The 115,343-nt window shown below is 27.7% G+C and carries 120 protein-coding genes and 2 pseudogenes (2 of these 122 cut by a window edge); 38 read left to right on the forward strand and 84 right to left on the reverse strand.

Going from position 1 to position 115,343, the window contains the following annotated elements; genetic code table 11:
• The 3 genes in view from CMOL_RS03730 to CMOL_RS03740 are tightly spaced (at most 39 nt apart) and all read right to left on the reverse strand, a layout consistent with a single transcriptional unit that may run on beyond the window.
• Window positions 1-135: the 5' portion of an arginyltransferase gene (locus CMOL_RS03730; protein ID WP_239820733.1), read on the reverse strand. Its footprint begins 618 nt before the window's first position; 135 of the gene's 753 nt are visible here — the first part of the coding sequence; it begins with the start codon at window positions 133-135; its stop codon lies off the left edge, out of view.
• Window positions 136-300 (reverse strand): hypothetical protein, encoded by a 165-nt coding sequence (locus CMOL_RS03735; RefSeq protein WP_374269053.1) that lies wholly within the window; start codon window positions 298-300, stop codon window positions 136-138.
• Window positions 301-339: 39 nt separating this feature from the next.
• Entirely contained in the window at window positions 340-1,779 is a 1,440-nt protein-coding gene (locus CMOL_RS03740) for an acetyl-CoA carboxylase subunit A (protein WP_239820735.1), read from the reverse strand.
• A 137-nt stretch (window positions 1,780-1,916) separates the two neighbouring features.
• Here CMOL_RS03740 and ftsW point away from each other — a divergent pair, with 137 nt between their 5' ends.
• Entirely contained in the window at window positions 1,917-3,080 is a 1,164-nt protein-coding gene (ftsW, locus tag CMOL_RS03745; RefSeq protein ID WP_239820736.1) for a putative lipid II flippase FtsW, read from the forward strand.
• Window positions 3,074-4,109, forward strand: a pseudogene (gene murG / locus CMOL_RS03750) (undecaprenyldiphospho-muramoylpentapeptide beta-N-acetylglucosaminyltransferase). Before ftsW ends, murG begins: the two are co-directional and overlap by 7 nt.
• Here murG and CMOL_RS03755 read toward each other — a convergent pair.
• The 20 genes from CMOL_RS03755 to ileS form a co-directional block, all read right to left on the reverse strand.
• Window positions 4,080-5,243 carry an MFS transporter gene (locus tag CMOL_RS03755; RefSeq protein WP_239820737.1) on the reverse strand — a complete coding sequence of 388 codons (1,164 nt, stop codon included), beginning with the start codon at window positions 5,241-5,243 and terminating at the stop codon, window positions 4,080-4,082. The pseudogene murG and the gene CMOL_RS03755 sit on opposite strands and share 30 nt — an antisense overlap.
• Window positions 5,244-5,251: 8 nt before the next feature.
• Window positions 5,252-6,100: a YncE family protein gene (locus CMOL_RS03760; RefSeq protein WP_239820738.1), complete on the reverse strand. Its 849-nt coding sequence runs from the start codon at window positions 6,098-6,100 to the stop codon at window positions 5,252-5,254.
• Window positions 6,101-6,102: 2 nt separating this feature from the next.
• Window positions 6,103-7,047 (reverse strand): helix-turn-helix domain-containing protein, encoded by a 945-nt coding sequence (locus tag CMOL_RS03765; RefSeq protein WP_239820739.1) that lies wholly within the window; start codon window positions 7,045-7,047, stop codon window positions 6,103-6,105.
• On the reverse strand, window positions 7,022-7,627 hold the full coding sequence (locus tag CMOL_RS03770; RefSeq protein WP_239820751.1) for a thiamine phosphate synthase: 606 nt from the start codon (window positions 7,625-7,627) through the stop codon (window positions 7,022-7,024). Before CMOL_RS03770 ends, CMOL_RS03765 begins: the two co-directional genes overlap by 26 nt.
• Entirely contained in the window at window positions 7,617-8,762 is a 1,146-nt protein-coding gene (thiH, locus tag CMOL_RS03775; protein WP_239820740.1) for a 2-iminoacetate synthase ThiH, read from the reverse strand. The genes CMOL_RS03770 and thiH overlap by 11 nt, the downstream gene beginning before the upstream one ends.
• 2 nt (window positions 8,763-8,764) lie before the next feature.
• Window positions 8,765-9,526 carry a thiazole synthase gene (locus CMOL_RS03780; RefSeq protein WP_239819791.1) on the reverse strand — a complete coding sequence of 254 codons (762 nt, stop codon included), beginning with the start codon at window positions 9,524-9,526 and terminating at the stop codon, window positions 8,765-8,767.
• 3 nt (window positions 9,527-9,529) lie between these two features.
• On the reverse strand, window positions 9,530-10,333 hold the full coding sequence (gene thiF, locus CMOL_RS03785) for a thiamine biosynthesis protein ThiF (RefSeq protein ID WP_239819792.1): 804 nt from the start codon (window positions 10,331-10,333) through the stop codon (window positions 9,530-9,532).
• The gene (thiS, locus tag CMOL_RS03790) at window positions 10,330-10,521 is read right to left on the reverse strand and encodes a sulfur carrier protein ThiS (RefSeq protein WP_137623392.1); all 192 of its coding nucleotides are present in this window, start codon (window positions 10,519-10,521) and stop codon (window positions 10,330-10,332) included. Before thiS ends, thiF begins: the two co-directional genes overlap by 4 nt.
• 9 nt (window positions 10,522-10,530) lie before the next feature.
• Window positions 10,531-11,628: a succinyl-diaminopimelate desuccinylase gene (gene dapE, locus CMOL_RS03795; RefSeq protein WP_239819793.1), complete on the reverse strand. Its 1,098-nt coding sequence runs from the start codon at window positions 11,626-11,628 to the stop codon at window positions 10,531-10,533.
• A 3-nt stretch (window positions 11,629-11,631) separates the two neighbouring features.
• The gene (locus CMOL_RS03800; RefSeq protein WP_239819794.1) at window positions 11,632-12,231 is read right to left on the reverse strand and encodes a LysE family transporter; all 600 of its coding nucleotides are present in this window, start codon (window positions 12,229-12,231) and stop codon (window positions 11,632-11,634) included.
• Window positions 12,231-12,923 carry an SIR2 family NAD-dependent protein deacylase gene (locus tag CMOL_RS03805; RefSeq protein WP_239819795.1) on the reverse strand — a complete coding sequence of 231 codons (693 nt, stop codon included), beginning with the start codon at window positions 12,921-12,923 and terminating at the stop codon, window positions 12,231-12,233. Before CMOL_RS03805 ends, CMOL_RS03800 begins: the two co-directional genes overlap by 1 nt.
• Window positions 12,924-13,002: 79 nt before the next feature.
• A complete protein-coding gene (locus tag CMOL_RS03810) occupies window positions 13,003-15,198 on the reverse strand; it encodes an endonuclease MutS2 (protein ID WP_239819796.1) in 2,196 nt (731 codons plus the stop codon).
• Window positions 15,199-15,408, reverse strand: coding sequence for a hypothetical protein (locus CMOL_RS03815; protein ID WP_239819797.1), 210 nt, complete (start codon window positions 15,406-15,408; stop codon window positions 15,199-15,201).
• A 109-nt stretch (window positions 15,409-15,517) separates the two neighbouring features.
• Window positions 15,518-16,813, reverse strand: coding sequence for a UDP-N-acetylmuramate--L-alanine ligase (murC, locus tag CMOL_RS03820; protein ID WP_239819798.1), 1,296 nt, complete (start codon window positions 16,811-16,813; stop codon window positions 15,518-15,520).
• Between the two features lie 294 nt (window positions 16,814-17,107).
• Window positions 17,108-17,887, reverse strand: a complete 780-nt coding sequence (locus CMOL_RS03825; RefSeq protein WP_239819799.1) for a carbon-nitrogen hydrolase family protein — start codon at window positions 17,885-17,887, stop codon at window positions 17,108-17,110.
• Entirely contained in the window at window positions 17,880-18,053 is a 174-nt protein-coding gene (xseB, locus tag CMOL_RS03830) for an exodeoxyribonuclease VII small subunit (protein ID WP_200280536.1), read from the reverse strand. Before xseB ends, CMOL_RS03825 begins: the two co-directional genes overlap by 8 nt.
• Window positions 18,050-19,504: an IMP dehydrogenase gene (guaB, locus tag CMOL_RS03835; RefSeq protein WP_239819800.1), complete on the reverse strand. Its 1,455-nt coding sequence runs from the start codon at window positions 19,502-19,504 to the stop codon at window positions 18,050-18,052. The genes xseB and guaB overlap by 4 nt, the downstream gene beginning before the upstream one ends.
• Window positions 19,504-20,871 (reverse strand): Asp-tRNA(Asn)/Glu-tRNA(Gln) amidotransferase subunit GatA, encoded by a 1,368-nt coding sequence (gene gatA / locus CMOL_RS03840; protein ID WP_239819801.1) that lies wholly within the window; start codon window positions 20,869-20,871, stop codon window positions 19,504-19,506. The genes guaB and gatA overlap by 1 nt, the downstream gene beginning before the upstream one ends.
• Window positions 20,868-20,990 (reverse strand): hypothetical protein, encoded by a 123-nt coding sequence (locus CMOL_RS07810; RefSeq protein ID WP_275583318.1) that lies wholly within the window; start codon window positions 20,988-20,990, stop codon window positions 20,868-20,870. Before CMOL_RS07810 ends, gatA begins: the two co-directional genes overlap by 4 nt.
• Window positions 20,983-23,739, reverse strand: a complete 2,757-nt coding sequence (ileS, locus tag CMOL_RS03845; RefSeq protein ID WP_239819802.1) for an isoleucine--tRNA ligase — start codon at window positions 23,737-23,739, stop codon at window positions 20,983-20,985. Before ileS ends, CMOL_RS07810 begins: the two co-directional genes overlap by 8 nt.
• A gap of 87 nt (window positions 23,740-23,826) precedes the next feature.
• Between ileS and CMOL_RS03850 the strand changes: the two genes are divergently transcribed.
• The 6 genes from CMOL_RS03850 to CMOL_RS03875 all read left to right on the forward strand — a co-directional run bounded on the left by CMOL_RS03850 (window position 23,827) and on the right by CMOL_RS03875 (window position 28,808).
• Window positions 23,827-24,915, forward strand: a complete 1,089-nt coding sequence (locus CMOL_RS03850; protein WP_200280527.1) for a CinA family protein — start codon at window positions 23,827-23,829, stop codon at window positions 24,913-24,915.
• 67 nt (window positions 24,916-24,982) lie between these two features.
• A complete protein-coding gene (locus CMOL_RS03855; RefSeq protein WP_200280524.1) occupies window positions 24,983-25,603 on the forward strand; it encodes an NAD(P)H-dependent oxidoreductase in 621 nt (206 codons plus the stop codon).
• A 1-nt stretch (window position 25,604) separates the two neighbouring features.
• Window positions 25,605-26,207: an NAD(P)H-dependent oxidoreductase gene (locus CMOL_RS03860; RefSeq protein ID WP_239819803.1), complete on the forward strand. Its 603-nt coding sequence runs from the start codon at window positions 25,605-25,607 to the stop codon at window positions 26,205-26,207.
• Between the two features lie 98 nt (window positions 26,208-26,305).
• A complete protein-coding gene (pgsA, locus tag CMOL_RS03865; RefSeq protein WP_239819804.1) occupies window positions 26,306-26,842 on the forward strand; it encodes a CDP-diacylglycerol--glycerol-3-phosphate 3-phosphatidyltransferase in 537 nt (178 codons plus the stop codon).
• Complete coding sequence (rseP, locus tag CMOL_RS03870) at window positions 26,839-27,942, forward strand: RIP metalloprotease RseP (RefSeq protein ID WP_239819805.1); 1,104 nt, start codon at window positions 26,839-26,841, stop codon at window positions 27,940-27,942. The genes pgsA and rseP overlap by 4 nt, the downstream gene beginning before the upstream one ends.
• Window positions 27,939-28,808: a VirK family antimicrobial peptide resistance protein gene (locus CMOL_RS03875; protein ID WP_239819806.1), complete on the forward strand. Its 870-nt coding sequence runs from the start codon at window positions 27,939-27,941 to the stop codon at window positions 28,806-28,808. The genes rseP and CMOL_RS03875 overlap by 4 nt, the downstream gene beginning before the upstream one ends.
• Here the strand turns inward: CMOL_RS03875 and CMOL_RS03880 are convergent.
• Together CMOL_RS03880 and CMOL_RS07835 are read right to left on the reverse strand one after the other, a co-directional pair.
• The gene (locus tag CMOL_RS03880) at window positions 28,801-29,802 is read right to left on the reverse strand and encodes a sugar phosphate isomerase/epimerase family protein (protein WP_239819807.1); all 1,002 of its coding nucleotides are present in this window, start codon (window positions 29,800-29,802) and stop codon (window positions 28,801-28,803) included. The two genes, CMOL_RS03875 and CMOL_RS03880, sit on opposite strands and share 8 nt — an antisense overlap.
• Window positions 29,803-29,812: 10 nt before the next feature.
• Window positions 29,813-31,074 (reverse strand): annotated as a pseudogene (locus CMOL_RS07835) (MFS transporter).
• A 241-nt stretch (window positions 31,075-31,315) separates the two neighbouring features.
• Here CMOL_RS07835 and rpsF point away from each other — a divergent pair.
• Genes rpsF through rpsR form a run of 3 tightly spaced genes read left to right on the forward strand, consistent with a single transcriptional unit; the run spans window position 31,316 to window position 32,490 of the window.
• Complete coding sequence (gene rpsF / locus CMOL_RS03900) at window positions 31,316-31,693, forward strand: 30S ribosomal protein S6 (protein ID WP_137623415.1); 378 nt, start codon at window positions 31,316-31,318, stop codon at window positions 31,691-31,693.
• Between the two features lie 8 nt (window positions 31,694-31,701).
• Window positions 31,702-32,217, forward strand: a complete 516-nt coding sequence (locus tag CMOL_RS03905) for a single-stranded DNA-binding protein (protein WP_239819810.1) — start codon at window positions 31,702-31,704, stop codon at window positions 32,215-32,217.
• A 12-nt stretch (window positions 32,218-32,229) separates the two neighbouring features.
• The gene (gene rpsR / locus CMOL_RS03910) at window positions 32,230-32,490 is read left to right on the forward strand and encodes a 30S ribosomal protein S18 (protein WP_059117862.1); all 261 of its coding nucleotides are present in this window, start codon (window positions 32,230-32,232) and stop codon (window positions 32,488-32,490) included.
• Between the two features lie 36 nt (window positions 32,491-32,526).
• Here the strand turns inward: rpsR and lon are convergent, their stop codons facing one another.
• Together lon and bamD are read right to left on the reverse strand one after the other, a co-directional pair.
• The gene (gene lon / locus CMOL_RS03915) at window positions 32,527-34,905 is read right to left on the reverse strand and encodes an endopeptidase La (protein WP_239819811.1); all 2,379 of its coding nucleotides are present in this window, start codon (window positions 34,903-34,905) and stop codon (window positions 32,527-32,529) included.
• 15 nt (window positions 34,906-34,920) lie between these two features.
• Window positions 34,921-35,568 carry an outer membrane protein assembly factor BamD gene (gene bamD, locus CMOL_RS03920; protein ID WP_200280494.1) on the reverse strand — a complete coding sequence of 216 codons (648 nt, stop codon included), beginning with the start codon at window positions 35,566-35,568 and terminating at the stop codon, window positions 34,921-34,923.
• Between the two features lie 155 nt (window positions 35,569-35,723).
• Here bamD and fliW point away from each other — a divergent pair, with 155 nt between their 5' ends.
• The 5 genes from fliW to CMOL_RS03945 all read left to right on the forward strand — a co-directional run bounded on the left by fliW (window position 35,724) and on the right by CMOL_RS03945 (window position 39,120).
• On the forward strand, window positions 35,724-36,125 hold the full coding sequence (gene fliW, locus CMOL_RS03925) for a flagellar assembly protein FliW (RefSeq protein WP_137623419.1): 402 nt from the start codon (window positions 35,724-35,726) through the stop codon (window positions 36,123-36,125).
• 98 nt (window positions 36,126-36,223) lie between these two features.
• Window positions 36,224-36,526 carry a hypothetical protein gene (locus CMOL_RS03930; protein WP_200280491.1) on the forward strand — a complete coding sequence of 101 codons (303 nt, stop codon included), beginning with the start codon at window positions 36,224-36,226 and terminating at the stop codon, window positions 36,524-36,526.
• Window positions 36,523-37,194, forward strand: a complete 672-nt coding sequence (locus CMOL_RS03935) for a prepilin-type N-terminal cleavage/methylation domain-containing protein (RefSeq protein ID WP_200280454.1) — start codon at window positions 36,523-36,525, stop codon at window positions 37,192-37,194. Before CMOL_RS03930 ends, CMOL_RS03935 begins: the two co-directional genes overlap by 4 nt.
• The gene (locus tag CMOL_RS03940; protein ID WP_200280451.1) at window positions 37,191-37,640 is read left to right on the forward strand and encodes a hypothetical protein; all 450 of its coding nucleotides are present in this window, start codon (window positions 37,191-37,193) and stop codon (window positions 37,638-37,640) included. Before CMOL_RS03935 ends, CMOL_RS03940 begins: the two co-directional genes overlap by 4 nt.
• A gap of 178 nt (window positions 37,641-37,818) precedes the next feature.
• On the forward strand, window positions 37,819-39,120 hold the full coding sequence (locus CMOL_RS03945) for an MATE family efflux transporter (protein WP_239819812.1): 1,302 nt from the start codon (window positions 37,819-37,821) through the stop codon (window positions 39,118-39,120).
• Here the strand turns inward: CMOL_RS03945 and CMOL_RS03950 are convergent.
• From CMOL_RS03950 to yajC, 14 genes are read right to left on the reverse strand one after another with little or no spacing between them, the layout of a single operon-like run.
• A complete protein-coding gene (locus CMOL_RS03950; RefSeq protein ID WP_200280446.1) occupies window positions 39,097-39,741 on the reverse strand; it encodes a uroporphyrinogen-III synthase in 645 nt (214 codons plus the stop codon). The two genes, CMOL_RS03945 and CMOL_RS03950, sit on opposite strands and share 24 nt — an antisense overlap.
• On the reverse strand, window positions 39,719-40,351 hold the full coding sequence (thiE, locus tag CMOL_RS03955; RefSeq protein WP_239819813.1) for a thiamine phosphate synthase: 633 nt from the start codon (window positions 40,349-40,351) through the stop codon (window positions 39,719-39,721). Before thiE ends, CMOL_RS03950 begins: the two co-directional genes overlap by 23 nt.
• Complete coding sequence (gene thiD / locus CMOL_RS03960) at window positions 40,341-41,153, reverse strand: bifunctional hydroxymethylpyrimidine kinase/phosphomethylpyrimidine kinase (RefSeq protein WP_239819814.1); 813 nt, start codon at window positions 41,151-41,153, stop codon at window positions 40,341-40,343. The genes thiE and thiD overlap by 11 nt, the downstream gene beginning before the upstream one ends.
• On the reverse strand, window positions 41,150-41,836 hold the full coding sequence (locus tag CMOL_RS03965; protein ID WP_239819815.1) for a 3-methyladenine DNA glycosylase: 687 nt from the start codon (window positions 41,834-41,836) through the stop codon (window positions 41,150-41,152). The genes thiD and CMOL_RS03965 overlap by 4 nt, the downstream gene beginning before the upstream one ends.
• Complete coding sequence (gene mfd / locus CMOL_RS03970) at window positions 41,833-44,802, reverse strand: transcription-repair coupling factor (RefSeq protein ID WP_239819816.1); 2,970 nt, start codon at window positions 44,800-44,802, stop codon at window positions 41,833-41,835. The genes CMOL_RS03965 and mfd overlap by 4 nt, the downstream gene beginning before the upstream one ends.
• Complete coding sequence (locus CMOL_RS03975) at window positions 44,803-45,201, reverse strand: bactofilin family protein (RefSeq protein WP_200280430.1); 399 nt, start codon at window positions 45,199-45,201, stop codon at window positions 44,803-44,805.
• Window positions 45,138-46,040 carry a peptidoglycan metallopeptidase Pgp4 gene (pgp4, locus tag CMOL_RS03980; protein ID WP_200280427.1) on the reverse strand — a complete coding sequence of 301 codons (903 nt, stop codon included), beginning with the start codon at window positions 46,038-46,040 and terminating at the stop codon, window positions 45,138-45,140. Before pgp4 ends, CMOL_RS03975 begins: the two co-directional genes overlap by 64 nt.
• Window positions 46,027-47,199 (reverse strand): Mur ligase family protein, encoded by a 1,173-nt coding sequence (locus CMOL_RS03985; RefSeq protein WP_407927673.1) that lies wholly within the window; start codon window positions 47,197-47,199, stop codon window positions 46,027-46,029. Before CMOL_RS03985 ends, pgp4 begins: the two co-directional genes overlap by 14 nt.
• Window positions 47,186-48,583 (reverse strand): V-type ATP synthase subunit I domain-containing protein, encoded by a 1,398-nt coding sequence (locus CMOL_RS03990; RefSeq protein ID WP_239819817.1) that lies wholly within the window; start codon window positions 48,581-48,583, stop codon window positions 47,186-47,188. Before CMOL_RS03990 ends, CMOL_RS03985 begins: the two co-directional genes overlap by 14 nt.
• Window positions 48,567-49,079 (reverse strand): LPS assembly lipoprotein LptE, encoded by a 513-nt coding sequence (lptE, locus tag CMOL_RS03995; protein WP_200280422.1) that lies wholly within the window; start codon window positions 49,077-49,079, stop codon window positions 48,567-48,569. The genes CMOL_RS03990 and lptE overlap by 17 nt, the downstream gene beginning before the upstream one ends.
• A complete protein-coding gene (leuS, locus tag CMOL_RS04000; protein ID WP_239820753.1) occupies window positions 49,076-51,505 on the reverse strand; it encodes a leucine--tRNA ligase in 2,430 nt (809 codons plus the stop codon). The genes lptE and leuS overlap by 4 nt, the downstream gene beginning before the upstream one ends.
• 14 nt (window positions 51,506-51,519) lie before the next feature.
• Window positions 51,520-52,494: a protein translocase subunit SecF gene (gene secF, locus CMOL_RS04005; protein ID WP_239819818.1), complete on the reverse strand. Its 975-nt coding sequence runs from the start codon at window positions 52,492-52,494 to the stop codon at window positions 51,520-51,522.
• Window positions 52,495-54,075: a protein translocase subunit SecD gene (gene secD, locus CMOL_RS04010; RefSeq protein WP_200280418.1), complete on the reverse strand. Its 1,581-nt coding sequence runs from the start codon at window positions 54,073-54,075 to the stop codon at window positions 52,495-52,497.
• A complete protein-coding gene (yajC, locus tag CMOL_RS04015) occupies window positions 54,068-54,340 on the reverse strand; it encodes a preprotein translocase subunit YajC (RefSeq protein ID WP_137623435.1) in 273 nt (90 codons plus the stop codon). Before yajC ends, secD begins: the two co-directional genes overlap by 8 nt.
• Between yajC and CMOL_RS04020 the strand changes: the two genes are divergently transcribed.
• On the forward strand, window positions 54,313-55,632 hold the full coding sequence (locus CMOL_RS04020) for an apolipoprotein N-acyltransferase (protein ID WP_239819819.1): 1,320 nt from the start codon (window positions 54,313-54,315) through the stop codon (window positions 55,630-55,632). The genes yajC and CMOL_RS04020 overlap by 28 nt on opposite strands.
• On the opposite strand, the gene CMOL_RS07815 is transcribed toward CMOL_RS04020, so the two are convergent.
• The 3 genes from CMOL_RS07815 to metK form a co-directional block, all read right to left on the reverse strand.
• Entirely contained in the window at window positions 55,629-55,775 is a 147-nt protein-coding gene (locus CMOL_RS07815) for a DUF2972 domain-containing protein (RefSeq protein ID WP_275583319.1), read from the reverse strand. The genes CMOL_RS04020 and CMOL_RS07815 overlap by 4 nt on opposite strands.
• A 44-nt stretch (window positions 55,776-55,819) precedes the next feature.
• Window positions 55,820-57,442: a DUF2972 domain-containing protein gene (locus CMOL_RS07820; RefSeq protein ID WP_275583320.1), complete on the reverse strand. Its 1,623-nt coding sequence runs from the start codon at window positions 57,440-57,442 to the stop codon at window positions 55,820-55,822.
• Window positions 57,443-57,541: 99 nt separating this feature from the next.
• Entirely contained in the window at window positions 57,542-58,741 is a 1,200-nt protein-coding gene (gene metK, locus CMOL_RS04030) for a methionine adenosyltransferase (protein ID WP_239819820.1), read from the reverse strand.
• 171 nt (window positions 58,742-58,912) lie between these two features.
• On the opposite strand from metK, the gene CMOL_RS04035 reads away from it, so the two are divergent.
• The 12 genes from CMOL_RS04035 to aat are packed head-to-tail and all read left to right on the forward strand — an operon-like array spanning window position 58,913 to window position 69,892.
• Window positions 58,913-59,794, forward strand: coding sequence for an aspartate carbamoyltransferase catalytic subunit (locus CMOL_RS04035; protein WP_239819821.1), 882 nt, complete (start codon window positions 58,913-58,915; stop codon window positions 59,792-59,794).
• A 9-nt stretch (window positions 59,795-59,803) separates the two neighbouring features.
• Window positions 59,804-61,516, forward strand: coding sequence for a M3 family oligoendopeptidase (locus tag CMOL_RS04040; protein WP_239819822.1), 1,713 nt, complete (start codon window positions 59,804-59,806; stop codon window positions 61,514-61,516).
• Entirely contained in the window at window positions 61,516-61,953 is a 438-nt protein-coding gene (locus CMOL_RS04045) for a hypothetical protein (RefSeq protein WP_200280407.1), read from the forward strand. Before CMOL_RS04040 ends, CMOL_RS04045 begins: the two co-directional genes overlap by 1 nt.
• Complete coding sequence (locus tag CMOL_RS04050; RefSeq protein ID WP_239819823.1) at window positions 61,950-63,992, forward strand: ATP-dependent helicase; 2,043 nt, start codon at window positions 61,950-61,952, stop codon at window positions 63,990-63,992. Before CMOL_RS04045 ends, CMOL_RS04050 begins: the two co-directional genes overlap by 4 nt.
• Window positions 63,989-64,807: a tRNA pseudouridine(55) synthase TruB gene (truB, locus tag CMOL_RS04055; RefSeq protein WP_239819824.1), complete on the forward strand. Its 819-nt coding sequence runs from the start codon at window positions 63,989-63,991 to the stop codon at window positions 64,805-64,807. The genes CMOL_RS04050 and truB overlap by 4 nt, the downstream gene beginning before the upstream one ends.
• A complete protein-coding gene (csrA, locus tag CMOL_RS04060) occupies window positions 64,801-65,028 on the forward strand; it encodes a carbon storage regulator CsrA (protein WP_200280398.1) in 228 nt (75 codons plus the stop codon). The genes truB and csrA overlap by 7 nt, the downstream gene beginning before the upstream one ends.
• Window positions 65,025-65,789 (forward strand): 4-(cytidine 5'-diphospho)-2-C-methyl-D-erythritol kinase, encoded by a 765-nt coding sequence (locus CMOL_RS04065; RefSeq protein ID WP_239819825.1) that lies wholly within the window; start codon window positions 65,025-65,027, stop codon window positions 65,787-65,789. Before csrA ends, CMOL_RS04065 begins: the two co-directional genes overlap by 4 nt.
• Window positions 65,786-66,250 (forward strand): SsrA-binding protein SmpB, encoded by a 465-nt coding sequence (gene smpB / locus CMOL_RS04070; protein ID WP_239819826.1) that lies wholly within the window; start codon window positions 65,786-65,788, stop codon window positions 66,248-66,250. Before CMOL_RS04065 ends, smpB begins: the two co-directional genes overlap by 4 nt.
• 1 nt (window position 66,251) lies before the next feature.
• A complete protein-coding gene (locus CMOL_RS04075) occupies window positions 66,252-66,854 on the forward strand; it encodes a thioredoxin domain-containing protein (protein ID WP_239819827.1) in 603 nt (200 codons plus the stop codon).
• Complete coding sequence (locus CMOL_RS04080) at window positions 66,854-67,144, forward strand: ATP-dependent Clp protease adaptor ClpS (RefSeq protein ID WP_239819828.1); 291 nt, start codon at window positions 66,854-66,856, stop codon at window positions 67,142-67,144. Before CMOL_RS04075 ends, CMOL_RS04080 begins: the two co-directional genes overlap by 1 nt.
• Entirely contained in the window at window positions 67,141-69,261 is a 2,121-nt protein-coding gene (locus CMOL_RS04085; protein WP_239819829.1) for an AAA family ATPase, read from the forward strand. The genes CMOL_RS04080 and CMOL_RS04085 overlap by 4 nt, the downstream gene beginning before the upstream one ends.
• Window positions 69,236-69,892, forward strand: a complete 657-nt coding sequence (gene aat, locus CMOL_RS04090) for a leucyl/phenylalanyl-tRNA--protein transferase (RefSeq protein ID WP_239819830.1) — start codon at window positions 69,236-69,238, stop codon at window positions 69,890-69,892. Before CMOL_RS04085 ends, aat begins: the two co-directional genes overlap by 26 nt.
• Here aat and CMOL_RS04095 read toward each other — a convergent pair.
• On the reverse strand, window positions 69,887-70,513 hold the full coding sequence (locus tag CMOL_RS04095) for a MarC family protein (protein ID WP_200280606.1): 627 nt from the start codon (window positions 70,511-70,513) through the stop codon (window positions 69,887-69,889). The two genes, aat and CMOL_RS04095, sit on opposite strands and share 6 nt — an antisense overlap.
• 14 nt (window positions 70,514-70,527) lie before the next feature.
• Entirely contained in the window at window positions 70,528-70,881 is a 354-nt protein-coding gene (locus tag CMOL_RS04100) for a methionine-R-sulfoxide reductase (protein WP_239819831.1), read from the reverse strand.
• An 83-nt stretch (window positions 70,882-70,964) separates the two neighbouring features.
• Here CMOL_RS04100 and CMOL_RS04105 point away from each other — a divergent pair, with 83 nt between their 5' ends.
• Complete coding sequence (locus CMOL_RS04105; protein WP_200280358.1) at window positions 70,965-71,762, forward strand: ferritin-like domain-containing protein; 798 nt, start codon at window positions 70,965-70,967, stop codon at window positions 71,760-71,762.
• Here CMOL_RS04105 and pssA read toward each other — a convergent pair.
• The 20 genes from pssA to CMOL_RS04200 all read right to left on the reverse strand — a co-directional run bounded on the left by pssA (window position 71,759) and on the right by CMOL_RS04200 (window position 91,859).
• On the reverse strand, window positions 71,759-72,481 hold the full coding sequence (gene pssA / locus CMOL_RS04110; protein WP_239819832.1) for a CDP-diacylglycerol--serine O-phosphatidyltransferase: 723 nt from the start codon (window positions 72,479-72,481) through the stop codon (window positions 71,759-71,761). The two genes, CMOL_RS04105 and pssA, sit on opposite strands and share 4 nt — an antisense overlap.
• Before the next feature lie 10 nt (window positions 72,482-72,491).
• Window positions 72,492-73,106, reverse strand: coding sequence for a phosphatidylserine decarboxylase (locus CMOL_RS04115; protein WP_337202443.1), 615 nt, complete (start codon window positions 73,104-73,106; stop codon window positions 72,492-72,494).
• A complete protein-coding gene (ftsH, locus tag CMOL_RS04120; protein ID WP_200280599.1) occupies window positions 73,103-75,031 on the reverse strand; it encodes an ATP-dependent zinc metalloprotease FtsH in 1,929 nt (642 codons plus the stop codon). Before ftsH ends, CMOL_RS04115 begins: the two co-directional genes overlap by 4 nt.
• Window positions 75,028-75,873 carry a 50S ribosomal protein L11 methyltransferase gene (locus CMOL_RS04125; protein WP_239819834.1) on the reverse strand — a complete coding sequence of 282 codons (846 nt, stop codon included), beginning with the start codon at window positions 75,871-75,873 and terminating at the stop codon, window positions 75,028-75,030. Before CMOL_RS04125 ends, ftsH begins: the two co-directional genes overlap by 4 nt.
• A 27-nt stretch (window positions 75,874-75,900) precedes the next feature.
• A complete protein-coding gene (locus CMOL_RS04130; RefSeq protein ID WP_137623456.1) occupies window positions 75,901-76,293 on the reverse strand; it encodes a chemotaxis response regulator CheY in 393 nt (130 codons plus the stop codon).
• 86 nt (window positions 76,294-76,379) lie between these two features.
• Window positions 76,380-77,270, reverse strand: a complete 891-nt coding sequence (locus tag CMOL_RS04135; protein ID WP_239819835.1) for a PDC sensor domain-containing protein — start codon at window positions 77,268-77,270, stop codon at window positions 76,380-76,382.
• Between the two features lie 2 nt (window positions 77,271-77,272).
• On the reverse strand, window positions 77,273-79,042 hold the full coding sequence (gene pglF / locus CMOL_RS04140) for a UDP-N-acetylglucosamine 4,6-dehydratase (configuration-retaining) (RefSeq protein ID WP_239819836.1): 1,770 nt from the start codon (window positions 79,040-79,042) through the stop codon (window positions 77,273-77,275).
• Between the two features lies 1 nt (window position 79,043).
• Window positions 79,044-80,204: a UDP-N-acetylbacillosamine transaminase gene (gene pglE / locus CMOL_RS04145; protein ID WP_239819837.1), complete on the reverse strand. Its 1,161-nt coding sequence runs from the start codon at window positions 80,202-80,204 to the stop codon at window positions 79,044-79,046.
• Between the two features lie 139 nt (window positions 80,205-80,343).
• Window positions 80,344-80,472: a hypothetical protein gene (locus tag CMOL_RS07825; protein WP_275583321.1), complete on the reverse strand. Its 129-nt coding sequence runs from the start codon at window positions 80,470-80,472 to the stop codon at window positions 80,344-80,346.
• A gap of 109 nt (window positions 80,473-80,581) precedes the next feature.
• Window positions 80,582-80,794, reverse strand: a complete 213-nt coding sequence (locus tag CMOL_RS04150) for a hypothetical protein (protein ID WP_239819838.1) — start codon at window positions 80,792-80,794, stop codon at window positions 80,582-80,584.
• A complete protein-coding gene (pglD, locus tag CMOL_RS04155; protein WP_200280340.1) occupies window positions 80,781-81,380 on the reverse strand; it encodes a UDP-N-acetylbacillosamine N-acetyltransferase in 600 nt (199 codons plus the stop codon). The genes CMOL_RS04150 and pglD overlap by 14 nt, the downstream gene beginning before the upstream one ends.
• The gene (gene pglC, locus CMOL_RS04160; RefSeq protein WP_239819839.1) at window positions 81,367-81,969 is read right to left on the reverse strand and encodes an undecaprenyl phosphate N,N'-diacetylbacillosamine 1-phosphate transferase; all 603 of its coding nucleotides are present in this window, start codon (window positions 81,967-81,969) and stop codon (window positions 81,367-81,369) included. The genes pglD and pglC overlap by 14 nt, the downstream gene beginning before the upstream one ends.
• Window positions 81,962-83,092, reverse strand: coding sequence for a glycosyltransferase family 4 protein (locus tag CMOL_RS04165; protein WP_239819840.1), 1,131 nt, complete (start codon window positions 83,090-83,092; stop codon window positions 81,962-81,964). Before CMOL_RS04165 ends, pglC begins: the two co-directional genes overlap by 8 nt.
• Before the next feature lie 11 nt (window positions 83,093-83,103).
• Entirely contained in the window at window positions 83,104-85,245 is a 2,142-nt protein-coding gene (locus CMOL_RS04170; protein ID WP_239819841.1) for an STT3 domain-containing protein, read from the reverse strand.
• A 3-nt stretch (window positions 85,246-85,248) separates the two neighbouring features.
• Window positions 85,249-86,346 carry an N-acetylgalactosamine-N,N'-diacetylbacillosaminyl-diphospho-undecaprenol 4-alpha-N-acetylgalactosaminyltransferase gene (gene pglJ / locus CMOL_RS04175; protein ID WP_239819842.1) on the reverse strand — a complete coding sequence of 366 codons (1,098 nt, stop codon included), beginning with the start codon at window positions 86,344-86,346 and terminating at the stop codon, window positions 85,249-85,251.
• Window positions 86,334-87,263 carry a GalNAc(5)-diNAcBac-PP-undecaprenol beta-1,3-glucosyltransferase gene (pglI, locus tag CMOL_RS04180; protein WP_239819843.1) on the reverse strand — a complete coding sequence of 310 codons (930 nt, stop codon included), beginning with the start codon at window positions 87,261-87,263 and terminating at the stop codon, window positions 86,334-86,336. The genes pglJ and pglI overlap by 13 nt, the downstream gene beginning before the upstream one ends.
• Window positions 87,256-88,332, reverse strand: a complete 1,077-nt coding sequence (gene pglH, locus CMOL_RS04185) for a GalNAc-alpha-(1->4)-GalNAc-alpha-(1->3)-diNAcBac-PP-undecaprenol alpha-1,4-N-acetyl-D-galactosaminyltransferase (RefSeq protein WP_239819844.1) — start codon at window positions 88,330-88,332, stop codon at window positions 87,256-87,258. Before pglH ends, pglI begins: the two co-directional genes overlap by 8 nt.
• The gene (gene pglK, locus CMOL_RS04190) at window positions 88,333-90,027 is read right to left on the reverse strand and encodes a BC-type lipopolysaccharide transporter PglK (RefSeq protein ID WP_239819845.1); all 1,695 of its coding nucleotides are present in this window, start codon (window positions 90,025-90,027) and stop codon (window positions 88,333-88,335) included.
• The gene (gene galE, locus CMOL_RS04195) at window positions 90,021-91,007 is read right to left on the reverse strand and encodes a UDP-glucose 4-epimerase GalE (protein ID WP_200280317.1); all 987 of its coding nucleotides are present in this window, start codon (window positions 91,005-91,007) and stop codon (window positions 90,021-90,023) included. The genes pglK and galE overlap by 7 nt, the downstream gene beginning before the upstream one ends.
• A gap of 60 nt (window positions 91,008-91,067) precedes the next feature.
• Window positions 91,068-91,859, reverse strand: coding sequence for a 3'-5' exonuclease (locus CMOL_RS04200; protein WP_239819846.1), 792 nt, complete (start codon window positions 91,857-91,859; stop codon window positions 91,068-91,070).
• 66 nt (window positions 91,860-91,925) lie between these two features.
• Between CMOL_RS04200 and waaC the strand changes: the two genes are divergently transcribed.
• The 3 genes from waaC to CMOL_RS04215 are packed head-to-tail and all read left to right on the forward strand — an operon-like array spanning window position 91,926 to window position 94,523.
• Window positions 91,926-92,954 (forward strand): lipopolysaccharide heptosyltransferase I, encoded by a 1,029-nt coding sequence (gene waaC, locus CMOL_RS04205; RefSeq protein WP_239819847.1) that lies wholly within the window; start codon window positions 91,926-91,928, stop codon window positions 92,952-92,954.
• Window positions 92,944-93,825 (forward strand): lipid A biosynthesis lauroyl acyltransferase, encoded by an 882-nt coding sequence (locus tag CMOL_RS04210; protein ID WP_239819848.1) that lies wholly within the window; start codon window positions 92,944-92,946, stop codon window positions 93,823-93,825. The genes waaC and CMOL_RS04210 overlap by 11 nt, the downstream gene beginning before the upstream one ends.
• Window positions 93,822-94,523 carry a glycosyltransferase family 2 protein gene (locus CMOL_RS04215; protein WP_200280305.1) on the forward strand — a complete coding sequence of 234 codons (702 nt, stop codon included), beginning with the start codon at window positions 93,822-93,824 and terminating at the stop codon, window positions 94,521-94,523. The genes CMOL_RS04210 and CMOL_RS04215 overlap by 4 nt, the downstream gene beginning before the upstream one ends.
• A gap of 26 nt (window positions 94,524-94,549) precedes the next feature.
• On the opposite strand, the gene CMOL_RS04220 is transcribed toward CMOL_RS04215, so the two are convergent.
• The 13 genes from CMOL_RS04220 to CMOL_RS04280 form a co-directional block, all read right to left on the reverse strand.
• Window positions 94,550-95,323: a glycosyltransferase family 25 protein gene (locus tag CMOL_RS04220; RefSeq protein WP_239819849.1), complete on the reverse strand. Its 774-nt coding sequence runs from the start codon at window positions 95,321-95,323 to the stop codon at window positions 94,550-94,552.
• 34 nt (window positions 95,324-95,357) lie between these two features.
• Window positions 95,358-96,479 carry a DegT/DnrJ/EryC1/StrS family aminotransferase gene (locus tag CMOL_RS04225; protein WP_239819850.1) on the reverse strand — a complete coding sequence of 374 codons (1,122 nt, stop codon included), beginning with the start codon at window positions 96,477-96,479 and terminating at the stop codon, window positions 95,358-95,360.
• Window positions 96,464-97,531 carry a glycosyltransferase family 2 protein gene (locus tag CMOL_RS04230; protein WP_239820754.1) on the reverse strand — a complete coding sequence of 356 codons (1,068 nt, stop codon included), beginning with the start codon at window positions 97,529-97,531 and terminating at the stop codon, window positions 96,464-96,466. Before CMOL_RS04230 ends, CMOL_RS04225 begins: the two co-directional genes overlap by 16 nt.
• A complete protein-coding gene (locus CMOL_RS04235) occupies window positions 97,522-98,784 on the reverse strand; it encodes a CDP-glycerol glycerophosphotransferase family protein (RefSeq protein WP_239819851.1) in 1,263 nt (420 codons plus the stop codon). The genes CMOL_RS04230 and CMOL_RS04235 overlap by 10 nt, the downstream gene beginning before the upstream one ends.
• Window positions 98,781-99,179: an FAD synthase family protein gene (locus CMOL_RS04240; RefSeq protein ID WP_239819852.1), complete on the reverse strand. Its 399-nt coding sequence runs from the start codon at window positions 99,177-99,179 to the stop codon at window positions 98,781-98,783. Before CMOL_RS04240 ends, CMOL_RS04235 begins: the two co-directional genes overlap by 4 nt.
• 54 nt (window positions 99,180-99,233) lie before the next feature.
• Window positions 99,234-100,163 (reverse strand): GNAT family N-acetyltransferase, encoded by a 930-nt coding sequence (locus CMOL_RS04245; RefSeq protein WP_200281053.1) that lies wholly within the window; start codon window positions 100,161-100,163, stop codon window positions 99,234-99,236.
• Window positions 100,160-100,915 carry a class I SAM-dependent methyltransferase gene (locus CMOL_RS04250; RefSeq protein WP_239819853.1) on the reverse strand — a complete coding sequence of 252 codons (756 nt, stop codon included), beginning with the start codon at window positions 100,913-100,915 and terminating at the stop codon, window positions 100,160-100,162. Before CMOL_RS04250 ends, CMOL_RS04245 begins: the two co-directional genes overlap by 4 nt.
• Entirely contained in the window at window positions 100,905-101,306 is a 402-nt protein-coding gene (wlaRB, locus tag CMOL_RS04255; protein WP_200281051.1) for a class E lipooligosaccharide biosynthesis 3,4-ketoisomerase WlaRB, read from the reverse strand. Before wlaRB ends, CMOL_RS04250 begins: the two co-directional genes overlap by 11 nt.
• Window positions 101,307-101,309: 3 nt before the next feature.
• Entirely contained in the window at window positions 101,310-102,341 is a 1,032-nt protein-coding gene (gene rfbB / locus CMOL_RS04260; RefSeq protein WP_239819854.1) for a dTDP-glucose 4,6-dehydratase, read from the reverse strand.
• On the reverse strand, window positions 102,341-103,219 hold the full coding sequence (gene rfbA, locus CMOL_RS04265; protein ID WP_239819855.1) for a glucose-1-phosphate thymidylyltransferase RfbA: 879 nt from the start codon (window positions 103,217-103,219) through the stop codon (window positions 102,341-102,343). The genes rfbB and rfbA overlap by 1 nt, the downstream gene beginning before the upstream one ends.
• A gap of 320 nt (window positions 103,220-103,539) precedes the next feature.
• A complete protein-coding gene (locus tag CMOL_RS04270) occupies window positions 103,540-104,751 on the reverse strand; it encodes a glycosyltransferase family 2 protein (protein WP_239819856.1) in 1,212 nt (403 codons plus the stop codon).
• Window positions 104,748-105,626 carry a glycosyltransferase family 2 protein gene (locus tag CMOL_RS04275; RefSeq protein ID WP_239819857.1) on the reverse strand — a complete coding sequence of 293 codons (879 nt, stop codon included), beginning with the start codon at window positions 105,624-105,626 and terminating at the stop codon, window positions 104,748-104,750. The genes CMOL_RS04270 and CMOL_RS04275 overlap by 4 nt, the downstream gene beginning before the upstream one ends.
• Window positions 105,619-106,500 (reverse strand): glycosyltransferase, encoded by an 882-nt coding sequence (locus tag CMOL_RS04280; protein WP_239819858.1) that lies wholly within the window; start codon window positions 106,498-106,500, stop codon window positions 105,619-105,621. The genes CMOL_RS04275 and CMOL_RS04280 overlap by 8 nt, the downstream gene beginning before the upstream one ends.
• Window positions 106,501-106,590: 90 nt before the next feature.
• On the opposite strand from CMOL_RS04280, the gene CMOL_RS04285 reads away from it, so the two are divergent.
• From CMOL_RS04285 to CMOL_RS04300, 4 genes are read left to right on the forward strand one after another with little or no spacing between them, the layout of a single operon-like run.
• Window positions 106,591-107,475, forward strand: coding sequence for an alpha-2,3-sialyltransferase (locus CMOL_RS04285; RefSeq protein ID WP_239819859.1), 885 nt, complete (start codon window positions 106,591-106,593; stop codon window positions 107,473-107,475).
• Window positions 107,466-108,497 carry an N-acetylneuraminate synthase family protein gene (locus tag CMOL_RS04290; protein ID WP_239819860.1) on the forward strand — a complete coding sequence of 344 codons (1,032 nt, stop codon included), beginning with the start codon at window positions 107,466-107,468 and terminating at the stop codon, window positions 108,495-108,497. The genes CMOL_RS04285 and CMOL_RS04290 overlap by 10 nt, the downstream gene beginning before the upstream one ends.
• The gene (neuC, locus tag CMOL_RS04295) at window positions 108,494-109,609 is read left to right on the forward strand and encodes a UDP-N-acetylglucosamine 2-epimerase (RefSeq protein WP_239819861.1); all 1,116 of its coding nucleotides are present in this window, start codon (window positions 108,494-108,496) and stop codon (window positions 109,607-109,609) included. Before CMOL_RS04290 ends, neuC begins: the two co-directional genes overlap by 4 nt.
• The gene (locus CMOL_RS04300) at window positions 109,606-110,277 is read left to right on the forward strand and encodes an acylneuraminate cytidylyltransferase family protein (RefSeq protein ID WP_239819862.1); all 672 of its coding nucleotides are present in this window, start codon (window positions 109,606-109,608) and stop codon (window positions 110,275-110,277) included. Before neuC ends, CMOL_RS04300 begins: the two co-directional genes overlap by 4 nt.
• On the opposite strand, the gene CMOL_RS04305 is transcribed toward CMOL_RS04300, so the two are convergent.
• Window positions 110,260-111,063, reverse strand: coding sequence for a glycosyltransferase family 2 protein (locus tag CMOL_RS04305; protein WP_239819863.1), 804 nt, complete (start codon window positions 111,061-111,063; stop codon window positions 110,260-110,262). The genes CMOL_RS04300 and CMOL_RS04305 overlap by 18 nt on opposite strands.
• A 59-nt stretch (window positions 111,064-111,122) precedes the next feature.
• Between CMOL_RS04305 and waaF the strand changes: the two genes are divergently transcribed.
• A complete protein-coding gene (gene waaF, locus CMOL_RS04310; protein ID WP_239819864.1) occupies window positions 111,123-112,064 on the forward strand; it encodes a lipopolysaccharide heptosyltransferase II in 942 nt (313 codons plus the stop codon).
• Here waaF and CMOL_RS04315 read toward each other — a convergent pair.
• The 4 genes in view from CMOL_RS04315 to rfaD are tightly spaced (each overlapping or abutting the next) and all read right to left on the reverse strand, a layout consistent with a single transcriptional unit that may run on beyond the window.
• Complete coding sequence (locus CMOL_RS04315) at window positions 112,057-112,833, reverse strand: glycosyltransferase family 25 protein (protein ID WP_239819865.1); 777 nt, start codon at window positions 112,831-112,833, stop codon at window positions 112,057-112,059. The two genes, waaF and CMOL_RS04315, sit on opposite strands and share 8 nt — an antisense overlap.
• Window positions 112,833-113,393 carry a D-sedoheptulose 7-phosphate isomerase gene (gene gmhA / locus CMOL_RS04320; protein ID WP_239819866.1) on the reverse strand — a complete coding sequence of 187 codons (561 nt, stop codon included), beginning with the start codon at window positions 113,391-113,393 and terminating at the stop codon, window positions 112,833-112,835. The genes CMOL_RS04315 and gmhA overlap by 1 nt, the downstream gene beginning before the upstream one ends.
• Window positions 113,386-114,774, reverse strand: coding sequence for a D-glycero-beta-D-manno-heptose-7-phosphate kinase (rfaE1, locus tag CMOL_RS04325; RefSeq protein ID WP_239819867.1), 1,389 nt, complete (start codon window positions 114,772-114,774; stop codon window positions 113,386-113,388). Before rfaE1 ends, gmhA begins: the two co-directional genes overlap by 8 nt.
• On the reverse strand, window positions 114,767-115,343 hold the 3' portion of the coding sequence (rfaD, locus tag CMOL_RS04330; RefSeq protein ID WP_239819868.1) for an ADP-glyceromanno-heptose 6-epimerase. Its footprint extends 374 nt past the window's final position; 577 of the gene's 951 nt are visible here — the last part of the coding sequence; its start codon lies off the right edge, out of view — the gene reads right to left on this strand; the stop codon is at window positions 114,767-114,769. The genes rfaE1 and rfaD overlap by 8 nt, the downstream gene beginning before the upstream one ends.

A 115,343-nucleotide genomic window follows, 5' to 3' on the forward strand; every position in this document is an offset into this window, starting at 1 on the left:
TCTCCAACCACGTTGGATTAGTTTAGTATTGATTTCTTTGGAACAATTTTGTATGTATTTATATTCTATTCTTGAGCGTTTTGTTTCTAAGTATGGACATTTATCTTCAAGAGTACAAAATCCAATTTCAAACATTTAAATTTTCTTAATATCTGAATTCTTGATAAATTCAGAAAATTCATCTTGCAATTTTTCTTCCTTTAGAAAAATTTCTTGCATTTCTTTATCTAAAAACATTTCTTGTTTGTTTTGTTTTTTTTCTTTTTTTATATTTTTTATTTTCACAGTATTATTTTGCATTTCTTTTTTTATATTTTTTAAACTATCTAAAAAATCCATTTATTTTCCTCTTTTAATTTTTTCAAGTGTTGCTGCAATAACAGCCACTATCTCTTCTTTGTTTTCATGATGATAATCTTGTGTTTTTTCTAATAACTCTTGCAAATGAGTTTCTATAAAAGAAGTATCAAAATAACCTCTTCTAAATTCTTTTATTTTAGTAATCGCAATTAAAAATGGTATTGTTGTCCTAATATCTAAAGTAAATTCTTTCAAAGCTCTTTCAAGTTTATTGACTGCTAAATCATAGCTTGTTGCCCTAACAATCAATTTAGCAAGCATGGAATCATAATAAGGCGGTATCGTATAATCCTTATAAATATGGCTATCTACTCTTACAGAAGGACCTAATGCTGGATAATATTCATTGATTTTACCTACGCTTGGAGTAAAATTTTTCCACACATTTTCAGCCGTAATTCTAGCCTCTATAGCAAATCCTCTAGGTTTAATATCACTTTGCTCTATATCTAAAATTTCTCCAGCAGCTATACGAATTTGACGTACGATAAGATCAACCCCTGTAATTTCTTCTGTAACAGGATGCTCAACTTGAATTCTTGTATTCATTTCCATAAAATAAAAACGGTTATAATCATCAAGTAAAAATTCTATCGTCCCTGCATTGGTATAGCCTACTGCTTTAGCTGCTGCAATAGCAGTTACCCCCATAGTTTTTCTAAGATTGTCAGAAATACTAGGACAAGGTGCAATTTCAATAATTTTTTGATGTCTTCTTTGTATAGAACAATCTCTTTCACAAAGATGTATTATATTGCCATAATTATCACCTAAAATTTGAAATTCTATATGACGAGGATTTATAACAAATTTTTCCATAAATACTTCATCATTTTTAAAATAAGCTAATGCTTCCCTTTTACAAGAATCAAAAGCATTTTCAAGCTCTTCTTGTTTATAAACAACGCGAATTCCTCGCCCTCCTCCGCCACCTGAAGCTTTTAAAATTACAGGGTAGCTAATTTTTTCTGCAATAATTTTAATTTCATCTATACTGTAAGAATTTAATTTCTCAGTACCTGGGACAATAGGAATTCCATTTTGCGCCATCAATTTACGCGCAATATTTTTATTACCCATTTTATGAATTACTTCAGATTTTGGGCCTATAAAAATAATATTTGATTCTTCGCAAGCTCTAGCAAATTCGTAATTTTCACTTAAAAATCCATAGCCAGGATGAATAGCATCAGCGCCACAAGCTTTAGCAACCTCTATAATTCTTTCAATGTCTAAATAACCCTTTATAGCATCTTTACCAATTTGATAAGCTTCATCAGCAATTTTTACATGCAAACACTCACAATCAGGCTCGGTATAAATTGCAACACTTTTAATATGCAAATCCCTACAAGCTCGAATAATTCTAACGGCTATTTCAGCACGATTTGCTATAAGAATTTTATGAATTTGCACCATAGTTTGCCTTTAAAAATAATAATACTAAAAGCAATTCTATCAAAATATCCTTATAAAAACTTAGCAAAAAAATTAATTATTTTAGTTATAATAAAACTTTATAAATTTTATTTCCAAGAAGAAAAGTAAAAATCAAAATGGTTGCTGATAAGAAATTATTTTATTTAAGTTGTATATTAATTACTATAGGAATAGTTTTTTCATACTCACTAACAGTTTTTACTGTACTTTTTTTCAATTATAATGAATTTCATTTTTTTACTCGCCAACTTTTTTTTGGAGTGAGTGGAATTTTAATCATGTTTTTTATCTCAAGACTTGATCCAGATAAAAAAAATTCTGAAAGAATTATTCTTGCTATTCTTATTATTTCTTTTATTTTTATCACAATCTTACCTTTTTTACCTTCGGCCTTGGCAACAGCTAGTGGAGGTGCTAAAAGATGGATTCGCTTAGGCCCGCTTTCTATATCTCCGGTTGAATTTTTTAAAATAGGTCTTATTTATTTTTTAGCTTGGAGTTATACAAGACGTATTGATGATAGTAAAAAAGCAATTAAACATGAAGTTTTAATTCTTTTACCTTACTGTATTGTTGCAACTATAGTGATAGGATATATTTATATTACGCAAAATGATTTAGGACAGAGTGTTATTTCTTTCTTTTTGATTTTAGCTTTAGCCTTTTTTGCAGGAGCTAGCAAAAGACTTTTTGCTTTTGGAACTTTAATCATTATGATGGTTGGAATAATGGTTATTTTTAGCAATCAAAGGCGTATTCAAAGAATTGCATCTTGGTGGGGAAATATACAAGATGCATTTTTACCAATGCTTCCTGATTGGATGGCAAATGCTTTACGAGTAAGTACCAATACAGAACCTTATCAAATCTCACACTCTTTAAATGCTATAGCTCATGGAGGAATATTTGGAGAGGGTTTAGGGCTTGGAACTTTTAAATTAGGTTTTTTAAGCGAAGTCCATACCGACTTTATTCTCTCTGGTATCACAGAAGAAATCGGACTTTTTGGACTTGGGATCATCTGTTTTATTTATCTTTGGATGATTTTAAGAATTTTTAGAATAGCTGGACGTTGCGACAAAAAAGAACACTTTATTTTTTGTTCTGGTATCGCTTTGCTTTTACTTTTTTCATTTTTTATGAACGCTTTTGGTATTATTTCTCTTACCCCTCTTAAAGGTGTTGCAGTTCCACTTTTAAGCTATGGTGGAAGTTCCATGTGGGCAATTTGTATAGGTATTGGATATGTATTGATGATTTCTAAAAAGGTTAAATTATGATTGTTTTAACTGGAGGTGGCACGGGTGGACATTTAGCCATAGTAAGATGCTTATTAGAAAGTGCCCAACGAAAGAATATAGCTTGTATTTATATAGGCAGTGAAAATGGGCAAGATAAAGCGTGGTTTGAAAAAGAAACGCGCTTTAAGGATAAATTCTTTCTAAGCTCTAAGGGAGTTATCAATCAAAGTAAATTTAACAAAATCAATTCTTTTTTACATATTCTAAAACTTTCTAAAAAATGTAAAAAAATTTTTAAAACCTATAAAGTAAAAGCTGTCATTAGCGTAGGAGGATACAGTGCAGCTCCTGCATCTTTTGGAGCTTTATTTTCTGGCATACCTTTATTTATACATGAACAAAATTCAAAAAGTGGTTCCTTAAATAAACTTTTAAAACCTTTTTCTAAAAAATTTTTTAGTGCTTTTGAGGAAGATTTTACACCTTATCCTGTAGCAGATAAATTTTTTAATCATGCAAGAATTCGTAAAGAATTAAAAAATATTATTTTTCTAGGAGGATCTCAAGGAGCTAGTTTTATCAATGAATTGGCCATACAATTAGCACCTAATTTAAATGAAAAAAATATCCATATTATTCATCAATGTGGAAAAAATGATTTACAAAAGTACAAACAAATTTATAAAACTTTAAATATCGAAGCTGATATATTTGACTTTAGTTCAAATTTAGAACAAAAGATGCATAAAGCAGATTTAGCTATATCAAGAGCTGGCGCAAGTACGCTTTTTGAACTTTGTGCTAATTCTTTACCTGCTATTTTTATTCCTTATCCTTATGCAGCCAAAAATCATCAATACTTTAACGCTAAATTTTTACAAAATCAAAATTTATGTAAAATTTTTACACAAGATAATGCCAATGTAGATGAAATTTTTAAAACTATTTTAAATATAAATTTAGAAAATATTTCCAAAGGTTTGCAAGATATTTTTCAAAAAAATGGATCAGATATTTTACTTGAAAAAATACTTAAACTTATTTGATAACTTGACTTTTATAGGATAAATATCCAACGATATTTACTATGATTCCGATTGCAAAAAGTATTACAATAGCACTTGAAAAATTTCCAAATTGATCATGTAAAAGTCCTATAATCCACTGACCTTGCGCAGCAATTAAATATCCAAAACCTTGAGCAAAGGCTGAAAGTCTTGCTGCTATTTGTGCATTATGACTTTTTTGGGCAATAAAAAGTAAAACTATACCAAAAACCCCGCCCCAAGGAAAGCCCATAATAAAAGCACCTAAAATAATCATAAATTCATTATTAAAAATAAGTAAAATCCCAAAAGATATAGCATACATGGCGCACAAAATCGCAATATAGCTTGTATGATATTCTTTTTTAATTTTACCTAAAAGCAAAGGGCCAAAAAGTGAAACTGGCATAGCGATCAATTGTCCAAATAAAAGCATATTCGTTGCAAAATCTTTGCTAAAACCTTTTTCGGTTACTATTTGAACATACCAAAAAAATAAAGAATACGCCAAAAAGCTTTGAAATCCCATAAAAAGAGTGATTTTCCATGTTGTAGGATGTTTAAAAATATTCACTTGTTTAGAAGAAAGTTTTTTAGCTCTAAAAAGTCTTCCATTTTTTGCTTGAGGAAAATAAATCACTAAGGCTACAAAAGCAAAAATAGCCCAAAATACCATAGCTAAAGATAAATTAAATATATGAAGTAAAGGTGTGGCTAAAGCTATACCCACTATAGAAGAAACACTTAAAATAAAACTATACAAACCCATAACGCTAGACATTTGTTTAGGAAATTTTTCCTTAATAAAACTTGGCAAAACTACATTAGCAATTGCTATACCACAACCTATAGCAAGCATCCCTATAAATAAACCATAAACTCCAAAATAAGAACGCAAAAGTTCGCCAATAAATATCAAAAAAATTCCTACAATAACTGCACGGATAACAGAAAAATACCCCACAATAAAAGAAATACTTCCAAAAGCCATCAAAGGCAAACTGGTTAAAATCCCTATCAAAGTAGAATTTAAATCAAACTCTTTTTTTATAATATCAACCATTGGCCCTATCGTTGTGATAGGGGCTCTAAGATTAAAAGCTATAATAATAACAATAAAAATATTAAGCCAAAAAATTTTTTTAAAAGAAGTCATAATTACCTTTACTTAAGTTCAACCTTAAGTATTTTACCCTCTGCCATCTTAGGAATCCATAAATCATTTTTATCTAAAAATATATCCGCTGGTCCCTTCATTAATGGAAGATTAAGTTTTTTAATATTTTTATTTTTCAAATTTAAAGCATAAATAACCCCATTAAGATCTTTTCCCCAAGAACTTATATATAAAATATTATTTTTTAAAACTATACCATCATAAGGTTCTTTTTCACTTTTAAGTACTTGAATTTTCTTATTTTTAAGATTATAACTCAAAACAACTCCACCACTTACACCGCTAGGATCATAACCGGCGATATAAAGAAGATTTTTATGCAAAAATAAGCCATTTGGCCCACCATATTCTTTAAGATCTAATTTCAACAAATTATTATATTTTTTTGTTTTTAAATCAACTTTATAGATAATACCTGTCCCAGTATCACTAATTAAAAGCGTTTTATCATTGAGTTTTTCTATATCATTAAGAAAAATTGATCCTTTTATAGGCAAATTAAAAACTTCTTTTTTATTAGATAAATCAAAACCTTTTAAAGTATCAATATCTACAACATAAAGAATATTACCAATTTCCATCATACCTTTTGGAGCATCTAAGTCATTTAAAAATTTATATTCTAAAATTTTTCCATTTTTATCAAGTTTAGAAATAAAACCATCATGATCTTTAGCTAAAGGCTCAAGTTTTTTACCGACATTGGAAACATACATAGCGTTTTTATCTACAAAAACACTTTCAGGACTTAAAAATCCATCGATTTCTTGATATTTTAACTCGCCAGCTAAAGCACAAGTAGCTACTAAAGCTAGGCTTAAAATATATTTTTTCATTTTTATCCCCTTTTTTTTAAAATTAATAAAATTATATTTTTAAAAAAAAATAAAGTGTATAAGTTTTTTGATTTTTGATATTGTTTAGGAGTAATTTTGTAAGTTTTTTTAAATCTTTCTATAAACCAAGATATAGAAGAAAACGAACATTCAATTGCTATTTCATTGATATTTTTTTTAGAAAACTCAAGTAAAAATTTAGCCTTTTGTAAGCGTTTTTCATCTAACCATTTTTTTGGACTGATTTTAAAACATTTTTTAAATTCTCTAGAGAAACTTGCTAAATCAAGTTTAGCAAAATCTGCCATTTCTTGAACATTTAAGAATTCTTTTTCACAATATTCAAAAAGCTGAGATAAATCTAAACGAAATTCTTTTAAAATTTCGGCTAAAAAAGTAATAAAATTTGAATTTTTATTTAAAAGCAAATGCAAAAAAATCTCTTCAAATTTTAAATTAATAATAGGATCTAAAATTTGTGTATTTTCTTCAAAATATGGATTAAAACTATCTAAAATTCCTTGTAAAATTTTATCATTTCTAATCCAAAAAATTTCATTATCTGAGCAAGAATAATTAAAATTCAATAAATGCTTATATTTATAGATAAGCTCTATTAAAAAAGCATTATCAAAGAAAAATAAATACGCTTCATAAATTCCATCTTTTAATCCTATATTACTTAAAGTATAATTTCCTGATTTTAAAAATAAAACTTCATAAGAATTAATTCTATAATCTTTTTTAGAAGTATGTAAAATTTTATAGCCTTTTTTAACAAAGGTTAAGAGGTGTTTTTGCAAATTAATATAATTAGAATGAAAAGAATCTTTTTGAATATATCTTGCAAAAGTACAAAACTGAAAATTCTTATAATCAATATTTTTTAATTTTCTAAGATCCTCAGGTAAAATTATATGTTTACTCGCATTTTTGTCTGCATTCATTTAAATAAACTTTCAATTTTTTTCCATTCATTAAAGCTTCTCTCATGCAAACTCCAACTATATCTAAATTTTTAAGCTTTTCGATATTCTCCAAATTGATTCCACCTATAGCATAAAGTGGAATTTTGCTAAAAGCAAGCAAAGAACTTAAAAATTCAACTCCTTTGGGCTTTAAATCTTTCTTGCAAGAACTTTCAAAAATATGCCCAACAAAAGCATAATTAACCTTATAATTCATAGCCTCTAAAAGTTCTTCTTTGCTATGAATAGAAGTTCCAAATAAATGAAAATATCGAGCTAATCTAGGTTCTTGTCTTAATAAATCAAGTGGAGCATGAAAATATTTATGATTTAATTTTAAACATTGTCTATCAAAAAAATGCAAAATACAAGTAAGTTTTTGTTTGGAACAAATTTGCAAAACCTCTTTAGCTAAATCATAATACTCAAATTCACTCAAATCCTTTTCCCTAAGCACAAAAGCATCTACGCCTGATTTAGCAATTCTTTCAACTTGTTTTAAAAAATCACCCTCAACGATTTTTCTATCACTTATAGCAATTATCTTTTTATCCCACATAGATACTATCACTCATTACAGCTTGCAAATTTGCATTTTTAAGCATAGTTAAAATTTCTTCAACACTCCTTTCATCCGAAATTTCAAACTGATCATCGCCTTTTTTCTCACCGCTATGCTCACCAATTCCTACGCTAACTCCTGCACTCATTTTAGTTGCTCCAAGCTTAATCACCTCATCCCTAAAACCTATTCTTTCACGGCTTGATATAGTAATACCTGCGAAAGGTAAAAAAAGTCTATATGCACAAAGTACTTGCAAAAGACGCTTTTCACTCACATCTTTGGGGTGAATTTTGGCATTATTGATAATAGGCCTTAAGCGTGGCACAGAAAGAGAAATTTCAGCATGTGGATATTTTTGCTGTAAAAAATATGCGTGTAAAGCCGTAGCTAAAGCATCTTTTCTAAAATCATCTATACCCAAAAGTGCAGCAAAAGCAACTCCTCTCATACCTGCCTTTAAAGCTCTTTCTTGAGCATTAAAACGATAAGGGAAAATACGCTTTTCACCACCAAGATGAATTTTAGAATATTTTAAAGGATTGTAAGTTTCTTGAAAAATTGTCACATAATCACAACCATTTTCATGCAAAATTTTATATTCATCCTCATTCATAGGATAAATTTCAACCCCTATGACTTTAAAATACTCTTTTGCAATAGCACAAGCTTTTGCAATGTATTCTACATTTGCAAATTCTCTTCCTTCGCCTGTTAGCATCAAAATTTCTTGCAAACCTGTTTTTGCAATCGCTTTCATCTCTTGATGAATTTCATATTCATTAAGCTTTGCTCTTGCTATTTTATTACCCTTTTGAAAACCACAATACACACACTTAGAATTACAATAATTTGACAAATAAAGCGGAGTAAAAAGCGATATAGAGTTTCCAAAATATTTTATTTTTGTTTTTGATGACTTAAAAGCTAATTCTTCGATAAATTCTTCAGCCGCACTTGAAAGCAAAGCTTTTAAATTTTCTATGCTTAAATGCGTAGAATTTAAAGCTTTTTCAACATCTTTAGAGCTAAATTTAGCCTCATCATAATCTTGAATTTCAAACAAAACTTTATCTAAAATATCACTTTTTATTTCTTGCATGTGGGGCAAATATTGCATAAAATCTTGCATGATCAATCCCTTAAAAATCCTGTTAAAGGAGAACTTGCCTTAGCCTCACTCGCACTTGCTAAACCAGCTAGATAACCTTCTCTTCCCGCTTTTATCGCCAAAGAAAAAGCTTTGGCCATTAAAGCGATATTTTTTGCTTCAGCTATGGCTGTATTTGCCATAACAGCACTCACTCCCATTTGCATTGCTTCGCAAGCTTGAGATGGGCTACCAATACCTGCATCTACGATAATAGGAAGATCAATTTCATTGAGTAAAATTTGTATGAATTCTTTAGCGCACAAGCCTTTATTGCTTCCTATGGGTGCAGCCAAAGGCATAATAGCCGCAGCTCCAGCATCTCTCATCGCTCTAGCTACATAAAGATCAGCATACATATAAGGCAGGGGCGTAAAACCATCTTTTGCTAAAAGCTCGCAAGCTTTGATTGTTTCGTAATTATCCGGCAATAAATATTTACTATCACTAATCACCTCGATCTTTATAAGCTCTCCACACCCAAGCTCCCTTGAAAGCCTTGCTATACGTAAAGCTTCTTGAGCATTTCTTGCCCCTGAAGTGTTAGGCAAAAGAGTGATATTTTTTGGAATATAATCTAAGATATTTTCAACCTCTCCTGTATAAGCACGTCGTAAAGCAAGAGTGATGATCTGTGCGTCTGCTTCTTCGATGGCTGATTTGATCAACTCAAGTGAAAATTTACCCGATCCTAAAATAAAACGTGAGTTAAATTCATATTTTCCAATTTTTAATTTATCATCCATTTTTTACTCCTTGCTAGCTAAAAGTTCTAAAACCAAATTAGCTTGATGTCCTGCACAAATATTAACCCGTGGTGCCATCAGTCCATTTCCTACTTGCGCTGCATTGACCAAATCCCCACAAACATAAAAATTTTTTGCAATTTTTCTCGTTTGTATGCTATTGCTATCGCCATAACCTGCCAGCCCTGAAGCACAGATTAAAGTTGTATCAGGATAAAATTTATGAAAATTTTGCGCGATCATAGCTTTTGCCAAAGGCGTATCAAAGGCTTCACAAACGATATTTATACCCTTAAATAAATGGGCTAAATTTTGCTCATCTATCTTTAAAGTTTCGATTTCAATTTGCGTGTAAGGATTGATTTCTTTGATTTGCTCTTTTAAAGCCTCGGTTTTAAATTTACCCAAATCACACACGCGATAAGCTTGACGGTTAAGATTGCTAGGCTCTACTACATCAAAATCGATGAGTTTTAAAGCTCCTATTCCACTTCTTGCTAACATGATAGCTATGTGAGAGCCAAGACCTCCTAAGCCACACACCGCAACGCTTGCATTTTTTAATTTATCATGAAGTTTTGGAGTATGTCTTGCTCTCATCATCGCATCAAGCGCATCTTTTGGAGGCAAAGTATTTTTTTGTATGCAAAAAAGCTCATCATTTTCATTTAAATTTAGATCTTCTTTTGTCGCAAAACCATTGACTATCCAAACATCATTTTCATTTTCACTCACACTTTTAAAAAATTCCAAAGTGTTTTTAAAAGAAGTTTCAAGCTCTTTACCATTGAATTTTATTTTCATCAACCACCCCCTACAAAACTTACAATTTCAGCCTTATCATTTTCTTTTAAAATCAAATTTTCAAAACGATCCTTTGGGATAATTTCTCCATTTAATTCTAAGGCAATAAGTTCGATTTTATAACCCTTTTCTTTTAAAAAATCCATCAATCTTAATTCTTTTAAATCAAGTTTTTCACCATTGATAATCATTACTAACCTCTAAAAATTTTCTATAAAATCTTTATAAATTTCACAAAGTTTTTCAAAATCTTCTACACTTACTCTTTCATCAATAGCATGAATTCTATCGTTGCATACTCCAAATTCGCATACACTTATACCAAATTCTGCTAAAAATCTTGCATCACTTGTGCCGCCTTTGGTATTGAAACTCGGAACGCGTTGCGTGATCTTTTGAATGCTTTCGTTTAATTTTTGTACAACCTTATTATCATGATGAGTTAAGAAAGGTTTTGAACTTTGTTTGATTTCTAATTCATAATTTAAACCATGACAAATTTTATCGATATAATTTTTCACATCATCTAAAGTCGTATCTGGAGAATTTCTAACATTAAACATCAATTTTAGATCATTTGGAGTCACATTGCACACCTCAAGCCCTCCCCTAATATCAGTAATGACTATTTTGGAAGGAGTAAAATCCGCACTACCAGGATCAAGATCAAAACCTGCTAAAAATTTCAAAGCATGAGAAAAATCATGAATGGGATTGATACATTTTTCAGGATACGCAACATGTCCTTGTTTTCCACGTATGAGAATTTTTCCATTGATAGAACCTCTACGTCCTATTTTAATACTATCCCCTAAATGTTTGTCGCAAGTTGGCTCACCTACTATAGCAAAATCAGGCAAGATATTTTCTTCTTGCATGAATTTAAGAAGCTCTAAAGTGCCATATTTTGCTTCTCCTTCTTCATCACTTGTTAGCATTAAAGAAAGTCTAGAACCTTTAAAATTCGCATTTTTAGCCGCATGGATAAAAGCAGCCACACCGCTTTTCATATCTTGAGCACCCCTTGCATAAATAAACCCTTCTTTTTCTACAGGTTTAAAAGGATCACTTTGCCAACCCTCACCCGTAGGCACAACATCTACATGACCGCAAAACGCTAAATGATCACCTTCATCTTGAAATTTTTTTGTCAATAATAAATTTTTTACACCCTCTTTTTCCACAAAAAAAGCTTCAAAATCGCTAAGTTCTAAGGCGATAAAATTTAAAATCCCATCATCTTTTGGTGTGATGGATTTAAATTTTAAAAGCTCAATTAAAAGTTCTTTAGCATTCATTTTTTATCCTATAAAAGTTTTATACAATAGACTAAGAGCAAAATATTCTATAATCAAAGCTGAAACTATATTTACAATCTTAATAACCTTTGCGCCAAAGAAATGTTTATATCTAGCCACAAAAAAAGACAAGGCAAAGACCCAAGCTATGATGGAAATAACAAGCCCAACAGTCATAATATAAGGATGCCCATCTGCGACGATCACCCCAGCTGTACTTAACCAAAATCCTATAACAAAAGGATTGGTTCCATTTAAAAAGCATCCTTTAATATAACTTTTTAAAAGACTTTCTTTAAAATCTTGATTTTGCACATCTAAAGCTTCGCTTTTTTTTCTAACCATCAAAAAAGCCATATAGCTTAAAAAACAAAAGCCAAAAATAGCCAAGATATATTTAAAAATATCATTGTTTAAAAAGCCCAAAAGCCCAAATTGCAATAAAAAAAGATAAAGCATATCGACACTAAAAGCCCCAAAGCCTACCGCTAATGAATTTTTAAAAGATCTTAAAGCATAGGTTAAGATCAAAATATTAACTGGCCCAAAAGGAACACTAACACCAAATCCTAAAATCAATCCATTCAACAAAGAATTAAACATTAACTCTCCATAAATTCTTCAATATCTAGTGCAATTTTATCAATCGCACTTACAACATCTTCAATATAAATTTTATCAAAATATTTTTCTAAATTATCATCTTTATCATAAATATTTAAAATACTTTTTTCACACATGCTAGCGTATTGCCCCACTGGCAAAACTGCTCCGCTTGTGCCTATGCTAATAAAAAGCGAAGTTTGTTCAAGCAAAGAATAAAGAGTGGCATACATAGGTGCTGCTTCTTCAAACATGACTATATTGTGTCTTAAATTTTCACTTTTGTATTTAGGGCAAATTTTACCAGTCATTTTTTCATAGCTGATGCTAAAAATTTCACCACATTTTGGGCAACGAAGTTCAGGTAAAAAGCCATGCAAATGGATCACATCTTTACACGCTGTGCGCTCAAGCAAATCATCGACATTTTGCGTGATTACAAAAAGATTCCTACCCCATTTTTGCTTAAGTTCTGCTATTTTTTTATGGGCGTGATTTGGCTCTACATTTTTAAGCTGCTCTCTTCTTTCATCGTAAAAATCAAGCACTTTTTTAGGATTTTTCCTAAAAGCTGTTGCAGAGCAAACCTCCATCATATCGTATTCTTCCCAAAGTCCGTCATTGTCTCTAAAGGTTTTAAGTCCGCTTGGAGCAGATAACCCTGCTCCGCTTAATATCATAATGTTTTTCATTGCTAAACCTTGAATTTTTTAAAGTCTAGCACAAAATACTTTAAGAAAATAAATATTTTTGCAAGATTTTTTCTAATTTTTACAATCTCACAACCTTAGCACCAAAGCCACCTTGATTAATCGGTGCATCACTAAAGCTTTTTACGCTTTTGTGAGTTTTTAAAAACTCTCTTACAGCAAAAGCAAGTTTTCCTGTGCCTATACCATGATAAACAATCACCTCATCAAAACCCGCTATCAAAGCATCTGAAATGAATTTATCGAGTCTTGAAATCGCTTCATCGCTTCTAAGCCCATGCAAATCCAAACTCACACCCAAATTACTAGGCTTTGTGATATTTATACTTGTTTTTGGGCTAGGTTTAGGGATGGAACCACTTTTTTTAAGAAGTTTTAGAGGCACACGAAGTTTTATCCCTTCGCTTTCCACTAAAGCATCATTTTTAGAAATTCCTACGATTTTACCTTTTATTTTTTCATATTTTACAAAATCTCCAACTCTTAATTCTTCATTTTGCTCCATACTTGGTAAAATGATATTTTTCTTAAGCTCATTAGCCTTATTTAAACTTCTTTGTTTTTCTTTGGTATCTTTTAAACGTATAGTTTTTTTAGCTTCTTCTATGGCTTGATAAAATTTAAGCTCTAAATCCCTTAATTTTTGACGAAATTGACTTTCATTTTTTTCTTTTTGATCTTTTAAAGAAAGTAAAATTTCATCAATTTTTTGCTCTTTTTTATCTACCTCATCTAATTTTAACTTTAAATCAAGCTCAAGATTGATGTTTTTACTCACCATTTCTTCTAAATTTTGCTTATCTTCTCCATAAAGCTCTTTAGCTTTTTTAACTAAATTTGGTGGAATTTGATAACGCAAAGCTGTTTCAAAAGCATAAGATTTTCCTATGGTGCCTTTTAAAAACTCATATTTTGGTCTTGAAAATTCCTCATCATATAAAGCCGCTATTAATTCAACTTGTTCATTTTCAGCTAAAAGCATAGCAAGGCGTTTATGGTGTGTGGTGATAATGATTTTTAGTTTATTAGAAATCAAATGAGAAATCAAAGTACTATACAAGCAAGCCGCTTCTTCAAAATCTGTTCCAAGCTCTATTTCATCTATACCTAAAAGTAAATTTTTCTTTGTAAAAAGCTTGGAAAAATGAAGCATTCTTCCAGCAAAAGTAGAAATATCATTTTTTACATTCTGCGGATCTTCGATAATAGCATCAAATTCTTTAAAAGTCCCTATTTTACTTTCATCAGCTTTTATATGCATTGGTAAAAGATGTTTAGCCAAAAAACAAGCACTTAAAATACTTTTTAAAAGCATCGATTTTCCACCGGCATTAACTCCAGTAATAATTAAAACTTGTTTTTTAAATTCAAGAGAAACACTTTTAGGATTTTTTAAAGCCGGATGTGCAAAATCTTTTAAAACAATTTCATCTGAATTTGCACATAAGATAAATTCATAATCTTTCTTTTTGGCCATCAAAACTCTAGCACTATAATGATCAAACAAATCAAAAGCATTATTAATAAATTTTAAAAACAATAAATTTTTAGTTAAAAAAATAGAAAAATTTTTAGCATATTCATAATAAATTTCTTCTTTTTGGTTTTGCAAATTATCTAAATCATTTTGCAATTTTTCAACACTTTCAGGGACGATATAAAATCCCCCTCCAGTGCTTCTTCCTACAATCTTTGCTTTTATGGCATGATTAAATCCACCTCTTACGAGTAAAGATTCCAAATTATTTACAAGATGTATTTGTGTATCTATAAGATAAGGGGTTAAGGATTTACTATAGCAATATTTTTTAAATTCAGCTTGTATGGCTTCATTTTTCATTTTAAAAGCTATATTTAAATTGATTAATCTTTCATCTAAATTTTCTTTTAATTCACCCTTGTCATCAAATTTTTCACTAAGTTCTAAAATGCCATTTGGAAATTCAATTTTTTCAAGCCAAGTTTTTAAATGTGTTTCAAATTTTAAATTCTTTAAATATCCAAAATAACGAACAATCTTAACAAATTCATAAATTTCTGATAAATGCAAAACACCTTGCTTGCTTAAATGTATTAAAGCAAAATCTAATTTTTTTAAAGAAAGTGGAGGTTTAAATTCCATCCTTGAAAGTTCGCAAATTCTTTCAAAATGCAAATGAGAATCTCCTTGCAAAAATATATCTTTTTCTCTTGCAAATAAACCTCTAAATTCGTCCAAATAAGCTTTTAAATCGAGCTTTAAAGCAATATCTTCCATTTATAACTCACATTTTCTTATATCAATAATTAAATTATCTTTTTTTGAAACAAAACTTTGTGTGCCACTTTCGTAATTAAAAAATTTATTCGAAACATTTCCCTCTTTACAAACAATATTTTCACCATGATTGAATTTTTCAATTAAAAATACTACTTTACTATCTTGTTTTAAATTTTTGTGCTCAAACCATACTGCAAAAACTATCAAAAATATAAAGAAAAAAAGATAAATCAATTTAAACTTTAAGCTTGATTTTTTATTAAGAGTAAAAATAAAAAAAAGAAACAATAAAAAAATAAGAAAATATAAAAAAAATTTAATCATTCATTTGCCTTAATTTATTGCTGATATCCCCCGCTCCAAATCCTATAATAAGACCTTTATCAAAAACTCTTCCTTTATCGCTAACCAAAAATTTACCCTCTCTTTTTATATCTTCTACAAATAAAGCATTTGGAAAGTATTTTTTTAAATCAATTTCAATTTTTTCTTCTCCTGCGGCATAAACTGGTAAAATTATAAGCTCATCAATCCCATCAAAAGCATACACAAAATCTTGTAAATTTGCCAACAAACGCGTATAACGATGAGGCTCAAAAATAGCTGTGATCTTAGTATATCCACTAAGTCTAGCATACTCTTTGGCTGCTTTTAAAGTCGCTTTGATCTCGGTAGGATGATGACCATAATCATCAATTAAAGCTAAACTTTCATCTGCGTATAAAATATCAAATCTTTTTTTAATACCTTGATAATTTTTAAGTCTAGTTTTAATAGTTTGTATATCTAAAAAATTTAGAGCTGCTAAAATAGCCAAAGAAGCATCAATGGCTAAATGATACCCCATACCCAAAATATCAAAACTTCCAAAATCTTTAAGCTCAAAACTCATTTTAGGTTTGAAATTTTCTATTTTCATGGTGCAATTTTTAATATCTTTACTAGGATAAAGACGCAAAGCATCTGCTTTAAAATCTTTCAAAAAATCATCTTCTACATTAATAACACGAATTTTTGCCATATCAAGAAATTGTGTATAAGCTTGATGTAATTTTGAAACTTTATTTTCATAATGATCCAAATGCTCCGCTTCAGCATTGGTAACAATAGCTAAATAAGGATTAGAATTTAAAAAAGAACTGTCACTTTCATCTGCTTCAAAAATAAGATTTTCACTTTCTTTATAAATCATATTAGAGCCAAATTCTTTTAAAATAGCACCTATAATAACTGAAGCATCGTCAAATAAAGAAGCTAAAATACTTGATGTGGTGCTCTTTCCGTGCGCACCAGCAACCGCAAAAACACGCTTATCTTGCAAAATGAGCGGTAAAGCTTCTTTTCTTGAAAGACATTTTATACCTAAAGATTTAGCATATTTAAATTCAGGATTTTCTTCCTTTATAGCCGCTGAATAAATAACTAAATCTTTATTTAAAACATTATCTTGATGATGGGGAATAAAGATCTTAACACCCTCTTTTTCAAGCTTCTTAGTAATCTTACTTTCCTTAAGATCACTCCCGCTAATCTCGCAACCCTTTTCCTTTAAAAATCTCGCTAGTGCAGAAATTCCTATACCGCCTATACCAATAAAATGAATTTTTTGCATATTTTAAGCCCTTATTTTAAAAAGCCTAAATTTTAACACTTTTTTACTAAAAAGAAAATATAAAACCCTATTTTGCTATACTCAAACGTTAAATTAATTGATAAAAATTTAATTTTTAAGAAGCAGATTAAGCAAATCTTGTGAGATATTTTCTAGCTTAGATAAAGATTTTATTTTTATCAATATCTAAATGTTTGAATAATTTTAATATTTTTTCAAAAGTCATTCTGCTTTATTAATAACAAAAATGATCGCAAATACATAAAAATCAATATTTTATGAATCATGTATTTATTATCCTTCAAAACCTTTTATCATCTTATCAAAACACCAAAGTTTTCTCGCTTCATCTGATTTTGTAGGCTCTACAATCAACATTTCCTCTTCATTGCCAAGTCTTTCTTGAATTTCACCAAAAGCATCGATAAACATAGTATCGCCGTAAAAATTCCATTCTTCTTTAAGTTTTCCTATACGATTAACTCTTAAAATGCTAGTTGAATTTAAAAAAGCTCTCATTTTTAAAAGCTCTTCCCATCTTTTTTTGCTTTCAAAAGTTGAAGCGGTGGGAATAATAACCAAATCAATCTTTTTTTGCATGATCATTTTCCAAAAACCATCAAAATGAGCTTCAAATCCAAAAAGTAAAGCACATTTTAATCCAGCATAAGAAAAAGTAAAAAGTTTATATTTGTCGCATTTATTATTAAAAAAACTTTTCTCATTCCAATGATTATAAGGCATCAAAATTTGTTGCTCATAGCTTTTTACTCCACTAGGAGAGACTTTTAAACAAAGTTTTTTATAGCCTTTACTCTCAACATTGACAAAAGGAGCTATGATTTCTAATTCATATTTTTTTGAAAGGCGTATTAAGCTTTCTTTTTTAGCTTCACTTTGCTCTTTTATCATAGATTTTGGCATAGAAAGTAATTCAGTAAAAAAACTATTGATAACATATTCTCCCAAAATAACAAGATTTGCTCCGCTATCTTTTGAAGCTTTTAAATAATAATCCAACCTTGACTCACTTAAAGCTAAAGTAGGAAATTGCAAGGCTGAAATTTTACTCATCGATATTCTCCACTTCTAATTTTGCTTTTTCTAATTCCTCCCTAGCTTTTTTAATACTTTCTAGGCCCATTTTATATATTTTCACACTTTCATTTAAAGTTAATTCATCATTATTTAATTTATCTAAAGCTTCATTGGCTTTTTTTATCTTTTCTTCAAAACTCATTGATTAACCTTATAATTTGGCGCCTCATGAGTTATGGTTACATCATGAACATGACTTTCTTTAAGACCTGCACTTGTAATTTCTACAAATTCAGCTCTATCTTGAAAATCTTGTATATTTTTAGCACCTACATAACCCATAGAAGAACGAAGTCCGCCTAGAAGTTGATGCACAACACTTTTAATACTACCCACATAAGGCACACGTCCTTCTATACCTTCAGGAACTAATTTATCTTGGGCTGTTCCTTCTTGAAAATAACGATCAGAGCTACCTTTTTGCATTGCTCCAAGCGAACCCATTCCGCGATATGATTTATATTGTCTTCCTTGATAAGTAAAAAGCTCTCCTGGACTTTCATCTGTTCCAGCTAAAAGAGAACCAATCATAACAGAACTTGCACCAGCTGCCAAAGCTTTAGCTATATCACCTGAATACTTAATTCCACCATCAGCAATAACTGGAACTCCATATTTCTTAGCCTCTATAGCGCACTCATCTATAGCTGAAATTTGAGGGACGCCTACACCAGAAACTATACGAGTGGTACAAATACTTCCTGGTCCTATTCCTACTTTTACAGCATCTGCGCCCGCTTCGCAAAGAGCTTTTGCAGCAGCTGCAGTGGCAATATTACCCGCAATCAAATCTAATTTTGGATATTTTTGTTTTATAGCTTTTATAGTATCAATAATACCTTTAGAGTGTCCGTGTGCAGAATCAAGTACTACAACATCAACTCCAGCTTCCACTAAAGCATCAACTCGATCAATTTGTCCTACACCTATAGCAGCACCTACTCGAAGTCTTCCAAAATTATCTTTATTTGCATTTGGATATTCTTTACGTTTTTTAAGATCTTTGATTGTAATTAATCCCACTAAACGATCTTCGCTATCTATAATAGGTAGTTTTTCTACTTTATTTTTATTAAAAATTTTTTCAGCATCATCTAAAGTACATCCTTTTGGAGCAGTAATTAAAGGAGCTTTTGTCATTACATTTTCAACTAAATTAGAATAATCATTTTCAAATCTTAAGTCACGATTGGTTAAAATTCCAATTAATTTTTTGGACTCATCTACCACAGGAATACCTGATATTCTATATTCTGCCATAATTTCTAAAGCCTGAGCTATACTTGATTTTGGGCTAATAAAAATAGGATCTATAATCACTCCACTTTCGCTTTTTTTTACTCTTTTAACTTCTCTTGCTTGAGAAGCAATATCCATATTTTTATGAATAACTCCAAGTCCTCCAAGCCTTGCCATCATGATAGCGGCTCTATGTTCAGTTACTGTATCCATTGCAGCAGAAATCAAAGGCATATTTAAGGAAATATTTTTTGTAAGCTGAGTATGAATTTGAACTTGTTTTGGTAATATCTCAGAATAACAAGGGCGTAAAAGCACATCTTCAAAAGTTAAAGCACGTTTGACTATATTCATTATTTTCCTTCCTTTATAATATTTTCCAGACTTAAAGCACCATCGAGTAAAGTTTGCTCTTCAAAAGCTTTACAAACAAATTGAGCTGAAATATTAAGCCCATCTTTATCTTTACCTACTGGCACACTAATTCCACCAAGACCAGCTAAATTTAAAGAAATAGTATAAACATCCTCTAAATAAACTTCAATAGGGCTTTTTTTAGCATTAAAATCAAAAGCTGTTGTTGGAGCTACAGGCATAAAAATTAAATCACAATCTTTTAAAATTTCTTCATATTTAGCTTTTATAAAGGCTCTAGCCTTTTGTGCTTTAATATAATATGCATCATAGTATCCGCTACTAAGTACAAAAGTTCCTAGCAAAATTCTCCTCTTTACTTCTTCTCCAAAACCTTCACTACGAGTCTTAATATACATGTCTTTAAGATTTTCTATATTTTCAGAACGCCTTCCATAGCGCACACCATCATAACGACTTAAATTTGCACTCGCTTCAGCAGTTGCTATAATATAATATGCTGCTATATCATACTTACAATCAAGCATATGTTTATAAACAATTTCATGTCCATATGATTTTAACATATCTATGGTTTTTAAAAGAGTTTTTTTAACTTCTTCACTTGCATCATTAATATAGTTTTCAATCACTGCTATTTTTAATTTTCTATTTTTATTTAATTGTGGTGCTGTTTTAATAAACTCAATATTTGCACTCGTGCTATCCATTTTATCATATCCTGCAATAGCATCATATAAAATCGCAGCATCTTCAACATTTTGTGTTAAAACACCTATTTGATCAAGACTTGAAGAATAAGAAGCTAATCCATAACGACTGACCCTACCATAACTCGGTTTAAATCCGACACAACCACAAAAAGCAGCAGGTTGACGTACAGAACCACCTGTATCGCTACCTAAACTCGCCAAAGCTAATCCACTTGCTACAGCTGCAGCACTACCTCCACTTGAACCCCCTGGAACTTTATTTGGATTTAATGGATTTAAGGTTTTTCCATAATAAGAAGTTGCTGTTGAGCTACCCATAGCAAATTCGTCCATATTCGTTCTTCCATAAGGAGCAAAACCATTTTTTTTCAAATTTACAATAGCACTTGCATCATAAGGTGCCACATAACCTTGTAAAATTTTACTTGCACAAGTTAATTCCCAACCTTTAACACTAATATTATCCTTAATGGCGATAGGAATTCCCTCACAAGTTTGACTCAAATCTTTACCTAAAAATTGTTCTATGTAAGCGCCTAAGTGGCTTTCTTTTTTAGCTCTTTCATTTAATTCTTTTTTTAAATTTTGAATTTCTTCTTGGGATAATTTCAAAGCTTCTTTTAAAGTTATCATTTTCTTTCCTTATATTTTTTTGCATATTTTTTAATCAAAACAACCGATATGCCACAAAAAAAAGCAATTATAAAAATAGTTGCAATTACTACACTATTTGAAATAGGATTTTCAAACATTTTTTAAAACCTCACCACAACGCACACAAAGTTTTTCTTCTTTTAAACTTTCTAATTTCCAACATCTAGGACATTTATGCAACATAGCTTTTATGATTTTAAATTTTTCACCCTCAATTTCAAATTCACACAAAATTTCACCAGAACTATCTTTAAAATCACTTACCATAAACCAATCATTTAATTCATCTTTAGGTATAAATTCAAAACGCTTAGAATCTGTGATAAGATTGAGTTCTAAAGTTGATTTTATCGATTTGTCCTTTTTAAGTGCATCAATTTTTTCAAAAAATTTCTCACGCACGTTGAGTAAAAATTTATCATCTATATTAAAATCATATTCGAATTTTTCTTTCAAACTAAGATCAAAAACATCAGTAATATTATCTTTAATCAAATCATTAGCATGTTCTAAAGCCTCATCAACGCTATAAGTTAAAGTTGGAGCAAGTAAATTTAAAAGTTCTTTAGTGATTAGAGCCATAGCCACTTGAGCTGATTTTCTGCGATCGCTATTTTTAGCATCGCAATACAATCTATCTTTACTAATATCAAGATAAATTCCACTTAGGTCTGCACTTAAAAAATTTAAAAGTAAATTAAAACCTTTAGCAAACTCATAGGCTAAAAAATTCTCTTTAACATTTTTAAAAACATGGGTTGCACGTGTAAGTATCCACTTATCTATAAAACTAAAATCATTGATTTCTAAATTTTGCAAATCATTAATATTTGCAAGTAAAAATCTTATAGTATTTCTTATCTTGCGATATTGTTCGCTTACTTGTTTTAAAATATTATCAGAGATCTTTAAATCACTTGAATAATCACTTAAAAGTATCCAAAGTCTTAAAATTTCAACTCCATAAGTTTTAGCTACATATTCAGGTGCTATAACATTACCCTTAGACTTAGACATTTTTTGTCCTTTTTCGTCCGTAGTAAATCCATGAGTTAAAATGTTTTCATAAGGAGCCATTTGTTTAACAGCAGTTCCAATAAGTAAAGAGCTTTGAAACCAACCTCTATGCTGATCACTTCCTTCTAAATACATGTTAGCTCTTTTTTCTCCAGCATCGTAAATTCCACTATTTAAAACTGCATTCCATGTGCTTCCACTATCAAACCAAACATCTAAAATATCATAAACTTTCTCTAAATTTTCTGGATTATATTTTGAATTTTCAGGAATTAAATCTTTGATTTCAAATTCCCACCATGCATCAGCCCCATGTTTTTCGAAAATATTTGCTATAAAATCAAAAAGTTCAGTATCAAAAATCACTTCTTTGGTTGTTTTATCTCTAAAAAAAGCTATAGGAGTTCCCCAATCCCTTTGACGCGAAATACACCAATCGGGACGGTTTTCGACCATAGAACCAATTCTTTTTATACCACTTTGTGGATAGAATTTCGTTTTTAAAATTTGTTCTTTGGCGCATTCTCTTAAAGTTTTACCTTCTAAAAGTGCTTCATCCATTAAAATAAACCATTGTTTGGTTGCTCTATAAATTACAGGCTTGTGAGTTCTCCAACAAAATGGATAAGAATGTATAAATTTAGAAGAATGCAATAAAGATTTACCTAAAAGCTCTAAAATCCTTTCATTGGCTTTAAAAATATGAAGTCCTATAAATTCATTTAATAAATTCTCTGGTAAAAGTTTTTTAATCCTTAAGGTTTCATCATAACACCCACCATCATCCACAGGCATTAAAACTTCAATATCATATTTTAAACAAGCATAATAATCATCCTCACCATGACCTGGGGCAGTATGGACAAGTCCGCTCCCACCATCCATTAAAACATGCTCACCCATAATCAAAGTAGACTTTCTAAAATTTAAAGGATTAATTGCTTCTAATTTTTCAAATTCTTTAGCATTAAGCTCTTTTTCTATCTCTCCTTTTGTTAAACCCTTCTCTATCATGCTTTTAAGAAGAGCACTTGCAAAAATAAAACCCTCTTTGGTGATAACATAATTTTCATTAGGATTTAAAGCAATAGCTTGATTAGCCACCAAAGTCCAAGGTGTAGTTGTCCAAATAACTGCACTAGCTTTTGAAACTCCTAATTTTTTGCAAGCATTTTCATCTAAATCAAAAGATACAAATATAGAATAATCTTCCTTATCTTCATATTCTACCTCAGCTTCAGCTAAAGCTGATTTTGCAGCCCAACTCCAAAAAACAGGTTTGGAACGCTCACAAAGCAATCCTTTTTGGGCAATTTCACATAAAGTTCTATAAATAGCGGCCTCAAATTCAAATTTCATTGTAAGATAAGGCTTATCCCAGTCGGCTATAATACCAAGTTTTTTAAATTCTTCTCTTTGGATATTAACAAATTCATCAGCATGTTTTCTACAAAATTCTCGTATCTCTTTTTTGCTTAAATTTTTCTTCTTTTCACCAAGTTTAATTTCAACCTGTTGCTCTATAGGTAGACCATGACAATCCCAGCCTGGAGTAAAGCGAATTTTTTTTCCATTAAAATAATGCAATTTAATAATCGTTTCTTTTAAAATTTTATTTAAAGCATGACCAATATGAATATGACCATTGGCATAAGGAGGGCCATCATGTAAAGTAAAAGTATCATGAGCATCTTTACGATTTTGTTTCATTTTTTCATAGGCATAATTTTCATTAAACCATTTTTCAAATCTTTTGGGTTCAAATTCGGCCAAATTAGCACGCATCGAAAAAGTAGTATTTGGTAAAAGCAAGGTATCTTTGTAATCCATTATTTTCCACCTAAATTTTTTATAATCTCAAATTTTACTAAAATTAGTTTAAAATTTAGCTATAATTACACAAAAAAGGGAAATTTTATGAAGCATTTACTTTTTCTTATTGGCGATGAATTAGCGATGAATGATGATTATAAGGATTATATTTATCGAACATATGAGAAAAAATTTAAAGAAATTTGCGAAATTCGCTTTCAAAATAAAACCGATAAAGAATTGCCTTTTTTGCTAGAAAAACTTCTCTTAGAATACGATTTTATAACCCTTTTTACCACATCTAATCATTATGCAACCATAGCTAAAATTCTTGCAACACTTAACGAAGATGCTTTAGTTTTAAAAGAAGATAATTTGGTTCCTGATAAAGCATATTTCTCCAAAGATAGTTTTGTATGTGATTTTATCCATTCAAAAATCAATGTTATCAAAACTACAATAGGTAATAAACTTCCAGAACTACTTGGAAATATACAACCTAATTTTACCTATTTTTGTCTTTTTGGAATTGATGATGAAAGTGCTGTTGTATTGCTTGATGCATTAACAAAATCCTATGAAGTTAAAATCAAAACAAGTAAAATACTTGATAATCTTACATTGATTAAAGCTACTTGCCCCAATTTTGGAAAATTAGATGGATTTTTAACTAGTATTAAAAATCTTTTTGGACAAAAAGTGTTTTTAGGGAAAAATCCTTTAGAATTTATTATTTCAAAGCTTTTAGAAAAAAAAATAAAAATTTCTTTTGCTGAAAGTTGCACGGGTGGACTTTGTGCAAGTACGCTAACCAAATTCGATGGAGCGAGTCAGATTTTTGAAGGATCAATTGTAAGCTATTCTAATCGCTTAAAACATGAGTGGCTAGGTATTGCTGAAGAAAATTTGCAAAATGGAAGAGAATATAGCGAACGCTGTATATATTTTATGCTAAAAGGAATTTTTAAAACAGCAAAACCTGATTTTGCCTTAGCTATTAGCGGAGTAACTGGAAGAAATGATGAAGGCTTAATAAAATCAGGTACTGTATATATAGGAGCAATGTTTAAAGATGGAACTTTTGTTCAAGAAATTCTTCATTTAGACGGAGATAGAGAATTGATGCAAAAACAAGCTATGATGGCAACTTTTTGTTTATTATTAAAACTCAAACCAGAAATTTTTGAATTTTAATTTTATAAATGATTAAACTTTTATGACCTATAATTAATTTAGCTTAAATTACATTAAGGAATTAATTATGAATTTTAAAGATCTTATCTCAAAACGTCACGCTTGTAAATTATTTAGCGATAAAAAAATCAATACAAATGATTTAAATTTTATTTTAGAAAGTGGGATTTTAGCTCCTAGCTCTTATGGTTTTGAACCTTGGAAATTTATTGTTTTTGAAAAGCAAGAGGATAATTTAAATCTTTCTAAATTATGTTTTAATCAACAAAATGTTGCCACTGCGAGTCATAATATAGTTATATTAGCAAGAAAAGATTTGCAAAGCAAGGATGCATTTGCTCAAAAACAAGTACATCGTTTTGCTGATTCTGATGAAGAAAAATTTCAAAAAATTTTACAAATTTATACGCAAAAAACCAATATGATGGATGATAAGCAACTTTATCATTACGCTCAACTTCAATGCTATCTTGCAATGATGCAAATGTCTTTAGCCGCTATAAGTCTAGGGATCGATTCTTGCATGATAGGAGGTTTTGACAAAGAAAAAATGGATCAATTTCTAAAATTAAAATATCCTTTTGAAACAGCTGTTATATTAGCTCTTGGATATAGAGCACAAGAACCAAAACATACAACCAAACGTTTAAAATTTGATGAAGTTGTTGAATTTTATAAGGAAAAATAAAATGGATAAATTAGATCTTTTTAAATTTAGATATTCTTGTAGAAATTTTAAAAATGAAAAATTAAATCCACAAGATCTAAGAAATATATTAGAAATTGCTAGATTAAGCCCTAGTTCTTTAGGTTTAGAACCTTGGAAATTTGTAGTTGTGCAAGATGAAAAGAAAAAAGAAGAATTATCAGAGATTTGCAATCATCAACCTCATGTTAAAAATTGTTCTGCTTTAATTATTATTTTATCAAGACTTGATTTTTTAGATTACTTTGAAGAAAAATTAAGAAAAAGAGATATGAGTGAAAAAGAAATTCAAAAGCGTTTAGATACCTATATGCCTTTTTTAAATTCTTTAAATCATGAGCAAAAAATTGCTTATGCTAGAGAACAAGCCCATATTGCTTTAGCAAGTATACTTTATAGCGCTACTGCTTTAAATATAGCTACTTGCCCAATAGGAGGTTTTGATAAAATTAAACTTGAATCCTACCTCAATCTCAATACTCAAAAAGAAATAGCAACTCTTATCGTAGCTATAGGCTACTCTAATGATAAAAGTTTGCCACAAAAGAATCGCTTTGATTTTGATGAAGTAGTTCAATTTTTATAATTAAAGCTAAAATAAAAATAGAATACAATTCTATTTTTACCGTTACTTTGCCAAAATTTTATATAATTTTTTAAATTTCACAGAATTTAAGGTTTTATATGAATTTGCCAAATATTTTAGCATTTTTAAGAATTATGTTAGCTCCTTTATTTTTTTTCTTGCTTACTCATTCTTTTAAAGAAGTTGATCAAAGCTGGATTAATTATTTTGCTGCTTTAACATTTTCTTTAGCAGCAATAAGTGATTTTTTCGATGGTTATATTGCAAGAACTTGGAATCAAACAACAAAACTAGGAGGTATCTTAGATCCTTTGGCTGACAAAATGCTTATTTTAGCAGCTTTTTTAGGTTTATTAATGATAGGAAGAGCAAACGAATGGATTATTTATCTTATACTCGTTCGTGAATTTTTTATCACAGGCTTTCGCGTAGTTATGGTTAGTGAAAATTTAAATGTTAATGCCTCATTTGCTGGAAAGCTAAAAACAACTTTTCAAATGATAGCTATAGGTTTTTTAACAATGCAGTGGGCAGGAGGACAAATTTTGCTTTATATTGCCTTTGTTTTAACACTTTACTCTGGTTTTGAATATGTTTTAAGCTATATGAAACAAAACAAAGGAAAATTACAATGAAATCTTTATTTTTTTTAATTTTAATACTTATACTTGGATTTAAATTTTATTCTATTGAATTTTTAGCAACAATTTTGGTCATTTCTTTTTTAATTTTTTTTCACGAGCTGGGTCATTTTTTAGCGGCAAAATCTTTAGGTGTTAAGGTAGAAATTTTTAGTATTGGTTTTGGAAAAAGTCTTTTAGAATTCAACTTTAAAAATACCATTTATCGCTTAAGCACTCTGCCTTTAGGAGGTTATGTAAAACTTAAAGGACAAGATGATATGCGTCCAGGTTTTGAAAATTTAGATCCTGATAGTTATAGTATTTTACATCCTTTGAAGAAAATTTATATTTTACTTGCTGGACCTTTTTTTAATCTCTTTTTAGCTTTTATACTTTATATTGTTATAGGAAATTTAGGAATACAAAAATTATCAGCACAAATAGGTACTATCGCTCCAAACTCTGCAGCACAAATAGCTGGAATGAAACCTGATGATATAATTTTATCTATCAATGGAATCAAAATTCAAAGCTTTGATGAAATTTCAAAACATCTAAATTTACAACCTCTAAATATTGTAGTTGATAGAAATGGAGAAAAAATAAATTTCAATCTTACCCCAAAAATAGGACAAGGATATAATGATTTTGGTCAATTGGTTTCAAAGGCACAACTTGGAGTAAGTCCAAAAGGCACTGATATATTAGTTTTTCACACAGGATTGCAAAGTCTAAATTATGCTTTAGACGAAAGCATTAAAGCTTCAACGCTCATTATTAAAGGCATAATAAAACTTATTACTGGAGAAGTAGAAGCTAAAAACTTAGGTGGCATTATTACAATGGCTAATATCACTTCAAAAGCAGCACAAACAAGTTTTACAATCCTTTTACTTATAACTGCTTTAATTTCAATCAATCTAGGAATTTTAAATCTTTTACCTATTCCTATGCTTGATGGAGGACATATATTGTTTAATATTTATGAAATTATTTTTAGACGCAAAGTGTCCCAAAAAACCTTTGAATACCTAAGTTATGGAGGAATGGCTATACTTTTAAGCTTGATGCTTTTTGCTACTTTTAATGATATTTTAAGAGCTTTACAATGAATAAAAATTTTACCTATCCTACACCCAATTTTTCAGATCCAAAAAAAAGTATTATTTTTTGGCGTTATTCGCGCTTTTGGGCTAGAAAAATCTTATATTTTTCTCAAGTGAATTTTTTCATTAAAACACTCAATAAAGAAAAAAATAATCACTTAAAATATTTTTTTCAAGAAAAACCTTATGCTTGCTATAATGTTATTAGAAGATTTTGCGATAAAAGTTTTAGTGCCAATGATAGAGTTAAAACCTTACTTTATGATGTTGATAAAGGGTTAAAAACGTTTACTTTTTTTCCAGAAAGAAAAAATATTTTTATCCTTAAAGACGAAGAAAATACTTTTGAAATCGATCTTGATCAAAATTATCACGTTTGTGAAGAAGGTTTTTGGGCTATTAAACTTAAATTTAATACTCAAGTCATTTTACAAGCAAGTTTTTGTTTTACTCTTGAAAATAATATTTTAATTGCTTGCATACAAGGCTATAAGCATGAAAATTTAGACTCTTTGAGAATCAATAAAATTTGTACTAAAAAATTTTTTGGATTAAGACCAACGGATTTGATAATAGAATGTATTAAAATTTTAACCAAAATTTTAAATTGCAATGTCACACTTGGTGTTTATGAAAAAAATCAAATTCGATCACAAAAAAAACAAAATAAGGGTTACTATGTAAATTATCAAAAAATTTGGCTTGAAAATGCCGGAGAGCTCATAAAAATTAATAAACGTAATTACTATAAACTCTCTCATTTAAGAAAAAAAATTGAAGAAATTTCAAGTCAAAAACGCTCTATGTATAAAAAGCGTTTTGCAATACTTGATGAAATTGAAAAAAAAATCAACGAAATCTTTTCTAAATAATACTTTTTAAATATTTCACACTCTTCTTGCAACCTTCTTTTTGCAACCTTAAAAGCTTTTCTAGGTGCTCATTAGAAACCTCTTGAGGATAATAATATTGCATAGCCTTTAAACCTTTAAATAAAGGTTTTTCAATTTTAAAAGCACCTTCTCCTAACTTATCAACCCCACCCGTTCCTTTTTCTCTTTTAAAATTTGCACAATATGGATAACATTGTTCTATATTAATACGATCTAAACCTTCATTTTTTAAAATTTCTATACAAGCTTTAATATCAATATTCCCTTCTCCTAAAGGTACCCCACAAACATAATCTACCCCATCTTCATTAAAAATAATATGATCTTTACAATGAGTACTAAAAGTATATTTTGCCATATCCTTACAAGCTTTAATAGGATCTTCATAAGCCATCATTGAATTTCCAAAATCATATAAAAATCCTACTCTAGGATGATTGATTAAGGCTAATAATTCAAGTAAATCACTTGAAGTTTGATATTCATGATTTTCTATGGCAAGTTTTAAATCATAATTTTCTAAAATTTCAATTAAAGCCTTAATTTCATTAGATGAGTTTAAAAATTCTTCTTTATTGAAAAGTGCTGTAATTTTAGAGTCATCAAAGCTACCATCGCTTGCATTTTTAACTTTTTTACTTTTATCTGTTAATGGCACATAAGATCTAATAATCTTGGTGTTTAAAATTTGTGCCACTTTGGCAATTTTTTCAAATTTATTTTTATCAAAACCTTTAGCATCAATTTCACAATACATATTATATTCATCAAGCTTCGCTCTAATCTTTTTAAGGTGATGCTCTTCATTACTTCCTAAACATCCCCATTCCTCATCTAAACCAAAATCTTTAATGATATTTATAATCACTCCATCGCAGTCTAATTCTTTTGCAAAATCAATATAAGAAAATATATCCATTTTACCATTTTGAAACCATAAATGCATACTTTCAGTCTCTAAACCAATTTTCATTTTTCTTCCTTTAAATTATTTTTTTCTTAGCTATCATTTTTAATAAAATAGTTGTTACCACAACACCACAAATTGCAAAAAATCCCATTAGCGCAAAAACAATCCTGTAACCCAATAAACTTTTATCGAAATAATCAATAATAAAACCATATAATGCAAAACAAAAAAGCTGAGGAGAATATCCAAAAATACAAGCAATACTCATAGCTGCTCCACTAATTTCTCTAGGAATTTTAATCTCATCTACAGGAGCAAAAAAAGTCGCGCGCATAGTAAATACAATTGCTCCAAAACCTAAAGTTAAACACATTCCAAAATAAATATTTAGTTTTTCATGTGGCATTAAAATAAAAATCAAAATCGCAAAAGCTGCTAAAATTAAAGCAAATCTTAAATATCTAGTAGAAGAGTGAAATTTTTTATCGGCTAAATACCCACCTATAGGACCGCCAACTAACTTTAAAGTATATTGATTGATGATTCCATAAGTGTCCCTACTAAGGCCACTGGCATACCATAAATGTCTTTTAAAAATGGTATAAATGAAGTCAAACCACAATAAATAGAATAAATTGTAAAAATAGTTAAAGAGACTACCCAAATTTCAGGAGTTTTTATAGCCTTTATTACTCCGTTTAAAGCAACTTGATTTTTACTAATTTGACGTCCTTGTTCATCAGTGGTAGTAACTTTATCATCCTCAAGTAAAAAATAGGCTAAAATACCTGCAACGATAATACAAACACTATAAAATATTATAGCAGCCTTAAGCCCACTTGCTCCAGAACCTAAAAGTAAGAAAATTCCCAAAGCGCTAAAAGCAACAATGGTATCTACCACACCTCTTCCAGCCTCTAAAAAACCAAAAAGTCTTCCTTGTTGCGTAGAATCTCCAAGCAAGCGAATCGCCTTTAAAAGAACAGGCCAATAAATCACCTCGCCAAATAAAGCCAATAATCCCCAAGCGATTAAAATACCATAAAATGATGGGAAAGTGGAAATATAAATTCCAACCAAACCAACACATATTAAAGACAATGGGATAAGATTTCTTTTAGAAAATCTATCCGCTATATAAATTGAAGCGAAATTTCCAACCGTTTAGACTATGCCATAAACTGAAAGTGCAAGACCAATTTGAGTATTACTAAGACTCATAAATTCTTGCATAGGAATATAAAATGCATCTTTTAAAGAAGAGAGTTTAAAAACAGTTCCTCCCCCAATAACCAAAACAATAAAAGTAAACCATCGAATAGGTTTTGTCTCCATAGCCCCACTCCTCATTTTTATATTAATGAATTATTAATTATCATAACATAAAAAATATTATTCGAATAATTTTAAAATATATTTTAATTAAATTTAAATATATAATGTTACCTTTGGTAATGTTTTATCAAATCAAGTATAAATTAAGTATATTTTGATATAATTAAAAGTTTGCATAAGTAATTAAAACTTTGCAAAATCCTTGCTCATTTTATGGGCTTAATATCCATAAGGAGAATATATGAAACATTATGAGGTTTTATTCATTTTAAAACCAACTCTTACAGAAGAAGAAGTTAATACCAAGTTGGAATTCGTAAAAGAAGTCCTTACAAAAAACGGTGCAGAAATTGAAACTGTTGTTCCAATGGGCACTAGAAAACTCGCTTATAAAATTAAAAAATATGAACGTGGAACATATTTTGTAATTTATTTTAAAGCTCCTCCTAAATTAATTGCTGAATTAGAAAGAGTTTTAAGAATCACAGAAGAAATAATTAGATTTTTAATCGTAAAATATGAGAACAAAAAAGAGATTGCGGCTTGGGAAAAACTAAGTCATGGTATCAAGCAATCTAAAAAAGAGATTAAACCTTTAGATACCCCTGAAATTCAATAAGGAATATAATGTTTAATAAAGTTGTTTTGGTTGGTAATCTTACACGCAATATAGAAATGCGTTACGGGCAAAATGGTAATGCGATTGGTGCTTCAGCTATTGCTGTAACTAGACGCTTTACTGCAAATGGAGAAAAAAGAGAAGAAACTTGCTTTATTGATATTAGCTTTTACGGCAGAACAGCAGAAATTGCAAATCAATATCTCACAAAAGGATCAAAAATTTTAATTGAAGGACGCTTAAGATTTGAACAATGGAGCGATCAAAATGGTCAAAATCGTTCAAAACATAGCATTCAAGTTGAAAATATGGAAATGCTAGGAGCAAATAATACTCCTCAAAATAGTGGAAATTTTAGCAATGGATATGCAAATTATGAAAATCAAAGCTATGATCCTTATGCAGGTCAAAATAATTTTGAAAAAACTCCACAAAAGATGCAAAATTCCAATCAAAACCAAGAAAAAATCAAAGAGATTGATGTCGATGCTTATGATAGTGACGACACAGATTTACCATTTTAAAAAGGATTAACTATGGCAGAAAAAAGAAAATATTCTCGTAAATATTGCAAATATACTGAAGCAAAAGTTGAATTTATAGATTATAAAGATACAGCTATGTTAAAACATGCTTTATCAGAAAGATTTAAAATTATGCCTCGTCGCTTAACAGGGACAAGCAAAAAATATCAAGAAATGGTTGAAGTAGCAATTAAACGTGCCAGACATGTTGCTCTAATTCCTTATATAGTAGATAGAAAAGAAGTAATCAGCAATCCTTTTGAAGGATTATAAAAAAGAAGCAAAGGTTTTTTAACCTTTGCTTGATATTTATTTTATTAAAGCGTATTTTAAAACTTCATCAAAATTTTTCACAGCAATGATTTTCATATTATCCTTAACTTCGCTAGGAATATCTTTTAAATCTCTCTCATAATTTTTTTTCGGAATTAAAGCAATTTTTATATCAGCTTTATAAGCAGCAATGAGTTTTTCTTTTAATCCTCCTATAGGCAATACATTTCCCGCTAAATCAATTTCACCTGTCATCGCTATATTGGCACATACTTTTTTATCGCTAAAAACAGAGGCGATAGCAGTGCTTATGGTGATACCTGCACTTGGTCCATCTTTAGGGGTTGCACCATCTGGAACATGAATGTGTAAATCATAATGATCATAAACATTACCTTTGGAATCTAAAATAAATTTTTTAGGAACTTTGATTTTACCTTGGTCAATTAAAACTTTAATCACACTAAAAGCAATTTTAGCTGATTCTTTCATAACATCACCTAAACTTCCAGTTAAAGTTAAATTTCCCTTACCTTTTATTTTAATCGCCTCAACCTTTAGTACATCACCACCCACACTTGTCCAAGCTAAACCATTAACTTGTCCTATGCGATCTTCCCCATCATTTTTTTCAATTTCAAAAACTTTTTTATCTAAAAATTCCTCTAAATTTTTAACACCAATATTGATTTTTTTTATTTTTTCTAAAAGTAATTTTTTTGCGCTTTTTCGACAAATTTCAGCTACTTTTCTGCGTAAATTTCTTACACCTGATTCTCTAGTATATTCACTAATAATAAGCTCTATAGCTTCATTACTTATGTTTAATTCACTAGCTTTTAATCCATGTTTTTTAAGCTCATCTGGAATGAGATATTTTTTAGCAATATGAAATTTCTCATTAGGCGTATAGGAACTAAGTTCTATAAATTCCATTCTATCTCGCAAAGGTGCAGGAATATTGCTTATATCATTAGCAGTAGCTATAAAAATAATCTTACTTAAATCAATATTAAAATTTAAATAATAATCCCTAAATTTTGAATTTTGTTCTGGATCAAGAATTTCTAAAAGAACAGCACTTGGATCACCCCTAAAACTTCGATTTAATTTATCTATTTCATCTAAAACAACTACTGGATTAATTTGTTTTGCTTCTATAAGTCCTTGAGTAATACGTCCTGGCATAGCTCCTATATAAGTACGACGATGGCCTCTTAACTCATTTACATCTTCAAGTCCACCTAGAGCAATACGAATAAGTTCTCTTTTTAATGCTTTTGCAACAGAATTAGCTAAAGAAGTTTTTCCCACACCTGGGGGACCATAAAGACAAAGTATAACTTTAGCTCCATCTTTATCAGAAATTAAACGCTTTTCTAAAAGCTCTTTAACAGCAAAATATTCTTCTATGCGTTCTTTTGGTTTATTTAAAGCATAATGATCATTATTTAGATGTTTAGACACTTCTTTAATATCAAGCTTTTTTTTAGATATCTTTTCAAATGGAACATCCAAAGCTGTTTCGATATAAGTTTGTATCATTGAAGCTTCAGAGTTATCTTGATGAATGCGATCAAATTTGTCAATTTGTTTTTTAATTTCTTTATAAGCATCCTCATGCATAAATTTTTTCTTATTTTCTAATCTTTTGTAATAATCCCTAACCTCATCTTCTTTTTGAGAATCACTTCCCAACTCTTTTTGAATTTGTCTGAGTTGCTCTTTTAAAAAATACTCCTTATTAACTTTATCGATACGAGAGTGAACCTTATTTTTAATTTCTTTTTGAATTTTGTTTGCCTCAATTTCTTGGACTATTAAATCAATTAATTTCAAAATTTTTTCTTCTAAATTAGTTAAAATGAAAAAATTATAAGCATCTTGTTTTTTAATGCGTATAATATTCAAAACCAAATCACAAATTCTAGAAGCATCCATTCCTTCATCAATAGTTCTAAGTAAATCAGGGGAAAAATAATGACTGATATTAGCCAATACTTTAATTTTTTCTTTCAAAACCCCAAGCAAAGCCTCTTTTTTGGTATCATCTAATAATTCTTCCTTGATTAAATCTACAGTAGCTTCTAAAGGCTTATTAGAAATTGGCTTTATAATCCTAGCTTTAGCATAACCTTGAAATAGTATCTTAATTCTTCCATCAGGTAAAGGCACTTTTCTCATAATGGTGCCAACAACTCCACAATCATAAATTTCATCAAAAGTTCTTCCGTTTTCAAATTTAGAAGGAGCAACAAAAAGCATAGAATCTTTTTTAATCGCAAGATCTAAGGCTTTCATATTTTCAGAATCATTGATAAAAATAGGCGTAATCATAAAAGGATATAAAAATAATTCATCTTCTACCAAAACAGGCAAATCAGCTGGATATTTTTGTATGTCTTCTATTTGCATTATTTTCCTTTAAAATTAAAATTTTTCAAATATACTTCTATACCAAGGAAGTTCAGGTTTTATAATACTTTGCTTATAAAATTCACTTTTCCTTAGCTTCTGCTCATAAATTTCAGCACTTTGAGTACGTCCGGTTCTATAATATAAATCTTTGATTGTATCATTAAGATAAAAAACTGCTAAATTAAATTTAGTCAGCATGGTTTGCACTAAAGGATTAAATTCTGTATCTGGATAATCTTTTAAAAAATTGCTGATTTCTTTTTGACTCTCGAGCATTAAAGCTTGATTTCTATTAGGCACGCCAAAAGCATCAAATTTAGCCTTTATTTTTAAATAACGTATATAATCAGCATTACGAGAACTACCAAATTTCTTATTATATTCATCCAAATAAAACTCGGCCAATTGATACTCTTCTTCGTCAATATGCGCCTGTGCTAAAATAATAAGTGTGGTTTCCAAAAGCGGATTAGAAACATGTTCGCTAGCCATACCATTATAATGTTCATCAGCTTTTTCCAAATCTTTATCCTGCAAATCTTTAATAATTTGTTTATACCATTCCTTTGCAGTTAAATTATATAAGCCCTCATTAGTCTTTACACTACATGAACTTAAAAAAAATCCTATTAAAATAAAAAGAAAAAAATTTTTTTTCATTGAATTTATGCCTTTTGAATTATCTTACTTATAAATCATTATTTTACGATTATTTTTTGTAAATTATAATAAATTTAGATAAATAAATTTAAAATTTGGAACTAATATTGCTTATTTTATGATAGAATAATGATTATAAATCTTGAGGAGAAAAAATGACCTTAGCTGTTAAATGTCCCATTTTAGGTTTTGAAGAAACTAAAAATATGGAATTTTCAACTATAGATGAAGTATTTGTAAGACTAAAAAGCCTAGATGGTAAAAATTTTTCATTTGTACTTATCAATCCTTATCTTATAAGACCTGATTATGAATTTGACATACCAACTTATTATCAAGAATTGCTTTCTTTAACACCTGATTCCAATATGAAAATTTATAATATAGTAGCTATTGCTAAAAGTATAGAAGAATCTACAGTAAATTTTTTAGCTCCTGTAGTTATAAATCTTGATAATAACACTATGGTTCAAGTTATTCTTGACACAGTTAATTATCCTGACTTTTTTCAAGCTGATCAAATTTCTAACTACATTAAAAAAAATGAAAATGAATGATTAAAATATCTTAAAATTATAACTTTAAATACAAGAGTATTTTTTATCCTCAAGAAAATACTATTTGTATTTAATTTTTTTTAAAAATCAAAAAATATATGAAAAATGCTTTCTCTATTTTAGAAATAATTATATCAATTATTATTTTAAGCATAATCTTTATAAGTCTTTCAAAGCTATTTTTTTATTTTCATAATAATGAAAATAAATTAAATATTTTTCAAAAATTATACACGCTCCAAGATGAACTTTATTTAAATCCAAACCAAAAAGATATTATACTTCATACTCAAGACTTAAAAGATTTAAAATTTAAAGAATATTATATTGAAAACGATTTATTTAAATTTAAAAGACTTGATATGCAAGATCAAAATTACACTCTCTATTTTTTACCATGAAAAAAGCTTTCACTCTTTTTGAATTAGTCATTTCACTTATTTTATCTGGAATAATACTTACGATACTTTCTAAACCTTTATGGGAATTTTATCAACTCAATAATAAAAATTTAAAAACAAAAGAACTCATTATCAACACTCATCTAACCCTACTTAAAATAGAAAAATTATTTCAATCTTGCGCTAATATCAATATAATTGATGATAATTTGATCCATTGTTTTTTAAAAGATGACTTATTAACTCTTGAAGACAAGAACACGCATTTACTTAATTCTACTTTAATTTTAGAAAATAATACCACTTTATATTCTCCAAAAAGTGATTTACAAACTCAATTGCAAAATAGAAAAGCACTATACAAGGATGAACAAAATATAATTTATGGTTTGAATAACAATAAAATTCAAAAAATTTTTATTTTATCAGAAAATAATCTATCAAGTTCTTTTATTGGAAATTTTATACCAATAAGTGCTGAGTTAAATTTTACTTTTAAAGATGATCAAATTTATTATGAAATTAAACCCAGATTTAATGATGAATTAAAACAAAGTGCCATCTTAGCCAAAAATATAAGTTTTTTCAAGATACAAAATTCAAAATTAAAAATATGCATGAAAAATCAAAAACAAGAATATTGTCTTGAAAAAAGATTGTTTTTATGAAAAAAGCTTACATTTTAATCACTCTTATATTTTTAATATCTTTTTTAGGATTTTGGTTGAGCTTAAATACTACACTTTTAAGCTACACTCCGAGATTTATAAGAGATACATATTATTATTTACAAGCGCAAATACTTATCGATGAAAAACTCGCTAAATATTTATTATATAAAGCTAAACTAGAAGATAAAGAATGTCTTAATTCTATTGTTTTAAATTATCCCAATCCAAATGACAGAATTCAAATCACTTATCATTATCCTATAGCTCAATGTGAAAATTTTAAACTAATATCTATCAACCAAGATGCAAATTTAAGCAAAGATGGAATTATAATCGCTCATATTAATGTAGCGTTAAATTCTCAAAAAGGGGTCAATGATGAAATTTTAATTAATAAATCTTTCATTTTACATACAAAAGAAAATTTTTGGCTAAAAAAATAAATTTTTATTTTTATTTTGATAAAATTATAAATAAAATCAAGGGCAAAAATGTCTTTTAAACTTTTTTACTATTTTTCTTCTTGGCATATACCTTTTATGCAAATTGCTCTTATTTGATTAAAACATATCATCTCTCAAAATTATCTAACACAACTAATTTAAATTTTTAAGGATATTTATGTTTAAGTCAAAAATTACAAAATTATTTTTTAACTATGCTTTGCCAAATATGATAAACTCAGGATTTTTTTCACTCTATATTATTATAAATGGTGCGTTTGTTGGTCAATTTTTAGGTACAAAATCTTTGGCTGCAATGGGTTTATCAATGCCTTTTATTTTTATACTTTTTACCCTTAGCGATTTAATAGCGATAGGCTCATCTGTTCAAATTTCTTTAAAAATAGGAGCAAAAAAACAAAATTTAGCTAGAGAAATTTTCTCTTTTTGTATTATATTTATACTTTTAACTTATCTAATTATAGGAGTATTAGGCTATTTTTCATCCACTTTTATACTTTCTTTATTTAGTAACGATTTAGAATTGGTAAAATTGTCAAGTCAATATATAAAAATTTTTATGATTTTTGCCCCACTATTATGTCTATCTTTTGCAATGGATAATTACTTAAGAGCTTGTGGAAAAAATAAATATTCTATGTATATGGGTATAGGCTCAGTTATTGTTAATATTATTTTAGATTACTTATTCATTGTTTATTTTGATCTTGAAATTATAGGTGCAGCAATGGCTACAAGTATTAGTCTTAGCATAGTAAGCTTCATAGGAATTTTGCCTTTTTTAGATAAAAAATTGCAACTTTATTTTGTTAAACCAAAAATGAATTTTAAACTTTTAAAAAATATTTTACTAAATGGAAGCTCTGAAAGCCTTATGAATGTATCTTTAAGCTTGATTGGAATTATTACTAATTATGTTTTATTGCTTAATGGAGGAGAAATTGCAGTAGCTATATTTTCAGCAATTTTATATCTTGATAGCATTATCATGGCCTTAGTTAATGCTATGTACGATGGTGTTATGCCTTTATTAAGTTTTAATATAGGTAGCAAAAGTATAAATAAAAATAAAATTTTATTAAAAACAATGGCTTTTTATGGCTGCATTTTCAGTTGTGTTATATTTATTGTCAATATATTATTTTCTAAAGAATTAATGCAAATATTCAACCATGAAAAACAATTTTTACAACTTGCACATTTAGCTTTAATACTTTATAGCTTTAATTATCTTTTTGCTTGGTTAAATTCTTTAACTGCGACTTATCTTACAGCTGCAAATAAAGTTAAAGAATCCTTATTTTTTTCTATTATACAAAGTTTTTTTATGCCTATAATTTGTTTATTGATTTTTACTTTCTTATTTAATTTTTATGGCATATTTATAAGTTGCGTTGTATCTGAATTTTTAAGTATTTTCCTAGCTTATTTTCTTTTAAAAAGGTGTTTTAAAAGCTAATTTTTTAGCCAAGGCAACACATTCTTCAATACTCTGTTTTTTGCACACAAAAAGATTTTTGAAATTTAAAAGTTTTTTTGCTGTGCTGTTTCCAATACTTATGATAATATCATCTTCATGCAAACTATAATTTTTTAAAAAATTCTCTACGCTCAAAGCAGAAGTAAAAATAAATACCGATGGATGTATTAAAATTTCATTGCTTGATTTAAAAATATTTTCATAGACGATCATTTCATCCAAATTAATACCACTATTTTTCAAATCCAAATTTAAACTTGAAGCTATATTTTTAGCTCTTAAATAAAGACATTTTTTATTTTTTAATTCTTCTTTAAATTCTTTAAAAAATTCATTAGCATAAGACTTTTTCGCAATTTTAATATTTTTAAATCCTAATTGTTTAGCAAAACAGGCCGTACTATCACCTATAGTATAAATTTGCATATCCAAATTTAAAGGAATTTTATTTTTTTCTAAGGCTATTAAAGCATTTTTTGAAGTACAAATTAAAGCATCATAATGATCCAAATTAAGTTTAATATCAAAAAAAATAATTTCATTTAAAATAAGATTTTTTACTCCTTCAAAAGGAGTTTTATTTAAAAGATAAATTAGCACAAAAAGCTTCCTTAAGTTTCTTTGCGCTTAAATAAGGATCATTAGCATCCATAATAGCTCTAACAACAGCGATTCCAGCTAAATCAATACCTTTTAGCTCAGATATCATTTCTTGATCAATCCCGCCTATAGCTACTACAGGTATAGAACTTTTTTTACAAATTTGTTTTAAAATTTCTAAACTTATAAGAGAGCTTTCTTTCGTTGGCGTTGCCTTAATCGCACCACAACCTAAATAATCAGCGCTTTTTATAAAATCAAGCTGTTTTAAAGTTTTTAAACTTAAACCTATTATTTTTTCTTCCCCCAAAAGATCTCTTGCAATTTTAATATCCAAATCCTCTTGTCCTAAGTGTACACCATCGGCATTTAAAGCTAAAGCTATATCAATTCTATCATTAATTAAAAAAGGTATTTTATAAATTCTGCAAAGCTTTTGAACTTTTTTTCCTAACTCATAAAATTCACGAGAATTAAGCTCTTTTTCGCGCAATTGAATTATATCAACACCACCTTTAACAGCATCTTCAAGTATATTTAAAAATGTTTCATCACTTCTTTTTCCTCTATTTGCGACAAGATATAATTTTAAATCCAGATTATTTTTCACTTAAAAACCTATAAAAATGATTGGTTGGACCACAACCTTTGCCCAAATTTAAAGAATAATAAATTGCATTTTTAACATATTCTTTAGCCTTGCTCACTGCTTGTAATAAATCATAACCTTTAGCCAAATTACTTGCAATAGCCGAAGAAAGGGTGCAACCTGTTCCATGTGTATTTTTAGTTTCTATGCGCTCACCCTTTAAAATATGAATTTCTTTACCATCAAAGAGTATATCATTTGCATTATTCTCGCTATGTCCGCCTTTAAGCAAAACGGCCTTAGCACCTAAAGTGCATAAATATTTTGCTGCTTTTATCATTTCTTCTTCATTTTTAATTTTAAAACCGCAAAGAAATTCTGCCTCTGGTATATTTGGAGTAAGCAAATCTGCAAAAGCAACAATGGTTTTTTTAAAAAAATCACAATTTTCTTCAGGCATTAAAGCATAACCATTTTTAGCAAACATCACAGGATCAATAACTAAATTTTGAGGTTTATAAAGTTCTAAATTTTTTGCAACACAACTCATAAGCTCGCAACTTCCTATCATACCTATTTTGGTTGCTTTTGGCACTATGTCTTCAAAAACAGCTAGCATTTGTTCATCTACACTTGAAGTTGGTATGTCGTGTACTGAAATAACCCTTGTTGTATTTTCAGCTACAACACTTAAAATTACACTCATACCAAAAAGTTCATGAGCACTAAAAGTTTTTAAATCTGCTTGAATTCCAGCTCCACCACTACAATCACTTCCTGCTATTGTTAAAACAGGAATCAAGTTACTCCCTTTTGCTCTCACCATCTCTCCTTCAAATTTTTAATTAATTTTTCACCTTCAAGACTTAATTTTTTACCCTTAAAAGCTAGTTTTCCAAAAGCAACAATTAAAGCATGGAAAATCTGATAAAGCTCATAAAGCTCATAGGTCTTATTTAAAACTTTGCACAAATTTTCCTGTTCATTTTCTATACCACTTTGAAAAAATTCTCTCAATTCTTCATGGTCTTCAAATTCATATCCTAAAAATAAAGCAAGTCTATGGGCATAACTATCAACAACTAAAATTTCTCTTTTACAAAGATAATTTAAAATACTATCAACACTTTCAAAACCTAAACCTTTAATTTTTAAAAGCCATTCTCTCGAAACATTTTCTTTAAAATTATCCAAATTATTATATTTTTTTAAAATCGCTTCTATCAAATCTTTTAAACGCTTTGCCTTAGTATTATAAAATCCACTTGGTTTTATAAGCAATGCAAGATCGTTATTTTCAATTTGGCTAATTTTTTCTAAAGAAGTGATTTGAGAATTTCTAAGATTATTTAAAGCTTTTAAAACATTATTCCAGTTTGTATTTTGTGTTAAAACAACAGAAATCAAAAGCTCAATATCACTTAATCCTTGATCTTCAAACCAATCAAATTCTTTAAAATTTAAATCTAAGCTCAGCAATCTTTTAAAAATTTCGACTCCATTCATTTAACATCCTTTAAGATATTTTGACTTTCATCTATTTTTCTTAAATATGTTAAAATAGCATCTATAATATCATCATCATCTTTGCTTCTTGCTTTAATGAATTCTTTTTCATCATTAAAATTGACAAATTGGATATTTTGTTCAAAATTACTAATTACTTTAAATTTACCTAAGGCTAAAATTTTAATCATCATTAAAGATAAAAATTGTTTAGTATAAATATCAAGTTTTCCAAAGCGATCTTCAATTTCGCCCTCAATTTCATAAATTTCATTGATTTTTTCACATTTACTTAAACGACGATAAATTTCAAGTCTAAGACGATCTTCAGAAATTAATTCTGAATTTAAAAAGGCATTGATATTTAACTTTAAGTCAATTTTTTTCTCTTCAAAAATTTCCTTTTTTGTTAAAGAGTTAAGCTCTTCCTCTAGCATTTTTAAATAAAGACTAAGACCTATTTGTTCCATATGTCCACTTTGGTCAATTCCTAATAAATTTCCCCCTCCTCTAATTTCAAGATCATGATAAGCTAAAACAGAGCCCGCTCCTAAAAAAGAATTACTTTCTAGAGAAATCAAACGTTTTAAAGCATCTTCTGTAATATTTTCTTTATTTTCAACTAAAAAATAACAATATCCTTGTTTATTACTTCTTCCCACTCTTCCACGCAATTGATGCAAATCAGCCATTCCAAAACGATCGCTTTTTTCTACAATCATAGTATTGGCATTAGCTAAGTCAATACCATTTTCAACTATAGAAGTGCTCAAAAGTAAATCATATTCTTTATTTTCAAATTTAAGCATTTCTTCTTCTTGTACCTTAGCATCAATTTTAGAATGCAAAACTAAAATTTTTAAATTTTTAAAAAGTTCAAGTAGATGTTTTTTACACTGTTCAATACTCGCTATGTGATTGTGGATATAAAAAATTTGTCCTCCACGCCTTAGCTCTCTAGAAATAATTTCTTTTAAGAGAGCATCGTCACTTTCTTTAACAAAAGTTCTCACATCCATTCTATCCTCTGGTGGAGTTTGCAACACACTATAGGATTTTATAGAGCTTAATGCTTGATTTAAACTTCTTGGAATAGGAGTGGCTGACATTGATAAAAGATGTGAATTTTGAGTCAATTCTTTTAATTTTTCTTTTTGCTTTACTCCAAATTTATGTTCCTCATCAATAACCACAAGAGCCAAATTTTGACATTGTAAATTTAAAAGCGCATGAGTACCAACAACAACACAAGGTTTTTCTTGATCTAAAAATTCTAAAAGTGCTTTTTTATCTTTAGAATTTGTAAAACGATCAAGTTTAAAAATAGGAATTTCAAAATTTTCAAAACGTTTTTTTAAAGTCTTAAAGTGCTGATGCGATAAAAGCGTTGTTGGCGCAAAGAAAAAAACACTAAATCCGCTCTTAACTACTGGATAAATAGCATTCATAGCAACTTCAGTTTTTCCAAAGCCTACATCTCCGCTTAAAAGTCTATCCATAACTTTACCGCTTTGAAAATCTTGTAAAATCTCCTCACATACCTTAACTTGATCTTCAGTATAAGAAAATCCAGCCTTCGAAACAAAATATGCTTGTTGAGCATAATCAACTTGAATATTTTTAGGCTTAATTAAAGATCTTTTAGCTGCCATGGCAACAATTTCAGAAGCAATAGCTAAAAGCTTAACTTTTAATTTTTCTTTTAATTTAATAAAAGTAGTTTTTCCCAAACGATCTAAAAGCGGGATAGAACCACTTGTAGCTAAATATTTATCTATAAGATATAAATTTTCAACTGGCAAAAGAAGTTTATCATTATTTTGATACTCAATAGAAACAAATTCTTTTCTGGCTCCAGCTACACTTATCATCTCAAGACCTAAAAATTTACCTATACCATAATCTTCATGAACTATAAAATCGCCTTGTTTTAGCTCATCTATAATTAAATTTGCTTTACGTTTATATTTTTGCTTTTCTTTTTTATTAAGTGAAATAATCAATTCTTTATGAGTGATTAAATTTAAAATCAATTCGCTTTTTTTAAAATAAATATTTGAAAATTCATCCAATTCCAAAGCTTTAAATAGGGCTTCATTTTTTGCTAATATTGTAATTTTTTTATTTTGATGAAAATAAAAAAAATCTTTATTATAAAAACTTTTTAAGTCTTTATATTGCCTTGCTTGGGGTACAATTTTGGCATTAATCTTGCTTAAATCTCTTTGCCATTCTTGTTCATCAAATTTTTTAATACTTATAAAATCATATTCTAAATAATCATAAAAATCATCTATACACCAAAAACCTGAAGAATTAATATCATTAATCAAAGCATTGCTTTCAAAATTATTTAAATTAATTTGAAAATTTTCATAATCTAAATTTGAAAAATGATTTAAAAATGGACAAATTTCAAAACTCTCATATTCTTTTGGAATAGATTTTTGCGTTACAAGATCAAATTTTCTAATACTTTCTATCTCCTCATTAAACAATAAAATTCTAATAGGGATATCTTCATTGATACAAAATATATCAATAACTTCACCTCTAACGCTTACCTCGCCTTTATCTTGTACCATATCAACAAATTCATAACCTAATTTTACAAGCTCATCACGAAATTGGCTTATCTTAAATGTATCTTTTTTAGATACAACATAATTTTTTAAATGATTTTTAGAAGGAAGTTTTTTTAATACAGTAGACAATGGAGAGATTAAAATCTTATCATCATTTTCTTTATGATAAGCATTTAAAACTTTACAAATTTCAAAAAGTTCTTTAGAAAACGCCCTTAAATCATCTCCAAATTCAGCTCTAAAATCTGGCAAAACAAAAGTTTTAAAACCCTGATAAAGAGAAACTTGAGCTAACAAAAAAGCTTCTTTATCATTTTCACAAAGTACAAGCTGCGGCGGTACTTTATTTTCTTGCAAGTATTCAAAAAAATTAGCTTGCATTTATTCTTCTGGTGAGTTTTCTATTAATTTGACTGGATCTTCTTGCTTGATCTTGCTTACCCCATTAAAACGACCGCCATTTTCTATAGCTAATTCTTTAATATTAATATCCCCATTAACCATTCCACCAGTTAAAATTTCTAAGCTATTTGCCTCCAATTCACCCTCAAAATAACCGTTTACGACAATTTTGTCAGCCTTTAACTCTCCTTTTAAATTACCGTTTTTACCAATAACCACAATACTTTCAGAATGTATTACTCCACTAAGCTCTCCATCCACATGAAGCATTGAGGCAAAGTAAAATTTACCTTCTATTCTAGCACCCGAAGAAATTACTGTTGTTTCTGAGTTTGAGGTAGATGCTGTGCTGTGACTGCTTTTACTAAAGATTGCCATGGAACTCTCCTTTCTTGATTAAAAAAATTATTCATATTTTTTCTTTTTAAATTTAAAAAATACAATGGTTCTAGAGTTTTATTAATAAATCTCACCTCATAATGCAAATGTGGTCCAGTTGAAAGCCCAGTATTACCACTATATCCTATTAATTGTCCTTTGGTAACAAATTGTCCTGCTTTAACAACATCCCTGCGCGTCATATGAGCAAAAACAGTTTTAAAACCAAAATTGTGAAGTAAAATAACATTATAGCCATATCCATTATCGCTATATCCTGCAAATTCTACAACTCCATTTGCAGTAGCATACACAGGAGTTCCAACTTCCGCTCTTAAATCAATACCTGGATGAAATTCTTTTCTTTTTAAAAGCGGATGCTCTCTCCAACCAAAATTTCCAGTAATACCTTTATTTTCTATAGGCCATCCATTAGGAATTTGTCTTAAAATCTCAATCTGTTGCTCATTGGTTAATTTGAGATTTTCTAGTCTATCTGTAATTGTAAGATTATTTTCAGCTTCCAAACCTAAAGCTTCCTCAAAGGAAGCAATTTTATCTTCAATTGCAGCATATTGCTTTGCTTTTTCTTCAATTTTTTTCTGCATTTGGATATTAGAATACTCTAACTCTTTACTTTTTTTCAAAAGTTCTTCTCTTTTTTTACTAACATCTGTAACTTTACTATCAAGATATTTAATATAAAAACCACTAAAAATTAAAAATAAAAGCACAAAAGCAATAATATAGATAAAAATTTTCTTAATAATTTGATTTAAATAAAAATGTTTAGAACCATTAACATCTGTAATTGTGATTGTAAATTTATTTTTTATCACTCCATTCCTTTAAAAAATTTTCTACCAAAGCAAAAGAACCAAATACTAAAGTTTTTTTCTGTTTTTCTAAAAAACTAAATTCTTCACATTTGATTCCTAAAATATTAGCTATATTATAAATTTCATCACTCATTAACTTTCTTTCTATGCTAATATATTTATAAATTTTAATTGTATCAATAATAGGCTTTAATGTTTTTAAAATTTTAAAAACATCTTTATCCTGATAAGAATTATAAACTAAAATTAATTTTTCACCCATAAATTGATCGCGTAAAGCAGTTGCTGCCATTACATTATGCCCAACATCTATATATAAATTTGGTTCTAATTGTTCAAGCCGTCCTTTAAGACTTAATTTTTCTAATTTAGCTAAAGCCGGTTCTATTTTTTCTTTAGAAGCTAAAATTTCAAAAGCATTTAAAGCTAAAATTAAATTATGTTTTAAATATAGAGGTAAATTATATTTTTGAACATAGTTTTGAATTAATGATTTATATTTCCCCTCAAATTTAGAAGAAAAAATAAGTTCAACTTTTTTTAAATTGGCAATTTTTTTTGCTATTTTTAAGACAATTTCTTCTTGCTCTGATGAAATTAAAGTTTTTTCTGACATAACTTTTAGTTTAGTTCTTGCAATTTTCTCTAAAGAATCACCTAAAATTTGCATATGATCAAAGCCTATTTTTGTAAAAATACTCATTTTTTTTTCAAAAACCGAAGTTGCATCATACTCTCCACCTAAACCAGCCTCAAATATTACATAATCACACTTTCTAAAAAGCACGGCCGCGAGAAAAGTAGCATATTCAAAATAACTTAGTTTATTTAATTCTTCTTTAAAAATTTTTTCTAATTTTTCATGAGTTTGCTCTAACTCTTCTTTACAAACAATGCCTTTATTTTTATAAAAGCGTTCTTTAAAATCAAATATATGGGGGCTAGTATAATGCCCAACATTATATCCTATATTCTCTAAAAGTTGGGCTAAAAAACGTCCTGTACTTCCTTTACCATTAGTTCCAATGATTTGAATTATCGGTTTTGCTAGAAGCTGATTTTTATATTTTTCATACATTCTAAACATTAAAAAACGATCAATCCTATCATAGCAAAGATTTTTCTTTGCTAAAAAATCACTCACTTTATTCTGTATCATTTTTTTGATTTAAATTAGAAATTTGACTTATTAATTCTTCTAAAATATTTATATTTGGATTGCTTTGCTTGTCCAAATAAGCTGTATTGATTTTTGGCATAATGACATCTTGCTTATAGATAAAACGAAAATTCTCAATTGTCTTTAAATTATCATTTACAAGCTTAGAAACCTCTTCTTTGCTTTTTCCCGGAGAAATAATTAAATAACTTTTTTCATCAATCATCCAAAGTTCGTCAAATTCGTTACAGCTATCTTTCAAAATCTTTTTAAAACGAACAAAAATTTCATTTAAACTACCAACTCCATATTTTTCCATAATAAAACGATAATTTTGTATAGAAAATAAAGCTAATGCATAATTTACTTTATATTTTTGAAAATTTTCATCTAATTTCTCAAGCTCTTTAACAACAGTCCAAGATTCTCTTTCCTCAAGACTTTGAGTAAATTCAATTTGAGTATTTAAAGAATTGATTTTTTCACTAAGTTGCTCAAGCTTTTTCTTTAAAAACTCAAAACTAATTTTAATCTCACCCTTTTCATCTGGATTTAAAGCATTAACAAAATCCATATTTTGCTGATTAGTTTTATTTAATAAACTAAAAAGCTCATAAATTTTTTTTAAATTTTCGTTGAAAAAATTTAAATTTTTTTGCACATACATATTATCAACCATCACTCGATGACTAACAATTTCTAAAAGTTCATTTTTGAAATTGTTTTCATTAATTAAAAAAGTCTTTTTAGATAAATTTTGAGAAAATCCTTGAATTTTAAGATCTTCGACTAAAGAAGGATTTAAACAAGATATTAAAAGCTCACAAAAATATTCTAAATTTCTTTCGCTAAGTTTATTTAAAAGTTTTTTAATTACCGTATCAAAATCATCAAATTTATTAACACCATACTTTTTTATCTCACTATCAAAATCATTTTCTTCATAATTTTTTTCTAATTCTTTCCATTTTTTAGAAAGCAAATAAATACTTTCACTATCCATAGTTTTAGAAATTCTTATAGAGGTAATTTTTGCTAAATCTCTAATTTTCTTATCTTTACTTACTTGTAAAGCCTTGCATAAAGTAGATAATAAATCAAAAAATTCACTAAATTGCTTTCCACTTTGTCTATTAAGTGCAGAAATTAAAAAAGTTATTAATTCTTCAATAGTGCGAACGGATTTTGAATCAAGTTCTTGTTGATAATTTGTTAAAAGCAAAGCTTTATATTTTTCTAATTTTACTTTATTTAATGTTGTCAATTTATCTTTTTGTGCAATTTCTTCAAATACCTCGGTATAATTTTCAGGGGTTGGACGTAATTTCCTTTCTTTTAAAGCAATTAAAGTTTTTTTTGCAATTTCATTAATGTTGGGTAACACGCTTATGCCCTTTAATAGCTATAGCTGAAATAAATTCATCAAAAGCTTCACTTGAAGCTGAACGAATAGCATCATAACGAGCAGAATCACTTATAATACTATTTGGCGAAATATCAAAATTATAACTACCGCTTGTATTAAAATGCTCGTTAGAGCCATCTTTAAAAATTACATAAAATTCCAAATTTAACCTAGCTTTATAACTTACAACATAACCATTTTTATCATAAATTAAAGGAATAAAATCAAGATTATTCATTTTAACATTAATAATATCATCAGCTTCGTGCTTTAAAGCAAGCTTTCGTCCAAGCTTAGAAATAACCATTTCTTTAAGAGTATCTGCCACAAAAATACTATTTTTAGGATCTTGAAGATTTAATTCTACATTAACATAAACTTTCTCATCAAATATATTATCGGCTATTTTTGAAGTCGGAATATAACCACAAGCTGAAAAAAATAACACTATAAAACTAATAAAAATTTTCTTCATTTAATCACCAAATTAACCAATTTTCCTTCAATATAAATTTCTTTAATGATATTTTTATCTTGTATCCATTTAAAAACACTCTCTTTAGCTATTTTCAAAATTTCATCTTTATTAGTAGAGCTTGAAATTTCTATTTCTGCACGTTTTTTTCCATTAACACTTACTGCTAAATTTAATGTATCTTTTATAAAAACTTCTTCCTTAAGTTTTAAGATTTTAAAATTTTCACATTCAAAAAGCTGCTCACTTAATTCAAAACATATATGAGGAATAATAGGCTCTAAAATATTTAAAATAATATAAAAAGCTTCTTGCTCTAAAGCTTGATTCTTGCAAACTGAAAGCGCATTTAAAGCTTCCATGCAAGATGCGATTAAGGTATTAAATGCAAAAGTTTGAGTATATACCTCTTCGGATTTTTTTAATGCTTCATAAACTTTTAATCTTGCATATTTTTCTTCTTTGGTTAAATTTTCTTGTTTAAGTTCTGATAATTTTCCTTTTTTAACATTTTGCGCCTTATCATAAAGTTTACAAATAAATCTATAAGCACCCTCAAGTGCATCATCATTCCACTCTAACTCTTTAGCAGGTGGTGCAGCAAATAAAATAAATAATCTTGCGGTATCAGCTCCATATTTTTTAATAATCTCATCAGGATCTACAACATTTCCTTTAGACTTCGACATCTTAGCTCCATCTTTTAAAACCATACCTTGAGTTAAAAGTCTATCAAAAGGTTCACCATTATTTAAATATCCCAAATCTCTTAAAGCTTTTTGAAAAAATCTTGCATAAAGCAAATGCAAAATAGCATGCTCAATACCACCAATATATTGATCAACATTCATCCAATATTTCATACTTAATTCATCTAAAGCTTTTTCCTGCCAAGTTTTTTCATCACTTGCAAAACGTGCAAAATACCACGAACTTTCAAAAAAAGTATCCAGAGTATCTGTTTCTTTGCAAGCTTTAAGGCCACATTTTGGACATGTACATTCTTTCCATGTTGGATGCTTTTCTAAAGGATTTCCTTCTCCTGTAATTTCTATATCTTCTGGCAAAACAATAGGAAGATTTTCTATTTTTTGTGGAACTATACCACATTTTTCACACTTAATCATAGGGATAGGAGCTCCCCAATATCTTTGACGAGAAACCCCCCAATCTCGAATTTTAAAATTAATTGTTCTTTTTCCTATATTTTCTTTTTCAAATAAATTAATAATTTCATCCCTTGCAATATTGCATTCAACTCCATTAAATTGTCCACTCTCTATAAGTTTCCCTGATTTTTGAGTATATGGAAGTTTAGATTCACATTCGATTACTTTTTTAATCTCAAGTTTATATTTACTTGCAAATTCAAAATCTCTTTCATCGTGTGCAGGAACAGCCATAACCGCACCACTACCATAATCAGATAAAACAAAATTAGCAACCCATACAGGAATTTTTTCTTTTGTTAAAGGATGCAATACATAGATATCTAAAAAGTAACCTTCTTTTCGTGCACTTTGTCTTTCTCTTGGAGTTTGATTTTGAATATGTTTGATTTTCTCAACTACAGTAGATTCTAAATGAGAATGACTAATAAGATTTTGGACTATTTTATGATCAACTGATAAAGCAATATAGCTTACTCCATATATTGTATCAGCACGCGTAGTAAAAACATCAATATGACTTGCTTGGCTTTTTTCTTGGCTTTTTTCATCTAAAATAAGCTTAAATTCAAGACCTTCGCTTCTACCTATCCAATTTTCTTGCATTGTTAATACTTGATTAGGCCATTTATCTTTTAAATTTTTAAGTTCTCTTAAAAGCTCATCTGCATAAGCCGTAATTTTAACATAATACCCTGGCATCTTTTTTTGAACAACTTCATGTCCACAGCGCCAACACTTTCCATCTTCAACTTGTTCATTTGCTAAAACTGTTTGATCTTGCTCACACCAATTAACATTAGCTTCTTTAGTATAAATCAAACCTTTTTCATACATTTTGATAAAAAATTCTTGTTCAAATTTTGTATAAAGTGGATCGGAGGTTGCTAAAATTCTTTTTTTTGAAAAAGAAAAACCTAAAGAAAAAAGTTCATTTTTCATATAATCTATATTTTCATAAGTCCAAGATTTTGGATGTACCTTATGCTTAATTGCAGCATTTTCAGCAGGCATACCAAAACTATCAAAACCGATAGGATGTAAAACATTATAGCCTATTTTTCGATAATATCTTGATATAGCATCACCTATACTATAATTTCTTACATGTCCCATGTGAATACGTCCACTTGGATAAGGAAACATTGATAAAATATATTTTTTAGGCAAAGAAAAATCATCTTTTGGTTCAAAATAATTATTTTTATCCCAAATTTCTTGCCATTTTTTTTCTATACTCCTTGCTTCATAAGCCATCAATTATTCTCTCCTTAAACTATTCCTTTTTCATACATTGAACGATTACGCTCTTTTTCTTGTTTTCTTTTGAGTTTTTCAAGCTCTTTATTTCTAAAATCAAGCACATTAAATTTAAACCAAAGTAAGGTTGGGCTTGCTACGAAAATAGAACTTAAAGTTCCTGCTATAATGCCTACTATAAGAGCCAAGGAAAATCCTTGTATCATTTCTCCACCAAAAAAATATAAAATAACTACCGTAGCTAAGGTAAGGCCTGATGTTAATATAGTTCTTGATAAAGTTGCTGATACGCTTTCATTAATGATAGGCGAAAGCTCTGTTCTTTTACTTGTCTTAATTCCCTCTCTTATTCTATCAAAAATAATAATTGTATCATTTAAAGAATATCCAAGAACCGTTAAAACTGCAGCCAAAGTATCCAAATTAACATCGATTTTAAAAAGAGAAATTGCACCCAAAGTGATAATAACATCGTGTATTTCACTAATAATTGCAGCCATAGCAAATCGCCATTCAAAGCGAACCGCTAAATAAATCAAGATAGCAATTAAAGAGATAATAACAGCTGTAATTCCTTTATTTCTAAGCTCATCTCCAACCTTTGGACCTACGACATCAGCTCTACGCACCTCAAATTTTCCAGTATCTTTTAAAATTTCACTAACATAAGCACCAATATCATTACTTAAATTATCATTACTTCCTAAAAAACGTATTGTTACTTCATCTTTATTTCCAAATTCTGTTACAGATAAACTTTGAAAACCACCCTTTTTTTCCAAAAGCTCACGAATCTGAGGTATAGGAGCAACTTCATTATCATATTTAAGCTGGATTAAAGTTCCTCCGCTAAAGTCAATACCATATTGCAATCCCCTATCCCAAAGCAAGTAAATTGATCCAAAAAATAGAATAAAAGAAAGAGAAATTGCAGAAAATCGCATTCTCATAAAATCATAAATTTTTTTCTTGCTAAAAAACTGCATTTATCTTCTCCTGTATCCAAACCAAAATTTTGTATCATTGCTTTTTTCAATGCGATGCATAAACAAATCAAACATTCCATGAGTCCCTAAAATAGCAGTAATCATAGAAACAACTATACCTATACCTAAAGTTACAGCAAAACCTTTAACCGATCCTGTTCCATAAATATAAAGCACAACCGAGGTGACTAAAGAAGTAATATTTGAATCCACAATCGCACTCATAGCATTTTTATAACCTTGCTCTATACTTGTTTTTATTTTTACTCCATCTCTTAAAAGCTCTCGAATACGCTCATTAATAATAACATTGGCATCTACAGCCATACCTACAGTTAGAACAAGTCCGGCCATACCTGGTAAGGTTAAAGTGGCTCCAAACATTGCCATAATAGCAACAACAACTAAAATATTTACTATCATGGCAATATTAGCAAAAAGTCCAGCTATACGATAATAAATCATCATAAAAACTACAATAAAAATAGAAGCACCTATCAAAGCTATCATGCTCATTTTTATACTATCTGCACCCAAAGAAGGACCTATACTTCTTTGCTCCAAAAGCTTAACGGGTGCTAATAAAGCTCCACTTCTTAAAGCTACGGCTACATCACGTGCCTCCTCTTGAGTAAAAGCACCGCTAATTTGTCCACTTCCACCACCTATTCTTTCATTAATAGATGGAGCAGAATAAACTTTATTATCAAGTACAATAGCTAAGCGTTTACCGATGTTAGCTCCTGTATAATCAGCAAATTTTTTAGCACCTTCAGAATTTAAAGTAAAATTAATCACTGGATAATTACTTTTATCACTAAAACCAACTCTAGCATCTGTTAGCATTGATCCATCCAAAATAGGAATACTTTTTAATGGATATTTTAAATTTGGATTTCTAGAATCTGGCACTAAAATAAGTCCATAACTAGCTGCTTCTGCATCACTCATAGTTGCAGCTTCTCCCATTTTAGAATCATCCACTTCCATAAGTTGCAAATGTGCTGCTTTGGTAATACGCTCTTTAGCTCTTAGCTCATCTTCCTTGGTTTTAATTCCAGCAAGCTCAACTAAAATCTTATCTTCACCTTGTCTAGCAACTGTAGGCTCAGCAAGTCCAAATTGATCCAAACGATTTCTAATAGTTTCAACAGCTTGTAAAAGTGCAAAATTTTCAATATTTTTAACTTCTTCAGGAGTGAAAGAAATTTGATAATGCATATTTTCATTTTGAATTTTTAAGCCCTTGATTTCTTTGAGCAATTCATTCACTTTAGATATATCCGCATTATCAAGCAAGGTAAAATCTAATTTATCTCCATGAGTACTTAATCCATCATTTAAAATATTCTCTTTATTAAAAGAATAATTTAAAGAAGAGGCGATAGATTTGATTTTAGATTTTACTGCTTCTTCATTATCCACCCCTAAAAGCATATAAAGTCCGCCTTGTAAATCAAGACCTAGATTGATTTTAGCACCTTTTTGAGATTGCAAGAAAGAAGGAAGTGAAAAAATCACTCCAAAAATAAAAACCACTATAAAAATAATTAGTCTATAGCTTAATTTAGAATTACGCATCAATTTTCTTTGCTACAAATTCTCGCGAAATTTTCGCAGTAACATTGTCTTCATTAAGCTTAACTTTGATAAAATCCTCTTCTGGTTTTACAACTTCACAAATAAGTCCACCAGTGGTAATAATTTTATCGCCTTTTTGCAAAGAATTAAGCATATCTTTATGTGTTTTTGCTTGTTTTTGTTGCGGTCTTATTACCAAAAAATAAAAAATAGCAAATAAAACAACAAGAGGTAACAATGAAGTTAAAATTGATTTTTCTTCCATATTTTTCCTTTATTCCAAAAAAATTAAATACTAATTCTACCATTTTTAAAATAATAAAAGTCTTTTTTGTTGCAATTTTACTTTCAAATCCAATTTATTTATCCTTTTTTGAAAATATTTTTACTCAAACTATTAGTCCATTTTTGGCAATTTGGGGCTTAATATTACTTTTAAAACATAAAAAAGCCAAAGAATACTTTTGGATTGGTTTTTTCACAGGAATACTTTGGTTTTGGTGGATAGGGCTTTCATCTATTTATTTTAATCTTAGCTATTTGATGCCAATTATCATCTTTTTTGTAGGATTATTTTATGGCTTACTTTTTAGAATTTGTTATTGGTTTAAATTTGATTTTTTAAGACTTTGTGGAATTTTTTGCCTTAGCTTTATCCATCCTTTTGGGTTTGATTGGCTAAATTGGGGAATATTTACTGTTTATGGTTTTTTTGATACAAATTATAGAGGTATTATTTGTATTTTTTTAATTGCTTATTTTATCTATGAAGGTTATATTTCAAGATATTATAAAATAGCCATAGTTTTGATTTTATTTTTTATAGGACTACAATACGATGAAAAACAGGCTCAAAAACTAGACATATCTTACAAGCTAATCAATACAAATATATCTCAAGATCAAAAATTCTTATCAAAAAATATAGAATCTAATGTGGATTTTCTTTTAAAAGAAATCATTAAAGCGATTAAGGAAAATAAAAAATTAGTTATTTTACCTGAAACAGCTTTTCCTTTTGATTTAAAAAACACTTCTTATGAAAATTTACTCAAAAATTTATCTTATCAAATTACGATCATAACTGGAGCTTTTAACAAAGAAGATGATCATATTTACAATAGCACCTATATTTTTAAAGAAGGAAATGTTTATATACTTAATAAACACTATTTAGTTCCTTTTGGAGAAGAAATTCCAATATTTAAAAATCTGGTTCAAAAATACTTTTTACCGAATACTCAAGAATTTTCCAAAGGTCCTATTCAAAGCAAGTATAAGCTTGATCATAAAATTATTACCAATGCAATTTGTTATGAAGTCACTAAAGAAAAAAACTATCAAAATTCTCAAATTATTATCGCTATAAGCAATAATGCTTGGTTTAATTACTCAAGCGAATACAAACTTCAACAATTATTGATTAAATTTTATGCAAGTAAATATGGAGTAAGTGTTTATCATGCCGTTAATGGCAAAGAAAATGCAATAATAACTCCTAAAAAAATGTTAAGCAAGAGTTGGATGGAATTATTCAAAAAAATATACAAATCTTAACCATCCAACTCTTCACACATTTTTTCAAATTCTTGGTAGTATTTCCAAGAAGCTACTATATCGGGACGGTGTTGTTTGATATGAACATAATCTTTATCGAATTTATTTTTAAAAGCAAAAGCTATATCTCTATTTTGCTTCATAAAAGATAATATATCTCTTTCTGTTTTTAATTTTTTTCTTTCATTTATATAAAAATCTTCCAATTTAATAAAAAAAATTTAAAATATTGGCATATTTTATCCCATTCTATTAAATTATCTTTTAACTTCAAAAAGTCTGTATTTTTTAAATATACGCTAATTTTTTTATCATAAAACATTTTTATATCTGTAAAATATTTTATACAATTTACAAAATCGTCATTTTTATCATTTTCTTTTTCTAAATAAAAAAATATTCGATTTTGATCTTTCGTTAAATAAAATTTTTTTGGAAAAAAATAATAATCTGAATAATCATTACCAGAATTTGTAAAATTTAAAATAGCATATAAATCTTGTGGCTCCTGAAAATTAAATATTTTTGACATTTTTTTTAAAGTAAAAAATGCATTTTCGGTTTTAATATCATCCATAGAAATATAAAATATATTGGTTAAATTTTTAATTTGAATTCTATCATTTAAAATATTATAATTATCATACTCTTGAGAAAAATCTTTTAAACATCTTTCCAAATCAATGTTTCCTTTTTGATCAACATGCCAATAAGAAACCTTAACATTAAACAATTCATCAAAATTTTCAAAAATTTTTATATCATTTTTTATTTGTTTTGGATCAAAAATTCCAAAATGATTGATTATATGTTTTAAAGTTGATATAGGATCTCTAACTACACAAATAGCTGGTACTTCTTTTTGCAATAAAGAATAAAATTTAAAAATTTCTTTTTTCATGCCATAATCTCTGCCAGCTAATATGATAATATTATAAGAATCACTTAAAAGTATTTTATATGAATCTATATATTGATAAATAGGATCTCCATAGTGTCTATTCATATTTATATTGCATAATTTTAAATAATAAGTCATAGCTGAAGTTCCAGCTCCATGAATTAGTAAAAACACAAACTTATAATTATCCGGTAAAGGTAAATTCATTTCCCATGCAAGTTCAGCAGGTATGCTTTTATAGTTTATTTCTTCTTTTTCATCATTAAGTTTTTTAGGATCAAGTAAAGATGGGTAAGGATGGTTTTCTTTTTTATATTTTTCATTAAAATCATTAGATAATAACCATTCTTCTATAAGGTTAAAATTCTTTGTAACATAATCAAAGTTATGAAAGATATTATCTATAATAGGAGTATAATCTTTATGAATATTTAATAGGTTTTTTATTTTAGGAAATTCTTTTAAGAATAATTGTTTGTTATTTGCTATAGCTTTAATAATATTAGAATTAATTTGATCAAATTCTTTAAAAATATCTTGAAATAATTTAAATTCTTTTTTAGCTTTTTTAATATATTTATTTAAATTAAAATAACCACCTATAAATTTATCTTGATCTGCTTTTATTAATACTTCGCCTAGCATGTAAGATAAATGAAAATAGCATTTTAAAGCTTCATTATAGTCAGGACATTGTTTTAATTCAGGATATTTAAGAGTAGGAAAGACTTTGATGGTTTCTTGATAGATTTGTTTTTCTTTTTTGTGTTGTTTTTTAATGTTATAAAGTTTTTTAAATAAGCTTAAATACCCCCCCCCGCCATTTTTATCATATTCAATCATAGTTTGACCTAATTTATAAGCTAAATGATTTTTAATTCTTTCTACAGCTGAGTTGGGGTTATGCATGGTGAGAGTCCTTAATATGATAAATTTATTTATAAGGGAGGTATTGTATAAGAATTTGGTTTAAAAATAGGTAAGGGTAAAAGCCCTTTTTAAGGACTTTTATTTTTTTAGGCTTTTAAATTGCTCTAATGCATCTAGCTTTTCCCAAGGATAATCTTTCTGACCAACTTGTCCTCTAGCTGCAACATCAGCATATAAAAAAGTTTCTTTACTTGGCTTATCAAGTCCAAATTTATCACGTATCCAATTAGGTGTTAAAGAGAAATTTTCCATTACAAAATCACTCAAAACCTCATCACTCACACTAGTATTGGTTCCCATGCAATCCACGCTTACGGAAGTTGGTCTTGCAACACCTATGGCATAACTTAATTGAACAATACATTTTTTCGCAAGTTTAGCTGCTACAATATTTTTAGCAAGCCACCTTCCTGCATAAAGTCCGCTACGATCAACCTTAGTATAATCTTTGCTTGATTGCGCACCTCCACCGATTGGAGAATATCCGCCAAAACTATCCACAATAAGCTTTCTTCCAGTTAAACCACTATCATGTAATGAAGAGTGATTAACATATTTTCCAGTAGGATTGATTAGAATTCTAGTTTTTTCTGGATTAAAAAGTTCTTTTGGTAAATTCGTATCTAAAATAAGTTTCATTACTAAAGATCTTAAATCTTCAATCTTCATGCTTTCCACGCAAGGAGCTGAAACAACTATAGTATGAATGCTTTGTGGCATACAATTTTCAAAATTCTCTTTTGTACCATAATCAATGGTCACTTGAGTTTTAATATCTACTCCAAGTTCATGTGGATGAGCTTTTGCATAAGCATAAACCTTATCACAAAGCATTCTTGCATAAGAAATAGCTGCAGGCATATATTCATCAGCTTCACAACTTGCAAAACCAAACATTATACCTTGATCTCCAGCTCCCGTTTCTCCATCTTCTTGATCAACACCTTGATTGATATCAGGACTTTGTTCATTTAAAAATACCATAACATCAATTTCATCAGGATGCAAGCATTGTTCTTTGCTAAAATGCCCTGCTCCATCATAACCAATATTTCTTAAAACATCTCTAACTAAATTATCGTAATCAGATTTATTGAGTTTGTGATTTGATTTTACTTCTCCTCCAATCACAATCTTATTTCCTGCGACAAAAACCTCACTCGCCACCCTTGAATTTTTGTCATTTTTCAAGAGTATATCCACTATTGTATCAGCGATTATATCAGCGCATTTATCAGGATGACCAGCGCTTACGACTTCTGAAGTGAATAGATACATAAAAAATCCTTTTAGTTTTAAAATAAAAACCTAATTATTATAACTAAAAATAAATTTACACTGCATTAATCAATATAATAAAAATTTATAAATATTAAGAAAAATTTCGATAAAATTAAAAATATTTTATTAGCTTTAAAAATTTTTGTTTTAATTTTTGGCGAGGCAATCATGAAACATCTTATTACAACAAGAGATTTTAGCAATAATGAGATTATAAAGCTTTTTAAGGAAGCTAAAGAGTTTTTAGATGAAAAACCTAGAGATTTTCTTAAAGAAAAAAGCATTACGACTATTTTTTTTGAAAACTCAACTCGAACTCTTTCATCTTTTGAGAGCGCAGCTCGAAGACTAGGAGCAAGAGTTTTACGCTTAGACGTTTCAAGATCAAGCTCGAGCAAAGGTGAAACGCTTTATGATACTGCTGCAAATTTAGATGCAATGCATCCTCATGCTATCATTATAAGACATGCGAATTCTGGGGCGCCCTATATCTTATCTTCATGTGTTCATTGCCCAGTTATCAATGGTGGAGATGGAAAGCATGCACATCCTACACAAGCCTTGCTTGATTTATTTACCATTTATGAACATTTTCAAGGAGACATTGAAAATAAAAAAATTCTAATAGTTGGAGATATAAAAAATTCTCGCGTTGCTTCTTCTAATATTGAACTTCTAAGTCGTTTTGGTGTAAAAATTACTTTAGTTGCTCCACCCCATTTTATGCCCAATTCATCCTTGCCTAAATCTTATCATTTAAATGAAGGATTAATTGAAGAGGCCGATATTATAATGAGTTTAAGAACTCAAGTTGAAAGACATGAAAAGATAGTTTATGCATCACTAAAAGATTATGCTAATGATTTTTGTATTAATTCCAAACTTATAAAAAATAAGAAACTTATTTTACTTCATCCTGGCCCTGTTAATAGAAATATTGATATCAGCGATGAAGTTATGAGGGATCAAAAAACTTTAATTTTAAAACAAGTAAAAAATGGTGTTGCGATTAGAATGGCTGTTTTAAAAAAATTAATTTTAGAAAACTAAGGAAAAAAGATGACTCAATGGGATCTTAGCATACTTTTTCAAAATGACAAAGAATTAGAAAATTACACATCTTGTTGTATTAATGAAACAGAGTTGTTTAAAAAAAAATATGAAAATAAACTAGAATCTCTTACTCCAGCACAATTTTTAAACACTCTTAAAGAATATGAAAATTTAAATTTAAAACTTAATAAAATAATGACTTATGCTTATTTATGCTTTGCAAAAGATACTTCCAAAGGCTCTTTTTATGCTCAATATGAACAAGAATGTCAAAAAGCTGAAGAAAATTTATTATTTTTTGAACTTGAATTTTGCATGATAAATGAAAATAAAGCTAAAGAATTTATAACATTTTGCGAGGATTATCATTTTTATCTTACAAATTTAATCAAAAATAAAAGATATAATTTAAGCCAAAAAGAAGAACGTGTAATGCTTTATATGTCTAATACCGGAGCAAATGCTTTTAGCCGTCTTTTTGATGAGAGTATGAGTTCTTTAAAAATATCTTTTGAAGATCAAAAATTAAGCGAAGAAGAAATTTTAAGCAAATTATATGATCATGATAGAAAAATTAGAAAAAAGGCAGCAAAAAAATTTACCAAAGCTTTAAATAAAAATATAAATTTACTTACCTTTATTCTTAATATGATAAAAACAGAACTTAAAAATATTTGCATTTTACGTGGCTATGAAGACGCAGAAACTCCAAGACATTTAAAAAATCAAATTTCTAAAAAAAGCGTTGATTCTCTTATAAAAATAACTCAAAAAAATTTCTTACTTGTAGAGCGTTTTTATAAAAAGAAAAAACAAATTTTAGGATTTGATACATTAAAAGACTATGATCGTTATGCTCCAATTGGAAAAGAAGTGAATTTTAGTTTTGAAGAAAGCAAAAAAATTGTCCTAGAGGCTTTTTATGATTTTTCACCTATTTTTGGAGATATTGCAAAAGAAGCCTTTGAACAAGGATGGATCGATGTTTACCCTAAAGATAGAAAACAAGGAGGAGCTTTCTCTCATTCTGCTACACCAGATTCTCATCCTTTTATTTTGCTTAATTACACTAATAAAAGAAGAGACCTTTTTACTCTAGCACATGAGCTAGGACACACTATCCATCAAAAATTATCTTATAATGTATCTTTTTTAAATCAAGATACACCGCTAACAACAGCTGAAACAGCTTCAGTTTTTGCAGAAATGCTAGTTTTTGATTATATTAAAAATAAATTAAAAAAAGAAGAGCTCATTGCTCTTTATGCTGCAAAAATTGAAGATATTTTTGCCACACTTTATAGACAAATTAATTTTACTTGTTTTGAAAGACGTATTCATAGCTATAAACATGAATTAAATAGTGAAGAAATTTCTAAAATTTGGATGGAAGAATCTCAAAAAATGTTTAAAGAAAGTGTAGATTTAACAAAAAATTATGCACTTTGGTGGAGCTATATCCCACATTTTATCCATACCCCATTTTACTGCTATGCTTATGCCTATGCACAACTTTTAGTGCTAGCATTTTATGGACTTTACAAAAGAAAGGAAAAGAAAAATTTTAAAGAACTTTATATAAAAATGCTTTCTTTAGGAGGAAGTGTTAGTCCAAAAGAACTTGTTTCAATGTTTGGCCTTGATATAGAAAATGAAAATTTTTGGGAAATTGGCATCATGGAAATCAAACAAATTATTGATGAATTTATGGAGTTATAATGCTAGAATCAATTTTAAAAAATGAAAATTTTATCAATTTAATGCAAGAAAATTGTTTTCATGTCATACAAAATTTAATTCAAAACAATATAGAATTCTCAATAGTTGCCAATACCCAATTTATAGACTTTAATCCTATTTTGCCACCAGAATTAGATGTTAAAAAAAATCCTTATGCACTTTTTGTTTTAGGTGGTTATACTTTTAGCTCTATAGAATTAGAAAAAGAATATATACAATTTCACGCCGGTTTTGGCCCAGATGATTTTGATAGCTTTGTTAAAGTTGATCTTGGAGCTATCACTCAAATTCAAGTAGAAAATAGCGTTATCTTTGTTAATTTTAGTTTTTATAAGCGCAAAAATAAACAGAATTTACAAAATTCTAAAAATATTTTTTTACAAAACCCAAACAATTTAAATCTTTTAAAAAAATGAATTTATTTAAAGGTTTAAATCCTAGTCAAATAGAAGCAGCTTCTCATATTGATGGTGCTATGCTTATTTTAGCAGGTGCTGGTAGTGGCAAAACAAAAACTATCACAACTCGCCTAGCCCATCTTATCAAAGAAGTTGGAATTCCAGCTTCAAATACTTTAACTCTAACCTTTACCAATAAAGCAGCAAGCGTAATGAGAACAAGAGCCTTAGCTCTGATCAATAGTTATTCTAATCCACTTTTGTGCACTTTTCATAAATTTGGGTTAATGTTTTTAAGAATGCATATTGAAAAACTTAATCGAAAAAATGATTTTATTGTCATAGATAGCGACGATGCAAAAAAAATCTTAAAAGAAATAGCTGATGATTCCAAAGAAAATATCTCTACTATTTTACATTTTATCTCTACTTGTAAAAATATTGCCAAAAACTCTAATGAAATTTTAAAAGATTTAGAAACTATAGAAAATTCAGATAAAACTTATGCAAAATATTATCAAAAATATCAAGATTATCTTTTGAAGTATAATTTTGTTGATTTTGACGACTTGTTGCTTTTACCTTATCAAATTTTAGAGAATGATCTAGAATTTGCCAAAACTCAAAGTAATATTTATCAATATATAACCGTTGATGAATATCAAGATACTAATACTTTGCAGTATAAAATTTTAAAAAAACTTTGCACCTCTCATGAAAATATCTGCGTTGTAGGAGATGATGATCAAAGTATTTATGGCTGGAGAGGTGCTAAAATAGAAAATATTTTAAATTTTCAAAACCAATTTGATAATGTTAAGCTTGTAAAATTAGAACAAAATTATCGTTCTGTAGGATCAATTTTAAATGCTGCAAATATTTTAATTGAGCATAATAAAAAAAGACTAGGTAAAACTTTAGTTTGCACTAAAGATCATGGAGAAGAAATAAACATTTTCTATAGCGATGATGAAAAAAAAGAAAGTGATATTATCTGTAAAAAAATCAAAGAACTACTTAACAATAATACCCCCTCAAATGAAATCGCTGTATTATTTCGAGTCAATGCACTCTCTAGAGCCATCGAAGAAGCTTTTATGCGTGAAAAAATTGCCTATAAACTACTTAGCGGCATGCGTTTTTATGAAAGATTGGAAATTAAAGATTTAATTGCCTATCTTCGTTTTCTTGCTAATACCGAAGATGATTTTTCATTAAAACGCATTATTAATCGCCCAAAAAGAGGTATCGGAGAAAGCAGTATAAAAAAATTTGAAGAATATGCTAAAAAAGAAAAAATTTCTCTTTTTGAAGCATTATGTAATCCTAATCTTATCAGTTCAAAAAAAACAAATCGTGAGATACAAAAATTTATTAATATTATCCATGAATTATTAGAATGTCAAAATTTAAAACAACTTATTGAGCAATTTGAAGAAAAAATTAAATTAAAAGATTTTTACAAAGAACAAATTGATGCAGAAGATAGAGTTGCTAATATCAGCGAATTTTATGCCAATCTTAATGATAAAATTAAACAAGATGAAAATCTCAAATTAAATGATTTTTTAAATGAAATTTCGCTTTTAAGTGATCAAGATGGCCTAGATAGTGATTGCATTTATATCATGAGCGTTCATGCAAGTAAGGGCTTAGAATTTGATCACGTCTTTATTATAGGTCTTGAAGAAGGATTTTTTCCAGTAGATAATTCAGATATAGAAGAAGAAAGACGCCTTGCTTATGTTGCAATAACAAGAGCAAAAAAACAACTTCATTTAAGTGTCTCTAGCTCAAGATTTTATCGTGGATCAAGAACCAAACTTTTTCCTAGTAGATTTTTGGAAGAAAGTAGACTTAGCAAAAGCAAATCTTCTTATTTTACCTCTCAAAAAAACACATCAAATTATAAAAAAGGTGATTTGGTAAAACATAAAATTTTTGGAATAGGAAGAATTACAAGTGTTATTAAAAATGGTAAAGAAGAAAGATTAAAAATCAATTTTGGTGGTATAGAGCGTACAATTTTATCAAGTTTTGTAGAAGGTGTAATATGAATAGAATTTTCGCTGCATTTAAACCTGCAGAAATAAGTTCCAATCATTTTTTAAACCAATTAAAGAAAAAATATAATAATAAAAAAGCAGGCTATTCTGGAACTTTAGATCCTTTTGCTAAAGGTATTTTAATTGTTGCTTTTGGACAATACACTAAACTTTTTCAATTTTTAAAAAAAACTCCAAAAATTTATCGAGCAACCATATGGCTTGGTGTAAAATCTTTAAGTCTTGATAATAAAAACATACAAGAGATAAAAACTTTAAAACCTTTTAATTTCTCAACTCTTGAAAGAATCAGCAAAGAACTTTTGGGTTTAATTGATTATTTTCCTCCTCAATTTAGCGCTAAAAAAATCGAAGGAAAAAGAGCCTATGAATTCGCAAAAAAAGGAGAAATTGTCAAATTAAAGTCTTGCACAATGGAAATTTTTTCTTGTAAAATTTTACATTATAATCATCCTTTTTTAAATATCGAAATTAGTGTTAGCGAAGGATCTTATATAAGATCTTATTGTGAAATTTTTGCTCAAAAATTAGGCATTAATGCTACCTTAAGTTCATTAGAACGCATAAAAGAAGGAAAATTTGTTTATAATAATGAAAAAGAAATTAATGTGTTAGAATATCTTGATTTAAAACCTAATTTTATTTGGGATTTAAATAAGCTTGAAAATGGGACTAAGTTAAATTTAAACGATCTTAAATATCAAGATAGTGGAAGTTACTATATAGAAAATGAAAAATATTTTAGCATTATTAATATTAATGAAAATAAGGTAAAATATCTTTTAAATAAGGTTGAAAAATGTTAATATTATCAAGAAAAGAAAATGAAAGTATTATTATTGGTGATGGCATAGAAATCAAGATAGTGCAAACCGGAAAAGGCTATGCAAAAATAGGTATTGATGCTCCAAAATCGTTAATGATTTTAAGAAAAGAATTAATGACTCAAATTAAAGATGAAAATTTACATTCTGTGGTTCAAAATGATATCAGCCTAGATGATCTTAGTAAAAAATTAATTAAATGAAAGCATACGCCAAAGCAAATATTTTTTTAAAAATCGTAGGATTGGATACCCGAGGATATCATCTTTTAATTTCTCGTTTTATTTTACTTAAAGATCTTTACGATGAGCTTTATTTAAGTAATGAGAAGACCCAAGAAGGCTTTGAAATCATAAGTGATTTTTATTGCGAAAATAATATTATCAAAAAAGCTTATCATTTACTATGCAACTATGGTTACAAAAAAGAACTTGAAGAATTATTTAAAAATAAAAGTCTAAAACTTATAAAAAATATACCAACAGGTGCTGGACTTGGCGGTGGAAGTAGTAATTGTGCTAGTTTTTTAATTTTAATCAATGAAACTTTAAATTTAAAATTATCTACACAAGAACTAATTAATTTAAGTATAAAACTAGGAAGCGATATTGCCTTTTTTTTAAGCGGATTTCATTCTGCAAATGTTAAGGGATGTGGAGAAATCATTGATGCTTTTGAGGATGAAATTCCACATATTAATTGGACTTTTCCTCAAATTTTTTGCGACACAAACGAAGTTTATAAGGAATTTGATAAAAAAAAATACGATTTTGAACTTAATCTTAAACAAGCCAAAATATATGAAAATTTAAGTACTAAAGAAATTCTTCAAATCTATAAAAACTTCGAGCTTAATGATTTATTTACTCCTTGTGTATCTTTATATCCTAAAATGCTAAATTATTTAGAAAATCAATATTTTTTAAGTGGAAGCGGAAGTAGTGTTTTTAAGGTTTGCAAGTGAAAATTATTGCTAGAAATAAAAAAGCTTTGTTTAATTATAACATTATAGAACGTTTTGAAGCTGGTATTGTTCTTAAGGGTAGCGAAGTAGTAGCCTTACGTGCTGGAAGAGCTAATTTGAAAGATTCTTTTGTTCGCATTATTAAAGGGGAGCTTTTTCTTTTAAATGCTCATATTGCATTATTAAACACTACTCATGCTTTTTACAAACATGAAGAAAGAGGTGCCAGAAAGCTATTGATGCATAAAAAGCAAATTGATAAACTTTTTGGTCGAGTTAGTATTGAAGGTTATACACTTGTCATATTAGATCTTTATTTTAATAATAAAAATAAAATCAAAGCAACTTTAGCTTTAGTTAAAGGCAAAAATTTACATGACAAGCGCGAAACCCTAAAAAAGAAACAAGCTGATTTAGATGCTAAAATGGCTTTAAAAAATATCAATAAAGGGATAGTATAAAATGAAAAAAATTTTAACTCTAATTTGCGCGAGTATTATTTTTTTTCTTAATGCTTGCTCTCACGAAGAAAATATAAAAAATGATTATATGTTTGAAGAATATAAAAAAGGAGATAAAATTGTCCTAAAAAATATCAATGGAGGTACTAAAACTCTTATTCGAACAGACAAAGGATTTGTTGTTAAAGGAGAAGAAAATAAGGTTTTAATGATTGATTTTTTCGGCACTTTTTGCACCCCTTGCAAAGAAGAAGCTTTAAATCTTAGTAATCTTTGGAGAAATAATTCAGATAAACTCATTATTATCGGTCTAACACACTTTGAAGATGTTAGTGATGATGTTGTAAAAAAATTTGCTAATGATTATGGAGCTTATTATTTTTTAAGTAATAGTTCTCAAAATGATCGCATTATTGCTCAAATTTTAAAAGATATTAATTATCAAAGCATGGAACAATTACCTTTTAAAGTTGTTATAAAAAATGGAATTTATCAAAATCTTAGTGATTACTGGAACAACAATGCTCCTGTAAATTTTTATCTTGGAAAGATTCCGACCCAATTAATCCAAGATGATCTAAATAGAATTTATAAAGAAAAATAATGCCAAAAGTTAAAACTTTAGAACAGAGCAAACTCCAAGAACCTAAAATGTTTAAGGTTATATTGTTAAATGACAATATAACTACTATGGATTTTGTTATAGAAATTTTAATGAATATTTTTCATCATAATTTTGAAAATGCAAGTAAAATTATGCTAGAAGTTCATCTAAATGGTAGTGGAATATGTGGTATTTATACACAAGAAATAGCACTTTCGAAACAAAAAAAAGTTTTTGAGGCTGCCCAAATGGCAAATTTTCCTTTAAAAGTAAAAGTAGAAGAAGAATGAAATATCAAGAAAATTTACAAAAATATCTCGATCACGCTAGACATTTAAGTTTTATCAATAGACACGAATTTACAACTTGTGAACATTTACTTTTTGCCTTAGTCAAATTAAGTACAGATTTTAAAACAATTTTTAAAGAATGTACAGATAAAGATTTAGAAATTTTTGAAGAAGAACTAAAAAACTATATAGCAAAAAATAATGAAGTATTAAATCAAGAAGTCACACCTAATAATTCCATTATTTTAGATGAAATTTTAGCAGATAATTTTGCCGAAATGAAAATCATTGACTTTTTAGAAAAAATTTTACAAGATGAAAGAACAATATCGAATTATTTATTAAAAAAATACGATATTAGTCTAGAAAAAATACAAGAATTAAGACAATACACTCAAATAGAAATTTTAAATTCTTATACAAATAATCTAACACTTTTAGCAAAACAAGGAAAAATAGATCCTCTGATAGGTAGAAAATTTGAACTTGAAAGAATATTGCAAATTTTATCTCGTCGTAAAAAAAATAATCCTATTTTAGTTGGCGAAGCTGGAGTTGGTAAAACAGCTATTATTGAAGGACTTGCTCTTGCTATTATAGAAAAAAAAGTTCCTAAAAAATTACAAAATGCTCAAATTTTCAGCTTAGATATGACCGGATTACTTTCTGGAACAAAATATCGTGGAGATTTTGAAAAACGCATTAAAGAAATTCTAAATGAACTCGATAAAATACCTAATGCAATCTTGTTTATTGATGAAATTCACACTATAGTCGGAACTGGAGCAACAGGAGAATCGCATGCTGATTTTTCAAATCTTTTAAAACCATCACTCAGCAATGGTAGTCTAAAATGTATAGGAGCCACTACCTATATGGAATATAAAAACACTTTTGACAAAAACAAGCCTTTAAGTCGTCGTTTTGCCAAAATCAATGTAGATGAACCAAATCAAGAAGAAGCTTTTCAAATTTTACAAGGACTAAAAACAAAATATGAAAAATTTCATCAAATAAAATTAAATGATGAAATTCTTAGACAAGCGGTTATATGGGGTAAGAAATTTTTCAATGACAAATATTTACCAGATAGCGCTATAGATCTTATTGATGAACTTGGAGCATCTTTTGCCTTAAATCCTAGAAATAAAAAAAATATTACTCTTAAAGATTTAGAACTAGTATTAGCTAAAATGACTCGACATCACAAAATGTTTGAATTTGATCATAATAAAGCTTTAGCTAATTTAAAAACAAATTTAAAAACAAAAATTTTTGGACAAGATGAGATTATTGATCAATTAGTATCCACATTAAAACAAAGTTTTGCTGGATTTAAAAACTCTAATTCTCCAAGAGGAATTTTTTTATTTACCGGATCTAGCGGAGTTGGAAAAACAGAACTTTGCAAAACTTTAGCAGAATTTTTAGGACTTAATTTAGAACGTTTTGATATGAGTGAATACGCAGAAAAACACTCTCTTAGCAAACTTATAGGCTCTCCTGCTGGCTATATTGGCTATGAAGATGGAGGACTTTTAAGCAATGCGATACGAAAAAATCCTTTTAGCTTAGTACTTTTCGATGAAATAGAAAAAGCCCATCCTGATTTAAGTAATACTTTTTTGCAAATATTTGATAATGCTGAACTTACAGACAATAGTGGACTCAAAATAGATTTTAAAAATACTATTATTATAATGACATCTAATTTAGGTCTAAAAGAAAGTAATGAATTGGGATTTTTAAGCAAAAATGAATCAAAAAGTGATCGTGCTATAAAAGACTTTTTTGCTCCTGAATTTATTAATAGAATTGATAAAATATTACATTTTAATGATTTAAATGATGAGATATTGTCAAAAATTGTACAAAAAGAATTAGATGAAATTTCTACAAATTTAAAAAATATTAAAATTATCGCTGATGAAAAAACCAAAATCCATTTAGCTAAAAAAGCTTACAATAAAGAATTTGGTGTAAGATTGCTTAAGCGTATTATCTGCGAAGAAATTGGAGAAAAAATTAGCGATGAAATTCTTTTTGGAAAACTCAAACAAGGTGGGGTAGTTAAGATTAAACTTAAGAAAAATGGACAACTTGAATTTATATTCTGAATTATTAAAAGCCCCTAAGGATGCACCTGTATTTTTAAGTGCAAGATTAGAGGCAGATTTTATTTTAAAAGCTTATCGCTTTGGACTTTTTCCATGGACTAGTAATCCGGTTACTTGGTGGTGTCCTGATCCCAGATGCATACTAGAACCCAAAGCTATTCATATACAAAAAAATATGAAAAAATTTTTAAATCTTTATGAAGTAAGACTTGATCATAATTTTTTAAAACTAATCACTTCTTGTAAAAATGCACGATCTCAAAGTTGGATTAATGATGATTTTATCCAAGCATATAATACTCTTTTTCAGTTAGGATACGTTCATTCTTTAGAATTATATGATCATGATGAATTTGTAGGAGGTATTTACGGGCTAATTATAGGAAAAATTTTTTTTGGAGAAAGTATGGTTAGTTTAAAAAAAAATGTTTCAAAAATAGCAATGATAAAGCTTTGCAATCTTTTATCACCTTACAATTTTATAATAGATTGTCAAATTTATAACAAACATCTAGATTTTATGGGAGCAAAAAATATTCCTAGGAAGGAATTTCTAAAGATTATAGAAGAAAAATGTTGCCAAGAAAGTGGCTTTAAAAATTTTAAAGATTTAAAAAATCAAAATTTATAAATGAAAAATATCCTTTAGTCCAATTACAATCATTTTAAATCCCATAGCAGCAATAAATACTTGAGCAATTCGAGAAAAAATATGTAAAATAAGTTTTCCAACTATCTTTTCTATAGTCGCTGCAAAATGAAACAAAACAAACATAAAAATAAAAGCTATAACAATACCTCCAAGAGCTATGTCAATACCACAATCTCCAGAAATTACTACAACACTCGCTAAAGCTCCTGGACCAACAAGCATAGGAAAAGCCATAGGAATTAAACTTTGACGTAAGATTTCTCTATCATCCATTTCTTGATAAAAACTAAAATCTTTCATAATCATTTTTGCAGAAAAAAGTAAATTTTTAATCGACATAATAATTAAAACCAAACCTCCAGAAACTCTTAATTCGTCCAATGAAATACGAAAAATATATTTCATAAATAAAGGGCCTAAAAATAAAAATACAAGCATAATAACAAATGCTGTATAAAGTATATATCTAAATAATTTTTTTCTAAGGTTTAAAGGTAAACCATCGCTCATAGATAAAAATTGAGTTAAATTGCCAAAGGGATTTAAAATAGCAAGTAAAGTTATACTAGAAAAAAATATTAAATAAATTTCAGAACTCAAATTTAGTAGCACAATTAACCTTTTACAAATTCCAATGAAATCGAATTTACGCAATGTCTAACATTTTTATTTGTAAAACCTTCCCCTTCAAAGACATGACCAAGATGTGCATCACAATTTGAACACACTATTTCTGTACGTATACCATCTTTATCTGGAATTCTTTTTATAGCTCCTAAAATTTCATCATCGAAACTTGGCCAACCACATCCTGATTTAAATTTATCCTCTGATCTATAAAGTTTAGAACCACATTGTTTGCAAAGATAAATCCCTTTTTCATAAAAATCATTATACTTTCCGCTAAAAGGAGCTTCAGTCGCCTTTAATAAAATAACTTTTTTTTCTTCTTCGCTTAATACTTTCATTTTCATTTTCCAATCTAAAAATTAACATTATAACAAAATTTATTTTTTTTAAATATAATTAAAAATAAAATTTTAGGATAAAAATGCATCAAGAATTCTTTTTTAATTTAGAAAAAATTTTATACGAACAAAATATTGAAGAAAAATTTAACCAATTCTCTGATTTTTACGATAATTTTAAAAGCAAAAAAATTGTTTTTAATCACAACCAAAATAGTATTTTCAAAGAAAATATAAATTCCAATTTAAAACTTACCCATCCAACAAAAATCAGACGTCCAAAATTTCTTAATTCTACTCATTCCTTAGCCAAAATGATTCATTCCATAGCACATATTGAATTTAGTGCAATTAATTTAGCCTTAGATGCAAGTTATCGTTTTAAAAATTTACCTGAACAATTTTATAAAGATTGGCTAGAAGTTGCCGAAGAAGAAATTAAACATTTTAATTTATTAAATTCAACATTAAAAGAACTTGGCTTTAAATACGGAGATTTTAGTGTACATGATAATTTAGAAGCTGCACTAAAAGCAACTCAAAATTCTTTAAATTTTAGAATGGGTGTGGTTCATCGTGGTTTAGAAGCAAAAGGACTCGATGCAAATCCATTTGTTGTTGCCAAACTTGAAAGTTCAAATCATCCTATAAAAAATTTATTAAAGGAAATTCTAACTATTATTTTAAATGATGAAATCAAACATGTAAAAAAAGGGGATTATTGGTGGAAATTTTCAAATAAAGAACAATATAATTTTTTAGATATTTGTAATTTATTTCATCAATTTTCTCTTGCTGGAAAAAAACTTAATATAAATGCAAGACTAAAAGCTGGATTTAGCAATAAAGAATGTATAGATATTGCTAAATTTTATACTTAATTTCTTTTAAATTTAGAATAAATAATCGTATAAAAAGCTCGTATAATACCATAAAGAACATATAAGCTCGCTAAAGTAATTAAACTTCTAAGAGGATAAAGATATAAAAATGAAAATATAATTATTAATATAATTAATACTTTTAAAACACTAGATCGATTAAAATCTAATTTTTTAAAACTTGGATAACGTATATTACTCACCATTAATAAACCTAAAATTGCTTGTAAAATTAAAAAGGCAACTCCATAAGTTTTTAAAAAGTCATAATGGTGATAACTATAAGTCCAAATAGAGCTAACAACAGCTGCTGTAGGTATAGGGAGTCCTATAAAAACAGAAGGCTCATAAGTTCCAGTTGTTACATTAAATCTTGCTAAACGTATAGCACCAAAAACTACAAAAAAAGCTGCAATTAAAGAGCCATATCTTCCATACTCAGAACCTATTGCCATATAAAAAAGTATGGCAGGAGCAACACCAAAAGCAACCAAATCAGCTAAAGAATCAAATTCAATTCCGAATTTTGAAGTAGTTTTTGTTAATCTAGCTACCCTTCCATCAAGCCCATCACAAATTAAAGAAAAAATAATATAAATTAAAGCCTTATAATAATTTCCCTGTATAGAACTAATGATAGAGATAACACCTAAAAAAATAGAAGCAGCAGTAAAAAGGTTTGGTAAAATATAAACAAATTGCGGTTTATTGCTATTCATAACAATCTCCTTAAATCAAATAACCCAATAAAGATCCAGATTTTATTTCATCACCAAGTCCTGCCTGTATGCGTATATTTTTTGGAAGTATAAGTTTTATCTTTCCATTAATCAAAAAACCTAATCTATCTCCAACTTTTAGACTATGAGAAATATTATCGAGTCTTATTTTTTTTCCTAAATTTCCAGCATAAATTTCCAAAAGTATTTTAGATGAATTATTTACAGCATTTATAGTAATTTTTTCTTTTAAAAAATTCAAATTTTGACTTTCTTTGTCCAAAAAAAGTCCATATCTGTATTTAATTTCTTCAATATTCATTTCAAAAGGAGCATAAAAAGAACCCGCATTATAAAAAGAATTGACAATACTTATTTCTACACACTCTCCAAAATCTTTTCTAACAGTATTTTCTATTTGCACAATTTGTCCATCTATAGGGGACAAAATTGCTTTTATATCATGACAAATTAGAATACGATTTGGATTTCTAAAAATAAATAAAAATATTAATAATAACAAAAAAAGTACAAAAGAAAAGCTATTTAAAATCCAAAATAATATGATTAAAAATATAATCAAACTTATACTAAAATAACCTTCTTTTGTAATATATTTCATTATTTTTCTTCTTTAGTATTTTCTTCAATCTCTTGTAAACGACTTGAAAGATTGTTTTCTTTTTCATAGTTTTTAATAATTTCTCGCACCTTTGTACCTTCTATTGTTTCTTCTTCATAAAGAGCTGCAACCATAGTTTCAATAGCACCTTTATATGCGCTTAGTGTATTTTTAACATCCTTATAACGCTCATCTAAAGTTTTTTTAACATATTCATCTAAAGATTCTGCTGTTTTTTCAGAATAATCTTTAATAGTTTGCCCACCACTTAAAAAAGTATTTCTTTGTTTCTCTAAAACCATCAAACCTGCAATTTCGCTCATACCATACATCGAAATCATAGCTTTTATAATATCTGTGGCTCTTTCTAAATCATTACTTGCTCCTGTTGAAATTTCTCCAATAAACACTTCTTCAGCCGCTCTACCGCCTAAAAGCACATCAACTTCTGCGATTAATTCATGTTTTTGCATTAAAAATTTATTTTCTTCAGGAGTGTTAAGTGTATAACCTAAAGCTGCTAAACCTCTTGGAATAACAGATACTTTACTTACTTTTTTTGCACCTTTTGTAGTTTCTGCTATTAAAGCATGGCCACATTCATGATAGGTTACAATTTTTTTCTCTTTATCGCTAATACGACGTGATTTCTTTTCAAGCCCAGCTATAGCTCTCTCAACTGCCTCTACAAGATCATTTTGTTCTACATGCTTTTTAGAATCTCTTCCTGCTAATAATGCAGCTTCGTTAATAATATTAGCCAAATCTGCACCAGCAAGCCCTGCAGTTAATCTTGCAATATCTTCAACTTTTACCTCAGGGGAAATTTTAACATCTTTCATATGTACTTTTAAAATATCACATCTACCTTTAAAATCAGGTTTATCTACCAAAACTTGTCTATCGAATCTACCTGGTCTTAAAAGTGCAGCATCTAAAACTTCTGGACGATTTGTTGCAGCTAAGACAATAACAGGAGAGCTTTCTGTTCCAAAGCCATCCATTTCAGCTAAAAGCTGATTTAAAGTCTGCTCTCTTTCATCATTTCCACCCATCATACCGCTAGCTGCACGGCTTTTTCCTATTGCATCAATTTCATCAATAAAGACAATAGCAGGAGCTTCTTTCTTTGCATTTTCAAACAAGTCTCTTACACGAGATGCACCTACACCTACAAACATTTCAATAAAAGAAGAACCAGAAACACTAAAAAATGGAACATCCGCCTCACCAGCAACTGCTTTTGCAAGTAAAGTTTTACCTGTGCCTGGAGGCCCGACAAGCAATAAACCTTTTGGAATTTTAGCCCCGAGTTTAATATATCTTTCAGGATACTTTAGAAAATCAACGATTTCTTTAACCTCTTCTTTAGCTTCTTCAACACCTGCAACATCATTAAACTTTACTTTTGGTTTTTCAGAATTGACTAATTTTTTAGAACTTCCTATGCCTAAAATAGATCCCCCCATGTTTTTTTGCATACGACTAGCCAAAAACATCCAAATACCGAAAAAAATAAACACAGGCAATACCCATGAAAACAATATATCAGTAAACCAATTTGTTTCAGAATAAGCTCCATAAGCAATATTTTTACTATCAAGCAAACTTACAAGTTCTGGATCATTAACCTTCTTTGCACTATAAACAGTATTTTGTGCACTTGATACGGCTTTTATGGTAGTTTGCCCTATACTAACTTGATTAATCTGGCCACCCTCTATTAATTTCTTAAGTTCAGAATAAGGAATATTTTTATGAGTTTCCCTACCATTTAACATGCCGCTAAATGAAGTATTTCCATCAAATAATCCTTTAAAAATTACTATTATTGCAATAGCAAAAACCGCAAAAATAAAAATAGGATTTTTATTAAAAAAACCATTATTTTGCGGATTACCTTTATTGTTAGAAGAATTATTCATTATATTTCCTTTTTATTTTTAAATACAAAAGAGCACCATTCATTGATTTTAATTTCATCAATAAGCTCTAAATCTTGAAATTTTTCTTTAACTCTTGTCTGATATTTATCTAAAATTCCAGACAATATAAGTATAGCATTATCTTTTAAATGTTTTTTAATATCTTTTTCTAAAATCAAAATAACATCTGCAATAATATTGGCTACAATTAAATTATATTTATGTTTTGCTTGTTCAATAGAGCCCTTCCATGAATTTTCAAAACAAATTTGATTAAGTTTTGCATTCTCTAAAGAACTATGGATAGCCAACTCATCAGTATCGCAAATTTCAACCTTGCATCCCAATTTAGACATTACAATGCCCAAAATCCCGCTACCACAGCCCAAATCCAAAACTAGATCATCTTTTTTTGCAAATTTTTGTAAAAATTTTATACAAGCATAAGTACTCTCATGATGGCCCGAACCAAAAGCTAAGGCGGGATTTATTTTTATATTAATGCAATTTTGCTTTTCTTCTTGCCAAGTAGTATGAATATAAATTTGATCAATTAAAATAGGTTTGATATTTTTTTTATATTCTTCTATCCAATTTTTATTTTCTTTTTCTTTAATAGTTTTATCGTAGAGGATATCTTTTTTTGTATTAAATTTTTCTTTCAATTTTTGAGAAAAAATCTCAAGAGCCCATGAGATTTCTTCTAAACTCTCATTTGAACGTATATAAATACCTTCATTTTTTTCTTCTATAGCTTCAATGCCTAAATCAAAAACAAAATCAAGAAATAAATTTTTATATTGTTTATCTACTTTAAAAAATAATTCATAATAAATTTTTTGCATTATAACGCCATAAAAAAGGCTTTATTTTTATTCAGCTGAAGCCTCATTAGAACCTGTTCCTAAAACATCTTCAAGTTTTTCTTTTAATACTTGAGGAGTAAAAGGCTTAACGATGTAATTATTAACGCCAGCTTTTAAAGCAGTAATTACCTCTGCTTTACCACCTTCTGTAGTTACCATAATAATTGGCATATCTTCATATTTTTTTTCAGCACGAACTTTTTTGACAAGCTCTAAACCATTCATTTCTGGCATATTCCAATCAGTAATTAAAACTTGAACATCTTCATTCTTAACAAGTAAATCCCAAGCCTCAACTCCATGTTCAGCCTCAAGAACATCATTATGTCCAAGTCTTGTTAGGGTATTTTTAATAATCCTTCTCATGGTAGAACTGTCATCAACAACTAACAATTTCACAATTTGTCCTTTCAAAAATTTATTTTGCTATTGTTTTTCTCAAAATTTTATTAAACTTATAAAAAATAATTATAACATTTTTTTCCTTAATTATTCTTATATTTTACTGCAAATAAATATATACTAAGTCCTATTAAAAGAAGATTAATACTTCCAATAAGATAAAATACATAAAGCATTTGTGATAAATCACTTGAGACAAGCTTGAAAACAAGCATTAAAGCTTCTATAGCCAAAGCAATGATAATGGAGCCCAAAAATCTCACCATGGTTTTTTGAATTCCATTAATCTCTTTTTTTGTTTTTCCAAAAACCTCTTCTTCTATAATTGTTTTTGTTAAATCAAAAATAGCCAAAGCCAAAGTTATAGCGATGGTGCTTTGAAAAATAACCTGTATTCCAACCTCTCCCTTGGGATGAAATAAACTAAATAAGCCTTTTTGAAATAAAAAACAAGTAATGATAAATAAAACTATAGCAAAGCAAAAATAAACTATACGACTAAAATATGTAAAAATAGTTTCAGAATAGCCAGTTTCAATCATTTTTAAAATATTTGCTAAACTGATATCAATGCAAACAACAAATAATAAATTATCTTTATTATCATAAATAGGCATTGAAGCTGTAACACATAATTCACTATTTAAAACCGAAGGATAAGGATCGCTAAGAGTGCATCGTTTAAGATTAACAGCTCTATAAAAATAAGCTTTTGAGCTTTTATCCTCTCCATCTCCCGTCTCATATTCTTTTTTTAATGCGATAGCATTTCCAATTTGCCTTCCTGAAGTATCAAGTATATACAAAGCATCAAAAACTGAAATATCGTGCTCAATTTTATCCAAAGCAGCACGTATGCTTTCAAGACGAATATCTGGAAGCTTATTGGGTAAATTTCTTGTTAAAATATAAGTCATATAGGCTCTAGCTTTATATCGATTATCTTCAAATCTTTGCATGTCTTTAATAAACATGTTTAATTACCTCCAGCATTATGTTTAAATTCGGGTACAATTTCTTTTAAAAGACTAATTATATCTTTATTTTGCTTAAGTCTCTCAATTTGCGAATTTAAAATATTCAAATCGATTTTTTCATTTTTAACTACAAAAATACTTTCATATTTTGTTTTAGCATCATTTTCATCAATTAAAAGTTCTTCAAAAAGCTTTTCTCCTTTTCTAAGCCCTACAATCTTAATTTCCAAATCTGGACGATTTGAAAGCAAAAGCATTTTTTTGGCCAAATCCATAATCTTAACAGGTTTTCCCATATCTAGTACAAAAAGTTCTCCACCTTTAGCAATAGCTCCGGCTTGTAAAACAAGTTGCACAGCCTCATTTACAAGCATAAAATAACGTACAATATCAGGATGAGTTAAAGTCAATGCTTCTCCATTTTCAATTTGGGCTTTAAATTTAGGAATAACGCTTCCACTTGAACCTAAAACATTACCAAAACGCACACAAGCAACTTCAAAATCAGGACTTGAAGAACTTAATGTATAAAGCTCACAAACTCTTTTAGTGCAGCCCATGACATTCGTTGGACGTACAGCTTTATCTGTACTAATCATTACAAATTTTTTAACACCATTAGTTTTAGCACTATCAATTAAAATTTTTGTTCCTACTATATTATTAATCACAGCAGCATAAGGATTTTGCTCACAAAGTGGAACATGTTTATAAGCAGCAGCATGCAAAATCAGTTCAGGTTGATATGTCTTTAATGCCTTATCAAGAGAATCATGATCTAAAATACTCATCATTAAAGGAGTAATTTTTTCTTTAAAATTTTGTAATTCCTCATTGATTTTATAAAGATTAAATTCGCTATGATCAAGCATTATAAGATGTTTCGCACCAAATTTAATACATTGTTTGCAAAGCTCGCTTCCTATGGTACCACCTGCTCCACTTACCAATACAACTTTATCTTTTAAAAATGCTGCTACAGCACCATCATCTAAATCTTTTGGTTTTCTAGCTAAAAGATCCTCTATGCTAATATCTCTAGTTTTATTTTGAGTAAAAGAAAATATTTTAACATCTATAATGCCGTAATCTATTAATTCTTCAAAAAGTTTTTTTAAAGATTCTTGCTCTAATTTTAATGCGATAATGGCAGTTTTAATACCATCTTGAACATATTCTTTGATTTTGCTTTTATCTTGAACAATAAATTTATCACAATAAGTTCCTATAAGTTCTTTTCTTTCATCAATTACCCCAACAGGATAAAACCCCAAACTTCCTTCTCTTGCTCCCTTTAATAAATGCAAAGCTTTAGAAGTTGCTCCTATAACAATACAAGGATTTTCTTGCTTAGCCTTGGAAGATTTAAAATCTACAAGCATTCTTTTACTAATTCTTAAAGTTCCTATGAACATATAAGATATTACAAAATCAATCCCTATTACACTTCTTGGAAAAGGATTAAAAAAATCACTAAAAAAATAAAAAATAATTAAAAAACAAAATTCAGCCAAAGCCAAAGCAAAGAAAATTTTTCTTGCCTCGCTTAAAGAAAAAAATCTCCAAGCAACCTTATAAATTCTAAAAATAAATAAAAAAGCTATTTTCAAAAAAAGTAAAATAACTCCTGCTTTAAGCATGCCTTGATAAAAAATATTTGCAATATCTCCACTAAAGCGCAAAGAGAAAGCTAGATATATAGAAAGAGAAAATAAAACAATATCAAAACATAAAAAAAAGATTAATCTTTTACTCTTATAAAAATCCATATTATTCCTTTATACTTTTAAGGATTAATTCTGAAATTTCTTTTACATCATTTTTTTGCATAGCTGTTCCACTTGGCAAACAAATTCCTTTTTGAAAAAATAACTCACTATTTCCATTAATATAAGCTTTACAGTCTTTAAAAACTGCTTGAGTATGCATAGCTTTCCAAAGTGGACGCGTTTCAATTTGCTCCTTTTTTAAATCATCTATTAATTTAGAAATTTTTGGATGCAAAGGTATATTTTTTTGAGAAATATTTATATTCTTTTCATATAAATTAAGCTCTTTTGTATCAAAATCAATCAAAGCAGTGCTTAACCAACGATTGCTTCTAGAGTCCTTTAATTCATCCAAAAAAGTTAATTTATCTCCTAAAAATTCTTTATACCAATTATAAATTTCTCTTTTTTTAAGCACTCTTTGTTCTAAAACTTCCATTTGCGCTAGACCAATAGCTCCTAAAACATTACTTAATCTATAATTATATCCATAATCTAAATGTTCATAATGCAAACAATCTTCTCTTGCTTGAGTGCTATAAAATCTAGCTTTTTCGACTTTTTCTTGATTTTTACCAACAAGCATACCACCACCTGAAGTTGTAATAATTTTATTGCCATTATAAGAATAAACCCCAAATTCTCCAAATGTTCCTAAAGCTTTTTCCCTATAAAAACTTCCTAAAGCTTCAGCGGCATCCTCGATTAAAATAATATTATTTTCACTACAAATTTGCATGATCTCATCCATCTTTGCAGCATTTCCATAAAGATGAGTTAAAATAAGAGCTTTTGGTCTTTTCTCACATTCTTTAATGGCACGTTTTAAAAGCGTAATATCAAGATTATAGGTTTCATCACAATCTATAAAAATAGGTTTTGCCTTAAGATAACAAATAGGTGCTACCGAAGCTATAAAAGTAAAAGATGAAGCTAAAACTATATCATTTTGCTCCACACCTGCAACTCTTAAAGCCAAATGTAAAGCTGCGGTAGCAGAGTTAAGTGCTAAGGCATTTTCACTCTTGCTATATTCTTTAACACTTTTTTCAAAACGATTTACAAATTCACCCAAAGGGGCGATATAATTACTCTTAAAAACTTCTTCGATATATTTTAATTCATTACCGCTCATATGAGGAGGAGAAAGAAAAAATCTCATTTTTTATCCTTTTTATAAAGAGATTTATATTTATATTGCATTGTATCTAAAATAATTTACCAGAAATCAAACATTAAAAATTCTTTTTGCACCTAAATTTATTTTATACCACATTTGAAGTTTTTACAAATCTTCTTTTTTATAATTTCGCCTTTTTATAAATTTTTACATCTTCTCGTCTTGCAAAATACATATAAAAAAGATTAAATTTATCAATTATATAAACAAATATAATAAATATAAGCAACAATAATACACCTATCATCATAAACTAAAATGATATTTGTAATTTCTAAAGTGTTTTTAAATTTTTATTTTCTAATTTAAAAAAAGGAAGTGAAAAACCTTCAAAATTACACCAAATTCCTATCAAACCATTAAAGAACATAACGATACTTAATATATTTTTCAAACTTACTAACATTAGAATTTGAATTCACTTTAAGGCCAACAAGAAATTCATGTTTTAGAGAATTTTTCAAAGCAAACATATAGCACATAAGATAAATGCTTGCTAAATTTATAACAATCCATTCCAAAATGAAAGATTTGCTATACAAGATGATAAAATCATATTCAATAAACCTCATCTATCCTTCTTGAAGGTGTTCCTACAAAAACACCTTTTTCATCTTGGCTTTTAATCAAAGTTGCTCCTCCACCTAAAATACTATCATCAGCCAATTTTAAATTTGGCAAAACACAAGAATTAATTCCCAAAAGACAATTTTTTCCTATTTTTACATTACCTGCACATTTAGCTCCAACACTAATATGAGAAAATTCTCCTATTTCACACTCATGCTCAATCACGCTTGAAGTATTTAAAATCACTCCTTTTGAAATTTTTGCTCTTGCATTAACTACAACATGAGGCATGATTAAAATTCCAGCATTTTCCTCTAAGAAAGCACTAGGGCTAATAATCGCACTTGGGTGGATGAGATTAACTATTTTAAAACCATTTATAGAAACTTTTTCAAAAAATTCTTTTCTTAGTTGATTATTTCCTATGGCAATAAAAAAATCATATTTTTCCAAATTAGGATCAAAAGGCTTTCCCTTAAAATCATCTAAGAAAATACACTCTTTATAGCCTAAGCTTAAGGCAACATCTTCACAAACCAACCCATGACCACCAGCTCCATAAATATAGATTTTTTCAGTTTTTGCCATTAAATTTCTCTGTAGTAACATGTCCTTCTTTACTTACTCCACTTCTTTTTAAAACTTTTAAAGCAGTTAAAAACATAATCTTTAAGTCAAGCAAAAAACACAGATTTTCGACATAATACACATCAAGTTCAAATTTCTTTTCCCAAGAAATAGCATTTCTACCATTTACCTGCGCCCATCCTGTAATACCTGGACGTACATTATGACGTAATTTTTGTTTTGCATTATAAAGAGGTAAATACTCCACTAACAAAGGACGAGGTCCAACGAAACTCATATCGCCTTTTAAAACATTAAAAAGTTGCAAAAGTTCATCTAAACTTAAAGATCTTACAAGTTTTCCAAAAGCCTTTAAACGCTTTTCATCTGGTAAAAGCTCTCCATTTTCATCTTTTTCATCGCTCATTGTTTTAAATTTATAAATTTTAAAAATTTTTTCATTTAAACCGGGTCTATATTGTGTAAAAATAACACTTCCTTGAGTTAGCTTTAAAAGCAAAGCTGTTACAAAAATAATAGGAAAAAATAATGCAAGTAAGAATAAAGCCAAACAAAAATCAAAAATTCTCTTAAAAAAATGATTATACATTTTTAATTACCTTTTTATAAATTTCCAGATAACGCTGAGCTATAATATTTTCATCATACTTTAAAGCATCTTTAGCCGCATTTACTCCTAAATTATCCTTTAATTTTTCATCGTTTAATAAAAGTTCAATTTTAGCGCTCAAATCTTTAGCATCCCTAGTTTGAAACCAAAGTCCATCATAAGCGTTTGAAATTGCTTCTATACATCCTTCGCAATCGCTTACCACAATAGCTTTTCCACAAGCTTTAGCTTCTAAAACACTCACGGGAAATCCTTCTTTATAGCTTGGCAAAACAAAAATATCACAATTTCTCAATAATTCCACTATATCATTTCTAGGACCTAAATAATGTACGTAACCTGAATTTAAAAACTCCAAACTCGCACAAGAAGGATTGTCATCTCTTCCTCCTACTAAAATAAAATTAGCTCGTTCTTTTAACAAACTTGCACTCTCATAAAATTCCTTAATTCCTTTGTGCCATAGAGCTCTTGCTATCATTAAAATAATAGGTTTTTCATCTATATTTAGATTTTGCCAAAAAATTCTTTTTGACTCATGTTTAATTTTTATAGGAAAAAATTTTTTAAGATCAATACCAACTGATTTAATGATGAAAATTTTTTTTTGCTCAAGTCCTAAATTTTTCATAAAAAAAGCATTGCTCTCATTGACAAATATAAAACCATTAGCGAGCTTAAAAGAAATTTTATATAATAAATTTATACTCCATCTTATTATTTTGCTTTTAAAATTATTATCAATATAAAAAGAACCCAGACCCTCAACCAAGCCAAAAATAAATTGAATTTTGGCCAATCTAGCAGCTATAATTCCAAAAGTATTGCTTTTGTGTGCAGCACATTGAATAAGATCTAAATTCAAATTTTTCAGTACCTTTTTCAAATGAAAAAAATTTTTAAAAACTACAAAAGGATTTAAACTAGATCTTGAAAAATTATAAATAACAAGATTTAAACCTAATTCTTGAAGTTTTTGCGTATATTCATCTTTTGGAACTATGATAAAAATTTCATGGCCTTGATTTATCAAAGCCTTAATAATTGGCATTCTAAAATGATATATACTTGCCCCTGCATGAGATAAAAAACCTATTTTCATACTAATAAAACCTAAATTTTTAATTTAAAAATTTTAACATCTTGGGTATTAATCACTAAATCAAACAAGTTTTTATCATAATTTCCCAAAAAAAACATTTGTACAAAAGCACTATCAAACATAATCTTATCCATTAATATAAATTGTATATATGGAATAGAACTATTTTTTATATAAAAAAGATAATATTGCCCATTTTCATTGATCGGAATTTCCTTATAATTATTTTGCTGCAGCGAATTTATTTCTATAAAACTATGAATCTCCACTGAATCACTATTATTAAATTTTAAACTCCTAAAATCGTCGCTTAAAGAAACCCCATTGCTTAAAATAATTTCTCCATCATTCTTGCTTAAAGGATAAGCTGTACTAAAAATAAATGGTTGATTAAATTTTCCATTATCAAGATTAATCAAAGAAAAACTAGAAACAGTTTGAAAAATAGATGCCATTCTAAAAGGCATATATATATAAACATCCCTTGTTTTTGGAGTATCGATTTTAAAATCTGGCTTAGATAAAGAATACAAAAATAAATCAACATTGCTGTTGTTGTAATCTTTCATCATCGCTTGTAAAATATCTTTTCTTAAAAGACTATCGCTAGGAGCATAAAAACTTTTTTCTGTATATTCAACACTTAATCTTGCCATATTAGCTGCAGATCTCTGGTCTTTAGTTAAAATAAATGAAGGAAAAAAGTTATCTTTTCCTAAATGCTTTCCACCATCTACTAAGGTTTTGACATCACTATAATAACGGATAGGATAACCATAATCCCACCAAGCAACGACATAATCCTCCCTGTTTGCAATTTTTTTCAATTGATCTAATTGAGTTGCTTCATTTTTAGAAAAAACTGTTGGAGCCCTATAAAAATTGATATGAATAAATATTGGACTTAAACATAAAAAAACAAAAAGAGCAAGTAAGATATTTATTAAATTCTTTTTTTTCTTAAAATTATATTCTTTAAAATAATAAATCAAATAACCAAAACCAAAAGCTAAAATAGGAACGGCATAAATTGTAAAACGAAGTCCACTTTTTAAAGCTAAGAAACCTAAAAAAAGTATAGGCAAACTTAAAATCATACTTCTATGCGCAAAAATAAATATAATAAAACCGATTACAGAAAATACAAATACAAATTCACTACCACTAATTCTTTGCATAAAAACGCTAAAATCAATGCTTTCAACCTCTTGTATGGTTTGATTAACATTAAAATATACAAAACCATGTGTTAAATTAACACTTTCATCTGATCTAAAAATATAAAATTTAAGCTGATAAAGTATAGGATCTATTCCACCGCTAATAATTAGAAAAATAAAAGTGAGAATTCCTAATACAATTAAAAATTTTATTTTAAAATATTCTCTTTTAAATGCATAAAAATAAAATAACAAAACAATAATAGAACTTTGATAATACCAAGCAATATTAGACAAAGTAATTAACATCAAAATAATACTTATATAAAAAATAGTTTCTTTTTTATGGAAAATTAAAGAATAAAATAAGAAAAATCCTATCAAACTAACGTTTAAAGTATAGCTTGAAGGATACCACCAAAGATAAATTCTAATAAAAAAAGGAAGGTATATCAAAGAAAATAAATCTCTTCTTAAAACCAACCTTATCATAAAAAATAAAACAAAAAGAGGTAAAACAACAACAAGCATATCTGTATCATAATATCCAGCCATTGTTCTGTTGTAATAACTATTAGCTATACTTGCTAATAATGCGGCTATAAAACCCGCAAAAGAACATTTATACTCATTTGCAATTAAAATAATAGGTATAACAACCAATGAAGATAAAAAAACACTCAAATATAAAATAATTGTTTCAAGACTAAAAGGAGTAATTTTATAAATCCAATAAGTAAGCGCCGATAAAGAAGCGTCATAATAAGATAAATCATTAGGCTGATGAAATCCTGCTATCATATCCCTTGCTCCCTCTGCAAAGGCATAGCCATCATTTGAAGTTATCATTAATTGATGATTAAAAAAATACTCATTAAATTGACTCGCCCAGATCACCCAAAAAAATCTACAAGCTATACTGAAAAGATAAGCACCCAAAATCATTAAAAATAAAATCGTGTTAGGATTTTTGAAATATTCTTTTTTAAACATACTTTATCCTATTAAATATTCTAGAGCATTTCGCGCAATTTTAACTTTATCAAAATCAAGAGCTCTATTTTTAGCTTTATTTTTATAAGCTCGTCTTAAATTTTCATCCTCTAACATTGTCTTTAAGCCTTCAAACATAGAATTTTCATTATTTACCTCTACCAACAATCCAAATTTATTATTTCCAAAAAGCTCTTTAGCTCCACTTTTATGATCAGTGCACACTACAGCACATCCACAAGCTAAACTTTCAATTAAAACATTTGAAAAGCCTTCAAATATGGAAGCAAATGCAAAAAACTCACATTTGCTCATATATTTATAAGGATTATTATCAAAGCCTAAAAGTAAAACTTTATTTTCTAAATCAAGCTCTTGTATCAGTTTTTCTAATTCATTTTTTAAAATTCCTTCACCTAAAATCACAAGTTTCAAATCTGTTTTCAATCTTGCATAAGCACGAATAAGCAAAGCATGATTTTTTCCAGCATCTAATCTTCCAACACTTAAAATAAATTTATCTTTTAAGGTAATTTCTTCTTCAGATTTTTTTTCTATATTTTCTAAATCTATAGCGTTATATAAAATTTTGCATTGATCTTTTCTGATATTAAAGTTTTGGATCAAATCCTCTAAATTTCCTTTAGAATTTGGCAAAATTAAATCTGCCTTAGGATATAAACAAGAAATCAAAAATTTATTAGCCCAAGAATTAAAATTCTTTTTTTTATACATCACGCTTGGAGTAGTGCATTCATTAATAATAAGGCGAGTTTTGTTTCCAAAAATTCTTGCCATTAAAGCTATATAATTTGGACGATTTAAAAATACAAATTCAGTATTTATGTTTAATTTTTTACACATTTTTTTATATTTTAAAGCTAAAAATGGAAGTTTGATGAATTTTAAAATTGCATTTTCATTGGGCTTAGAATGCTCTAGAAAATGTATATTGCATTTTGATATTTCATAAGAAATCTTTTCATTCATCAAAATCAAATGTACTTCAAATTTAAGATTTAACATAGGAAGTAAAGTTGCCACAACCCTTTCAGCTCCGCCACTTCCTAAAGAATAGATAAAAATTGCTAATTTTTGCATAAACATGTCCGTATTTTAGATAATTTTTTAATCATACTACTTGGAATTATACTTAAAATCAGTAATATTAAAGCGGGTGCATTTATCTTAATACTTAAACTTTTAAACAAACAGCGATAAAGCTCTTTAAAATTTCCTCCAAGTTTTGCATAGTATGCCGCCATTTTATAATAACTTGCACAAATATTTTTGTAATCTTTATCTCCTGTTTGCTCTAACTCATTTTCCAAAATTTTCGCAAGTTCCAAATAACCAAGATAAACTCTAATAGCATTTTTACTTGCAGCTAAAGTTACACTATCACTTCTGTTTAAACGATAAATTCGAAAAGCCTGATGAATATAAAAAGTTTTTTCCTTGTATAAATGCACCCAAAGTGTCGCTTCATTCCCGTAAAATTCCTCATTAAAACGCTGATTTTTCAACAAAGATTTTTTAAAAATAGAAAAAAACTCTCCATGAATTTTTCCCATCAAAAAATCTTTTTTACAAAGTTCTTGATCTTTATCTAAACCTCTTCCGCTAAATTCTTGAGTTAATTTCCCTTCTTTTTCTATAAAACAATTTCCAATAACATGAGAATACCCTTTGTCAATTTTTTGCATTAATTTTTCCAAAGCGTTAGGTAAAAGTTCATCATCATCATCTAAAAAACTTACAAAATCTCCACTAGCATGATCTAAACCATTGTTTTTATTTCCATTTGGCCCAGCTTTGTATTTATCATTTAAAAAATATTTTATACGTTTATCTTGTTTTTGCATTTCTTGGACTATATCTTTTGTTTCATCGCCAGAATGATCATCACTAATAATAATTTCTAAGTCTTCGTAGTTTTGCATTTGAATGCTTTTGATAGCTTTTTTAAGCAATTTTGGACGTTTAAAAGTAGGAACTATAATCGAAATTTTAGGCATAAATAACCTCTTTAATCAATTTTAGCCATTGTTGTTTTATCTCGTTAATATCAAAATTGATACATCTTTTTTTAGCATTTTGCACTAAATTTAATCTAAAATCTTCATTTTGCAAAACTAATTCAATTTTTTTTGCCAACATTTCTTCATTATCACATTCTACTAAAATACCATCTTTACCATCCTCAATCAAATCCTTAGAGCCATCATGATATAAAGTTGAAATTCGACACACATCAAAATACAAACTTTCTATAAGTACGGTTGGCAATCCTTCAACAAAGGAACAAAGACAAAGTATTTTAGCTTTTTTATAAAGTTCTTTAATATTTTCCACTTTACCTAAAAATTCTATATTTGCGTGCATCTTTTTGGCTTTTTTTTCAAGTATTGATCTTAATTCTCCATCACCTGCTATCAAAAAACGATATTTTTTTTGCGTATTTTGATCTATTTTATCTATAGCTTTTAAAAACATCATAGGATTTTTATTTGCATCTAAGCGACTTACAAAAAGGATCAAATTTTCTTTTTCAAAAGAAGATTGAAGTGAAATTTCAGCACTAAAATGGCAAGGATTTAATAAAAGCTCAACTTTTTTGACAAATTTTTGATAATAAAATTTGTCACTACTTCCTAAAACACTCAAAGCATTGCAATAAGGGTAAGTTAAACGCCTTAAAAATCTCCATATTTTAGATTTTAGATAAGCTTGGTTACTATGCTCGCTAATAATAAGTGGTGTATTAAGTCCAATTGTGGCAATAATGCAAGCTATATTTGTAGTATCTAAAAAAGAAATAAACACATCGCTTGGAGTTTGCTTTAAAAATTTTCTTAATGTAAAAATTTTTTTAAAACGACTTATAATTTTATGATAAATTGTATCAAATCTAAAATCAGGTAAAGTTTTAAGATTGATATTATTTTCCAATGGATAAAAAGAATCTCCTTGATGAAATTTTATGATACTAACCTCATGTTCCTTGCAAAAGGCATTTGCTAAAGTTACTAAAACACGCTCCGCTCCACCTGAATTTAAAGTTGCTATAATAAAAGTAATTTTCACTTAATTTTCCTTAATCAACTCACCATGTTCTAAACGATAAATACTATCACAATTTGTTATAGTGGAAAGACGATGCGCGATGACAATCATCGTTTTATCTTTTGAAATTTTATAAATTTCATCCATAATCTTAGCTTCGCTTTTACTATCAAGTGCCGATGTTGCTTCATCAAGAACTAAAATTTCAGGTTCTAAGTACAAAGCTCTAGCGATAGCTATACGTTGCTTTTGCCCTCCACTTAAATTGCTTCCACCATCTCCAACTTTTGTCCAAATTCCTTCAGGAAGGTGTTTAATAAAATGCTCTAAATTTGCTTGCTTAATCACTCTAAAAAGCTTATCTTCATCAAGCTCATCTGCAAAACTAATATTTTTAGCAATGCTATCATTAAAAAGATAAATATTTTGAGGTATATAGCCTATTTTTTGTCGATATTTTTTTGCATTTTTAGAATTTAATTCTACCTCATCAACTAAAACTTTTCCCTCTTTTGGACTTAAAAGTCCTAAAATAATATCCACCAAAGTACTTTTGCCACAACCACTCTCTCCAATGAAAGCGATTTTTTCACCTTTTTTTATTTCTAAATTTAAACCGTTAAAAAGATTTTTTTTACCCTTATAGCCAAAACTTAAATTTTCAAGTCTAAGTTCTTTTTTAAAAGAAATTTCCTCATCGCCTAAATTTTCTTCCTCTTGCTTAAAGATTTGATAAATAATATCCAAGGAAGAGCGATAATAAATCAAATCATGATAACTCGTAATAATACGATTTGCACTCGGCATTAAACGATAAAGTGCTAAAACAAAAATAGAAATTGTAGCTAAAATACCAGAAATATCGCTTTCATTTTTTAAAACCAAAAAAATAACTATAAAAACAAGGATACAAAAACCCACACCCTCTAAATAAATTCTAGGAATAGCGCTCATGCTTTCATTGGTAATATTTGCCTTAGCAAAAGCTTCGCTTTGAGCTTTAAAAAGATTTAAAATTCCATCCTCCTTGGTTTTAAGTTTAATGAGTTTAAAATTATTTAAATTAGTATTTAAAATTTCAAAAAAATTTTTCATCGCTTCTTCGCGTTTAAGTCCTGCTTTTTTAATAATAGGACTTAGAATTTTAATTAAAATAAGTGCATTAAAAATCATAAAAATACTTAGAAATAAGGTAATTTTATAATTAATCAAAAGCATTAAAATATAAAGTAGTATTACAACAAAAATTTCACTCATCATTAATAAAAACGAAGAAATCATTGTGCTTAAATTATAAACTTCTCCTGTAATAGATTTTAAAATTTCAGATTGATTTTTTTGAGTAAAATTTTCATAATTAATATTTAAAAATTTTGCAAAAACTTTATAGGCTATATTATGATATCTTCCTTTAGAAAATTTGGCCAATAAATGAAAATAATAGCTATTTAAAAAAGCTCTTAAAACATAAAAAACAATCAATATAAAACCAAAATAAACAATGATTTTAAATGTTGGCAAAGCTAGATAATTTTTAATTTCTATCAAATAATGATTGCGATCAAAATATGAAAAATCACTTGCTAAAGTGATAAAAGGCATTACCAAAGAGATTGCAAAACTTTCTATAAAAGAAATTAAAACTGAAAAAAAAAGCAAAGAAAATAAAAATTTTTTATCCTCTTTACTTAAAATAAAAAATAGCCTTTTTAGCACTGTTTTTCCCAATCGTAAGCTGATTTACAGATTAAATCTAAATCATCAAATTTTGGCTGCCAAGAAGTTAAAGTTCTGATTTTTTGTGCATCAGAAATTAAAACACTTGGATCCCCTTCTCTACGTGGAGCAAGCTCTACTTTAAAATCTACTCCAGTCACCCTTTTCATAGACTCAATTACTTCTTTTACACTAAAACCATGGCCATAACCCACATTAAAAATATTGCTTTCGTTATTTTGTAAATATTCTAAAGCAGCTAAATGCGCACTTGAAATATCATCAACATGGATATAATCTCTTATACAAGTTCCATCTTTTGTATCATAATCATCGCCAAAAATAAACATTTTTTCGCGTTTCTTTGCTGCACATTCTGCTGCTACTTTTATAAGTAAAGTTGCTTTTGGATAGCGTTGTCCTATGTTAAAATCCATGCAAGCACCCGCAACATTAAAATATCTTAAAATACAGTACTTAAATTCAGGATGAGCTTTATTAGCATCCCTTAAAACCTCTTCACTCATTAATTTGCTTCTACCATAAGGATTAATAGGCGCTAAAGGACTATTTTCACTTACAACAGGAGTTTGAGGTTCGCCATAAGTTGCAGCCGTAGAAGAAAAGATAAATTTATTCACACCTGTTTCTATGCAAGTTTTAATTAAATTGGTTGTATTTATTGTATTATTCATATAATATTTTAAAGGGTTTTGAGTGCTTTCAAAAACTTCTATACTTGCTGCAAAATGAACAATTGCATCAAATTTTTCCTTTTCAAATAAAGATTTTACTTCTTTAAAATCACTCAAATCCAATTCAAAAAATTTAAAATCTCTTATATTTTGTAAATCATTAATTGCAATTTTTGATCCCTTAGAAAGATTATCTAAAACACAAAGTTCATGTTCTGTTTTTAAAAACTGTCTTAAAGTGTGAGAGCCAATATATCCTGCACCACCACTGATAAGAATTTTCATTTTTTTCCTTTCTTAATTACTAAATAACTTGATTAAATTCTAATATATTTATTTTAACGATTAAAATTGTATCTTAGAAATTTCATTTTCGCACGCTTTACAAAAGACTTCAACATAAGAGCGATCAGTTTTTTTTGTTTTTAAAAATTCACTCATATTATCTAAAAAGCAAACATAATCTTCATCATTGATATTTGCTTTAATCAATTCATATTTTAAAAAAAGCATATAAGTGTTTAAAACATCGCTTTCACAATACTCATGAATTTTTTCGAGTTTATCTTCATAATATAAACTCATCACCTCATTACCATGCACATCATATTTTCCTGGCAAATCAGCCATAGCACAAAGCACATCAAGCTTCATCCCTCTAAATCCTCCAAAACTTTCAAATAAATCACAATGTTTAAGTTCTGAAAAACGCGTTTTATAATTATTCCATTTATCGCTTTGGGTATCAAGATAATTTGCTGCTTTAATATTATATTTTAAAGCCCTTAAAACCAATAAAGGCATATCAAAATTTTTTCCATTATAACTGACTAATTTTGGTTCATGCTTTTCAATAAAAGAAAAAAAATTATCAATCATTTCTTTTTCATTGTCGCCATCTATTTTATTGACTTTAATAAATTTACCAAAATTATCAGCAATTACCGCACAAATACTTACAATTTTATGATAAGGCAAGGGTAAAAATTCATTCCCACTTTGTTCTTTTTGCCATTCTAAAGCTTTTAAACTTACCTCTAAATCACTCCCTTTAAAAGCTAAAGTTTTACGGATTAAATCAACATCAGGGATACTCTCGCAATCAAAAATACAAATATAGCCTTCATTTTTAATCATAATTTAACCTTCTTTTGTAAAATTATTTGTTAAAATCATAGCAAAAAAATCACAATATGGGTTTGGATGAAAATAGCAATCGTTCGTTTATCCGCTTTAGGCGATATTATACAAAGTGCTGTAGTACTTCAATTTATTAAAAATTTTAAAAAAGATATAGAAATTCATTGGTTTGTAGATGAAAAATTTAAAGGCATACTCAAAAACCATCCGCTAATTGATAAGCTTTATGCTTTACCCTTAAAAGATAAGCATTTTTTTAAAAGCTTAAAAATTTTACTTAAGGCTAGAAAAAATAATTATACCGCTGTTATTGATTTGCAAGGGCTTATAAAATCAGCTATAGTAAGTCGAATTTTAAGCCGCAATAATTTTGGCTTTGATCAAAATAGCCTAAAAGAAAGTTTTGCACATAATTTTTATAATCAAAAATTAAACATAGATTATAATGAAAATGTATTTGTAAGATATTTAAACCTTGCTTCTTTTACCCTTAATGAGGATTTTAATCCAAAAGATTTAGCTTTTAAAAAAGATGTTTTTTACGTGGATGAAAATTTAAAACAACTTTTATCTAAAAAATTAAAAATTGATCAAAATAAAAAAAATATACTCATACATGTTGGTTCAAGTGTAGAAAATAAAATTTACCCTAAAACAAAAGTTACCCTACTTTGCAAACTTATCATCCAAGAATTTCCTGAAGCTAAAATTTTCTTATCTTGGGGAAATGTTAAAGAATTTGAATTTGCTAAAGATGTTATCAATTTAAGTGCAATTGATGAAAAAAATATAGAACTTGCTCCAAAATTTAACCTAGAAGAACTTATGGCATTTACAAAAACAATGGATTTAATCATAGGTAATGATAGTGGTCCAACCCATCTTGCTTTTGCCTTAAATAGACCTTCTATCACGATATTTGGAGCGACTCCAAGCTATAGAAATGCTTATAAAACAAGTATTAATAAAATCATAGATGCAGGCAAAAAAATCACAAATTCTAAGCATATCGATAAAAGTGATTTTTGTATCATGCGTATAGAAGAAGAGGATATTTTAAAACTAATCAAGGAAATTTTTGATGAAAAATAAAGATTGGCTTTATCTTTTTGCTTATTATATACTTAAATTTTTAGTGATAATTATGCCCAATTTTATTCTCAATTTTTTAGCTTTTATCGTTGCAAAAATCGTTTTTAAGTTCAATCATAAACATAGAAAAATTATAGACATCAATCTTCAAATTTGCTTTCCTGAAAAAAATCAACTCCAAAGAGATCAACTCTCTTTTCAAATTTATCGCAATTTTGCTAATTTTGGATTAGATTGTATTAAAAATCAAAACACAAGCAAGGAAAAAATCTTAAATAAAATCGTTATTGATAATGAAAAAATATTAAATGAAGCTTTAAAAAGCCAAAGAGGTATTATATTTACAACTGCACATTATGGGAATTGGGAACTTCTAAGTCTTGCTTATGCTGCTAAATTTGGAGCAATTTCTATAGTTGGAAGAAAACTAGAAAGCCAAAAAATGGATTCTATTTTAGCTAAAAATCGTACCCAATTTGACATAGAACTTATCGAAAAACAAGGCGGTTTAAGAAAAATGCTAAATGCGATTAAAAATAATAGAGCATTGGGCATACTCACTGATCAAGATTGCACAGATAATGAAAGTATAAAACTTGATTTTTTTGGTAAAAAAGTTAATTACCAAATGGGCGCTAGTGTTTTAGCACAAAGAACAAAGGCTTTGATTTTACCTGCTTTTGTATATCAAGGTAAGGATAAAAAATTTCATATCCGATTTTTTAAAACTATGGATCCTTTAGAAAAAAGTATTGAAGAACTTACGCTTTATCAAGCAAATTGTTGCGAAGAAATGATTAAATTTAAACCTGATGAATATTTCTTCTTTCATCGTCGCTTTTCAAGCTATAAAGAGGAGATCTATTTATGAATCTTTCAATTGTAATTTTAACATTCAATAGTCAAAGATACCTCCAAGAAGTACTAAAAAGTGTTCAATTTGCCAATGAAGTAATTATAGTAGATAGTGGGAGTACAGATGATAGTTTAAAAATTGCAAATACTTTTGACAATGTAAAAATTTTTCATCAAAATTGGCTTGGTTTTGCAAAACAAAAACAATTTGGTGTTGATAAAACAACTAACGAATGGGTGTTCATACTCGATAGCGATGAAATTTTTACAAAAAAATTAGAAAAAGAAGTTTTACAAACTATAAAAAATCCTATATTTAAAGCATACAAAGTAGCAAGATTAAATTTTTTCTTTGGAAAGGCCATAACAAGAATGGGCTTATATCCGGATTATAATATAAGATTATTTCATAAAAAATATGCAAAATTTAATGAAAGAGAAGTCCATGAAAGTATAATTTGCAAAGAAAAAATAGGATTTTTACAACACTATTTTTTACATTATGCATATGAAAGTATAGAGCAATTTATAAATAAACAAAATATTTATTCGAGTTTAAATCCCAAGAAAAATAATTTTATAAAAGCTATAATAAATCCTTACTGGACTTTTTTTAAACTTTATTTTATAAAGTTAGGTTTTTTAGAGGGAAAAAATGGATTTATAATTGCAAAATTATATGCTCAATATACTTTTTGGAAGTATATCAAATAGACTTTTTTATATTTTAAGCTTAACAATCAAGTATTTTTATAAGGCTTAATCTTTCTTAAACTAGGAAAAAAATATTTTATAAAAATATGAAATTTTTTAATATACTTACTTATTTTACTTCTTTTTTTAAGAAATTTTTTATCATCTTGAGTGGAACTTTCAAGCATAAAATTTTCATGTGCGCAAATCAATACTGGAAATAAGGCATAAGTATTTAGAACCTTTTCATTGCAAGTAAGAGCATCTATAGGTAAATACATTTTTTTTAAATGAGAGAGCAATTTCAAAGCTCCATTTTTAGTTATAAAATAACCATAAGTACCATTACCTCTGCTAATCAAGCGGCGAATTTTATAATTTGCAATTTTTTTTACAAATCTTCTTGAATATGGACTTTCTATCCTAAAGCCATCATCATTATAAACTTGTCTTTGATGACCTAGTAATAAAAGCTCTAGATCTTTAGGGAATTCATTGATATATTTTAAAAAATTAAGTAATCTTTCATCAAAATATGCATCATCTTCTAAAATAATAGCATGATTTACATCCTCTCGTAACATTTTTTCATAACATTTTTTATGAGATAAAGAGCAACCAAGCTCCCCAAGACCCAATTTTCTTTTATGAAAATTAAGCATTTTATCATAATCAACTATATTTAAATACTCATTTTTGTCTATAGTTTTTCCATCAACTGCTTCAATAATTTCATAATCAAGTTTATATTTTTGACATAATTGACTTATATATTTTTTTCTTTGGGTTGCTTTTTTAAGATTTATAATTAAAAATTTCATTTCATTTCCATTACCAATTGCTTAATATATCTATTTATATTCCATCCATTTTTTGTTTTATTATATTACAATCAATTTTCCAATCATTTAAAACAGTAACTATTTTTTCAATTTCATCTTGTGTCATAACGGGTGATATAGGTAATGATAAAACTTCATTATGTATTTTCTCTGTTGTAGGCAATGATAAATCGTTAAATTCTTTATAACACTCTTGCTTATGTGGAGGTATAGGATAATGAATAATGGTTTGTATATTTTTTTCATTTAGGTATTTTTGTAAATTATTTCTAAATTTTGTTCTAATTACAAACAAATGCCATACATGATCAAATTGATTATGAGGTAATATGATATTTTCATTTTTTATATTTTCTAAATAATATTTGGCTATATTTTTTCTTTTATTATTATCTTCATTTAAATATTGCAATTTTATGTTTAAAATTCCTGCTTGAATTTCATCTAGTCTTGAATTCAATCCTTGATATGCATTTTCATATTTTTTTAAAGATCCATAATTAGATAAAGCTCTTATTTTTGTAGCTAATATATCATCATTTGTACAAATACAACCACCATCTCCTAAAGCACCTAAATTTTTACCAGGATAAAAAGAAAAACCGGCAGCATCACCTAAATTTCCAACTTTTTTATTTTTATAAATTGCTCCATGAGCTTGTGCACAATCTTCTATTATTTTAAGATTATATTTTTTTGCTATATTTTGAATAGCATCCATATTACACACTTGTCCATAAAGATGGACTACCATTATAGCTTTTGTTTTACTCGTGATTTTTTGCTCAATTAAATTCGGATTTATATTATAAGTATTTATATCAGGTTCTATAAAAATAGGTTTACAATGATTATCTGTAATTGCTAAAATAGAAGCTATATAAGTATTTGCAGGAACTATTATTTCATCATCTTTACAAAATTCATAAGCTTTTATAATAAGCCTTAATGCATCAAGACCATTTGCTACACCAATACAATGTTTAACACCACAATATTGTGCAAATTTTTTTTCAAAATTTCCACATTGTTTTCCAAGTATATACCAGCCGCTTTGCAAAACATCGTTAAAAATTTGTTTAATTTCTTTATCAAAACGATGATTTATTTTATAAAGATCTAAAAAATTAACCATGATAATATACCTATAACAATTAATTCAAATACAATAATATATATTAAAATAAATGATACTCGTTTGTATTTTTTATATTTTTTAAAAAATTTTTCACTTTTAAATAATTTTACCAAAGCTAAATAATCTTTGAAAGTAAAATTATACTTTTCATTTAATATTTTTACATTATTTATTTCATTATAGAATTTCATTATCTTATGATAACCCCAAATTTTTCTAAATTTATCTTCAGACTCCAGAGCCATTCGACCTAAAAAAAATTCTAAAGTATTGCCATAAGGCTTAATCTTGGTTTTTTCTATTTCATTCTTAAATATATTTTCTAATAATTTTTCATCTTTGATTTTTAAAAAAGAATCCATTAAAAAATTGATTTCCAAATTTTCTCTTATAATTGTAGAGTCTATCCTAGCACTTATACTTGCACTTTCACTTGATATTCTATATTGTATCAAATGCTCTTTTAAAAATAAAATTTTAGAATTATTTAAAATTAATTCTACATGCATTTTAGTATCTTGGTGATTGCACATAGAATTATCTAAAGGATATATTTTTTTAAAAAAAGTTGTTCTAATAGACATACCCACAGAAGCTAAACAATTGCCCTTAAAAAAGATATGGTTTAAAATATCAATATTTTCTTTACTAGAATATCGATTTTTTTTCTGAAAAACATTATTTTCATCTATTATACTGATATTTGGATATATCACATCCACATCACTATCTTTAAATGTTTGATATATAACTTCTAAGGCATTTTTTTCCAATATATCATCACTTGCACAAAGTACTATGTATTCTCCATTTGAATTTTCAAAGGCTGTATTTAATGTTGCATTTATACCTTTATTAAATTCATGTTTTATGAGTTTTATTCTAGAATCATTAAATTTTTGAATTTCTTGAATACTATTATCAGTTGAATAATCATCCACAATAATGAGTTCAAAATCTTGAAAACTTTGCTCTAAAACACTTTGTAAATAATATTTAATATATTTTTCATGATTAAAACATGGAGTTAGAATTGAAATCATGATAATTCCTTTAAAATTTTATTATAAATTATTTGTGTAGAATATGGATAATTAATTGCAACTTCATTATTAACAAAATCATTTCTAAAATATTTTTTATAATCTCTATCTCCTAATACTACATTTTCAATAAAATCATAAAAATCTCCTTCTTGAAAAAGACAATAATGCGATTGAATACATTTCTTGCCAAAATCTGTAAGTATATTATTTGTATCACAACTCATCATAAAAGCAACTGGTCTTTTTAAATAAAGATATTCAGCCATAAACGAACCACAATCATGTATTAATCCATCAGATTCTGAAAATAATTTCAAATAATCTCCTTGCTCTGATAAAACAATATTTTTGTGCGATAATAATTTATTTAAATAATTATTAGTTTTTTCTTCACCCCAAATATTGTTTTTTAAATTATAAATAAGCAAAGGATGGGGTCTAAAAATAAAATTTATATATGGATATTTTTTTGGCAACTCTAAAAATAAATTATAATATTTTAAAAAATTACCTATTTTAAAACCAGAGTTTTGTATAGTATGATGAGGTGCAATTATAATATTTTTTTTATCTTGTCCCTTTTTTAAATAATTAAAAAATTTATCCATTTTAGGGTATCCAGATAAATATAAATTTTTTGCTTTTTTAATTCTATATTTATTTGCTAATCTTAATACTTCTTTATTTTCAACAAACCAAATCCATAAATAATTTAAATAATATAGCCGTAAATTTTGAATTGTTATTATGCATCGTCCTGAATAAAAATAACTGATATAAAATACTGGAATGTTTTTTTTAATCCAATATTCAATTTTAAAAAATGTATGTGACATACTATCATATGGATTATTTGTTGTCATGATATCAAATTCGGATGAATAATCTATAAATTTATTTTCATCTGCTATATACCCATGTAAAACTTTTTTAGTTCCATATATTTGAACCAGTTCATTAAAAGTTTTATCATATTGATGAATTAAATTTTTATCACTTCTTGAGCAGTCTGGATTTACTATAAAATAAGGATCAAATTTTGAATTGTTTAATAATTTATCAAAAATAGAAATATTTTGAATATCTGTAGAATACATACACAAAAAAGCAATTTTAATCTTAGATTTGGTTTTGATTTTTTTTAATTTTAATTTTAATTTTATAGAGCGTAGTAAATATTTAAAATGTATGATTATAAAATTAGTTTCTTTTAATCTAATCAAATCAATACAATCTTGTACAAATTTAATTCTCATTTGCTATTCCTCCTTATCTGCTCTATTAAGCACGAAGTTGAAATATTTACTGTTCTAGGAAGATATATAACATCGCAAATACATTTAAGATGATCAAATTTACCTTTCCAATCATCTCCCATAACTAAAATATTAGCCCTATATTGCCTTATATAATCCCTTTTTAATTCTAAAGATTTTTCTAAAAAAACTTCATCAACACATTTTAATGAATTGATAATATGACATCTATATTCTTCAGAAATTAAAGGATATCTATTTTTTTTCCTATAATTTAATTCATCCGAAGATACGCCCACAATCAATCTATCTCCGAGTATTTTTGCTCTTTCTAAAATTCTTAAATGGCCATAATGAAATAAATCAAACGTTCCAAATGTAATAACATTAGTCATTCAAATTCCTTGAACAACTTATATATCTAGCGCCCAATTCCATATAAATTTCCTTTACAGTTTTATTTCCCAAAAGTTATGCGCCATGGTTCTTGCACCAAAACTTTCTTTTTGAAAAATAAGACCCTTGTTTAGATATAAACCATTATTTTCATTTGAAATTCCAAAATCAAAATATTTTTTATCTTTGGAATATTTTTCTATTAAAAATTTTAACAATAAATCTAAAGCACCATATTCTCTACCATAATCACTATTTGCCAAATACTGAGTATGAACCAAATTCTCATAAACAAAAAGTAAAGTTCCTGCTACTATCGTCTCGTCTTTTTTAGCCACAAAAAGCTTTATATTTTCAGGAAATCTTGATTTTAATAATACTAACTCATCTACATTATGAACAGCTTTAGCATTATGCTGTTTTGATAAAACTTCATTTAACAATACTAAAAAACCTTTAAAATCATTTGTTTCTTCTATTGCAATATTCTCTTTTTTTGCTTTTGAAATTTGATATTTTCTTCCTTTTGCAAAGCTATAATTGTCCAAATAAATTACACTAGAACAATCGATTCTATATAATTGTGCATTATTTAAAAATAGAGCATATAAATCCTCTTGAGATGCTTTTTTATGATATATATAAGGAATACTTTTATAAATAAGTTTTTCAAATTTATTGTTTTTCATATAATCTAATAAAACATTAAAACATTCTAGCATTTTATTTTGTTGCATTTTATTATCACAGATAAATCCACCAAAAGTCAATCCTTGATGAGAATGCAAAACACCATCTTTTTGATTTAAAGGAAGCAATGTGAGGAGTTTTTCGCCTTCATAAAACATCAATGAATGATCAATAAATCTATCAGAATGATAATCCATATAATTTCTATCAAACATAAACAAACCATTTTTAGAATTTTTATTAAATTCATTCCATATTATAAAATCATTTTTGGTATATTTTTTAACTATCATACTATTTTTATATCTACAAAAATTTCAGCACCAAATTCAGGCATATAATCACTTAATTTATATAATCCATCTAACAATTTTTCATCTAAAATTTTATTTTCTAAACATAATGACATTTTAGCATGATTAAATGGTTTTATAAAATATGAGCCACTATCTAATATCATACACCCCCCCCCAATATGATTTTTTACGAATTGTGTGAGTTTATTTAAATCAAATGTTGTATTTTGCTGAAATTTTATAGCTGTATTTGTCAAATTTCCAAGTTTATTTATCAAACCACTTTTATAAGCCCAAAGCAAATGAAAAGATTTTGAGTTTGGAACATTTATATGAATTATAGTCCCTTTATTACATACTTTCAAAATATCTTTTAAAAAACCATCTGGGTTGTTTACTTCGTGCAATAAGCCGCTACATATTATAAAATCAAAATTATGATTTTTTTTTAACAAATTCACTTTATTTTCTAAAAAATCATTAAAAATTTCTATATTGTGATTTTCAAGATCTCTTATAGCCTTATTAAAAAATATATCAGAAGGTTCTATTATAATCACTTTGTTAAAATTTTTATAATAATTAAAAATAGAATCCGTTCCACATCCTATCTCTAAAATATTTTTAGGATTATATTTGTTTAAAGTTTCTAATACTTTTTTTCTTCTATAATGAACCATTATTTCTTCAAAATTATACTCATTATTTATATAATCTTGACTATATTTTTCTATATCCCTATTTTGCATTTAAAACCTTTAAAAATTCATTATAATCTCTTATATATTCTTTTTCATCATAAAAATCACTAGCTAAAACTAGTAATTTCGCCCCATAGGAAAAATTTTTCATCTCACGCCATATATTTTTTCCTATATAAAGCCCGACATCTGGACGATTTAAGCATATTTTTTTCTTTTTTTTTCCATTATCCAGCACTATGTCACAAGAACCACACATCATTATAAGAATTTGTTCTAAATTTTTATGAGCATGAGCTCCTCTTGGAAATTTTGGATCTGTATCAAATATATAATACACCCTTTTTATCTCAAATGGAACCTCTTTTAAATTTTCAAGCACAATTAAAGAACCTCTATCATCTTTTCTATTTTGAAAATTTAAAATTTTACAATCCAAACTCTATCCTTTATACTTCTTGATATACCAATTTATAGTCTTTTCTAAACCACTTTCAAATTTTTCGTTAGGTTTCCATCCTATGATATTTTGTAGTTTTGTAGAATCTATGGCATATCTTTTATCATGTCCAGCCCTATCCTTAACAAAAGAAATTTGATCTTTATATGTGCTTGATTTAGGTAATATTTTATCTAAATATTGACATATTTTATTTGCTATATCTATATTTTGCCATTCTTCATTGCCGCCTATATTAAAAGTATCAAAATAAGAATTTTCTATCTTTATTTTAGATAAAGCATGATTATATATTTGCTTTATGGCAATACAATGGTCTTTTACATACAACCAATCTCTTATGTTTTTACCATTTCCATATATAGGTATTTTATTACCACTTAAAGCATTTCTTATAATAGTAGGTATAAGCTTTTCGTCATGCTGAAAAGGTCCATAGTTGTTTGAACAATTTGAAATAACTGCATTTAAACCATAAGTATGATGATAACTTCTAACCAACATGTCACAACTTGCCTTTGAAGCCGAATATGGAGAATTTGGGGCATAAATACTATCTTCTGCAAATTTCCCAATTTTTCCTAAAGAACCATAAACTTCATCTGTGCTTATTTGATAAAATAAAGTTTCTTTAAATTCTGTTTTTTTTACAAAAGGCTCAACAAACCAAGTCTTATAAGCTGTGTTTAATAAATTCCAAGTGCCATATATATTTGTTTTTATAAATATATCAGGATTTTTTATAGAATTATCCACATGAGATTCCGCTGCAAAATTTATCACAGCTTTTATTTTATATTTATTAAAAATTTCTCCAACCAAAGAAGTATTACTTATATCTCCATGTATAAAAATATAGTTAGGATTTTCTTTTAATGAACTTAAATTTGATGAATTGCTAGCATAGGTTAAAAGATCTAAGTTGATAACTTTTATATTTTCTTCTTGCTCAAATAAGTAAAGTAAAAAATTAGATCCTATAAAACCTGCCCCACCCGTAACTAAAATATACATTATTTTCCTTGATTTAGTAATCTATTTAGATAAATTCCGTAACTACTTTTGCTTAACAATTTCGCTCTTTGTGATAATACTTCGTTATTTATCCATCCATTATTATAAGCTATTTCTTCTAAGCAAGCTATTTTATACCCTTGCCTCAATTCTATAGTTTGCACAAAAGAGCTAGCCTCTATAAGACTATCATGGGTTCCAGTATCTATCCAAGCAAACCCTCTACCTAATATTTGTGATTTTAACCTATTTAATCTTAAATATTCTATATTTACATCAGTAATCTCAAGCTCACCTCTTTGGCTTGGTTTTATATTTTTTGCTATATATATAGCTTCATTGTCATAAAAATATAAACCAGTTGCCGCATAGTTACTCTTTGGTTTTTTTGGTTTTTCCTCTAAACTTAAAACATTTCCGTTTTTATCCATTTCAACAACACCAAATCTTTCTGGATCTTTAACATGATAAGAAAATATACTCGCATATCCATTTTTAACATCATTTTTGGCATTCTCTAAAATATCACTAAAACCTTGTCCATAAAATATATTATCACCTAAAATCAATGCAATGTTGTCATTGCTTATAAAATCTTTTGCCAATACTAAACCTTGAGCTAGACCATCAGGATTTTCTTGAATTAAATAATCTATCTTCATTCCTAAAAAATCACCCTTGCCAAATATCTCTTTAAATCTTGCGATATCTTTTGGTGTGGATATAATCAAAACTTCCCTAATTTTTGATAGCATTAAAACAGAAATAGGATAGTAAATCATCGGCTTATCATATATTGGCAACAATTGTTTACATATACCTAATGTACAAGGATACAATCTCGTTCCAGAGCCACCGGCTAAAACAATACCTTTCATTAATATTTCCTTAAATTATTAATCTTTAATAGCAATTTTATATATAAAAAACAAATAATATTTTATAACCTTCTCTCTAAACTTTTAATTTCTTTTTCCAAAATTTAAAAAACTTTTCGTTAAATTCCCAAAAATCATTTTTAATTGATTTCAGAATTTTTAAACTTCTCTTTTTATCTTAATAATTTTGCCTTAAAATTTCTTTATTTTAAACACAGATCTAATTCAAAATTTTAAAAATGATTTAAAATAATATTTATCTCTAAGCTTATTTAATTTTAAATAGTTCTACATTATAAGTTGGAAGTATGATGGAAATTTTAGGCATGGTTATCTTTTTTAAAAAGTTTTTTTGGATGGCGAATATAAAATCTTAATTTCATATATCTTCTATATAAAATTAATCTTTTTATAAAAAATTTAATCATTTCTTCTAAATTTAAAGGATCATTATAAAATTTTTGATCAAAATAAATATAATAATACCTCTTAACACTTTTACTTATAAATTTATTTTTACTTTTTAAATTAAATATAAAAATTTGTTTTGCAATAATCAAAAGGCAATACATTTTAAAGTATTCTCTAAGTTCTTGATAATTATCAAAATATTTTCTTAAGGGTTCTAAATTTTTAGGTAATTTTTTAGGGATGCTAGTTTCCTTGCAATTTATAATAGAATTATCTCTTATTCGATAAATCATTGAGGTTTCATCTATATAATATATTTTTTTAGCTAAGCAAAATAAAATAGTTCCAAAATCATGATCTTCATGGTAAATTCCATGAGTAAAACGAAGAATATAATCATTTAAGATAACAGCATTAAAAGCTCCCTGCCAAGCAAAATAAAAACTAAGAAAATTATTTTCTTGTAACAATTTTAAACCATTTTCATAAAAATCTTTTTTGCTTTTGCTCATCAAATTTGTATCGGGATTTTTTATAAATTTAAAATCATTTTCATGAAATTCATCAAAATTATGCACACAAATATCTAAATCTTTTTCAATCATATTTTGAATACATAATTTTATACAATCTTTTAAAAAATAATCATCAGAATCTAAAAAATGTATTATAGAATTAGGTAATTCTTGTATTATAAATTCATTAATATTCTCTAAATTGGTTTTAATATATCTTTTTTGAATTTGTTTAAAATTTACTTTTATATCTTCTTTTTTTACTATTTTTGTATTTTTTTTAAAAGTATGAGTTTTTTCAAAAGATACAATATCTTCTTCTTTATTATCTTCAAAAAAGGCTCTAAGTTTAGTTCCTCTTATAAACTCTAATCCTACATTTCTAGCCGAGCTTAATCCACTATTTTCTTTTGAAATAAGAAAAATTCTTTCATCTTTTTGAAGATATTCTAAAGCTATTTCTAAACTTCTATCATTGCTTCCATCATCAACTAAAATGATATCTAAATTTTCATATGTTTGATTTATCACACTATCTAAACATTCTTTTAAATAGGATTCTACATTATAAATTGGAATGATAATGCTTATTAAAGGATTATTCATCTATATCTTCTTAATCTTGAAATCTTAAATAGCAAAATATAGCATATTTTTTTAAATTTCTCTTTCTTTTTTAAAAATTTATATTTTAAATAAGAAATTTTGTGACTTTTATATAAAAACCGACAGATATTCATTTTGATAAAATAAGAATAATACTTTAAGATATTCTTTTTTAAATCCATTTTTTTAATTATCTCAAGGACAAAATACAAATCCTCTAAATAAATATCATATTTTTGACCATTCTCTCTGCAAATAGAGCTTTTGCGAATAATATAATTATAAAGACAATCTTTTATAAAAATCATTTTTTCATTAATCAACAAAATATAAACCAACATATCCTCAGCATAAACAAATCTACGATGAATCTTTTGAATTCTTTTAATAAAAAAATCTTTTTTGACCATTAAAAACCATAAATTCCAAGGCATATAGAAAAATTGATTGATTTTTTTTTCAAATTCCTCATAATTTTTTACTTTTGGATATAAAAAAGAGATTTTATTACTTTCATTTTTTTTAAAACCAAATTGTAATAAATTATTATCTTTTATATTTATTAAGCATATTTCACAAGCATTTAACTCTAAATAATCATCCGGATCTAAAAACATGATATAATCCGCATTTGAATTAAAAACACCTATATTTCGACTTGCAAAAGTGCCTAGATTTTTTTCATTATGGATTATTTTTATTCTTTCATCTTTGTTAGCATAGTCTTTAGCAATTTCTATACTTTTATCATTACCACAATCATCTACTACTATAATTTCTATATCTTTAAAAGTCTGATTTATGCAACTTTGTAAAGCTCTTTCTATATATGGTTCTACATTATAAGTTGGAAGTATGATGGAAATTTTAGGCATGGCTATCTTTTTTAAAAAGTTTTTTTGGATGGCGAATATAAAATCTTAATTTTTCAAAAATTTTTATTCCGATATAAAAACGATCTTTTAATGTTAATTTATAACCTATATCTAAAATAAGAATATCAATACCATATCTTTTAAGCAAACATGCATAAATTCCATTTTTGTAAAAACAATTTTTATTCATTTTATTACATCTCCACATTTCTGAAAAAAGATGAATAAATGGCTGATTTGTATCTAAAACAACATTTTTTTCAATAAAATCTTTAGCTTTTAACCAAGGAATTTGACAAGTTTTTTTATAATCCCAAGCATATTTTTTAAGTTGGTTTTTTTCAACCCATTCTGCTAAAAATGAAGGACCTATAACTCCCCATGGAATTTGCTTTTTATGATCTATAATTTTTTCAGCTTTATTTATAAGAATTTTTCCAAAATCACAATTTTTTGGAAATTTTAAAAAAGAAGTGGTAATTCTTGGATGATTTTCATCCTCATCAATTTCTTGAGAAAAAATATATTCTTGATCTAAATTGATATGGTGCAAACAGATCATATCAAGATCCACCCATACCCCCCCCCTAGTATAGAGCATTTTATATCTAAAATAATCACTAAAAGCAGCTACTCCAGCTCCTCTATCGTCGTTAAAATACTCATCAAAGGGAATTATTTCATTTGCATCTTTAAGTTCAAAATCATTAAATATTTTATCCAATTGATTAAAAATTTTATCATCAAGATTATAAGTGTAAAGTATAAATTTATAATTATTATCCAAAAAAGATTTTATCGATAATAATTCCATCAAACCTATACCCTTATATCCTTTAGGAGTATACCAAAAACTACTCACTTCTTGTTTCATTAAACAAACCTTTAAATTTTTTATTTTATAATTTTATCATAAAAAACAAAAATTAAAGATAGTTTATAAAGGAGAATATAAGGATGATACATGGGGGGGGGTAATGCCGTAATTTGCGGCAATGGTCCTAGCTTAAAAGAAATAGATTACAAAAGACTTCCAAAAGAATATGATGTTTTTAGATGTAATCAATTTTACTTTGAAAACAAATACTATCTTGGTAAAAATATCAAATATACTTTTTTTAATTCCTTTGTATTTTTCGAACAATATTACACCGCTAAAAAACTGATAGAAAACAACGAATATAATATAGAAAATATTGTATGTTCAACATTTAATTTGCCTCTTATAGATGATAAAAAATTTATAAAATTGTTTCCAAATTATTTTTGCGATTGTATATTAGGGCATGAGTTATTATATAACATAAAAGATTTTTTAGCTTTTATGTTATATAACGAAATTTATGAAAACAAAAGAATAACTTCTGGAATTTACATGTGCGCAATAGCTATTTCCTTAGGGTATAAAAATATTTATTTAAGTGGGATTGATTTTTATGAAGATAATTCTTATGCTTTTGAACATAAAAAAAATAATTTGTTAAAATTATTACCTAAATTTAAAAATCAAAATTCAGTATCTGAATTTCATTCTAAAGAATTTGATTTACAAACTTTAGCTTTTTTAAAAGAAAAATACGGAGCTCATTTTTACTCATTAAATGAAAATAGCACCTTGGCAAAATACATAGATTTAGCACCTATAAACGGCAATCATTTTTCAATAGAGAATAAGCCAAATAATTATATAAGCGATATTCTATGTCCTGATTCTATACATAGAGAAACAATATATTCAAAAAAACCTAAACCTAAGCTAAAACAAAATATTTATTATAAATTATTTAAAGATTTTTTTAGACTTCCAAGTGATATAAAACACTATATGCAAGGAAAAACATGCAAATAAAGATCAATAACCTAACCATATCTCAAAATTCTCCTTTAATCATTCCTGAAATAGGTATCAATCATAATGGAAGTTTAGAGCTTGCAAAACTTATGGTCGATGCAGCCAAAAGAGCAGGTGCCAAGATTATTAAGCATCAAACGCATATCGTTGAAGATGAGATGAGTGAAGCTGCAAAAAAAGTTATCCCAGGAAATGCAAAAATCAGCATTTATGAAATTATGAAAAAATGTGCTCTTGATTATAAAGATGAATTAGCTTTAAAAGAATATACAGAAAGCTTAAATTTAACTTATCTTAGCACTCCTTTTTCTCGTGCAGCTGCTAATCGCTTAGAAGATATGGGAGTACTTGCCTATAAAATAGGTTCTGGAGAATGTAATAATTATCCCTTGATCAAACACATAGCACAATTTAAAAAACCAATGATCATAAGCACAGGAATGAATAGCATAGAAAGCATAAAACCTACAGTAAAAATTTTGAGAGATTTTGAAATTCCTTTTGTTTTACTTCATACAACCAATTTATATCCAACTCCTATGCATTTAGTAAGATTGCAAGCCATGCTTGAACTTTACAAAGAATTTAATTGTCTTTATGGATTGAGCGATCACACAACGAGTAATCTTGCTTGTTTAGGTGCTGTTGCCTTAGGAGCTAGTGTTTTAGAAAGACATTTTACAGATAAAATGGATAGAGAAGGTCCTGATATAGTATGCTCAATGGATGAGAAAGCTTTAAAAGAACTTATTGTTCAAAGTGAGCAAATGACTCTTTTAAGAGGGGTTAACAATAAAAATGCTTTAAAAGAAGAGCAAGTAACTATCAACTTTGCTTTTGCAAGTATAGTAAGCATAAAAGAAATCAAAAAAGGACAAATACTTAGCAAAGAAAATATCTGGGTTAAACGTCCTGGTATTGGTGGAATTGCTGCAGCTGAGTTTGAAAATATTTTAGGTAGAAAAACAAAAAAAGATATTAAAATCGATACGCAACTTACTTGGGATGATTTTGAATGAAAAAAATAGTCTTTGTAAGTGGCACAAGAGCTGATTTTTCTAAGATAAAATCTTTAATGCTTAAAATAGAAAATTCTAATGAATTTGAATTATTTATATTTGCTACTGGTATGCATATGAGCAAAAAATTTGGATTGACTGTTAAAGAAATAGAAAAATGTGGTTTTAAAAATATCCATAAATTTATAAATCATGACAAATATTATCAAATGGATCAAGCCCTATCAGCTACTATTGACGGTTTTTCAAAATTTATACATGAAATTGAACCTGATTTAATCATTGTTCATGGTGATAGAATCGAACCCTTAGCGGCTGCTATAGTTGGAAGTTTAAATAATATTTTAGTGGCACATATAGAAGGTGGGGAATTATCAGGAACTATAGATGAAAGTCTAAGACATGCTATAAGCAAACTTGCACATATACATTTAGTCAATGATGAAACTGCAAAAAAAAGACTCGTGCAAATGGGAGAAGATAAAAATTCTATTTTTATCATAGGTTCTCCAGATTTGGAATTACTTAACGCTAATTATATTGATATAAAAGAAGTAAAAAAATATTACAATATTGACTATGAAAAATACGCTATAGTTATTTTTCACCCTGTTACAACAGAATTTAACTCTATGAAAGAACAAAGTGAAGAATTTGTAAATGCTTTGATAAAAAGTAAAAAAAATTATATCGTTATTTATCCAAATAATGATTTAGGCTTTGAATCTATTATGCAATCTTATGAAAAATTAAAAAATTTAAAACGCTTTAAAATTTTTCCCTCATTAAGATTTGAATATTTTATTATTTTATTAAAACATGCTGATTTTATCATCGGAAATTCAAGTTGCATTTTAAAAGAAGCTTTATATCTTGGTATCAATGGAATTTTAGTTGGATCAAGACAAGATGCAAGAACAAACATAAAGGATGTTTTAAAAACACAAGCTAATGAAAAAGAAATTTTAAAACTCATTAAAAAACCTTTCAACCCTAAAAATAAAAAACATGAGATCAAAGCTTTAAAAAGCTCGGAAGAATTTTTTAAGCTTTTAAAAGATGAAAAACTCTTTAAAGTTAGCAAACAAAAGAAATTTATGGATATAATATGAATTTAGCAATCATTCCAGCTCGATCTGGATCAAAAGGAATAAAAAATAAAAATTTAGTACCTTTAAACAATAAACCCCTGCTTTATTACACCATATATGCCGCTAAAAATTCCCATTTCATCGACAAAATTGTTTTAAATAGCGATGGAGATGAAATTTTAGAATATGGAAAAACTCAAGATATTGATACCTTAAAAAGACCGATTGAATTAGCACAAGATGATACAACTAGTGATAAAGTTATTTTACATACCCTAAAATTTTATAAATATTATGAAAATATTATTTTTTTACAACCTACCTCTCCTTTTAGAACCTATAAACACATTGATGAAGCCTTTTTAAAATTTCAAGAAGAACAATCAAATGCACTGATTAGCGTTACAGAATATGATAATAAAATTTTAAAAGCTTTTATAGTGGATAAAAAAGGCTATTTGCAAGGTATATGCAATGATAAATACCCTTTTATGCCTAGACAAAAATTACCAAAAACTTATATGAGTAATGGTGCAATTTATATTATAAAAACTGATTTATTTTTAAAAAATCCGACTTTTTTTCAAGAAAAAACAACTTATTATATTATGGATGAAAAATCAAGTCTAGATATAGACAGTACTAAAGATTTGAAAAAAGCAAATACTATTTTACAATCTTCCCTCTAAACTTTTAATTTCTTTTTCTAAAATCAAAAAAAACTTTTTATTAAATTCCCAAAAATCATTTTTAATTGATTTCAAAATCTCTAAGCTTCTTTTTTTATCTTGATAATTTTGCCATAAAATTTCTTTATTTTTGTTTTCATACCTACCATTCTCATTAAATTCATAATAATAAAGGCATTCTTTAAAAATAGCTATTTTTTTACAAAACATAAAATAAATATAACAAAAAAGTACATCCTCACCATAACAAAGTTTTTCAAAAATATCAATTTTTTCAAAAATTTTAAGAATTAGATCTTTTTTAAAAACCTTTGCCCAAACCGACCAGCAAAAATGTCTTTGCTTGATTAAAAATTCTAAAAATTGTTCTTGAGTAAAAATTTCATCTTTTTTAAAACGATAAAATTGCTTAGTTTTTACTCTATGAACAAAAGCATCAAAACAAAGCAAATCCAACTCAGGTTTCATGCTACAAATAGCTATTTCACAAGCTCTTAAAGGCAAAAAATCATCCGCATCTAAAAACATCACAAAATCAGCACTTGATCTTAAAACTCCCAAATTTCTACTTGCAAAGGTGCCTAAATTCTTATCATTTTTAAAAATTTTTATTCTTTGGTCTTTTTTAGCAAATTCCAAGGCTATATTTAAGCTTTCATCTTCGCTTTTATCATCAATAATTATGATTTCTATATCTTTAAAAGTCTGATTTGTGCAACTTTGTAAGGTTCTTGAAAGCAAATTTTGAACATTATACATAGGGATAATAAGACTGATTTTTGGCATAATTTTCCTAATTTTTTGTTAAAATTATAAAAAATTTTATCTAAAATTTTAAGGTTTTCATGAAAATTTTTATCCATCTTCCCACTTGGCTAGGCGATGCTGTAATGGCTTCAGCGGCTTTATATGGTATAAAAAAATATTTTAAAGATGCTGAGTTTATCCTTTATGGTTCTTTTGCTTCTACTCAGCTTTTTAAAAATTTTTCTCATTCTAAAACTATCATAGAAGATAGAAAAAAACGTTATAAACAAGCTTTGAAATTGCGTAAAGAATTTAAAATAGACCTTGCGATCTCTTTTAGATCATCTTTGTCTTCTAAAATCATTTTAAATATATTAAGAGCAAAAAAAAGATATTTTTTCAATAAACGCAAATTTAAAGAAGAGCATCAAGTTTTAAAATATCTTTATTTCATTGAAAATGCTTTAAATTTTAAAATTCATTCCAAAGAATTACAACTTCCGATTAAAAGAAGATTTACACATCCTCTAACACTCAAAAATGGTAAAAAAATTCTAGGGATCAATCCAGGGGCTACCTTTGGAAGTGCTAAACGTTGGGATGCGAGTTATTTTGCCGAAGTGGCAAAAGAATTTTCAAAAAGCCATGAAATTTTAATTTTTGGTGCTGGACATGGGGAGCAAATTCTTTGCGATGAAATTGAAAAGCTTTTAAAAAATTCAAACATTAAGGCTAAAAATCTTTGCAATAAAACAAGCATTCAAAATTTATGTCAAAATATAGCCCTTTGTGATCTTTTTATAACAAATGATAGTGGACCTATGCATATAGCAGCTGCTTATAAGATAAAAACCATAGCAATCTTTGGTCCTACTAAATTTACTCAAACTTCACCTTGGAAAAATCCTAATGCAAAATTAGTGCATTTAAATCTAGACTGTATGCCTTGTATGCAAAAAATTTGCCCTTTAAAACATCATAAATGCATGAAAGATTTAAAACCTGAAATGGTAATGGAAAAGGCTAAAAAATTTACTTAAGCTTTAATCGATTTTTTATATATATAATAGATAATAACCTTAAAATACTTGAGTAAAATCTGAAAATTTCTCTGATAATTTTTCTATAAATTTTTATTTTTCGACCATAACGCCCAAGTTGAGAAATATTGCTTTGCAATTCCAAACTATGTTTTAGCAATAAAGGCTTTTTAATAATATTTAAAACTTTATGTTTATAAAATTTATCCATATAATCATCAACGGGCATATAAATAAATTGTGCTTTTGATATAAATTTTTTTGCAGCATTGGGTTTTAATACATAACCTTGAGTTCCAGCAAGTTTTTCAAAACTCAAATAATACCCTTCTCCTATCCAACTCTCGCTCAAAAAATACAATCTTTTATTAAACAAATAACAAAGTCTTATGTATTCATATTTACTCTTCAATAACTCATCTATATATTCTTCTCCATTATTTAAAAATTCATCACTAAATTCCACATCATCTTCTAGTACTATTATAGGTTCATTCAGTCTAACGCATTCTTGCCATAATTTATAATGACTAGCAAAACAAGCTTTTTCACCATCACTAAGCTCTCTACCTAGTACCCAAGAACCCCACCAAGGAAAATGTTGTTTAAATTCTAAATGTTCATTGTTTTTTGCATTAACTGCTTTAAAAAAAATAAATTCTAGCTTATTTTTTAAACTAGAATTTTTTTCAAAAAGCTTTTGAATTTGTTTTTGTATATGCTCCTTTCTATCTTTGGAGCGCTCTAGATTGATAATAAAAACTTTCATCAAAAATTCTCATCGACTATTTGACAAAGTGCATGAATGATTAAAATATGCATTTCTTGAATTCTTGCTGTATCATTGCTTGGTACAACAAGATTGTAATCACAAATTTCATTCATCTTACCCCCACTTTTTCCACTTAATCCTATACAAAGCATTTTAAATTCTTTTGCTTTTTTAAAAGCCTCTAAAACATTAGGGCTATTGCCGCTTGTTGATATTCCTACTAAGATATCTTTTTCTCTTGCTAAAGCCTCAAGCTGTCTTGAAAATATAAACTCAAATCCGTAATCATTCCCTATCGCACTTAAAGCTGAAGTATCAGTGGTTAAAGCTATGCCCGCTAAAGCTTTACGTTCTTTTTTATAGCGACCGCTAAGTTCAGCAGCAAAATGCTGAGAATCTGCAGCACTTCCACCATTGCCACAAATAAGTATTTTGCCATTTTCTTTTAAGCATTGGCATATTAGCTCACCTACTTTTGCGATCTGACCTTTAAGAATTTCACTAGCTTTTAATACTTCTTGATGCTCTTGCCATTCTTTTTCTATAAGATTAATCATTTTGCTTCCTAATTTTTTCTATAATTTTACTTGTACTAAAACCCTCTTCAAATTTGATCAACTCAACTTTTGAAACAAGATCAGCCCCTACAACTTCCTTACCTTCATAATCAGCACCCTTAACCAAAATATCGGGCTTTAAAGCTGTGATCAATTTTAAGGGCGTATCCTCATCAAAGATCACAATATAATCTACAAAATAAAAAGCTGCTAACATACAAGCTCTTTGAAATTCAGAATTTATAGGCCTTTCATTTCCTTTTAAGCGACGCACACTTTCATCAGAATTTAATCCCACTATTAGCACATCACCTAATTTTTTTGCTTTTTGAAGATATTGTATATGACCAAAATGCACTATATCAAAACAACCATTAGTAAAAACAACTTTTTTATTTTTATCGCTTAAAATTTTCATAAGTTCATTTTGACTAACAATCTTTTTTTCAAAATCACTTCTTTTAAGACTTTTTATCTCATCAAAACTCACGCTCACACTACCTACTTTGCTTACAACAACTGCTGCTGCTTCATTAGCAATTTCACAAGCTTTAAAAATATCTACTTTATTTGCCAAGCAAAAAGCTAAAACCGCGATCACGCTATCCCCTGCTCCGGTAACATCATACACTTCCAAAGCCTTAGCTGGTGCAATGTGTAATTTTTGATCATAAACAGCAATTCCTGCCTCTGAAAGAGTGATCATGGAATACTCTAAATTAAAATCATCTTTTAATTTTTTAATGCCTTTTTCTAAATTTTCTCCGTCCAAATTTTCAAATTTCAATGCTTCTAAAGCCTCTTTTTTATTTGGAGTGAGTAAAGTTGCACCACTATATTTACTAAAATCACTTCCTTTTGGATCAATCAAAATAGGAATATTAAATTCATTAGCTTTCTGTATCAATGCTTTACATACCTTAGGAGTTAAAACTCCTTTAGCATAATCACTTAAAACTACCACTTGAAAATCTTTAATATATTTACAAAATAAAGCGATAAGCTCTTCTTCTAAAATTATATCACTTGTATCTTCCTCATCAAGTCTTAATACTTGCTGATTATGTGCCATGATACGATTTTTAAATGGAGTTTTACGTCCATTTTGTATCAAAAACTCACCCTTTAAATTTGCTTTTAAAAACTCACTATTTTTATCATCTCCTATTACTCCCAATGCAAAAACATCCGCTCCTAAGCTTTTTAAATTTGCATAAACATTTGCAGCTCCTCCAAGTCTTTGATCTTGTCTTGAAGTTTTTGCTACTAAAACAGGAGCTTCAGGGCTAATACGCGAACAATCACACCAAGTATAATTATCCACCATAAAATCACCTATAATAAGAATTTTTGGTTTTTGCTGACTTAGAAATTCAAGCATTAACTTCCTTTTCAAAAAGACGTTTAATTTCATCTAAATAATCTTTAATTCCCATTTCAAGACTAAATTTTGGCTGATAAGCCCAATCTTTAGAAAGCTCAGCTTGAGTATGAAATTGATAGGCTTTAATATAAGGATTTGGGATATACTCACAAGGTAAATTTGTACCCAGCTCTTTTTGTAAAATATCAACTATATCTTGAAAAGTCCTTGCTACGCCACTACCTACGTTATAAACTCCGCATTTAGAATCAAGTGCAACTAAATTTGCATCAATAGCATCTTTAATATACACAAAATCTCTATAAATTTGATCACTCTTTTCAAATAAACGAGGATTTTTTCCTGCTAAAATTTGATGAGCAAATTGCACTACCATTGATGCGGTTTTGTTTTTATAAAATTCACCTTTTCCATACACATTAAAATATCTAAGTCCAACAATATGAGCTTTATCATAGTATTTTCTTGCAATTTTATCCATCATAAGTTTTGAAAATGCATAGGGATTTTTAGGATCTTCAACCCCGACTTTTTGTGGGCTTGGTTGATTGCCATAAACTGAAGCT

This window comes from Campylobacter sp. RM10537 (genome assembly GCF_022369435.1).
In the GTDB taxonomy this organism is placed as follows: Bacteria; Campylobacterota; Campylobacteria; order Campylobacterales; family Campylobacteraceae; genus Campylobacter_D; species Campylobacter_D molothri.

Excerpts from the sequence above, each read along its gene's own strand:
- CMOL_RS03735 (WP_374269053.1), bottom strand. The coding sequence starts at position 300 with ATGCAAAATAATACTGTGAAAATAAAAAATATAAAAAAAGAAAAAAAA.
- CMOL_RS03740 (WP_239820735.1), bottom strand. The coding sequence starts at position 1,779 with ATGGTGCAAATTCATAAAATTCTTATAGCAAATCGTGCTGAAATAGCC.
- ftsW (WP_239820736.1), top strand. The coding sequence starts at position 1,917 with ATGGTTGCTGATAAGAAATTATTTTATTTAAGTTGTATATTAATTACT.
- CMOL_RS03755 (WP_239820737.1), bottom strand. The coding sequence starts at position 5,243 with ATGACTTCTTTTAAAAAAATTTTTTGGCTTAATATTTTTATTGTTATT.
- CMOL_RS03760 (WP_239820738.1), bottom strand. The coding sequence starts at position 6,100 with ATGAAAAAATATATTTTAAGCCTAGCTTTAGTAGCTACTTGTGCTTTA.
- CMOL_RS03765 (WP_239820739.1), bottom strand. The coding sequence starts at position 7,047 with ATGAATGCAGACAAAAATGCGAGTAAACATATAATTTTACCTGAGGAT.
- CMOL_RS03770 (WP_239820751.1), bottom strand. The coding sequence starts at position 7,627 with ATGTGGGATAAAAAGATAATTGCTATAAGTGATAGAAAAATCGTTGAG.
- thiH (WP_239820740.1), bottom strand. The coding sequence starts at position 8,762 with ATGCAAGATTTTATGCAATATTTGCCCCACATGCAAGAAATAAAAAGT.
- CMOL_RS03780 (WP_239819791.1), bottom strand. The coding sequence starts at position 9,526 with ATGGATGATAAATTAAAAATTGGAAAATATGAATTTAACTCACGTTTT.
- thiS (WP_137623392.1), bottom strand. The coding sequence starts at position 10,521 with ATGATTATCAATGGTGAAAAACTTGATTTAAAAGAATTAAGATTGATG.
- dapE (WP_239819793.1), bottom strand. The coding sequence starts at position 11,628 with ATGAATGCTAAAGAACTTTTAATTGAGCTTTTAAAATTTAAATCCATC.
- CMOL_RS03800 (WP_239819794.1), bottom strand. The coding sequence starts at position 12,231 with ATGTTTAATTCTTTGTTGAATGGATTGATTTTAGGATTTGGTGTTAGT.
- CMOL_RS03805 (WP_239819795.1), bottom strand. The coding sequence starts at position 12,923 with ATGAAAAACATTATGATATTAAGCGGAGCAGGGTTATCTGCTCCAAGC.
- CMOL_RS03810 (WP_239819796.1), bottom strand. The coding sequence starts at position 15,198 with ATGGAAGATATTGCTTTAAAGCTCGATTTAAAAGCTTATTTGGACGAA.
- murC (WP_239819798.1), bottom strand. The coding sequence starts at position 16,813 with ATGCAAAAAATTCATTTTATTGGTATAGGCGGTATAGGAATTTCTGCA.
- CMOL_RS03825 (WP_239819799.1), bottom strand. The coding sequence starts at position 17,887 with ATGAGTAAAATTTCAGCCTTGCAATTTCCTACTTTAGCTTTAAGTGAG.
- xseB (WP_200280536.1), bottom strand. The coding sequence starts at position 18,053 with ATGAGTTTTGAAGAAAAGATAAAAAAAGCCAATGAAGCTTTAGATAAA.
- guaB (WP_239819800.1), bottom strand. The coding sequence starts at position 19,504 with ATGAATATAGTCAAACGTGCTTTAACTTTTGAAGATGTGCTTTTACGC.
- gatA (WP_239819801.1), bottom strand. The coding sequence starts at position 20,871 with ATGATAACTTTAAAAGAAGCTTTGAAATTATCCCAAGAAGAAATTCAA.
- CMOL_RS07810 (WP_275583318.1), bottom strand. The coding sequence starts at position 20,990 with ATGTTTGAAAATCCTATTTCAAATAGTGTAGTAATTGCAACTATTTTT.
- ileS (WP_239819802.1), bottom strand. The coding sequence starts at position 23,739 with ATGGATTACAAAGATACCTTGCTTTTACCAAATACTACTTTTTCGATG.
- CMOL_RS03850 (WP_200280527.1), top strand. The coding sequence starts at position 23,827 with ATGAAGCATTTACTTTTTCTTATTGGCGATGAATTAGCGATGAATGAT.
- CMOL_RS03855 (WP_200280524.1), top strand. The coding sequence starts at position 24,983 with ATGAATTTTAAAGATCTTATCTCAAAACGTCACGCTTGTAAATTATTT.
- CMOL_RS03860 (WP_239819803.1), top strand. The coding sequence starts at position 25,605 with ATGGATAAATTAGATCTTTTTAAATTTAGATATTCTTGTAGAAATTTT.
- pgsA (WP_239819804.1), top strand. The coding sequence starts at position 26,306 with ATGAATTTGCCAAATATTTTAGCATTTTTAAGAATTATGTTAGCTCCT.
- rseP (WP_239819805.1), top strand. The coding sequence starts at position 26,839 with ATGAAATCTTTATTTTTTTTAATTTTAATACTTATACTTGGATTTAAA.
- CMOL_RS03875 (WP_239819806.1), top strand. The coding sequence starts at position 27,939 with ATGAATAAAAATTTTACCTATCCTACACCCAATTTTTCAGATCCAAAA.
- CMOL_RS03880 (WP_239819807.1), bottom strand. The coding sequence starts at position 29,802 with ATGAAAATTGGTTTAGAGACTGAAAGTATGCATTTATGGTTTCAAAAT.
- rpsF (WP_137623415.1), top strand. The coding sequence starts at position 31,316 with ATGAAACATTATGAGGTTTTATTCATTTTAAAACCAACTCTTACAGAA.
- CMOL_RS03905 (WP_239819810.1), top strand. The coding sequence starts at position 31,702 with ATGTTTAATAAAGTTGTTTTGGTTGGTAATCTTACACGCAATATAGAA.
- rpsR (WP_059117862.1), top strand. The coding sequence starts at position 32,230 with ATGGCAGAAAAAAGAAAATATTCTCGTAAATATTGCAAATATACTGAA.
- lon (WP_239819811.1), bottom strand. The coding sequence starts at position 34,905 with ATGCAAATAGAAGACATACAAAAATATCCAGCTGATTTGCCTGTTTTG.
- bamD (WP_200280494.1), bottom strand. The coding sequence starts at position 35,568 with ATGAAAAAAAATTTTTTTCTTTTTATTTTAATAGGATTTTTTTTAAGT.
- fliW (WP_137623419.1), top strand. The coding sequence starts at position 35,724 with ATGACCTTAGCTGTTAAATGTCCCATTTTAGGTTTTGAAGAAACTAAA.
- CMOL_RS03930 (WP_200280491.1), top strand. The coding sequence starts at position 36,224 with ATGAAAAATGCTTTCTCTATTTTAGAAATAATTATATCAATTATTATT.
- CMOL_RS03935 (WP_200280454.1), top strand. The coding sequence starts at position 36,523 with ATGAAAAAAGCTTTCACTCTTTTTGAATTAGTCATTTCACTTATTTTA.
- CMOL_RS03940 (WP_200280451.1), top strand. The coding sequence starts at position 37,191 with ATGAAAAAAGCTTACATTTTAATCACTCTTATATTTTTAATATCTTTT.
- CMOL_RS03945 (WP_239819812.1), top strand. The coding sequence starts at position 37,819 with ATGTTTAAGTCAAAAATTACAAAATTATTTTTTAACTATGCTTTGCCA.
- CMOL_RS03965 (WP_239819815.1), bottom strand. The coding sequence starts at position 41,836 with ATGAATGGAGTCGAAATTTTTAAAAGATTGCTGAGCTTAGATTTAAAT.
- mfd (WP_239819816.1), bottom strand. The coding sequence starts at position 44,802 with ATGCAAGCTAATTTTTTTGAATACTTGCAAGAAAATAAAGTACCGCCG.
- CMOL_RS03975 (WP_200280430.1), bottom strand. The coding sequence starts at position 45,201 with ATGGCAATCTTTAGTAAAAGCAGTCACAGCACAGCATCTACCTCAAAC.
- CMOL_RS03985 (WP_407927673.1), bottom strand. The coding sequence starts at position 47,199 with ATGATACAGAATAAAGTGAGTGATTTTTTAGCAAAGAAAAATCTTTGC.
- lptE (WP_200280422.1), bottom strand. The coding sequence starts at position 49,079 with ATGAAGAAAATTTTTATTAGTTTTATAGTGTTATTTTTTTCAGCTTGT.
- leuS (WP_239820753.1), bottom strand. The coding sequence starts at position 51,505 with ATGGCTTATGAAGCAAGGAGTATAGAAAAAAAATGGCAAGAAATTTGG.
- secF (WP_239819818.1), bottom strand. The coding sequence starts at position 52,494 with ATGCAGTTTTTTAGCAAGAAAAAAATTTATGATTTTATGAGAATGCGA.
- secD (WP_200280418.1), bottom strand. The coding sequence starts at position 54,075 with ATGCGTAATTCTAAATTAAGCTATAGACTAATTATTTTTATAGTGGTT.
- CMOL_RS04020 (WP_239819819.1), top strand. The coding sequence starts at position 54,313 with ATGAAGTTAAAATTGATTTTTCTTCCATATTTTTCCTTTATTCCAAAA.
- yajC (WP_137623435.1), bottom strand. The coding sequence starts at position 54,340 with ATGGAAGAAAAATCAATTTTAACTTCATTGTTACCTCTTGTTGTTTTA.
- CMOL_RS07815 (WP_275583319.1), bottom strand. The coding sequence starts at position 55,775 with ATGAAGCAAAATAGAGATATAGCTTTTGCTTTTAAAAATAAATTCGAT.
- CMOL_RS07820 (WP_275583320.1), bottom strand. The coding sequence starts at position 57,442 with ATGCATAACCCCAACTCAGCTGTAGAAAGAATTAAAAATCATTTAGCT.
- metK (WP_239819820.1), bottom strand. The coding sequence starts at position 58,741 with ATGTATCTATTCACTTCAGAAGTCGTAAGCGCTGGTCATCCTGATAAA.
- CMOL_RS04035 (WP_239819821.1), top strand. The coding sequence starts at position 58,913 with ATGAAACATCTTATTACAACAAGAGATTTTAGCAATAATGAGATTATA.
- CMOL_RS04040 (WP_239819822.1), top strand. The coding sequence starts at position 59,804 with ATGACTCAATGGGATCTTAGCATACTTTTTCAAAATGACAAAGAATTA.
- CMOL_RS04045 (WP_200280407.1), top strand. The coding sequence starts at position 61,516 with ATGCTAGAATCAATTTTAAAAAATGAAAATTTTATCAATTTAATGCAA.
- CMOL_RS04050 (WP_239819823.1), top strand. The coding sequence starts at position 61,950 with ATGAATTTATTTAAAGGTTTAAATCCTAGTCAAATAGAAGCAGCTTCT.
- truB (WP_239819824.1), top strand. The coding sequence starts at position 63,989 with ATGAATAGAATTTTCGCTGCATTTAAACCTGCAGAAATAAGTTCCAAT.
- csrA (WP_200280398.1), top strand. The coding sequence starts at position 64,801 with ATGTTAATATTATCAAGAAAAGAAAATGAAAGTATTATTATTGGTGAT.
- CMOL_RS04065 (WP_239819825.1), top strand. The coding sequence starts at position 65,025 with ATGAAAGCATACGCCAAAGCAAATATTTTTTTAAAAATCGTAGGATTG.
- CMOL_RS04075 (WP_239819827.1), top strand. The coding sequence starts at position 66,252 with ATGAAAAAAATTTTAACTCTAATTTGCGCGAGTATTATTTTTTTTCTT.
- CMOL_RS04080 (WP_239819828.1), top strand. The coding sequence starts at position 66,854 with ATGCCAAAAGTTAAAACTTTAGAACAGAGCAAACTCCAAGAACCTAAA.
- CMOL_RS04085 (WP_239819829.1), top strand. The coding sequence starts at position 67,141 with ATGAAATATCAAGAAAATTTACAAAAATATCTCGATCACGCTAGACAT.
- aat (WP_239819830.1), top strand. The coding sequence starts at position 69,236 with ATGGACAACTTGAATTTATATTCTGAATTATTAAAAGCCCCTAAGGAT.
- CMOL_RS04100 (WP_239819831.1), bottom strand. The coding sequence starts at position 70,881 with ATGAAAGTATTAAGCGAAGAAGAAAAAAAAGTTATTTTATTAAAGGCG.
- CMOL_RS04105 (WP_200280358.1), top strand. The coding sequence starts at position 70,965 with ATGCATCAAGAATTCTTTTTTAATTTAGAAAAAATTTTATACGAACAA.
- pssA (WP_239819832.1), bottom strand. The coding sequence starts at position 72,481 with ATGAATAGCAATAAACCGCAATTTGTTTATATTTTACCAAACCTTTTT.
- CMOL_RS04125 (WP_239819834.1), bottom strand. The coding sequence starts at position 75,873 with ATGCAAAAAATTTATTATGAATTATTTTTTAAAGTAGATAAACAATAT.
- CMOL_RS04135 (WP_239819835.1), bottom strand. The coding sequence starts at position 77,270 with ATGTTTATTAAAGACATGCAAAGATTTGAAGATAATCGATATAAAGCT.
- pglF (WP_239819836.1), bottom strand. The coding sequence starts at position 79,042 with ATGGATTTTTATAAGAGTAAAAGATTAATCTTTTTTTTATGTTTTGAT.
- pglE (WP_239819837.1), bottom strand. The coding sequence starts at position 80,204 with ATGAGATTTTTTCTTTCTCCTCCTCATATGAGCGGTAATGAATTAAAA.
- CMOL_RS07825 (WP_275583321.1), bottom strand. The coding sequence starts at position 80,472 with ATGATGATAGGTGTATTATTGTTGCTTATATTTATTATATTTGTTTAT.
- CMOL_RS04150 (WP_239819838.1), bottom strand. The coding sequence starts at position 80,794 with ATGAGGTTTATTGAATATGATTTTATCATCTTGTATAGCAAATCTTTC.
- pglD (WP_200280340.1), bottom strand. The coding sequence starts at position 81,380 with ATGGCAAAAACTGAAAAAATCTATATTTATGGAGCTGGTGGTCATGGG.
- pglC (WP_239819839.1), bottom strand. The coding sequence starts at position 81,969 with ATGTATAATCATTTTTTTAAGAGAATTTTTGATTTTTGTTTGGCTTTA.
- CMOL_RS04165 (WP_239819840.1), bottom strand. The coding sequence starts at position 83,092 with ATGAAAATAGGTTTTTTATCTCATGCAGGGGCAAGTATATATCATTTT.
- CMOL_RS04170 (WP_239819841.1), bottom strand. The coding sequence starts at position 85,245 with ATGTTTAAAAAAGAATATTTCAAAAATCCTAACACGATTTTATTTTTA.
- pglJ (WP_239819842.1), bottom strand. The coding sequence starts at position 86,346 with ATGCAAAAATTAGCAATTTTTATCTATTCTTTAGGAAGTGGCGGAGCT.
- pglI (WP_239819843.1), bottom strand. The coding sequence starts at position 87,263 with ATGCCTAAAATTTCGATTATAGTTCCTACTTTTAAACGTCCAAAATTG.
- galE (WP_200280317.1), bottom strand. The coding sequence starts at position 91,007 with ATGAAAATTCTTATCAGTGGTGGTGCAGGATATATTGGCTCTCACACT.
- CMOL_RS04200 (WP_239819846.1), bottom strand. The coding sequence starts at position 91,859 with ATGATTAAAAATGAAGGCTATATTTGTATTTTTGATTGCGAGAGTATC.
- waaC (WP_239819847.1), top strand. The coding sequence starts at position 91,926 with ATGAAAATAGCAATCGTTCGTTTATCCGCTTTAGGCGATATTATACAA.
- CMOL_RS04210 (WP_239819848.1), top strand. The coding sequence starts at position 92,944 with ATGAAAAATAAAGATTGGCTTTATCTTTTTGCTTATTATATACTTAAA.
- CMOL_RS04215 (WP_200280305.1), top strand. The coding sequence starts at position 93,822 with ATGAATCTTTCAATTGTAATTTTAACATTCAATAGTCAAAGATACCTC.
- CMOL_RS04220 (WP_239819849.1), bottom strand. The coding sequence starts at position 95,323 with ATGAAATTTTTAATTATAAATCTTAAAAAAGCAACCCAAAGAAAAAAA.
- CMOL_RS04225 (WP_239819850.1), bottom strand. The coding sequence starts at position 96,479 with ATGGTTAATTTTTTAGATCTTTATAAAATAAATCATCGTTTTGATAAA.
- CMOL_RS04235 (WP_239819851.1), bottom strand. The coding sequence starts at position 98,784 with ATGAGAATTAAATTTGTACAAGATTGTATTGATTTGATTAGATTAAAA.
- CMOL_RS04240 (WP_239819852.1), bottom strand. The coding sequence starts at position 99,179 with ATGACTAATGTTATTACATTTGGAACGTTTGATTTATTTCATTATGGC.
- CMOL_RS04245 (WP_200281053.1), bottom strand. The coding sequence starts at position 100,163 with ATGATAGTTAAAAAATATACCAAAAATGATTTTATAATATGGAATGAA.
- CMOL_RS04250 (WP_239819853.1), bottom strand. The coding sequence starts at position 100,915 with ATGCAAAATAGGGATATAGAAAAATATAGTCAAGATTATATAAATAAT.
- rfbB (WP_239819854.1), bottom strand. The coding sequence starts at position 102,341 with ATGTATATTTTAGTTACGGGTGGGGCAGGTTTTATAGGATCTAATTTT.
- rfbA (WP_239819855.1), bottom strand. The coding sequence starts at position 103,219 with ATGAAAGGTATTGTTTTAGCCGGTGGCTCTGGAACGAGATTGTATCCT.
- CMOL_RS04270 (WP_239819856.1), bottom strand. The coding sequence starts at position 104,751 with ATGAATAATCCTTTAATAAGCATTATCATTCCAATTTATAATGTAGAA.
- CMOL_RS04275 (WP_239819857.1), bottom strand. The coding sequence starts at position 105,626 with ATGCCTAAAATTTCCATCATACTTCCAACTTATAATGTAGAACCATAT.
- CMOL_RS04280 (WP_239819858.1), bottom strand. The coding sequence starts at position 106,500 with ATGAAACAAGAAGTGAGTAGTTTTTGGTATACTCCTAAAGGATATAAG.
- CMOL_RS04285 (WP_239819859.1), top strand. The coding sequence starts at position 106,591 with ATGGGGGGGGGTAATGCCGTAATTTGCGGCAATGGTCCTAGCTTAAAA.
- CMOL_RS04290 (WP_239819860.1), top strand. The coding sequence starts at position 107,466 with ATGCAAATAAAGATCAATAACCTAACCATATCTCAAAATTCTCCTTTA.
- neuC (WP_239819861.1), top strand. The coding sequence starts at position 108,494 with ATGAAAAAAATAGTCTTTGTAAGTGGCACAAGAGCTGATTTTTCTAAG.
- CMOL_RS04300 (WP_239819862.1), top strand. The coding sequence starts at position 109,606 with ATGAATTTAGCAATCATTCCAGCTCGATCTGGATCAAAAGGAATAAAA.
- CMOL_RS04305 (WP_239819863.1), bottom strand. The coding sequence starts at position 111,063 with ATGCCAAAAATCAGTCTTATTATCCCTATGTATAATGTTCAAAATTTG.
- waaF (WP_239819864.1), top strand. The coding sequence starts at position 111,123 with ATGAAAATTTTTATCCATCTTCCCACTTGGCTAGGCGATGCTGTAATG.
- CMOL_RS04315 (WP_239819865.1), bottom strand. The coding sequence starts at position 112,833 with ATGAAAGTTTTTATTATCAATCTAGAGCGCTCCAAAGATAGAAAGGAG.
- gmhA (WP_239819866.1), bottom strand. The coding sequence starts at position 113,393 with ATGATTAATCTTATAGAAAAAGAATGGCAAGAGCATCAAGAAGTATTA.
- rfaE1 (WP_239819867.1), bottom strand. The coding sequence starts at position 114,774 with ATGCTTGAATTTCTAAGTCAGCAAAAACCAAAAATTCTTATTATAGGT.